Here is a 115,343-nt window from a genome sequence, read left to right on the forward strand (position 1 = left end):
ATCTTTAATAGACTCAAACATTATTAAAGGTACTATCGCTACAGTCAGTCTTGCCGCATCATTATAGTAAAACTTTTGAAAAAACACATCATTAGTTAATTTTTCGCCGGTGATATTTTCTATAACTTTATTGCCGCAATATGTTGATACTAATAAAGAAGCAAGACGCATTAATTTAACAGAAGTTGATGCATAAAACATTGGATCTTCATAAAATTCTAATTCTGGATTACGAAAGTAAAACAGATATAATCCAAAATCAAGGTGGCTATTGCCGAACACATAGCAATACTCTTCCATCCATGATAGGTACTAATGTCTGATTCAATATTGTTAAAATCTATATCTTGATTGGTAAGTTTATTATATACTGCCTGAAGTTTTATTTGCGTATTCTTATCTTTTTCGGAATGTTTATATAGTAACTGAAAATATGGTTTAATTTCTTCAGCTGTAAATTTCTTATTCTCAATTAAAGCCGGTATAATTTTATCATGCAAAAATTTAATTAATTTATTTTGCATAAAATTTGTAACTTTACTTTGTTCTTCTACTACTCCTGCAGCTGCAGACCATCGTAAAGCCGTATATACAATTATACGATTAATAATATCATTATTTAATAAATCAATAGGCTGCAACCCTAAATTAGCAGCATATCTAAAACAAATCTCAGTTGTATTTACGGCATCATTAGCAAAGCTTGTAGTGTGATCAAATAAAAATTTAATATCTTTAGCATTTTCAGTGTTATTTTCTAATGCTTGAAACATATTATTATTAATCTCTTTAGTTTGTCTATTTGATAAGACCGTACCGGGAAAAGATAATAAAATTTGTAGCATCGCAAGGCTAGTGGTTGGTAAAGCACATAATTCATACCAAGGATCCTCTTCGTCAATTACATATGAACGTAAAGCAATTACACCCACTATAAGAGAAGCATAAGTAATTGCTATTTTACCTGAATGATTACTAACTAAATCTGATTTTTTGGTTAACCAAGAAGCAATTTTTAGTAAGACTTTGCTCTAATGAATTAAGATAATTTGCAAAATTTAAATGAGTTTTTTACTATATTAAACTCGGTTTCATAAGAGGAAGGTACATTTAAAGTGTTTGTAAGTAATATTGCTTTAGCTATATAGCGATATAAAAAATACTCGCTCATCAGAGGATATGCCATAGCATCGATTTCTTTGGCTGCTTTAATCAAGTTTTCAGATTGATCTAAATTATTTTTTAAAAATACTTGGGGCTTTAGTAACAAGGGTACTAAACTCTAGTGAATTTATATCCCCTATATTATCTAGCATAGAATCAATGATATTCTTGTTTTCTACTCCTATTAGCTCCTGTAGCTTCATACATAAAAAATGATCTCGATTATTTATCTCTTCAAAACAATTGCTCCATTGATAATGATCAATATTCTTATCTTGATACTTTTCGGTAGTAGCTAATTTACTTAGCATTGTTTCTAAATATTGAGTATAAATAAAACTTTGATCTAGTGTTGTTAAATCTTTAAAATTTTTATCACAGAACCATACTTTCAATACCTCACCTAAATTAAAACTAGCAAGTGCTGTAGTAGTTTTCCATAATCTTACGCCTAAATTTGATATATCATTATAATATTTTATTATTACTTCTAGTTTATTACTCATAATTTCAATTAAATAAATATCAAAGTTAAAATAAAAAATATAAAAATCTCTTAATATTTATTCAAATCTTTTATATGTAATTATTTATAATTGTTAATTATTTTGCTATAAGACAACATTAAAACCACACACGGGCAACGCCAGTTTATGATAAGAGAGAAGAGTATTGGGGTACAAAAGTTTTTAACCAAAAAAACAATAGCTGTGGATATAACATATCCTTTTTTATCTTCTATTTGCAACAGGACCTGATTAATGATATAAAAAATGTCAGTACCTAAATCGTCTATATTATAATGAGAATACTAGTAACAGGAGCTAACGGCTTTATTTGATCATATATTACAGCTGAATTATTAAAGAATAATTATGAGGTAACATGCTGTGTTAGAGATGTTGAATCTACCAAGAAAAAATTCCCTACTGCAGAAGTTATATATTGTGATTTTAATATAGACCTAACACCACAAAGCTGGATAAATAGATTAAATAATATAGATATAGTTATAGTTATTAATGTTATCAGGTGTATTAACGTCTAGTCATGCTAATAATATTGAAAATGTTCATGTCAATGGTCCAAAAGCTCTATTTAAGGCTTGCACCCTTACTAACGTAAAAAGAATTATTCATATTTCAGCTCTTGGAATAGATGATGAAAAAAACACTGCTTATGCTTTAACTAAAAAAGCAACTGAAGAATATTTACAAAAATTAGAAAATATAGATTGGGTAATTTTACAGTCATCTCTTGTTTACGCAAGCGGTTGTTACGGTGGTACCTCACTATTTAGGGCTCTTGCAACATTACCGTATTTTATTCCTTTAATAGGCGATGGTTTACAACAATTTCAACCTATTCATATTGATGTATTTAACGAAAGTAATTATTCACTGTATAGAAAGGGAAGGAAAAATCCACAAATTATTAAAAATAGTTGGACCAGACATAGTTACCATGAAGGATATCTTGCTTGGATTTAGAAGATGGCTTGGAATTAATCCTGGAAGACGACTAATAAAAATTCCTCTAATATTCATTAAAATAGCAGCTAAATTAGGGGATTTTCTAAAAATAGGACCCATTAATTCTACTGCGTATAATATGTTACTTCAACCTAATATTGCTAATAAAAAAGATTTTATCGATTTTACTTCTATAATCTCTAGAAACTTGCAACAATGTTTTGCAACCGAACCTTTAACCGTACAATCCATATGACACGCTAGGCTCTATTTTTTAAAACCTATAATAAAAATTGTCTTAGGGCTATTTTGGATAATGACAGGAATTATTTCAAGTATTTTTGCTTATGATGCTAGTATGCAAATTATAATATCACTAGGATTTGATAAACAAATAGCACCTTACATATTATATGGAAGCTGCTTTACAGATATTATTCTTGGAATTCTACTAATTATCAAAAATAAAATAAGTAGGATATGTAGTTTACAAATTTTATTAATACTAGCTTATACTCTACTATTAACATATCTTAAGCCAATATTATGGCTAGATCCGCTTGGTCCAATATTTAAATTCCAATAATATTACTTACTTTAGTATTAATGGCTATAGAACGAGATAAATAATGGATTATCTTTTTATAAAAACTATTCATATTATTAGCTCTACCATTTTATTTGGTACTGGAATTGGTACTGCTTTTTTTATGTGGTGGGCAAATAAAACCGGCGACTTGAATGCAAAGGCAATGCAGCTCGCACTACAGTTATAGCTGATCTTCTTTTTACTACTCCAACTGTGATAATTCAACCGGTTAGCGGCATAATATTAGTAAATATGCTTGGCTATAATTATTCTGATTTATGGCTTACCTTAACTTATATCGGATACATAATCGCCAGTAGTTGTTGGCTTCCGGTGGTATGGATTCAAATTCAACTACGAAATATGGCACTTGAAGCATTAAAACAGCGAACTCCCCTACCGAAAAAATATTATAAATTATTTAAATTATGGTTCTACCTAGGCTGGCCAGCATTTATCAGTTTGATTATTTTTTTTCTTAATGGTGTTTAAACCGCTATAATACTAGTTTAGGATAAATTTTATACTAAATTAGTATTGTCCCGTGGTCAAGCCGGCGTTGTTGTGTGGATACCACCCCGTCATTGCGAGCAGCCGTAGGCCTTGTTGCAGGCTCGTATATGTCATTCCCGCTTACGCGGGAATGACATATAGAAAAAATAATATTTACGCCGGTATATCTTCAATAATCGGTTGTTTTTTGTTTGATTTTGTAGAAATGAGAGAGGTCATTATCGGTTCTACTAAACCGTTAACTACCTCTTTTGTAATAGTAACACGCTGCTTTTTTAGCTCGGCAACTTTATACATACTATCAAGCAAAAGATGCTCAAGTATTGAACGAAGTCCCCTTGCTCCCGTCTTTTTAGCTAGAGCTTTTTCGGCAACGGCTTCTAGGGCTGAATCGTCAATTACAAGCTCAGCATCATCAAGCTCAAATTGTTTCTGATATTGCTTTACTATAGCATTCTTAGGCTTAGTTAGAATTGTAATTAAAGCTTCTTTGTCTAGCTCATCTAAAGTAGTAACGATAGGTAACCTACCGATAAATTCAGGAATTAAACCGAATTTAGTTAAATCTTCAATCTCCAGGGATTTAAGAATCTCACTATTATTTTTCTCTTTATCTATATTTACGTTAGCTGCAAAGCCTATAGAACTATGATTAGTTCTTGAGGTTATAATGCTATCAATCCCCATAAAAGCACCACCGCAAATAAATAAGATATTTGAAGTATCTAACTGTACGAAATCTTGTTGCGGGTGTTTCCTACCGCCTTGAGGAGGCACAGAAGCAACTGTTCCTTCCATAATTTTAAGTAATGCCTGCTGTACTCCTTCACCCGATACATCCCGTGTAATAGAAGGATTCTCCGATTTACGGGCAATTTTATCAACCTCGTCAATATAAATTATACCTTTTTGTGCTTTTGCTATATTAAACTCAGCTGCTATCAATAAGCGTAGTAATATATTCTCAACATCTTCACCGACATAACCGGCTTCCGTTAAAGAAGTAGCATCCGCCATAGTAAAAGGTACGTCTAAAATTTTAGCAAGCGTTTGAGCAAGTAAAGTTTTTCCTGAACCGGTAGGACCGATCAATAAAATATTCGACTTATTAAGCTCAACATCATTATTGCCGGATTGTACATATTCAAGTCTCTTATAATGGTTATAAACCGCTACTGCTAAAATCTTTTTAGCCTGATCTTGCCCAACTACGTAATCGTTTAGAATTGCACATATTTTTTGCGGCGTTGGAATTGAAGAAGTAATTTGCTTTAACGTAACTTTACTTTCTTCTTTCATAATATCCGTACATAAATCTATACATTCATCACAAATAAATACTGCAGGACCTGCTATCAGTTTTTTTACTTCATGTTGTTTTTTACTACAAAACGAACAAATCAATTCTTTTTTATCAGCTTCTACTACCATTAACTTTCTTTTTTATGTTTATTTTAACAATTCTTACTATAGTACTCTTGCGTACATATAATAATCTTTATGCTCATTTGCAACTATTTCGCATTTTTTAAGGATTCCCTCCTTAGCGAAACCGCATCTCTCAAGAAGATTAATTGAACGAAAATTATCTGTAATAACTGTTGCTTGGACTCTTACAATGCCTATATAATCAGCAAATTTTAATATATTCTTTATAGATTTTAACATCACACCTTTACCCCAAAAATTAGGATCTAGATCATAGCTTATTTCTGCTCTATGATGCTCTAGATTTATTATATTAAAACCGGCAGTACCTATTAATTTATTATCGTCTTTAAGGGCAATTCCCCAATAAAAGCTTCTATGATTTTTATATAAACTAGACCAATAACGTATTTCTTCTCTAGCTTCTTCTAAGTCTTTAGGTCTATTACTATCAGTTATATAAATAGCCATTTCCGACTTACTCATATAATTAAAATAATCTTGTGCATCATCTTCGACTAACGCACGTAAAACTATATCATTTAAATCAAGTACGGGAAAAGGAGCATATAAATATTCTCTATTTATCATACATATTCTTCTTTTCTTTGAAAAGTAGTATTTTTAAAGAAGGGTTAAAATAATGAGTAATACGAAGAGCAACTTCAAAAAGAGCAAGGAATCCACAAGACGGGAAACGGAAGCCGTTACTTAAACGTTCAATACCGCAGTACTTGTATGATGACGTAGCCAATTTTTGAAGTTCTATCTAAGTATTAACATATTTAATCGGGTCTTGTATATTATTCTTTTTAAAAGCATCAAGCCTTATCATACAAGCAAGGCAATTACCGCAAGATGAATCATCTTCAGTAGGTTCATAACATGATATAGTATTTTTGTAATCTACACCAAGCTCAATACCGGTTCTAATTATTTGCTCTTTAGTCATATCAATTAAAGGCGTATGAATAGTAATTTTTTTACCTTGCATTTCCATACTGGTTGCTAAATTCGCCATTTCTTCAAAAGATTTAATATATTCAGGACGACAATCAGGATAATTTGCCGAATCGCTTGTATGCACACCTATAAAAATGTCTTTTGCTCCTATTACTTCTGCAAAACCGAGTGCATAACTTAAAAATATCGTATTACGAGCAGGCACGTAAGTAACCGGCACATCTTCAGGTAGTTCGTTTACGCCGTGATAATGCGGAACATCTATATTATCATCGGTTAAAGCAGAACCACCGAAAGCTCGTAAATCTATATCAACAATCTTATGCTGCTTGACGTTATATTCTTTTATAAACTCCTTAACTTTCCGAAGTTCTGCATTATTACGTTGTCCGTAATTAAAACTCATAGCATGAATTTCATAACCCATTTCCCTAGCTATTGCAAGAACCGTAGCAGAGTCTGCCCCGCCGCTAACCAAATTAACTGATTTTTTTGCTTCTCTCATTTATATATACTAATTACTTATAAAAATAATTATAATATAATTAAATAGAAATTAATATAGAAATTTTTATGACTATGAAAATATTACCTAAAGAACAAATTACTACTAAAAATAAAGACAGTGTTTTAATTAAAAAAGAAAAAAACTTTAATCTAAAAGGTATAAAATTAATACAACAATTATCAGGCAAGAGTACATCAAACATGTCTACCGATGAAATAATGAAATTAACACGAGGTGAGTTCACATTAATAGATTAAACATCATTACGTACGATTAAAGGTTTTGTTACATATATCGAAAAAATGCCTCTATGTCATTCCCGCGAAAGTGGGAATCCAGTAAAACATATAAATATTCTTGACTAAATCCTTCTGATAATCTAAATTTACGTTGTTAATTTATGGCGGGTGTAGCTCAGTTGGTTAGAGCATCAGGTTGTGGTTCTGAGGGTCGCGGGTTCGAATCCCGTCACTCGCCCCATTTTCTTCCCTTAATACAAAATAATTAATAGACCTCTTTCATAACCTATCTTATAAAGAGGAATTTGAAGGAAACACGGAAGCGCTTGCCGCCGCAGCGTACACACTAGTGTGAGGATGCGAGTACCGGATTGACATACAAATTACCTTTAGAAGGAGGTTATGAAAGAGGTCTAATGGATATCAAACTTTTATATAGACTGGCTAAATATCTAAGGTTCTATAAAAAAGACTTGATCATCGTTATGATCTCTTTACTTAGCGTATCAGCTTCATTATTACTAATCGGTAGTGTTTTTAGAAATTTAGTTGATAAAGGCTTGAGCAAAGACCATATTTTATCGGTTGATAAATCTATATTATATATTTGTTTATTAATTATCATCTTAAGTATTGCTAGTTTTTTTCGTTCATATTTTATCAATAATGTTGCTGAAAAGGCAGTTAATCAAATAAGAAAAGAAGCTTATAGTAATTTAATTAATTATGAAATTGAAGAGTTTGAAGAACTAAAAATCGGCGATATAATTTCACGCCTAACAAATGATATAGATCAAATATCTACTCTCATCGTTAATTTCTTATCTTTTTTTATTCGCAATTCGGTGATGCTAATTGGCGGCGTTACCTTAATGTTTTTTGAAAGCTTTAAACTCGCTTCTATAGTAATTATTACCATTCCTATCTTATTAATTCCTTTAATTAAATTCGGCAAACATGTTAAGGCTTTATCTAAAAAAGCCTTGGAATCTAAGTCACTTTTAGCATCGGACATTGATGAAACTTTTAATAATATTAGAGCTATTTATGCTTTTAACCATCAAATAAAGAAAATTGCCGATTTTGATACTAAATTACAAAACTATTTAATATACTGCAAAACCCGTTTAAAAATCCGGGCTTTATTCTTTGCGATTTCAATAGCCGTTATATTTCTTGCGATTACTTTAGTCGTTTGGATCGGAGCTTCAGATATAGTGAAAGGTCATTTATCTGCCGGTCAAATTATATCATTTATTTATTATGCAATCATTGCCGGAGTTAGCTGTGGCGGTATTTTTGAGCTACTAAGCGAAATGCATTTACCTGTTACAGCCCTTGAGAGAATAATTACAATTATAGATAAGACACCTATAGCACATAATAATTATTTAGAATTAAATAATTCCGATCCAATCTCGATAGAATTTAAAAATGTCGATTTTACCTATCATTCAAGACCTAATTTAAGGATTATTAATAATATGTCTTTGAAGATAAATGCCAATAAGTTTCTTGGTATTGTAGGTAGATCAGGTGCAGGAAAAAGTACTTTGATGCAGTTACTGCTGCGTTTTTACCGGCAAGAAAGCGGCACTATCCTTATTAACAATCAAGATATAATTCTTTTAAATCCTGCCGAAATTCGTAAATTAATTGCCTATGTTCCCCAAGAAGCTAGTATTTTTTCCGGCACTATAAGGTCCAATATTATATTCGGTAATAATGAAGCAAGCGACGACGAAATAAATGAGATAATAAAAATTACGGGAATAGAAGAATTTGCTGTTAAACTTCATGACGGTATAAATGCTAAAATCGGTGAAAGAGGGGTTAGATTATCAGGAGGACAGAAACAAAGAATAGCTATTGCTAGAGCATTACTACGCATGCCGCAAATTTTGCTTCTTGATGAGGCAATGAGTGCTTTAGATACGATGAGCGAACAGAAATTATTAAATGCTATAAAAAAAATAATGAAAGGGAAAATTATTATATCAATTGCCCATCGAATTAGTAGTATAGAATCAGCTGATCGTATTTTAGTAATAGATAAAGGAATAGTAGCAGCTAGCGGAACGCATAATGATTTATCTAAAAATTCAGAAATCTATCGCAATATCTGTAGAGAGCAGTTAACAATATAAAGGGGTATGTCATTCCTGCGAAAGCAGGAATCCAGTCAACCTTAATGTCATACCACGACTTGATCGTGGTATCTTAGGACATAATCTGTGACACAAGATCCCGTGGTCAAGCCACAGTATGACACTGAACGCTTTTTACTGGATTCCCGCTTTCGCGGGAATGACAATAAAGTAGATAATTGATATATTTGTTACAATAAAAGTTCCTTAGTATAAAAAAATTTAAATGTTTAATATAATTTAGCTTGAAAGCTGCCGTGGCTTTGTTATAATTGTAGTTACAAAACAAAAAAGGTTTACAAAATGAAAAATTTATTAAAGATTTTATTAATTCTAGCTTTCGCAAGCCCAGTATTTGCTTCATCAATGCAAATGCCTGACCCAGCTTCAGTTACAACAACCCAAATACAAGCTATGAGTACTGACGATCAACAAGCTTGGGTTGCTAGTTTAACAGCAAATCAGTATAATATGTTAAGTCCTGATGTTCAAAAGTGGGTAATGGAGAATACTACCGATGCTCAAAAACAAGCTTTAGGAATTAATCAGTAATATTTTAATTAATTTTTAAAATTGATATATGTTAGGAATAATTATTCTTAACATATATCACTAAAAGTTTCTGCTTTCACTTCCTTTCAGTCTTCCTGTTATCGTGTCATGTATATACTCATTGATAAATAAAAATTGCTAGATGAGTATAAATTCTTTCTTTAGTAAAATAATACACTAATTATTGTAAGCTATAAGAATATAGAAAGCTAATTTGTTGTGTGGCTTTGCTGTCATTCCTGCGTCCTTATTTATGTCATTCCCGCAAAAATGTTGTTGCGTGGAGCTATTTTCCATCATTGCGAGAAAATTTACAATAGTAAATTGACGAAGCAATCTTGGAAAGAATTCCTGAGATTGCCACGCTCACTAACGTTCGCTCGCAATGACGACTTGGTATCCACGCAACAATGGCTCGCAGGGATGACATCGAGCAGGATTTCAGATTTAACAATACTTTGCTAAAACAACCTAAAACTAACAATTACTTATTACCGTAATCATCATGGAAATACTCGCTGGAGCGGAAATAGATTTATTCGTTCTAAGTTTCCCTGAAATACAAGATACATTTAACCTTTCAACTTTTATGACGGAACTACTACTCGGTGTAAATCTAACCGCTTATTGTATTACTTCGCTTATAGTCGGTAATTTAGGAGATAGATACGGATGCAGACCGATTTTATACTCGGTTTACTGATTTTTAATCTTGGTAGTTTATTTTGTGTATTTGCAAATAATTATGAAGCTATATTATTTGGAAGATTTTTGCAAGAATGCGGGATATCATCGGTTGCAGTGCTAGTATATGTTGTTCTTGCCGATATTTATTTGGTACAAGAATAGCAAAGATTAATGGGCATTTTAAACGGCACTATTGCTCTTTCTATGGCAATAGCACCGGTTATAGGTAGCTACATCAATTTATTTTGGGGCTGACGTGGCAATTTTGTTTTGTTGCTTATAGTAGGTTTGATTAGTCTAATTCTTGGTATATTATTTATTCCAAAAAGAGAAGTCAATAAAAAAATACGTATTTCTTCAAAAGAATATATACCTATCTTCAAATCGCCAAAAGCTATATATTATATACTTACAATGATATTTCTTGCACAAGGATATTGGATATTTATCGGGATTGTTCCTATTTTATATATGCAAGATTTAGGTGTAACTTTAGAATATTTCGGACTTTATCAAGGAGCAATGGCGGCTCTATTCTCAATTATGAGCTTTTCAAGCGGTTATTGCTTTAAAAAATTCGGTATTAGAAATTGCTTCTATTTTGGAGTTATATTTATAATACTATTCCTACTAGGAAATAGCATATTAGTTGTATATAATATTAATAATCCTTTAACCATAACAATAGTTACTTTATTATTATCTCTTGGCGTGATATATCCGATTAACATATTATGGCCACTGCTTTTAGAAGCTATTCCGGACGGTAAAGCTCGTATGACTGCTATTTTTACTTCGGCTAGATTGATTTTAACGGCATTTGGGTTGCAATTAGTAGGATTTTTAACGGTACTTTTACCCCTCTTGGCATTACTATATCCATTGTTACGCTATTTGGGTTAGTAACATTACCTAAATTATTTAAGTACGATAAAGCCTTTGAGATTTTTAGTAACGTGTAGATGTCTTTATGTCATCAATTGTGTCGTCATTGCGAGGAAAAACTGTAAGTTTTGACGAAGCAATCTCAGGAATTTGTTATTATTTCATAAGATTGCCACGCTCACTAACGTTCGCTCGCAATGACAAAAAAGCTGATTCACGCAGGAATAACCTAGAAACGGATGTAAGAAAAAATAAAAAAATGATCAATAACAATTTTATCTTCAAGATAGCTTTCAGATATTTTAGAGCTAAGAAAAACGAAAAATTTGTTTCTATTATTTCTGCCTTTTCGTTAGTAGGCGTAATGATCGGCGTTGCAGCATTAATAGTAGTCATGTCCGTTATGAACGGTTTTCATATAGAGCTTACTAAAAATATTATCGGGTTAAATGGGGATATAGTAATAAATCGGCAAGGTGGTAGTATTGATAACTATGAAGAGATTAAAGCTAAACTCCTAAAACAAGATTATGTAAAGCATGTAACATTCATTGCCCACGGTCAAGCTTTGGCTCTTGGTAAAAATAATAATAGCGGTGTACTTGTTAAAGGTATGAAATTAAAGGATCTAAGTTTAAGAAATGAAATTTTTAAAAATGTAAATTTTGGTAATTTTGATAATTTTCACGGCAAAAACGTAATAGCACTCGGAGAACAATTAGCAAGCAATTTAGGCGTAACCGTTGGGGATAAGATTAGATTAATTTCACCGAATTCAGTTTCTACCGCCTTTGGCAGTATGCCAAGATCAAAAGAATTTAAAGTTATCGCAATTTTCAATAGCGGTATGTATGATTATGATTTGACAACGATATTAATGCCGCTTACCGCAGCACAAAATTTCTTATCTCTTGGCGACGATATTAATTTAATCGAAATTAATAGTCTAGATCCCGATAAAGCTCTCGCATATTCATATAAAATACAATCATTATTAGGTCCAAACCTATATGTATTTAATTGGCAAACCTTAAATTCGCAATTTTTAAGTGCTCTTGCTGTTGAGCGTACGACTATGTTTACTATTCTATCTTTAATTATTACGGTTGCAGCCTTTAATATTATTTCAAGCTTATTTATGCTTGTTAAAGATAAAACTTCAGATATTGCAATTCTTAGAACTATGGGAGCAAGCACTAAGCAAATAATGCTTATTTTTATCTATAACGGAATGTTTATAGGATTGCTTGGCACAACACTAGGTGTAATCCTTGGGGTTACCTTTTCTTATAATATTCAAACTATCAAGAATTATTTGGAGCGTATAACCGGTACTAAAATTTTCGAGGCAGCTATTTATTTTCTTTATAGTTTACCTTCAAAAGTAAGAGCTGAGGACATTATTTTAATTACCTCTTTATCTATAATATTGTGTTTTCTTGCAACAATTTATCCTTCTTATAGAGCCTCAAAATTAAATCCCGTGGATGCCCTAAGATATGAATAATACAGTCCTCATTTTAAAAAATATCTCAAAACATTACAGCCAAGGCAAAACTATTGTTAGAGTACTAGATGATCTTAATCTAACGGTTAATGAAGGTGAATTAATCGCTATAATAGGTTCTTCAGGTAGCGGCAAATCAACTTTACTACATATTGCCGGCTTGCTTGATAAACCTACAAACGGTCAAGTCATCATACCAAATAGCAAGTATCAAAAATATCATCTCATTCGTCTTCATTATTTAGGTTTTATCTATCAACAACATCACTTACTTAAAGATTTTACCGCTCTTGAAAATGTTATTATGCCAAGACTTATTAGCGGTCTTGATCAAAAAGAAGCAATAGAAGATGCAACAAAGATATTAGATGATTTAGGGCTTGGGGAAAAACTCTATAATATGCCCGGAGAATTATCGGGAGGAGAACAACAACGGGTCGCTATAGCTCGGAGCTTAATTAACAAGCCGAAAATTATTTTAGCAGATGAACCGACAGGTAATTTAGATCCCAAAACCACAAATGAAGTATTTAATTTATTTTTAAAAGTAGCAAGAGAACAAAATACCGCAGTTATTATGGTAACACATAACCATGAGTTAGCACATAAAATGGATAAATTATATAAGCTAAAGCATGGATTATTAAATATAGCTTGATTTAAAGCTCAAAAATTTTAATAATTATATGTAGATTCTGTGAAGATTTCTAAAAAGATTTAATTTTGGCTCTTTTTTGCTGCAAATTAGAAATTTTCACAGAACCTAATATTCTTTTAATAAAGGTTAGTAATGGCTGAGCCTATTATATTTACTCTTTTACTCGGAGATAAAGATCGGATATTAGAGAAAATAAACAAGCAGGAAACTCAAAATAAACTGCCTATTATCCGGCTAGAATCACATATATCCGATAAAGAACGTATTTTTTCGGAGATCTTACAAGAATCCCGCGAAAAGGGCAAAATACCGATTTTTAATATTCAACTTAATAATAATGTAAAACCAATTTTTCGGGTACAAGATTTAATTAATTCACAAAATTTAAATATAAAAACTACTATTACTTTTGATCAATATAATTCATTACCCCAAAATTCTGAACTAGAAGCTTATTGGAAGCAAATTATGGAAAAAGTTGATCATGTTTTTTTTACAAATGAAGCAGATCAAAATTTAGCTATAGCCGATGGTATAGTACCAAAAGATAAAACCACTACAATTACGGATATAAGTTTAGTAACATCTGTTTTTAACAATCTTGTATATGATCGTAAAATTGATCAATTACTTTCCGGTACAATACCTGATAAAGAAAAGTTAGATAAAATAATAAAAAATGCTAAAAATCAAGGCGGTAGAGTGATTATAGAAACTTGGCCTCTTTCTGCAGACGAAGCAACAAATCTCATCACTGCTAAATTCGGTATTACCTCTGAAGATCAAATTTACGGATTGAAACTCGAAATTAATGAAATCTTAAAAGATCCAAATAATGCTGCTGAAAATTTTAAAAAATATGTATCACAAACATCCAGGCAATTTCAAAAAGATTTAGGTAAAGCTGAGATAAATCCCATTGACTTTAATTTTAATACAAAGAAAGTTATGAATGATAGCCCTAAGGATATACAAGTAGAACAAACAACATCATATGAACCTCCAAAAGAAAACCAACCACAACCGCAAGGTTTTTTTAGAAGAGTTTTTAACTATTTTAAAGATATAGTAACTAGTTTTAAAGAAGCAATATTCGACAAAAAAGAAGAACTTAAAACTCAAGTAACTCCAACTACGGAAGCAAAGCCGACAATAACAGAAGAATCACTAACTACTGTTGCATCTTCTATAACTCAACCGCAACAACACGTTTCTAAAAGCTCTCCGGTTATAGGTTCAAGTCAAAAGCAGCAAGATAAGCCATTTGGTATGACAGAACAAGACTATAAAGCGATGAGGGCTGCTAGTACTACTTTGCACCATGATAATCCAAGTAATAATATTAATAATTTTAAATATGATCTTTCACAAGAAGATCTAAATAACATAAAAAAACCTGAATATTGGTATACTGAAAATGATATTGTAAATATCTTGACGGCAGCGTTAGATGACAAAAAAGTTTCAATACAACCGGCTATAACTTTAACAAATACAGTAGTTAAGGAAGAAATGCTTAGAGATCTTACCATAAAAGGCGAAGAGAAAGAGAGAGCCTTAGCAGAAATTCAAGAGACAAAAGCAATGTTTAAAGATGCTCCGGAAGTAGAACGAAACAACGTTTTAAAAGACCTTGAGGCTAGAGAAAAAATAATTACTCTACCGGATGAGGAACGTGAAAAACAGAGTAATGCACTATTAAAAGAAGCAGAATCTAAACAAAAAATTAACACAGATATTTTAAATAGAGCTGCTAAAGATATACAAGAAAATGGGAAAGAATGTGCAGTGATACCGATAGAGATGGGTACCGGACATTGGTGTAATTTATTTATGACTCATAGTAAAGAAGATAATCAAACTATTATAACTTTTAATGATTCTTTCGGGCATCCTATAGGTAGTAATAATAATATATTACCTGATACAATAAATAAAGCATTTGAAAATAAAAGACCTCCGCTTGTTATTGATGAACAAATCAAGCAGCAAAATAATAATTTTGATTGTGGTCCTTACTCCGTGGAGACTATGATTAGAAAAGCAAGCGGCAAGCTAATTCTTACTGAGAGCGAAGCTTTGAATAAAGGACCGGAGTTAAGAGAAAAGCATGCACAGGTCGTTATCGATAAACAGCAAGAGCGGCAAGCTAAAACTCAATTATCTAATCGTTGGACTAGTAAACAGCAACAAGAGAGCAAAGGCAGTAATCAACTTAGACATTAAAACTTATTTTAAACAATTGTAGACTCTTTAATAAATATATCCCATCCCTAATCCGCTAAAACTTGACGTTAGTGACTTATCACCTTTCGAAGCTGCTGAAAAGATTTTGGAGCATGTAGAGAATATTACTAGAAGTTACAAGAAAGAGCTATGATATATGAAAAACTTTTTAAAATATTTACTTACAATTTTTCTATTAACTTTTACAACTCAATCATTGGCTAATAAATATCTTTCTAAAGCTGATAATTTGTTTGGAATGAGTAAATTTGATTTAGCTCTTAAAGAGATTGATAAAGCTATAGAGCTGGAGCCTAATAACCATCATGCATATTTTGTTAAAAGTATTATTTTAACAAAATTAGGCGAAAATAAATTAGCTTTAAAAGCAAGCAATAACGCTATCAACCTAGATCCTAAAAATTCTAAATATTACTGGTTAAAATTTATGATTTTAGAAAAATTAGGTGAATACAAGTTAGCTAGTGAAGCATTTGATAAATATAAAGCATTAGAGCAAAAATTTCCTCAAGATATTATATTAACCGATAAAGGAGAATATAAATTAAAGAAGGAAGAAGCTCTTAATGCTTTAATAGAAGGAGACGAGTTTAAATTAGGTAAACACAAAGAAGCTTTAAAGACGTTTGAAAAAGCTATTGCATTAGATAATACTAACCCTATGGCTTATTCGTTTAAAGCTTTTGCATTATGTGATTTAGGAAGATATAAGGAAGCACTTATAGAAATAAATAAAGCATTAGAATTAGACTCAAATAATCTTGATGCTCAAACTATTAAAAAATTACTACAAAAGAAATTGCATAAAAAATGATTTAGGTAATAAATAATTTTAAATGCACTTACGTATAAATCAATTATTATAAATACCAGTACTAAATATTCTCCTTAAGCTAAATGAAAAGTTTTTTGAGAAAGCTGGTATTTTCGTTTAATCCAACATGAAAAGATTCGTGCTATTGTTTTAAGGCATGAATTTTTAACATACCGATAACGGTCGAGTAGATAGTGGGATTATAAGTCTTCAGCAAAGCCGTCAATAATTTCCGGTTTACCGATACGAACTTGTTGCTCAAAAATTTTATTTGCCAGTTCTTTAACACCTCTAAGCATTGACCCGCCACTGGTAATGATAGTTCGAGACGCTAGCGGTTGTCCCTTTGTTGCTTTATCATATTCAGCTTTTACCATTGATAATATCTCTTCTACTCTTGGTCCGATTATTTCAATAAGCTTATAAATAGTAATTGCTGCATTAAGATTATAAAGACTGTCAATTTAAATCTTCTAAATTAATAATAGAATCTTTATCAAACGAAGATAATATTGCATTACCGTAGAGAACCTTTAATTTTTCTGCCGTAATAAGATCAATGCCAAAAACTTTGGCAATATCGGAAATAATATGAAAGCTTCCTAAATTTATATGACTTGTATATATTATGTAAATAATTTGCAATTGGCTATAATTCCTAATATAATTACTTATAGTTAATTTATATTTTAACAAAGAATGACTACCACCATACTTGTGATCGTTATTATAATAATGATTGCCTTATCTGCTTTATTTGCCGCTACCGAAACTGCTATTACCGCTTCTTCCCCAGGGAAGATTCATAAGCTTAAAATCGCCGGTAATAAGCGTGCTAAAACAGTTTTAGAGGTTCTTAAGAAAAAAGAAAAGATCATAGGAACTTTATTAATAGGTAATAGTTTAATCAATACTGTTTGTACCACTATTGCTACTACTCTCTTTATTAGCTTTCTTGGAGATAATGGTCCCATTGTTGCTTCCGGCGTTATGGCTTTTATAATTATTGTTTTTGCCGAAGTAGTACCGAAAGCAATAGCCGTTGCTAAACCTGAGCAATTAGCATTAAAAATGGCTTCAACTATCGTAATATTTTTAAAACTTTTCAAACCTATTAATATTGCTCTTGATTACATTACAAAAATATTTTGCTTCATATTTCGTATTAATTTAAATCCTCAAATATCAGGAACGGAAGAAGTAAGAGGCGTGATTGAGCATTACCATCAAGAAGGCGGAGTTTATAAATCCGATCGTAATATGCTCGGCGGGATACTAGATATACGTAATATGACTGTATCGGAAATTATGACTCACAGAAGCAGTATTATAGCCCTTAATATTGACCTACCTCATGAAGTAATAATTAAAACTTTATTATCGGGGGCTCATACACGTATACCTTTGTGGCAAGATAATAGAGATAATATAATAGGGATTCTCAATCTAAAAGATTTGCTTAAAACATTATACGAAAATAATAATGATGCAAAAAAAGTTGATATTAATAAACTTCTAACTCCACCTTGGTTTATCCCTGAGAATGCACTTGTAGTAGACCAGCTACATGCATTTAGAGAACGTAATAATCATTTTGCTTGTGTTGTAGATGAGTATGGTACTCTACTAGGTATTATTACTCTTGAAGATGTTATAGAAGAAATCGTAGGACCCATTACTGATGAACATGATAGACTTAATAATGAAATTATCAAGAAGTCTAATACCGAGTTCATTATAAAAGGAACTACGACTATTAGAGATATTAACCGAGAACTTGATTGGAATTTATCGGATGAGGATGCAAACACTATAGCAGGATTAATAATCCATAAAATTGCTAGAATTCCAAATCAAAGGGAAGTAATTGAAATATTTAATTTAAAGGTAATTATTTTAAAGAAAATTGCCAATAAGATTGATAGCGTAAAAATTACCGTATTACCTACTACCGAGGAAACAATAAGCAGTGAGTGAAATCGGTAATTTTTTACTGCTAACAACGATGTGCTTAAGTGGGATGTCGGTACTATTATCATTCCTGCGTAGGCGGGAATCCAGTATAACATATAAAAAATTAACTTCTTTACCAATAGTAAAATTATTTTTTCTGGATTCCCGCCTACGTGGGAATGACATTTACTTCTACATAGCTGCCTCATGTGCTATACTTGCCTTTTTTACCCTAGTCTATGCTTTTATTATCTCTGACTTTTCACTACAAAATGTTTTCTTAAATTCCAGTACTTTAAAACCTTTAATATATAAAATAGCCGGTAGTTGGTCGGGCCATGAAGGCTCAATGTTATTATGGTTTTGTTTATTACAAATCGTTAGTTGCTGTTATATATTTTTACTTGAAGATAACCGGCTTAAATTTTTATCTATTATCATATTATCAGCCATACAACTATTTTTTAGCAGTTTTATTTACTTTACCTCCAATCCTTTTAACGTGTTTTCTTTCGTTCCTCAAGAAGGGTTAGGCTTAAACCCGATGCTACAAGATATTGCTTTGAGCATCCACCCTCCTCTGCTTTATTTAGGCTATGTTAGCTATGTAGTACCTTTTACTATTGTTTGTGCTATGTTACTTACCACTGTCATCCCGTGGCTTGACCACGGGACCTTGTGCCACAGATTGCGTCCTGAGATACCGCGGTCAAGCCACGGGATGACACTTATCCATCTTCTCAAAACATTTTCCAATATCGGTATCTTATTTACTACTATCGGCATTAGCCTTGGTTCTTGGTGGGCATATAGAGAACTCGGCTGGGACGGATTTTGGTTTTTTGATCCGGTAGAGAATATTTCACTATTTCCTTGGTTATCCGGAATTATGCTCCATCATTCTATAATTGTAACGACAAAAACCGGACGCATGCAAAGTTGGACGATAATTTTATCTATCATTACTTTTTTGTTGGTAATATTTAGTACTTTTTTAGTACGTTCCGGTTTTATTACCTCAATTCACTCTTTTGCATTCTCACCTGAGAGAGGAATATACTTGCTTGGAATATTTTTGATTATGGGGATTGGAGGATTGTGTGTCATCCCGCGGCTTGACCGCGGGATCCAGTTAAAAGTATTATCAATTGTTTTTTGGATCCCGCGGTCAAGCCGTGGGATGACAGCAATAGAAAAAGCCATACTCCTCGGTAATATATTCTTCCTACTTAGCCTTATCGTACTAATAGCTGCCACACTTTATCCACCAATTTACTCTTTATTCGACGATAAACCTATTATTATTAGTGAAACATTTTTTGTTAATAATTTTATTATATTCGTTATCCCTATTCTTGGTACCATAGGATTATTTACTACCAGAATCTCTATTAAAAAACATATTATAATTCTAATATTATCTCTAATAATTACTTATTTAATATCATTAAAAGTAACATTTAGTGTTATATCGATTTTAACTATAATCGCATCTATATTTCTTATGCTTCATAATGTTCATTATCTTTTGGTTAAAACTAATTATTTTAGAAATAGACTTAAAGCAAGTAACGCTAGTATGATACTTGGGCATTTCGGTTTTGCACTAATTAGCTTTAGTATCACTATGAATGCATTATTACAAAGCGAAATGGATTTTACCGGCAGAGTAGGAACAAGTAAAACTTTTAACGAATTTAAAGTAACATTGCAAAATATTAAGTTTGCTCAAGGTAAAAATTATTATAGACAAATCGCTGAATTTTGGCTTGAGGATGATAGCCGTAATATAACTATATTAAAACCGGAAAATAGGCTTTATATAGTTGAAAAGAGTTTATCGCAAGAAAGCGATATATACTCTTACTTATCATATGATCTTTACGCAGTTTTAAGTAATATAGACGGCGATATAATCCATGCTAAAATATATTACAAGCCAATGATGAGCTTTATTTGGCTTGGAATTATTCTCACCGCTTCCGGCTTTTTTATTGCACTAATCAGAAAAAATTCTAGCTAATGTGATATTTTGTTGCATGGATCAAAAAACGCGTTCGTGTCATACTGTGGCTTGATCACGGTATTTAGAAAAACAACTTAAAATACTAACAATTTTAGTATTTTAAACTGGATCCCGCGATCAAGTCGCGGGATGACAGAGGTGGAATTGATCCACGCAATAATGAATTCACACAACAACACTAACTAATGTGAACCATCACATTTAAGGTTTAAAATTTTTATACTATTCGGATGATCAGCTCCGAATTTTTCTATTTGATTATTACGGAATTTTTCATACCAAAATTTCTTAGGTAAAGTGCAACTAGCTTTAGCGGCTGCAAGATACATATTACTTATTTCATACACATTTTTCATATTTTCTTTATAGTTATTCCAATATATATTTTCAGCAGTAGCATAAGCATCTACCGCCTCCTCATTTTGATTAAGTAACACTAGTGCATCCCCTTCAGCAACAAACGTTTTTGCCAAATCTATATCCGGTGATATAATAATCTCTTTGTTAGGTCTAAGTTGGATCATTAAGAAAAATTGCTTTAGCTTTTTTAGCGTATTCTAGAGCTTCGGTAACATCACCTAAACCTAGCTTTGCTCTTGATTTTTGAGTAAAAATTCGTCCAAATACTTGATTTTCCTCTTTTTTACTCGATTTATTCATATCATATATTTGTTCTAATAAAGAAAGAGATTCCTGATGTTTCTTAAGATTATTTAATACATCTACTTTAATGAGATATGAACCGGTAAGAAATAAATCTTGAGGTTTCATGCCGTTTTCGATACAAGTATTTACACTATCGTCAATTCTTCTCAAGGCCTCATAATTTTTACCTTGAATACTAAACAATTTAGATTTTGCATAATATATAGTTGCCGTATCAGTTATATCTACTAGATTTTGATTGAACATATCTTCCATCATTTGGATATTTTTTCTGCTTCTTCTAGATTTCCTAGCTGAATATTGGATATAGCCTAACCGAAAACTATATTACATTTTATGGAATCATATCCTTTCACTTCATCAAATACCTGCTTAGCTTTCGTATCATATTCAATTGCTTTTTTAGGATCCAACCAAGTTCTATAATACCATCCTATGCGTCCTAAATATGCAGCATAAGCAAATTTTTCTTCATTATTCATTGTCCATAATTTAAATTTACCTTTTTGATCGTTTTTATCAAACCAATTTACTAATTTTTTTGAGTTATATAAATCGGAAGAATTAGCATATTGTATTAATAAATTTAATTTTAACTCTAAAATTTTATATATCGATATATCGTATTTTTCTGCATTTTTTGTAATTATTTCAATATTATCCGATATAGTTTTAGCATTTCTAAAAATATGCCCCTTTATAAACTTTTAGGTATAGAACTTAAAAGATTAGTAACACTACGTTCAAGATATTCTTTATTTCCTTTATCTTCATTTATTTGTAATATTTTTTCAGCTATAACATCATGCATTTCAAATATCGGATTAACTTCATTAGGCTCAATATTAGAGATCAAAGCAAATTTAGAAAGCTGATAAATATCATCGTCTAGACTATTCTTATCTTCAGTAATAGAATTTAATAATTCTTTTGAAAAACTTTGATTATTAAGCAATACTATCCCATCTAGTAATCTCTTGGCACTAGGCTTTAATTCATTGCTAACAAGTTTTATATTTAGCTCAATTTTATCCTTAGAGGCTTTTATCTTTTTCTTGTATTCTTCTAAGTTCAAACCTTGTATTTGATTTAATATTTGTGCTCCTTGAACTACGAGAATCGGATAACCTCCAAATTCTTGAGTCAAAAAATTTATTAATTCCGGATTTTTATTTTCCAATATATTTTTTGCAAGTAATGCAGCTTCCGGCTTAGTGAAAGCGTTTGCTTTGATTATGTTAGACAATAATTCAGCGTCTTGGGAACAAAATATAATATTACCATTATATTCCCAATTAATAAAATCCTCTATTTTCTTATTCTCGCCTATTTTTAAATTATCAAATACCAATAACCATTTATCTTTACTTGCTAGATAAACCATTAAATCTTTCCTCATCACTGCCATATCTTCTGAAATCACCGGTGATTTTACCCCAATATTAATAGCTTTAGATAATTTAAGTAATTGCTGCTCTATATTTAGATTACAATCAATAAACCAAATTATGTTATAGTTATCTTTATTTTCATAAGCGTACATTCTAGCAAGCTGCGTTTTACCCATACCGCTTACCCCCCTACTACACTAGATTGCTTATATTTATTAAGATTTTCTTTTAGCTTTTCCAATTGCGATACATGATTTATGAAATAACTAACCGGTACAACTAAATTAGATATTTGACTTTGAGCAAATATACTTCCGCTTATTAGAAGCATAATAATCACTAATATATATTTTTTCATAATATTTATTAATTTTAAATTTTTAGCTGTAAAGCTTTATATCTTTTCGACTAAAAGTCAATAAAAATTTTGAGTTAGGTTTGGCGAAGTGTTAGTATACTATGTTACGTGGTTCGGCTTTTACGTCATTGCGAGAAGGTATTGTTGCGTGGAGCGGCAAAACCCACTGTGTCACCCCGTGGCTTGACCACGGGGTCCATAAAAACAACTTATAATGTACATTAGTCTATTTTTCCTGGATCCCGCGATCAAATCGCGGGATGACAGGAGAAAAACCGATCCATGCAACAAGGTCTACGGTTGCTCGCAATGACGACTCGGTATCCACACAACAATGCTCTACGAGGATAAACAAAAATTGGGATATAGAATAAAAAAAGCCCCTTTTTTTCAAAGAGAGCTTTTTTCTTAAGGAACTTATAAACTTGCTAATCGGGAGCGATTAGAAGTTTACACGGACTTTTAGAGTACCTTGATGTGCAGTATATTTACTTGCAATCTGAGCATCGTAACCGACTCCGTATTCCATCTTAGCATCAGGTCTTATGCTTGCACTTAAACCTAAATTATAAGATGTTTTAGCGGTTCTGTCAGGCTGGCTGATGAACGGAGTAACTTGTCCGTCTAACACAGACCGAGTTTTAGATAATTTACCGTTTACTTTGTGAACCACAAAAGCGTGAGCTTCCGGATATACCGCAAGATCAGTTATGTTCATAGTACCGCCGGCTACTTTAGCACCTACTATTAAATCGGTTCTATCGCTAAACTTGCTGTTAACCTGCTTGTTTGCAACTGTTGTACCAGTTTCTTTGTAGTTTTCGTCAGAAGACTTTAAGTAGCTAAGCCCTGCCATTGGAGTTACTAACACACCTTGCATTGCATTGTAATCATAACCGACTGTTAAGTTACCGCCGAATGTCATGTTATCGTAATTACCAGCAGCAATTTGCTTGCTCATATTACCGTTAGCATCGAAGAAGTAACGCTGACTTTTGTTCTTCACTTGGTTTAAGTTAAATATTGCACTACCTTGAGCAAAGAAATTCTCAACAAGCTGCTGGGCACCGTATAGAGAGAATGAGAAACCGTTAACGTTAGTTTTATCACCTTTCTTATAATCTTGGTGTTTTATATCAGTTTTAGTGATACCGATAGCAGCACCGATCATTAAGTTATCGTTAGCTAGCGTATCTAAACCGATTAGGACAGCGGTGGTTTTAGCTTTATAACCAGCTAAACCGCCTTTCTTACTTTGATGTGCATCAGTATAGAAAGGTTTTGCCCATATACCGTAAGCTACATTATCAACAGCCCCGTCACCTGCAGCAACCGCAGCCGGTACTGCTCCAGCTTCAGGTCCAGCCATTTCAGCAGTTTCAGGAGTACCTAAATATCTAAGAGCACCTAATCTGTTACTAAGTTGAGCTTGGATATCTTTTACTACATTTAATTGTACATTAGTTACGGCCGCACTTGTATCGGTAACGATAGCTCCGACAAAGTTAGCAGAATCAGCACTATTTTTAGCTAAAAGAAGATTATTATATGCTGCAGTATTAGTTGCATTTACAAATGTTGTAATGTTCTGACCTATACCCGGTGCACCTGCAAATTGGCTACCTGCAATATCATTAGTAACTACATTTGCTGCATTGTTAGTACGTGTTATTACATAATCTTGGTTAGCATCACGTATTAAACCGTATTTTATGAAACGATTATCTCCGGTTACAGCAAAGTTAGGACCTCCTAAAGTACCGCTAAACCTAGCACCACCTTGAATTAAAGTATAAGTTTGTGTACCACTGAAATTTGTATTGGCATTATCTTGTACGTTAATGGTTGTTGTTCCTGTAGTTGTTGCATTAACTTGAGCACCTTCCGCGATAACGATGTGACCTATATTACCGTTTGCTACTGTTAAAGTAGTTTCAATAGAAGTATTGCTTCCCCATGTTGAAGTACCGCTTGCAAATGTTAAAATATTTGTATCAAGATCGATTTCACCGTTAATAGCAATAGTACCGCCGCCTAAAATTACATTAGAATTTAAAACATCTAAGCCATAAGTACCAAAGTCTGTGACTTGTGAATAAATATTTCCTTGTAATCCTGCACCATTATCATTACCTGTAAACTTAACAGAAGCTACAGGAGTACCTGAAGCACCTATATTACCAACATACGCATCACCTAAATAAGTTACGGTACCGTTATTAGCTTTAGTAGTAACAATCATACTTGTAGGATCAGAAAATGTACCGTCAGCAAATCTTACATTAGCGTTACCGTTAACACTTCCAAGAGTAATTTTACCGTCGAAATCTGTTCCGGCTATACCGCCTGTAGTAACAGTTACACCGTCATTAATTGTTGCGTTAGTTGCAATAATACTACCTAAGTTGTTATAGTCTGTAGTAAACGTTACTTGCTTTAACTTTGGAGTACCATTCTCTATACCTAAGCCATAAATCGTACCAGGGGTATTAGGAATACCGCCGCTAAGAATTACAGTACCTTGATTATTTTTTATAGTTCCTATACCTGCATATAATGTAGTAGTATTAACAGCAATACCATTATCGCTTCCAAGACTTAGACCTACAATATTATTTTGATCACCGATTACTTGATCGTCAGCGATTACACTATCCACATCTGATACGACTACAACAGGAACATTAAAGTTACCTGCTGGACCATTATTACCTACGGTACTTTTAATTGTTAAAGGAACTGCGTTGCCTGCATCGTTGAATGGGATGCCGCTAGGTAAGAATAAAGCTGCACCTAAACTTGCATTTTCAAAAGAAATTGTATCAGTCGCCATACCATGCTCATTACCTGCATTACCTATCTCATTAATCACTATGTTACCGGGGCCGGAAACTGTTATTTGTTCTACAGCATTAACAGGTGCAGCTTGTTTGCTTAATGTTACGGTAATAGGACCGGTGTTAACGAATTCTACTATACCGGTACCATCGGCAGATGCGACAAAGTCCGCAGTATAGTTACCACCGATTTGTAAGGTAGAATCACCTTCAATTGTAGTTTCACCGTTAAATGTTGCGTTACCTAAGAACTTAGCAGTAGTACCGTTATCTAATGTTACAGTATTAAGCTTATTACCTTGCTGTCCACCGACTGTACCGCTTACTATATTTGTTCCACCTGCCTTAAAGCTGAAAGAACCCATGTTAGCAGCAGCAGTAGTAATGTTAGTGGCGTATAAATTAACACCTTGACCTACATTTAATATAGTGTTTATAGCAGGTGCAAAATTAATCTCTGCAAGTGGCTTTGCAGCGCTACCTAAATTTGTACCGGCTGCAAGAATTGTATTATTAGCTCCAACAGGATTAAATATTATTTTACCTTGATTTGCAGCATTTGTAGTTTTTGTTATTAAGTAAGCATTATGAGCGAATTGTACTGAACCGTTATTTCCAATAACTAACTCGTTAATAGCAACATCACCGTCATTTAAAGCTGTTTTGCTTGAGCCGATATTAAATTGTCCAAGAGTTTTATTATTAGCTTTATTAGCTCCAATAATACCGATATCACCGCTAATAGTTAAAGTTTGAGCATTTGTTAGGCTACTCGCATCAACAACGCCTGTTTGATCAGTATTTATAGCTAAATCAAAATCAACTAAAATATTATTTTGAGTACTTGTTAATTTAATAGTACCACCATCTTGGAAATTAATCGCTCCACCGGCAGCGCCGATAATATTTGCTCCACCAAGTGTTAATGTTTTTGAAGCATCACCAGCTAAAATAATCCCTTGTAACGCAGCATTACCACCACCATTACCTATATCACCGGTAATTGTAGCACTTCCATCTAACTGAATAGCACCACCGGCAAGAGCACCGCCAATAAGAGCAGTTTGGTTAACATTACCGGTGATAACTGTATCGTCGGCAAGTTTAAAGATAGAACCGGCATTTCCTAAACGTAACTCGGCAGTATGTGTTCCTGATAAATTAACAATCCCAGCAGCACTAGCTTCGATTGCCGTAATCTTATTTGTCACCGGAGTATTTGCATTCGCACTGTTTAAAGTACCGGCACCGAGGAAAGTTATTACACCTGCAGTGTTACCGGCATTGCTCGCATCACCTGTAAAATTACCTGTAAGAGTCGGAGCATTAGCAGCAGCAACTATAATTTGTGAGGCAGTATTACCAAAATCAACAGCACCAAGTGTTGAAGAAATAGTCATTGTAGTTGTAGAAGCTGCTTTGAAAGTTGTACTACCACCGTTACCTACATCAACTTGTTGTTGGAAAGTACTAGTACCACCGTTAACTGTTACATTTTTAGCAAAAATTTGGTTTGTAATTGTAGCATTATTTCCACCGACAGCAGTAACAATAAATTGCTGAGCACGATTTGCATTATTTGTACCAACTACTGCAGTAAGACCTGGAGCAGTAGTACCAAATGTACCAGCTACAGCTGTAGTATCAAAATGTATTATACCATTATTATCTCCACCGTCACCTGCACCACCACCAAGTGTAGTACCATTAAGGACAAGAAAATTGGCAGCATTACCGTTACCACCTGCTTTAGCAAGAAGATGCAATGTACCGCTACCTTGAAGATTTATAACATTACCATCGTTTTGTAATGTTAAATTAACATTACCTGCTCCATCAGAATTTGAATTAAAACGTAAAAGGCTTTCATCGTTAACATTAAGAGTTTTAACAGCAGCAAAACTATTATCCTGTACTTCTAAACCTTTAGCTTGGTTACCAATGCCGCTACCGGCATTAGTGACATTTAAAACAGCACCAGCCTTAGCTGCATTAGCAATCTTAGCATTAGCACCAAGTATAATACCGTTAGTAGTATCTGCAGGATTAAAGTTTAATGTGAAAGCAAGATTAGCGAAATCGATTGCACCTAAACCATTATAAATATTGACTTGATTAGCCGCAGCACCTAGACCTTGTGTACCTGTCAAAGTTAAGAGTTGACCTGCTTGATTGACAGTAATATTAGCTAAATCAGCACCTCCTACTCCTACGATAGAACCAATGTTTAATGATTTACTTAATGTTACAGCTCCTGCATTACCACCTGTATCGATTATGAGAGCAGCTACGTTAAACCCTACAGAATCTAAGGTAACTTGATTACCATTATTAGCAATTCTAAGAGTATCACCAGCAACAGGAGCCTGTGCTGGATTCCAGTTAGCAGGAGCATTAAGAGTTGTATTACCATTAGTAGATAATAAAGCACCCATAGCTGAGCCTGCAGAACCGGCCACTATGGTAGCTGTAGAAGCAGTTACCAATCCTGCGGAAATTAATTTTTTTAGAAAATTTGGTTTTTGAGCCATAATTTTTTTCCTATATTTAAGTTAAAATTTAGTATCTAGTATTAAAACAAACTTATCAAACTTGAGTCAAGATACCCCACATTTGATAAGGAAATAACCTAATATTTTGTTTCAATAGTTTCTAAACTACGGGCTGAGTATAATATATATTGTATATAATTACAAGCGTCGCCGTAGTTTTTTTATAAAGTTTTAATAACTGTTATATTTTTATCACAACTATATCATTCCTTCCGTGGTCTCGGGGTTGTCATTGCGAGGAAAAACTGCAAGTTTTGACGAAGCAATCTTAGGATATTTAACGAGATTGCCATGCTCCCTACGGTCGCTCGCAATGACGAGGCGGTGTTACGCTGGCAATGCCTGCTCGCAATGACGAGAAAACTACTCTTCGTTAAATATTAGCACTTCAGCAGTATTTTCCCATTTTAGCATTTCGTCGTATTTAGTATGCCAAATACACATAATTTCTTTTTCATATTCTACAATTTGCTCTTCTAATCCTTCAAATTGTTTCACCATTTGACGTGCTTTAGAAAGTATCGTGTCATTAGTAACGTCAAAAACTTTTTTCAAATGAAGGTCTTGTTCTTCTTTGTAATTTAAATGAGCCGCTCTACCAAGTTCGGCATCTTTATGCATATCTTCACTTCTTATCTGTATTTCAAAATTACGCTTAGAGTGTAAAAGCTGCATTATATTATGAAGAGACTGATAGCCGTTGCTTTTTGGTCTATTGATATAATCTTTGGTGTATAACCAATCTAAATGCGGAGAACTCTTAACTACGTCCAAAGCATTATAGCATAGAGCTTTAGATTTAACTATAATCCTACATGCAATTAAGTCTTTCAATGCATCAATCGGCACTTCTTTCCTTTTCATCTTTTTTAAAACAGAATAAGGTTCTTTAAGACGCATATATATCTCATTTTCTATATCCGCTTTATTTAAATCTTCTTTAAGCAGATTAATAATATCACAAATCAAATCCCCTCCTGCTACCTAAAATTCTATATATCTCTATTCTTAGTAAATATTACCTATAGCTTTTAGAACTTAAATCCACAAGACTGTTCATAATACTATTCAAGTAATTTATAAAATTAATTCTTTAACAAAAAATTAAAAAACAGATTAATAGTAAAAATAAATTTTTTCAATATAATTGTTTAATTAATTTTAACTTAGATTAATTGAATAAGCTCCTTAATAGCCATTTTACGGCTAAATACCTGCCGTTGTGCAGTTCCGTTATCATCCCGTGGCTCTAACGACCACGGGATCTTGCATCACAGACTGTGTCCTAAGATACCGCGGTCAAGCCGCGGTATGACATTAAATAAATAATAGCATTCAGCAAATAAACAAGTCAGAAAATTTATCTATAGAACCTTCCGAAACACACCCTAAAACTTCAGACATTTTGTTAAATTCTCCGGTACATTCAAGCACTATATCTATGCCTGCATCTAAAACTCCTTTGGTAATATCTGCCATACTACCGCTTAAAGCTTTCATATCTATTGCATCGGAAATAATAAGCCCTTTAAAACCAATATTATTTTTAATATAATCGATAACTATTCTGGATAGAGTTGCGGGGTTGTTTGGATCAAGAGCTTTGTAAATTATATGTGCCGTCATAGCAAGCTTAATATTATCGTGCTTCGCTAGCTCCTTAAATACTTTAAAATCTGTTTTTTCTAACTCTTCTATACCAGCATCAACAATCGGTAATTTTTTATGGCTATCCACCGTAGCTCTACCATGACCAGGAATATGCTTAATGCAAGCTGCGACTTTCTCTTCTTGTAATCCGTCTATAGCAGCTAAACATAAAGGTACGACTACTTCCGGCTCTGAGCCAAAACTTCTATCCCCGACTATCTTGTCTGCTCCTTCGTGGATCAAATCCGCTACCGGTGCAAAATCTAGATTAATGCCTACTTCTCTTAGCTCTTTGCCTATATTGCTATAGTTTTGTTTGCACTCTTGCATATCAACGAAAGTTTGAGCAGCCGGAGCGTCATAAAAAGTCGGTGCTATGAGCCTTTTTACCCTACCACCCTCTTGATCTATAGAGATGATAGTATTTTCCCCTAATACTTCTTTTATATCTGCAATAAGCTTAATAAGGGCTTCTTTATCCTGCTCACCGTTATCATTCTTTCTAATATTACGACGGAATAAAATTACACCTAAAGGATTATGCTCTTCAAATAATTCTCTTTCGGCATCGGTTAATTCAGGACCGGATATACCTATAATTACCGGCTTTACCATTTGTCTTATTGTCATAATATGCTCCTTTCTTTAAAACGTGATATGACAAGTACTATACGCAAGTCATCGAGGAATCGGCAAGAATTTTTTTTATTTGAAGAGATAAATTATGAAAATTGGTAAGTAATACATCGATTCTACTCGATGAACTTGAAAAATTGGCTGAGTCGTCTTTGTAAGCCCTCGGATGCTCACGTACTTCTGTATGCTCCGCTCCTCGTCTTACAGACTCCTCGCTCTTTTCCAAGTTAATCTTCGTATAACTCGTTTTGCAGCAAGATTTTTGAAGTAAATCAATATCATTAGCAGTATAATATTTTTTGTTAGACTTTTTGCATAACTTGCTTCTAAAGGTAATTTGGAAGAAGGGACAAAACGTAAATTCTTTTTTGATTCTATAATTACCGATGATTTGGTATGAAAATTTATTCCGGGACGTAGATTTTTTTGTTTAACCTCAAAGCTACCGAAATTCTTTAAAGTTAATTTTTGTTTCTTTGCTATTTCTAAAATGTTAGAAAAAACCGTATTAACTATTTCTTCACATAAATTATTTGAAAAACCCAATTTGGAGCTTAACCATAGCTGCAATTTTTTCTTTGGTAATAGTCATAAATAATACCGATTTTTAAGGGTATATTGTCCGCAGTCATTGCGAGGAGAAACTATAAGTTTCGACGAAGCAATCTCAGGAGTTTATCCTACTTTATGAGATTGCCGCGTCGATGCTACGCATCTCCTCGCAATGACGTTAAAAAATTACGAATCTGCTTTTTCTTTATCATTATTATATTCATTAATCATTAATATTTTTATTTAGCTCTTCTAATTTATCCACTAGGTACTGACGTATTTTTTCTTGCTTCTTGCTTTCTGCTTTTTTATAATCTTCCATTTTTGCTTTTACATCATCTATAGATTTTTGCAGTTCTTCACCTTTTTTATCTTTCTGATCTTTCACATTCTTTTTTATCTCTGCAACGCTTTGGGCTATCTGATCATAAGTATTGCTTAAGGTCTGATTAAATTTATCGGCTCCCGTTTGTGCTAGGTTTGTTAAATTGTCTTTTAATTCCTGTAAGTTTTCGGTAATTGTTTTTGTACTGCTTGTAGCTACTTCTTCAGTTTGCACTTCATTTGCTTTTGTTTCATCCTTGGTAGGCGAATCTGCAAAAATGCTAGGTGTTAATAATAATGTAGCGGTAGCCCCTAGTGTTATTAAGATTTTTTTCATTATATTATCCAATTACTTATGTTTATTATTATATTGTTCAATTTTTTTACTTAAATCATCAAGTTTTTTTACAAGAGTTTGTCTATATTCTTCTACTTTATCATCTTTAATTTTCTGATAATCCTGCAACTCTTTAGTTAAATTTTTATATTGCTCTTTTATAGTTTCTAAAGAATGATCTTTACTATCCTTAGCATATTTCTCTAAATCATTAATTTTAACGGATAATTTATCCGCCACTTCATGACATTTTTATTAAAATCGGCAGTAATAATTTTAACAGAACCTTTAAGATTATTATGTAATTCTTCAAGTGCTTCCCCTATAGTTCTCATAAAACCTCTTTTTGAAAATAGTTAATAAAAATTAAACTTAGGTGTTATATCAGAATCATAAATAATATAACTTTAAAAAGCAATTTTAAAAAATACATATTTAATATATAGTTATTTGTATCAAATAACTTTGAGGATTTTATGACATTAGAACTAGGAAAAAAAGTTCCTGATTTATCTTTACACATAGGTAAAGATAAAATAATTAAACTATCGGATTTAAAAGGAAAATTCATAGTATTATATTTTTATCCGAAAGACGATACACCTGGATGTACTATTGAAGCACAAGATTTTAACAAGCTAAAACCGGAATTTGATAAACTTAATACGGTAATTATCGGAGTATCCAAAGATAAGCTTGACTCTCATGATAAATTTAAAGAAAAATATAGTTTAGGATTTGATTTAGCCTCTGATGCAAATTCAAATTTATGTGAACAATTAGGGATATGGATAGAAAAATCAATGTTCGGTAAAAAATATATGGGCATTGATAGAGCTACGTTTTTACTTGATAAGGAAGGCATAGTTAAGCATATTTGGCGGTCGGTAAATGCTAAAAATCACGCTCAAGAGGTACTTGAAAAATTACGGACTATGCTTTCTTAAATGTTGTTACATGGATCAATTCCACCGCTGTCATCCCGTGGCTTGACCACGGGGGATCCAAAAAAAATTAAAAAAGACTGGATACCGTGGTCAAGCCACGGTATGACACCGAGCGTATGAGACCGTTTAATCGCTCACAATGACGTTTTATTTTTTCCATCTATTATGAAACCAGAACCATTGAGAAGGATTTTGCTTAACCCATTCTCCTAGCATTTGATTAATATTAAGCATAATATTATAGCAATCAACTTTATTATCACCGGTTTGCTCAAACTTTAATTGCGGGTGAACTATTACTTTAAAATAACTGCCTTTAGTTCTAATGATTTGGCAAGGTATAATTGGATATTTATACTGCAAAGCAATTTTAGCAATGGCGTTTGCAGTCATAGCAGGGTGCCCTAAAAAAGGCACTTCAATTCCATCGTTCATTTTTTGATCAACAAGCATAACAATAGATTCACCCTCCTTGATAGCCCTAACTAAAGCTCTGCTACCTTCAGGACCTTTTGGTATAAGTCTTAATTTATCACCGGCACGGCTTTCATTAACCAACTTGTTAACATACGGGTTATTTGCTTTACGATAAATTACGGCAACTTTCGGATAAGATTTATGAAGAATCTTAAGACTAATATCCCAATTGGCAAAGTGACCGCTAAATAATAAAAAGGGTTGTCCTTCAAGTTTTTTAATATTTTCTATGCCGATCATTTCGATTCTACGCTCTAACTCGGCTTCATCCATCTTGTCGACATATGTAAATTCACCGATAAATCTGCCAAAATTATCCCAAGTCTGATCTATGATTTTTTCAACATCACACATATCGCCGAATACTGCTTTAATATTTCGTCTAGCAATTTTATTAACGGCAAATAATATACCAACTTTTCTTGCTATAAAACTACAAATATCTGCTGCTTTATCTACACCGAATATTCCTATTACTTTAAGGAATATAACGACGATAAAATACTCAATTAAATATCTGAGCTTTTTTAAAAATTTTTTCATTTAATAAATCAGGGTTGTTTATAGATAGTTCTACATCTAGACAGACAATATTATTATTTAAATCATTAAACTTAACGTGATCTTTTCTTGTAGTAATTAAGGTAGCGTTATGCTCTTTAGCTAATGAATATAAATTTTCTAAATCTGCTTGTAAATAATTATAATGATCAGGAAAAATTTTGTAACCGGTTATATTTAATCCGTAATTTTTTAAAGTCGAAAAGAAACGCTCAGGATTACCGATGCCACTAAAAGCAAAATAATTTTTAGTTTTATCTATATTATTTGAAGGAACTATTTGAGCTTTTATTAACTTATTGACATAAGAAGTTAAAATATTCGGTATTTTATCATTGGTGCTACTGACTAAAAAAATTAAATCAGCTGCATCAAGGGCTTTATTTGGATACTGCCTTAAAGGACCGGCAGGAATTAGAAAGCCGTTGCCGAAAAGCCTTTGGCTATCTACTGAAACTATAGTAAAATCTTTATGAACATAAGGATTTTGTAGGAAATCATCAACTATTATTATATCAGGTTTAAGCTCGTTAATTAACGGTAAAATCTCTTTAATATTTTTAGTAGCAATAACTGTTCCATGCTTTGCAAGTATTACTCCCTCATCTCCTACCTCTAATGCTGTATGTCCTTGATGTATGGTAGTTGCACTTTTAAGGTTACTACCATAAGCCTTAGTTACTATTACAAAACTTACATTTCTAACTTTTAGTAATTTGGCTAGATACATTACTATCTGCGTCTTACCCGTACCTCCTACGCTACAATTACCGACACAAATAACTTTAGCAGGCAATATAATAGGACGTGCTAAACTAGCTCGTAAATAGCCTAAAAATTGATATATCAAGCTTATAGGTAAAAGCAAATAAGCTATAATATTTCGCTTCTGCCAAAATTTAGGATATAAAAGTTTGATCATAATTTAACATTTACGGCAGTTAAAAATAAAATCAAAAGGATTAATTGCTTTATTGTCTAGTAGAATTTCAAAATGCAAATGTTCACCCGTTGCATTACCGGTTCTTCCTTGTATACCGATAAATTGACCTCGCTTAATTTTATTTCCTTCCTTGACTGACATTTCCTTTAAATGAGCATATTTCGTAACCAATTTGCGTCCATGTTTAATCTCAACAAAATTCCCGTAATCAGGTGCTCTTGCCGCTTTTATAACAATTCCGCTTGCCGCTGCATATATCGGCGCTGCTTTTTTAGCTTGTAAATCAATACCGCTATGGAAACATTTCTTTTTTCTTTTCTTTTTATGAGGACTTTTTCTAATTCCGTAATGGCTAGTAATTTTCGGCTCATATTCCGGCATCATAAGCGGTATTGTACTAATTATTTTATCAAGCTTGGTTAATTTCGAGATATTATTCCTATGAGTTTGTTTTTTTGCAAAATAGCTAGCTTCCGGTTTAGAGAGAAACTTATATTTTGAATTTAGTTTTGTTACAATTGCCTTTATATCAGCTATTTTTATTTCGGCTGCTTTATTAAATTCTGCCGGGTTTTTATTATGGAATTTTTGTAAAAAAATCTTATTCTGTTTAGGATTATTAATTATTAGACCTAAGTTTTTTGCATATATACATTTGCTATTTTTGTTTGTTAAATCATACTGTACTACTAAATCCGCATGGCTGATTTTATATTTTTGCTTTAATTGAGATGAAGTGGTAGAAAGTAATGTAGTATCACTAGATTCTTTAATACTGCTACAACCTTGAACCAGAAAAACTATAAACAGTAAAAAGATATATTTTCGAAAAGACATTAAAAGTAAATATACTCCTGTGAAATGAAGAGTTGATATACAAAGCTCAATTTGGAAAAGAGCAAGGCGTTTTGAGGCTTTTAATCGCAGCATACATACTAGTACGTGAGGATTAAAAGCAAAAAACAACGAAGCCAATTTTTTAAATTCAGCAAGTATACGTAAATTTTAAATTTAAAATATTGCTTAAATAACCAGTTAATTTTTCTAATTCTTCTCTAATATTTGGAGGATTAATTAACATTAACCCACACTTTACCATATTTTTATCACTACATAAAAGCTCATATTCAATAATTATAGTTTCTTTAAATCCGATATGCTTGTAATTGTGGTAAAAATCACGGACTAAAGATAAATCTTTTATAGGATACCAAATTAAGACGGTATTATTAAGAACTCGTAGCTTAATTTTTTTAAGTGCTTCGAGCAGTTTTTGAAACTCATTTTTTACTTCAAAAGGCGGATCAAGAAAAATTAATCCTCTATTCCCTTTAAAGGGTAAAAAAGCTTTTATAGCATTATAAGCATCTATATTATGTGTATTATTCGGTAGTAGTTTTTTTAAACTCAAGTAATCACTTGGATGAAGTTCGCAAGCAATTAAGCGATCATTTGGTCTTAATAATTGTTTAATTATAAAAGGTGAGCCGGGATAATGATTAAGACCTGCTAGGTTTACTATATTTAAGAAAGTTTGTAAAAGCTGAGGAATAGGATCGGTAGCTTGCAGTAGTTTATTAATGCCCGTATCGCTTTCTAAAGTTTTAGAAGCCGCCTCCGAGTTTAAATCGTAAAGACCTAGCCCAGCAAAAGCATCTAAAACCGCAAAAGGTTTTTCTTTTTTCTTGAGCTGTTCTAAAATCGCAATAAGTACTAAATGTTTGACTATATCAGCAAAATTGCCTGCATGATAAATATGACGATAGTTCAAAATTATAATCCATATTTCTTTTTTAACAATTTTGCTGCTTCTTCTGAAGAATATAATTTCTTATTTGGATTATTACTTCTTGCTAAAGCAATTTCTGCATCTTCTCTATCTTCTTTTAATTCACGTAAGTAATTCTTAATTACCACTCGTACTAATTGAGCTTTACTAACCATAAAACTAATCATTTATTAAATTCATAATTAAGTTAATTCTTTTTGTATAGGATCGCTTTCTGCAATAAGTAATGCTAATGATGTCATAGCACTTACTCCAATATTTTTTAACCCTATTTTTGCTTTGGTAAGATAAAGTAAAAAAAGTAAACAACCTATTCTTTTATTACCATCACTAAATGGATGATCTTTTATTATGAAATATAACAAATGAGCCGCTTTTTCTTCTGCCGAGTTATATAAAGATTTGCCGTCAAAAGTTTGATCAATATTACCTAAAATTCCTTTAAAACTATTGTCTCTTTCAGCTCCAAATAAATTACTTATTTCTGCATTCTCTTGCTTGCCTAATTCTTGCTTTAACTTTTTAATTGCTTCTAAAGATTCTTGGTAGCTTAATAATCCATTAGTTTCTGCTTGTAATTTTGTCGGTGGATTTAATTTGTCTTCATCATATTTAACTAATATCTCCCATGTTTTAAGTAATTCCTTATAAGATTAATTAATTCTTGTCCTGTACTATTTACTAAATTTTGATTTATCAAAGTATTTGTTAAAAGTTCTACCGTTTGTTGTAGATTATTTAATTTCTTTTGAGTAATTTTATCTTGATTAATACTATAGCCTTTAATGAGATATTCTTTAAGTAAGTTAGTAGCCCACTTTCTAAAGGCGATCCCTCTCTTAGAATTTACCCTATACCCAACTGATATTATTGCACCTAAATTATAATATTCCACTTGGTATGTTTTACCGTCAGCGGCAGTTGTTGCAAAAAATGCAACAACTGCTTTCTCTTCTAATTCTTGCTCTTTAAATATATTCTTTAGATGTCTTGAAATTACTGATTTATCTCGGGCGAATAATTCTGCTATTTGATTTAAAGACAGCCAAACTGTTTCGTCTATTATCTTAACCTCAACATTAACTTCCCCATTTTCATCTTGACAAATTACTACCTGGCTTTCCATTTCTTTATTCATTGTTTTAAACATTTTTTATGAGCGTAAGCCATTCTTCCTCATCAATAATTTTAATTCCCAGCTCTTTAGCTTTTTTAAGTTTACTGCCTGCATCAACGCCTGTTACGACTAAATCCGTGTTAGATGATATGCTAGCTGCAACTTTAGCTCCAAACTTTTCAGCCGTTGCTTTAGCTTCCGCTCTAGATATCGTCGGTAAGCTACCGGTAAATACTACTATCTTGCCTGTTAAACTGCTTTGTTCTCTAGTCTCTTTATAATCTTCAATATTTAATATTTCACCAAGTTTTTTGATAAGTTCAATATTTTCTTTAATGTCAAAAAAATTAATAATATCTACTAAAATCTTATAGCCGATACCCTCTAAATCATTTAGTTTTTGATAGATATCCGAATCGTTTTTACTAAGTAATTCCATTTGAGCTATAAAATTAGCATAGCTACCAAATTCTCTAGCAAGTAATTTAGCGTTTTGTTCACCGATATGCCTTATACCTAATGCATATATGAACCTTGGTAAGCTAACGTTCTTTGATTTTTCTATATTTTTAAAAAGATTCTCTACTGATTTTTTACCCCACCCATCCATGTTCTCAAGTTTTGTTAAGCTAGAATCATTTTTTTCTTTTAAAAAGAAAATATCGAATGGATTGCTAATTAATCCCTTATCTATTAAAAACTCAACTTGCTTACGCCCCAATCCTTCAATATCCATAGCATTTTTCGATACAAAATGATGGATACGCTCATAATTCTGAGCAGGGCAGTTAAGACCGTTATCACAGCGTATAATAATATCTTCAGGTACATAATGTAATTTAGAATTGCATGACGGACAAAATAAAGGAGTATCAAACGTTGCTGTATCATTAGGACGTTTATCAAAATCAACTCCCGTAATTTGAGGAATAACGTCACCGGCACGTTGCAGAAATACATAATCGCCGATACGTACGTCTTTTCGCATAATTTCTTGAAAATTATACAGCGTTGCTCTGCTAACGGTTACCCCGCCTATTTCTATAGGTTCAAGCTCGGCTACCGGTGTTAACGTACCGGTTCTGCCTACTTGCACCGTAATAGAAAACAGTTTCGTTTGTCCTATTATAGCAGGAAATTTATGAGCGGTAGCAAATCTTGGAGATCTAGCAATAAACCCCATTCTATTTTGCAGTGCAAAATCATTTAGCTTATATACTACTCCATCAATTTCATAAGGTAAATTTTCTCTATTTGTTTTGAGATATTCATAAAAAGCAAAAATTTCTTCTTCGGAATACGCAAGTTTTGATATCTCATTAACGCTAAAGCCGAATTCTTTTAATTTTGTAAGTAGTTGATCTTGTGAAGAAGCGAGATTCTGTTCAGTTACCCCTCCTGAATAAACAAAATATTTGAGCGGCCTTTGAGCCGTAATAGAAGCATCAAGTTGACGAAGCGAGCCGGCAGCAGCATTACGAGGATTGGCAAATTTATCTCTGCCCTGCTCTTCCTGTTCTTTATTTAGGTTTAAAAAATCTTGTTTCTCAATATAAATTTCCCCTCGCACTTCTAAAAACTCCAGAGCATTATCTATTTTATGAGGAAAATTTTTGATTGTTTTAATATTTGCCGTTATATCTTCACCGACATATCCATCACCTCTTGTAGCTCCCGTTGTAAGCAGCCCATCTTTATAAATAGCAGAAAAAGACAAACCGTCTATTTTAGGCTCACAAAAGATAGGAACAAACTCATCAAGGCGTAAGAAATTTTTTATACGATCTACAAAATCTCTTACATCTTGCTCGTCAAAAGCATTACTAAGAGATAGCATTTGTGCTTGATGCGTAACTTTAGCAAATTTATTTGCTATTTTAGCCCCTACTTTTTTGCTAGGACTATTTTCTAGAATTAGATGGGGAAATTTCTGCTCTAGCTTTAGATTGGTATTAAATAGCTGATCATACTCGGCATCTGAAACTAAAGGATTATCTTCTACATAATAAGCATGATTATATGCTGCTATTTTATCTGCTAATTCTTCTAGTATTTTTTTTGCTTCTTCTTCAGATATTAAATCAATATTTTGCACTAGTAATTCATACTTTTATTTAAAATTCGGATTTAATAATGATATCTACATTGTAATATATAAATGGTTTTACCTTTAATAGTATATATTAACCTATGTTCGTGATTAATCCGGCGAGACCAATAGCCTGATAAATCGTACTTTAAGCCTTCAGGTTTACCGATTCCCGTAAAGGGAGAACGTGTAATATCTTTAATTAGCTCATTTATTTTTTCTAGAATTTTTGTATCACTTTTTTGAAAGTACAAATAATCTGCCCATGCATCAATGTGAAATGATATTTCCATTATAAAGACATTGTTTTAAAGTTTTTATTTGCTTCAAAATCATTAATTGCTCGTTTTAGTCTTGCAGCATTTTTAGGGCTTTTTAATAAGTATAAAGTTTCCTCCATAGCATTATAGTCTTCAAGGGACATAATAACCACCGGTTTTTGTTTTTGTCTAGTTATAACCACTGAAGTGTGATCTACACAAACTCTTTCCATAATATCTGCAAAATTATTTCTTGCTTTAGTGTAAGATATTGCTTCCATAATATGACATATTTAAGTACATGTACATATAATAAGACATATTTTATAATTAGTCAATTTAAGAATTAAAATCAAAACCTTTACCTAGTTTAATATATTCTCTAATACGGCTCATGAGGTTTTGAAAATATGTTAAATTATGCCACGTCATTAGCATAGAGCCAAGTATTTCACCGATTCTAACTAAGTGATGCAGATAAGCTTTACTATAGTTTTTACAAGCAGGACATAGGCAATCATGCTCAAGCGGCTCGTTATCATCGGCATATTTGCTATTGCGGATATTTACCGTACCGTATTTGGTAAAAGCCTGACCGTTGCGACCTGAGCGTGTCGGGATTACGCAGTCAAACATATCTATACCCCTGCTAACCGCACCGATAATATCAGCAGGCTTACCGACTCCCATTAAGTAACGCGGCTTATTTTGCGGCAGAAAATCGGGAGCATAGTCAAGTACTTTAAACATAAGCTCCTGCCCCTCGCCTACCGCAAGCCCGCCTATAGCATAGCCCTCAAAATCGAGTTCTACTAAATCCTTAGCCGATTGCTCACGTAATTCTTCGTAAATACTACCTTGAATAATACCGAATTGTGCGTAGCCTTCCCGCTTAACAAAAGCATTACGCGATCTCTTCGCCCATCTAGTCGTTAACTGCATAGAAGTTTTAGCTTCTTCAAAGGTTGAAGGGTAAGGTGTACATTCATCAAAAGCCATAGTAATCGTACTACCGAGCAGATATTGTATTTCGGTAGAACGCTCAGGAGTTAACATATATTTATCGCCGTTAATATGAGAGCTGAAACTTACTCCCTCTTCGGTTATCTTGCGTAACTTCGATAACGACATTACCTGAAAACCGCCGGAATCGGTTAATATAGGCTTATCCCAATTCATGAATTTATGCAAACCGCCAAGACGTGCTATACGTTCGGCAGTCGGCTGCAGCATTAAGTGATACGTATTACCAAGCAGTATATCCGCCCCCGTTTCAGCTACTGATTCAGGTAGCATTGCCTTAACGGTTCCTCTAGTCCCGACCGGCATAAAGGCAGGAGTGCGAATCTCACCGTGTGCGGTTGTGATAATACCGCTTCTAGCTTTTTTATTCTGATGATGAATATTAAAAGAAAATTTTGACACTGATAACCACTTATTTTTAAAAGCAATATCTTAGCATACTATAATTTATCCTGGAATATAAAAATTAAGGCTAAAAACAGGTATCACCTAAAAGCAGCTGATATCGTCATTGCGAGCAGCCGTACGCCTTGTTGCATGGCTCGAAAAACCTGTGCCTTTCCAAAAGTCAATTGAGAACATTATTGTTTTGACGGCATTGCCTAAAAAGAATTGCTTTGTATTGGAGCTTAACGCTTTGATGTCATTCCTAGCTAAAAGCGACTTTGTTGCACGGATCTTATGTCATTCCCACGGGAACAATGATGATTTTTTCAACTCTAAATAATTATATTTATAGGTGAACTAAATTTATAAAACTATAATTATTACAATCAATAATTATAGTCATTGACTTATTTTAATTACTTCTATAGATTACTTCTCTTAAATGATAATTAAATTCTGTCATTCATGATATAATCTAATTTTTTAAGAGTTAAAATATGGAAAATAAAGAAGAAGAAACTTTAACCTCTGAGTTAATAACAGACGAAGAGGAGGAAAAGCGTTTAAAAGCTCAAAATGCAAGGAAAGAGCTTAAGTTAATATTAATAACATTTGCTATTATTCTCACTAGTTTTTTAACTTTTTGTTATTTCTTTTTTAACTATATAGAAGAAAAAGCAGCAGAGTATAAATTACAGCAAGAACAAGAAGCAAAAGTAAATAATAAAACAGAATGAAGTTGTTTAAATACAATATAACCAAAAGTTATTAATCTATTTAAAGTTAAAAATTATTTGTTATTGCGATTTTTTAACTTTCGCTTTAATTGTAATCAACTATTATTAACATAAATAAAATAACTTTTATGGAAGATATAAGCTCTTGGAAATAAAAGTTTGAAATTTGCATTTACGCTAAAAAGCTGATTGATAAACTCGAATATTTAAACACTAAAGTAAAAAATCCTGTTGATATAGAGGAAGTCAAAAAAGTATCTACTACGCCCGTAAATATCACGGCTCGCAAATGCGTCAATCGGGTGATCCTTACTACTCTCACCCAATTGAGGTAGCGATTATGCTTGCGGAGTTTGTGGCAGACGAAGCTCCTAAGCTTTTTACTTCTAATATGATAAATGCTGCTCTACTTCACGATACTATGAGGATACAGAGCTTACTGAAAAGATGATCATCGAAATTTTTGGTAAAGAAATAGCAAAACATGTAGAAGGTTTAACTAGAATTAAACCTCACGGAAAAATCAGCATCGAGGAAAGCTTAAACCTATTAATTAAGCAAAAAAGATATGATACCGCATTTATAAAATTATTTGATCGTATTCATAATGTACAAACATTAGCAGCTAAATCACCTGAAAAGGCTAAAAAAATTATTGAAGAGACTTTAAGAAATTTTGTACCTTTATCTATTTATTTAAAAATAAAGATCCCTACAATACTTTTAGATATACAAATAGATATTCAAAAAAAATTTCTTTTAGGTTTAAGGATACTGATTCACTTCTTTCTCCAATCTTTGAAAGTGATTTATACCCCAAATATATCCAATCCCTGTAGGAATAATAATCGCTATTAACCCCCATGCCCATGATTCAAAATAATTAATTAAATACACTAAACCAAAAGAAGTAACTACATTACATTAAAGCATGTGATAAATACCAAACTAGAACAAGTAAAACGTTTAAAAATTGGAAAATGAATAAGAAATATTGGAAGTGCTGGAGTATCACCAAACCCAAAAACAATCACAAAAGATTATATAATAAATAATTGAAATGGTGTACTAGCCGGATTACTGTAAATAGTATTATATAATAGATAAAAAAGGAAAAGAGAAAAAATTAGCGTCCTTACTTTAATAACTTTTAATGGATGAATTTTATAAGAAGCATACGCAAATATGAAAAGAACAAATAGTTTTACTAAGGATACATAAAAATTATGTTGAATGACCTCATGACTAGTATATCCAAAAGAATCCTTAAGTATATTACTACAGTGAACAAACACGAAATAAAAACACGCAGGCCATGCACAATAAATAAGGAATAAAGCTAATACTGTTTTTATATTAAGTTTTTCGTTAATAAGCTGGTTTTCCTTAAATAACTATTTTTTTCTTCAAGAATTTTTTTTCAAACGACGTTTTGCATCCGTAAAATCTGGAGTTTCACGACGTGCTGTTCTTGCAACTGCTCCTATTAACCCTATTATAAGACCAAACCAAAAAGCTAACCGCCAATTAAACCCGTAAGAAGTAAACAGCCAAGATATTGCTAAGGCTACACTGCCCCCTAGTGTAGAAGACCCCATTGCTATTGTACATACTACTGGATATCTTATTGGCGGTTCAGTTATTTCTGTTAGATAAAGAGAGGCTCCTACCACTTCACCTACTGATGAAATCCCTTGTATTGCACAACATATAGTTAATAAATATGCTGCTGTTACTCCTATTTGGGAAAATGGTGCAAGGTTAGCAATAATAAAACATGAAAGTGCCATCAACATAGTAGTAATTAATAATTGTAGACTTCCGCCCTATATTGTCACCAATCCACCCAAATATTACAGCTCCAATAGGTCTAAAAGCAAAAGTTGAGCAAAAAGTAAGAGCTGAAAAAATTGCTGCTGTATGTGGATCAGACTTTGGGAAAAAAGCTCATTTAGTACTACCGACATATGAACATAAAGCATTAGATCAAAATATTCAAGGAATGTACCTATTGATAGTAACCCACCGCTTGCTTTTGTTCTCTTGTTAAGCTTCTCTGTTCTTTTTCATAGCCTCGCATAAATTCTTTACAAAAAATTAAATTGTAAAGAAACTTATACTGTTTTATATAAAAGTCAATAGGGAATTTCACTTTACACGATAAATAAGAAAATGAAGTGCAACTTAATATATTTCGTGGATTGATAGAAAAAAGCTATAATATATTGCGATGTTTTTTATAGTTGTAATATATAGATTTAACTGTATTCCCCAGCAAATAGTAACGTTAAAAGCAAGAAACAAACTAATATTAGTACTTTAACATTTACTTTATTTATTAGCACAATAAATATGTGATAAATAAACTAATTGAAAGAAAAAAATAAGTAATATACAGCAATGGTTCATTTTTAGATTGAAAAGCAAAAAATACTATACTATCTTTGGTAGTTATAATTAAATATATTAAAAATATGCTTTTTCAATCACTAAATTTATACTCTATCTTAGTTGCAGGTCTTACAGCTACCGTTATCGTTTTTATGCGTCAGTTATCTTATTACAAACAGCAAATTATTAATAAGGATTTAAAAATAATACCTGCATATTTTGATAAAAAAATGTTATATAAAATTCTTAATAATAACTGCGATAGATATTCTGCTCTTGAAATGATTAAATCATATTTTAAGTTGAAAACCACAAGATCGTTATCATATGAAGAACTTGAAATGATGAGCAATTAAGCGAATTATTTAGAGATTCTTTAAACTATTTTATTAATGATTTTATATCAAAATCCGATAAATCAGTTGCAGCAAATAAAGCGTTTAGTACACAAGATGAACATAACAATACTCACAAATTATATGCGTTTTTAGAGAAAAATAAAATATCGGACAAAACACATCAAATGCTTATATATGTCAAAGTACCTTATATAATGACCAAAGACGACGAAGAAAGCTTAAACACTTTCATACACTTGGCTAAGATAATGTAGATTTCCCAAAAACAAAATCAGAAACTCAAATAACAAATTTAAGAGTGAGCTTAACGAAGCGTATAAGCGAATCTTACAAAATTCGGCATCAAGAGCTTAGATTCTGTGCACTTTTAATAGAATAATCATAATTATGAGATATTTTTAAGCGAAAATTAATAAGATTTTTGAAGGAATAGTTATTCATATTTCAAAAAAATCTGATAATTTGCAGTTAAAAAGAGCCATAATTATGATTATTCTATTAAAAGTGCACAGAATCTAATATTGAAACTATATTTTTAAGTAAGACAGAGTTATTTAAAGCTCGGTTTAGAGTTACCTAAACCGAGAAATAAATTACTACTTACCTAAAAGTGGATATGTAACATTTTTTAAGAATTTTCTTTTAATATAAGTACATACTAAAAATATCAGTACGGTACTTGGAACATAGCGAATTATCGTAGGTAAATATCTTATTAAGGTCTTAGTTGAGACTAAGTCAGTAAACGGCGTACTTATGCTTTCTACTAACTCTCTACTTTTTGATCTTAAACAATCTAAAGTACGATATCTATTTTTGTATTTTAAATAACATCTAACAGCTTCAATAACCATAGAAGATATAATAGAAATTATTCCGCTTTGCATAAGAAAATAAAATTCCGTACTATCCGAACAATAACAATAATTAGCAATAATTATTAAAACTAAACCTAGAATATCAACAAAATAGACAAATGGTTTGCCATAAGATTTCTCTTCTTGCTTAATGCTACTTTTTAATAATTCATATATTAGAGATTTTAAAATAAAGAAAACCGAATCCAGAATAGATTCGGTTGAATTTTAGAGAGTTTTTACTTACTACCGAATGAAGAAACAATTTTATTAATTAATGATTCAATATTAATTGCTGATTGAGTATATCTTATCTCTTCATTAGCCGCTAAATTTTCATCGTCATTACCCGGTACAATTGAAATATATTTACCTCCAAGTAACCCGCTGGTGACTACTTGGGCTTTAGAATCTTTAGGTATTTTAACATCATCATTAATATTTAGATATACACTTGCATAAAAGCTATTTGGATCTAAAGTAATTTTCTTTACACTACCGATTTTTATACCTGAGATCATTACGTCGCTTCCGACTGCTATACCCTCTGCACTCTGAAAATTAGCAGTTATCTGATAACCTTTTGAGCTAGTTATAGAACTACCTGTTTTGTAGGCAAAAATCAAAAACAGCAAAGCAATAATTAATACTACAAAGCCGATAATTGTTTCAATAATATTCTGTTTCATTGTTTTTTATATTATACTCCTGATAAATGAAGAATTGGTATACGAAGATCAACTTCAAAAAGAGCAAGGAGTTTATAAGTCAAGGAACGGAGCGTATACTAATACGTGAGTACCGCAGATCTTATAAAACGACGACGCCAATTTTCGAAGTTGATCTTCGTATACTAGTTAATTACGGCTGCCATCTATTATATTTAAGATTTGATATCTTAGATGATTTTTTAGTTATTATATTATTCTTTTGCCATGGAAAAAGCTGGATATTTTTCGGTATCTCATTTACTAAATGATGTAACCAAGCGTGCCAACTCGGCGGAATTTTTGTAGGTTCATTTACATTTTTATAAATAACAAACCTCCTTGGACGCCCTAAATAATCAATATTACGGCTTTCATAATATTGATTCAAAAACTCATCTTCTCCTACTTTTTTGTGAAAAAAAGTAATAAAAAACTTATCTATCGACATTTTAAAATTTCTATAGCAGTTTCTCTTCCTTGCACTGCAAGTTTATCGGCAGCAGTATTACCGCTATTATTTGCATGACCTTTTACCCATTTCCAAATAATAGTATGTTTACTCAATTCTGCGTATAATTTTTGCCATAAATCGGCATTTTTAACGGGTTCATTGTTGCTTTTACACCAATTATTTTTTATCCAATTATGAATCCAAGCGGTAATTCCTTGTTGCAAATATTTACTATCAGTATAAATCTCAACATTACAAGATTTTTTCAAAATCCTTAATGCTTCAAGTGCCGCCGTAATTTCCATACGATTATTAGTCGTATCTAACTCATGCCCAAATATTTCTTTGCTAGTATCATTAAATTGAAGCAAAGCTCCCCATCCTCCGGGACCTGGATTACCCGCACATGCACCATCAGTATATATCACTACTTTTGAATCCATAATATGCATTAACTAGGTTTAGAAGAATTACGAAACTTATCTAACATTATAACATTTGGATTTGAAGATGATGAAGTCTGATAACTTTTATTATTACTTGTTTCCTCTTCATGTTGAGGATTTTCTTGTATATTTAACGACTGATTAAAAGTTAGACTGTAATTATTATTGGAATCAACAAAGCTAATAAGTGCATCAAAAGGTACGTAAATTATTTCTTTAACACCGTCAAAACTTACCGTTAAAGAAAAACCCTTATCATTTACTATTAAATTTTCAAACTGATATTGCAGTACTATTGTTATCTGTTTTGGATATGCCTGTTTAACTTTTGAAGGTAAAATTACCTTAGGGTTATCGGTTCTGTACGATATGTATATTAACTGATCCCAATATAAATTTTCATGCTGAATTTCTGTTAGAATTTTTTTCACAAATTCTAGCATATATTCATTCACAAATTTTTTATATTCAATATTCATACGAGAAAAATAAATAAAAATAGGTCGACGAAGTTTAATTTGAACAGTTTACGTCATTGCGAGGAAAAACTGTAAGTTTTGACGAAGCAATCTCAGGAGTCCTACTTTATGAGATTGCCACGCTCTCTACGTTCGTTCGCAATGACGATATCAACCGTTTTTAGGCAACACCAATTTTTCAAATTAAACGAGTATACTCAAATGATTTCAAGAATTGCTCTTTCATTTTATCAAGGATTCGCATCCTCACCTATTAAGTTATAGGCTGCGGGTGCTCACCTCTCAAAATAAAATTCAATTCTTGAAATCATTTGAGTATATACGTGAGGGTTTTTCTGTTGCCCGGCAAACCCTCCAGCCGCGTAGGGTTAAGCTGCTAAAGCTAAACGACCTACAGAACGATTATTATCGTTTGCGTTTCTTTGTTTTGACCCATATGGCAAAAGCCATCGGCGGAATCATCCCGAGTAAAAGCAATCTTTTTATTAGGCACGTCGATCCTATTTCGCCCCCAAGATTTTGATGTTATTCTTATATGGAAGCGTTGTTGCATGGCTTGCTTATGTCATTCCCGCGTAGGCGGGAATCCAGTAAAACATATAAAAAACTTGTTTTTTTATATGTTTATTTTATCAAATATGTAACTTCTGTACCATATTTAAGTTATTTTTCTGGATCCCCGCCTACGCGGGGATGACATCGAGTAGGTTTTTCGATCCATGCAACAATAATCCGCCCTATGCGGGAATAACATTCTTATGTATTGGTGGAGGCGTCGGGTACTGCCCCCGAGTCCGCAACCTCTATTCTAAATTACGTTTATTACTATAGCTATATTAGCACCACATATTATGCCTTAATTTGATTAAAATGTAAAGGTCAAATAAGAATTCTAGATTTATATTAAAAATGGACTTATAATAAATATTTAGAATTCTAAATTAAAAACTTAATTATGCTACCAAATCTTGGAATTATCGCCGGCAGAGGTTCATTACCTTACTTAATAGCAGATAATTATACAAAGCAAGGCGGTAATTGCTATATAGCGGCAATTAAAGACGAAGCTGATATAGATCAAATTAAAGATTTTGAATATAAGATTTTAAAAATCGGTATGGTCGGGGAAGCTATAAAATATTTTAAGGAGCATGAGGTAAAAAATATTATTTTTATCGGCGGAGTTAATAGACCGAATTTTAAAAATTTAGCCGTAGATAAAATAGGCGGTTTATTACTTTTCAAAATAGTTGGGCAAAAAATTCGAGGAGATGATAGTTTGCTAAAAACAGTAGCGGATTTTTTTGAAAGTTACGGTTTCAAGGTAATCTCAAGTAATGAAATATATAAAAATCAACAAGGTAACTCCAATATTATAACCGATACTAACCCTACAAGTTCAGATAAAAATGATATTGAGCTTGGAATAAAATTATTGAATCATCTAAGTTCATTCGACATCGCACAATCGGTTATAGTTGAAAGTAGCTACATACTTGGTATAGAGGCTGCCGAAGGTACGGATAATTTAATAGCGAGATGTGCAGATTTACGTAAAAATCCTTATGGAGGAGTATTAGTAAAAATACCGAAATTAGATCAAGATAATAGACTAGATATGCCGACGATCGGTCCTAATACTATAAAGAATCTTGCTAAATATAATTACAAAGGAGTAGCGATTCAGAAAAATAACGTAATTATAGTCGAAGAAGAATTAACTATAAAACTCGCTAATGAACATAAAATTTTTATAACAAAATGTTAGCAATAGGTATTACCGGTAGCTATGCATCGGGCAAAACTTTTATTTTGGATTATTTAGCAGAAAAAGGATATAAAACTTTTTGTGCCGATAGATGCATAAAAGAATTATATCAAGATTTGAACGTGCAAACTCGGATTCTAAAGTTATTACCTGAACTTGAGTATTTCAATATTGGGAAAATCAGTAATTTAATTTACAATAACGACCTAGCTAGAGAAAAAATACAAAATTTTATTTACCCCTTACTAATAGATAAACTCATTTTATTTAAAAAAGAAAACGCTAATTCCAAATTTGGCTTTGCCGAAATACCGCTGCTTTATGAAGCTAAATTTGATAAATATTTTGATTTTGTCGTAACAATATACTGCTCTGAAGAAATAAGAATGCAAAGAGCAATAACGAGATCTTCGTTTGATATAGAAATTTATAATAAAATCAAAGAAATTCAGCTATCACAAGAGAGCAAAATAGCAAAAGCAGATTTTGCTATAAATAGCGGCGTTGATATGTTAGACTTGGAAAAACAAATAGCGAAGCTATTAAAGGAATTTGGAAGTAAGATAATTCTCGTCATTGCGAGGAAATGTGGCCTTGTTGCATGAAACGAAAAACGCATTCGCTGTCACCCCGTGGCTTGACCACGGTATCCAGAAAAATAACTTGATAATACTAATAATTTTATTATTAGTAACTGGCCCCCGTGGTCAAGCCACGGAGTAACAGCGGTGAAATCGGTCTACGCAACAACACCCGCTCGCAATGACGATTTTAAAGACTAATAAAGGATTTGGAATGTCGAGTTTAAGAGAAATAATTTTAGATACCGAAACTACGGGGCTTGACCCACGACAAGGTCATCGAATCGTTGAGATCGGTGCTATTGAGATGGTAAATAAGGTATTAACAGGAAGGACTTTTCATTTTTATATTAATCCTGAGCGAGATATGCCGTTTGAAGCTTATAGAATTCATGGCATATCCGGTGAGTTTTTAAAGGATAAGCCTCTATTTCATACAATAGCCGATGATTTTTTAGAGTTTATTGCAGATAGCAAACTTATTATTCATAATGCTCCTTTCGATATTAAATTTCTAAATCACGAATTATCATTATTAAAGAGAGCCGAAATTAAACTCTTGGAACTAGCAAATACTATTGATACTTTAGTAATGGCTAGAAGTATGTTTCCAGGCTCAAAATATAATCTTGATGCATTATGTAAAAGATTTAAAGTTAATAATTCAAGTAGGCAGCTTCACGGAGCTTTGAAAGATGCAGCATTACTTGCAGAAGTATATGTAGAGCTAATGGGCGGTAGACAATCCGCTTTTAAAATGGTTGATAAATCTGCCGGAATAAATAATTTAGCAACTAATCAAGTAAATAACAAAACAGAGCAAGCTACTATTGTTATTAAACCTACAAAAGAAGAGCTGCAAAAACATAAAGAGTTCATAAATAAGATTTTAATACCGGCTTAATTATGATACTGGTGTCATGCTGTGGCTTGACCACGGGATCCAGTTTTTTTATTTTTATGGATGCCGTGGTCAAGCCACAGCATGACACCACAGGCTTTTTTAATAATCCCCTTAAAACTTATCTATGAAAACAAATTTTCTTGTACTTATAACCTTTACAATACTTATCTCTTTAGGCTTTTGGCAGCTTAGTCGTTTAAAAGAAAAGAAATTATTTTTAGCTTCAATGCAAGCTAACCTAACCTCACCTGCAATCAATTTAGCAGAAATTCAAGACGGTTTACCTTATCACAAAGTAAAAATTACCGGTCAATTTTTGCCTAATAAAGACATATATTTATATGGTAGAAGGTCAAGGTCGAGTGAAAAAGATGGATATTATTTAGTTACTCCTTTTAAAACCATAGAAGATAAAGTTATTTTAGTAGTACGAGGTTGGTTCAGTAATCGCAATAAAAATATTATCACGCAAGCTACAAACGACCAGCAGCACGAGATTATCGGTGTTACCATGCCATCAGAAAAAACTCGTAGCTACTTACCTGCTAACGATATAAAAAATAATGTGTGGCTAACACTAGATTTAAAAGAAGCATCCAAAGTGTTAGGCTTAGATCTTGAGAATTTTTATATTATTGCGGAAGGAAAAGATATTAGCAATCTAGATATTTTATTACTGCTTTCAATAAATCATTTAGCAGCAATCAGAAATGACCATTTAGAATACGCCCTAACTTGGTTTGGACTTGCTATTTCCTTAATCGTAATATATGTGATTTATCGGCGTCGTTATATGGCTGTGGATGTCATCCCGCAACTTGATCGCGGGATCCAGAAAAATAATTAAAAAGACTGGACCCCGTGGTCAAGCCACGGGGTGACAGTAGAAAATCGATACATAAATGAGCGATCTACAACAACAAGCATCTGATCCTAATTACTCCGTTTGGGTATCGGCATCTGCCGGTACCGGTAAAACCAAAATCCTAACCGATCGATTTTTACGTCTGTTAATAACGGGCGTAGAACCTTCAAATATTTTATGCCTTACTTTTACTAATGCTGCAGCTATAGAGATGCAAGCAAGGATTAATAGCAGACTTAAATATCTTTCTCTTTGCAACGCCGAGAAACTAGAAGAAGAACTTTTCTTAATGAGCGGCAATAAGCCGTCGCCGCAAGAAACAGAAAACGCAAAAACTTTATATGATAAAATACTAAATAGTAATGAGCCTTTAAATATCTATACAATTCATGCTTTTTGTCAAAAAATTCTTAAAATTTTTCCTGTAGAAGCAGATATAACACCGGAGTTTAAGATTCTTGAAGAAACTAAATTACAAGATATCTTCCTAAATATCAGAAATGAAATTTACTTAAGCGACGAGCATAATGACTTAATTAAAATTTTACTTAACCGCTTCCATGAAATAACACTACAAGATATTTTTACTGAAATAATTGAGCAGAAAATTAAATTCAAAAAGTTATTTATAAATACTCAAATTCCAAAAGAGATTTATAATAAAAGATTAGCGTTAGGGGAATTAAATAATATTTACGATAAGGTAAAAAACTTATTTGCAGAATATGATTTGGAGATAGAACCGAAAGAAATTTTTTTTACCAAAGACGGAAAAAAACGAAAAAGCCTTTTATCGAAAGAATTAATAAGGAAATATCCTAAATTATTACTAGAGCTAGAAAAAATTACCTCTGAAATTTACCGATTAGATGAGCTGCGTCGCATAGAAGAGCTAGAATATCATACGAACTTACTTACTAAACTTGCTCATATTATTTTAAAAAAATACGATTCATATAAAGAAGAAAATAATTTACTCGATTACGACGATTTAATTTACTACACCGAGAAATTACTAAATAATAAAACTACTCATGAGTGGTTGCTGCATAAGCTTGAAAGCGAGATAAATCATATTCTTGTCGATGAAGCACAAGATACAAGCCCCCTGCAATGGAATATTATTACTACTTTAATAACAGAATTTAATGCAGCAGATAAACCACAAAATGTCATACCGTGGCTTGACCACGGTATCCAGGAAAAAATAAAAAAAGACTGGATCCCGCTACAAGCTCGCGGTATGACAATTTTCATAGTAGGCGATGATAAGCAATCGATCTTTAGCTTTCAAGGAGCTGATCTTCATAATTTCAGCTTAGTCAATGAAAAATTAAAAGCAAATCTCACAAATGCTAATAAGAAATTCAAAAATATCACCCTTGAATATTCATATAGATCATGTGCAGAAATTTTACAGTTTACTCATAATGTTTTAAAAAATATAAAATCCGATTACCCTAATTTATTCCTTTCGGATAATCCTTTAATATCCTCATTCCGTACACATCAAGGCATCGTAACGGTTTGGCCCTTAGTAACAAGTGAAAAACAAGAAGAGCTTTTTTGGGCATTACCCGAAGATTATGAAAATTCTAAATCTGCTGCCGATTTACTCATAGAAAAAATCGTAAATTTTATAAAAAAACAAATAGAAAGCGAAGAAATTTTACCGTCTACCGCAAACAGAATATCTGAAAAAGATTTTATGATATTAGTAAGAAAGAGAGATGAGTTTAGTAATAATCTGATTAAAAAACTTAGCAAAGCTAAACTTAAAGTTGAAATAAGCGATAGAATTAATCTTAAAGAAAATCTAACTATAATGGATTTAATGTCCGTGGCTAAATTTGTTTTATTACCTGACGATGATTTAAACCTTGCCGGTTTACTAAAATCGCCGATTATCGGCATGAACGAGCAACAATTATACGAACTTCTTGTAAATAAAAACGATAATAGTTTATGGGATAATCTATCTGCTTATGAAGAAATATATGCTAAGTTAAATTCCCTAATTGAAATTTATAAAATATCGACTGTTGAGAATTTCTTTGATTTAGCGGTGAATAATTTAAATTTACGAGAGAATCTTAATACTTATAACGGTGATGATAACAATAATATAATAAATGAGCTATTAACGTTAAGCAAAAACTATGTGAATGATATAGATAATTCTTTGCAAGGATTTGTTGCTTGGTTTGAGAATAACGATATCTATATCAAACATGATATGGAGCATTCAGACAAAATAAGAGTAATGACCGTACACGGCTCTAAAGGACTTGAAGCTCCTATCGTTATATTATGCGATTCTACTACTTTGCCGGTAAGTAGCAATAAATTTATTTGGGACGATAAAGGTGAAATGTTTTTTTCTGCTAATGCTGCTAACACTCCTAGGTTTTTACAAGAGCTGAAAGAAGCTGAAAAATTAAAAGATTTGCAAGAATATATAAGACTACTCTATGTTGCAATGACGAGAGCTAAAGACCAGCTAATTATATGCGGTTTTAGTAATAAAGCTGCTATTCCTGAAAATTGTTGGTATGAAATAACCAAGAAAACTTTCAATTAATAATTGCTTAATTAAATATAATATGCTATTAAGACGCACTTATAATTTAAAATAGCGTCTTATGTTGAAGATTTTAGAAAATTTTTTTGAAAATAAAGCAAGAATTAAAATAGAAAGATTTAAGCAATTACCGCCTTTACATGCAGCTACTGCAGAAGGTAATATTTCTGATATAAGAATATATTTACATAGAAAATGTGACGTAAACAAGCAAGATATTAACGGTAAAACCCCTCTGCATCATGTTTATGAAAAAGTTAATAAGGAAGTAATACAAATACTGCTTCAATCTCATAGCATTGATAAGAATATTCAAGATAATAAAAATTATGTCCCTGCAGATTATAGTGCTGAATTTGAAAATAAAGTAGATAAGCTCGGAGAAGTCATAGAATAAGAGTAGCTTAACAAATAACCAATTTATCTAAAATTGTTAAAAAAGGAGAAGAAAAATAAATTTTTAGCAAAAATTAATAAGATTTTTGAAAGAATAGTTAATCCTATTTCAAAAAAACTTATTAATTTTCCTTCACAAAACCTAGAATTATTTTATACTTTCTAAATATAATGAACGGTGCTCTATTCTTTTTATCTCATCTACCGTTACCTGTTCTTCTAGCCTTTGTTTAAACTTAGATCTCAGTTTTTCTAAATCTTTATTTTTCTTAGAAATCGGTAATATTTTAGATAATAATTTATTATTTTTGTTGAACATGCGGTTACTCCCGATTGATTAAACTTAAATTGTTCAAGTTTCAACCACCAAAGATTTTAACCTCGGGTGGTTGGGGTGTTAGAAGAACCGTCACAGAACAGTTATAATAGCTTTTAGGTTTAAAGTTTGCACTTTAAACCCTGAACATAGCTAAAATCACCCCAACCATGACAAAGTTGAGGAGCATTTTTAAATGGATAATGCTAATCATCTGTGATAAAGGACTTCTACACCCTGGAATAACGTTACCGCTATTCTTACGGAAGATTTTAATAAATTTTTTAAAAAAGTCAATTAGCTATTGTCAGAGGACGGCTGCATGGATCAATTTTAACGCTGTCATCCCGCGACTTGATCACGGGATCCAGTTTAAAATACTAAAATTATTAATACTTTAGATTGTTTTTTGGATACCGTGGTCAAACCACGGTATGACACCGAATGCGTTTTCCAATCCACGCAACAACGCCTCGCGGGAATGATATCGAGTAGTTTTTTTGTTCCATGCAACAAAGCCGCTTACTCCGAACTAGTATTAAATAACTGCACTAAATTGTATATAAATATCCAGTGTTTCAATTTCCTCCTTAGTAAATTTATAAGGGGATTTTACATAAATAAGTTTTTGGCGTCTTGCTTCTTTATTTGGTCAGGCGGTAAATATATATAATCTATGTTCTTCTGGATCCTGAGACTCATTATTAGCATGCAGCATCTCATACAAAGCTGTTATATCTTTTTTTGTTTCATCTAAAAAAGATGTAGCAACTTCTTCTAACTTGTCTTTAAATAAACTACTTAACTCTTGATCACTTTCTAGCTCTTCCTGCGAAATTACTCTTATATCATCTAATTTAAAATAAGATTTGATATTTTCTAAAAAAGAATTAGCATAATTCTCAGTTCTAGGACTTTTAAGGTTTTTATTCAAATGATTATATCTAGATAAAATTGAATAATACTTAAACTTTTTTCTTTTAAGGTTTTTTATACCTTGTTATTTTAGAAATAACGACTACAACAAGAAAAATAAAAATACTTATTAACAGAGGATATAAGATATTTAACTGATCAAACATTATTAATTTCACAGAATTTAGTTGATACTACATAATAGTAGTAACATTTATTTAAATTTCAACTTAAATATTTTTTATTTCAATTTAACTCCTATATCTTAAATTTAAATCATTTATATTTAGATATTGTCATAAGAAAATTAATAAGATTTTTATTGAAACCGCTACTTCTAAAATAGATAGCATAATAATTTATGCATTATGATTATGAAATCAGATTTAGGAATACCACAATTATATTCATATGAACCTAAATAAGCTTGTAATTCATGAACATTTTGTTCTATTTTTTCATAATTATATTTATATGAGTTTTGGAATTTTTCAACTAATTTACCTTTATTAACAACTTTTTTATAAGCATCTTCTTTAAAAAACCCGTCCTTTTGTTCTTCACTATGAAAGTAATCCTTAAATTCACTATGTTTTTTCGGTAAATTAGAGATAAATTCTTGCAAATTTTTCTAATTGAATATTGGTAATTAGAGTAAATACCAAACCTATATTTTCTTTATATTGGTTAACTCTTGAAATTTCATGCTCTATTGTATCTTTTTGTTCAATTTCAATAACATTATTAGATAAAATAACTAAATCTTTTTTATTAACCTCTTGCTTTTCAGACTCCTTTAGTTTTATATTCAGTATTTCCTCTTCTAATTCCTTTTCTGTAAATAATTTTTTAAATGCAGTAAGCCATGGACCAAAAGCTGTACTTTCTAACTTTTTAAAATATTCTTTTAACTTCATAACTAATTTCCTTGTTTATATTTTCTTAGTTTAATTTATAGTACTAGTTGAAAGTAATCAAGTTATAAAGCTAAGAAAAATTAATACTTTTGTAAAAATTATATGTAGCGTAACAATTGAAAAACAGTTTTAAAATACTTTAAATAATTTGACTATTTTAGAAAATTTTAATAAAATCTATTAATAAACTCAATCGATAATACAAAATATGAAAACAGCTTTTATCTTCCCCGGTCAGGGGTCGCAATTGACCGGCATGGGAAAGGATTTTTACGATAATTTTAAACCCGCCAAAGAAACCTTTCAAATCGTTGATGAAGTACTAAACCGGAAACTCACTGATATAATTTTTAATGGACCTTCTGAAGAACTTACCTTAACCACTAACGCACAACCGGCATTAATGGCGGTATCTATGGCAATAATAAATATTATCAAAGCTGAAACCGATAAAAGTTTGGATAGTCTTTGCGATTATGCTGCCGGTCATTCTCTAGGCGAATATAGTGCTTTATGTAGCACCGAAAGTATTAGTATTGAGACAGCAGCAAAACTACTTCATATACGTAGTACATCTATGCAGGAAGCATGTCCTGAAGGTGAGGGAAGCATGGCAGCTTGTATCAATATTCCGCTTCAAAAACTTGAAGAAATATTAGAAGATATCAACAAAATAAATTTATGCCAAATTGCCAACGATAACATCGAAGGACAAATAGTTATTAGCGGCAAGACTACAGCTATAGATCATGCTATTAGTATAATTAAAGATTTAGGTTATAAAGCGATAAAGCTGAAAGTCAGTGCTCCATTTCATTGTAGCTTAATGAAGCCGGCAGAAGAAAAAATGCGAGTAGCTCTTGATAAAGCTGTAATTAATAAGCCTCTGATACCGGTAATCCAAAATTATACCGCAAAATCTACTCTAGATCCTACAGAAATCAAACAAAATTTAATTCTTCAGATATGCGGGCGAGTTAGATGGCGTGAAACTTTAGAACTATTTAATATCTTAGATATAACTCATATAGTAGAAATAGGTGCCGGAAGCGTACTAACAAATATGCTCCGAAAAATTAATTATCCATATAAGTTAAGTAATATAAGTAATTTAGAAGAACTACAGAATTTTTTAGATAACGTTAGCAAATAACTGTCTCTAATAACTTCTGACTTATAAAGTTTTTAAATTAACTTAATATTATTATATGAAAATTAGTTTTAGTTTTTTTTAAGCAATTGCTAAAATTATTAACTAGTGATTGGCGAAGCTATTTAAATGACAGAATAACAGAGCTGAAAAATTTAGCTTTATTAGACGGTAATAATACATTTTTAAGAGAAGAATGTTATAGAAAAATTGCTCTTATTGAAAGATGCATTAAAGGAGGTGAATATCCATGGTATGTTGCTCCTTTTAATAAAATAGATCATACAAGTTTACTACTTACCAAATTCATATATTAGAACTTGATTATCTAAATCAAAATACGGTAAAAGCAGTAAAAAATATGCTGCAAAATAACTTCAAAGATATATATAATCCGGAAATTTATATTATTGCTAATTATGAAGAACCTATAATTAAAAACTATACAATAACAGATAAAATAGCTAAAGGTAAAATTATTACATTTAAGGATTTAAATATTAAATATGAAGAACACACGAATGAAGAGTTAAAATATATCGGTGATATAGTAAATGATATTAGAAAACTAGATAGTGAGCTAGTAGCAGAACTATCAAAGATTATCAAATTTATTCATCAATTTTATTTTATAGATTCTTTTATTACTCAGTGTACAATTATTTTTATGGCTACACACTTTGAAGATCTACAAAATTTTCATCAGAATTTAGATAAAATCAACTTTATAGTACTATTACAAAAATATAATCCAAAATGCCAACCAAAAGACTATAAGAGTTTTGTCAATATTGAAGCAATAACTTGGAATAGATTTTTAGTTAAATATCAGAAATTATTTGATAATCTTAGCGAAGAACATTCAGAAATACTATTTAGCATTTGTAGCGATAATGAGGATTTTGTAAAATCATTGCTTTCAGACTCCATCTCTCTTGATTTAGAAAAGCAAACTAAAACCATAACCTATGTGATGGATAAATATAAAGGCGATACTGATTCTTGTCATATAACTCGGCTTTTTAATATTTGCAATAATGCAACAAAGCTTAAAATAGTAAAATTATTAATCTTAAATTCTATCTCTCTCGATTTAGAAAAACGAATTGAAATTTTAAAATATGTGACAGATAAATTTGAAGATAACACGGATTCTATTTGTCATATAACCACCCAACTTTTTAATATTTGTAAAAATACGACAAAGCCTGAAGTTATAAATATTTTATTGATTATTTAGAACCTTGGAAAGGATTACCTATTTTTTGGTGTTATAATGATATGCTTCCTATAGGTGAAGTTTCTTCAAAACTACCTAGCCATGATTATGAATAATATTTAAATCAATAATAAAAATTCTAAAATAATTCTAGAAGTTTTATAATTTAGATGATATAAAGTTAAGCCATAACCGGAGAGATGGCCGAGTGGCCGAAGGCGGCGGTTTGCTAAACCGTTATACGGGTCATACCGTATCGAGGGTTCGAATCCCTCTCTCTCCGCCAATCTGGACAGTGAGCCAATTCTTGTAGTTTATTGAACGGGAAAGCCAAGGAGTAATCAAGGTTTCCGCCTTTCAAATTTAGGTTCGCAAATACAAATTATCGCCTTATTTCCTTTATTTAACAAGGATTTTAGCTATTAATACAAACCTACTAATTATGTTCTATGCTATTCATATGTTAGTTTACGCTAGACTTTTCTCTAATATTTTCTGTTACTTATACGTTATTTTCTGCAAATTTCACCAATTTTAGCCATTTTTTTCTAAAAATATGTACACTACACAAACGAGGGGCTATTCCTCGTAAAATAAGGAATTTGGGAGACTTTTTGCAAAAATTTTTTTTAAGAGAATTAATTGTTTATACCAAAATTTTTCAGTTTTTGTGTATAAAAATTTTACCTATTACCGGAATTGAGTGAGGATTTAAATAAAGCTCAAGGATTGGGTCGGAAATATAAAGGTTTAAAAATTCTAACGTTTTTTCTTTATTACTACAGTCTGTGCTGCCATTATTACACATGGTACATCCTAATTTTACTTTATCATTTGCTACTAAATCTTTTAATTTTGTTACTTCTTCTAAGGTAGCAAATTTTATATCACTTATGTTGCGAAAACCATCTATTACTAAATATATTATTTACTCCTTGCGAAACTGTCCTTCTTATATCATTTATATCTTCATTAGTACGCCAAGAAACATAAGGTAAACTACTATCATATTTGTGACACCAACACCAACCTTGTACCCCTTCTGTATTTCCAGGAGTTGTAATATAGCTTGCATTTGCAAAAGCTACTCCATTATTAAATATGTTATATGCATCTATATCCTCCTTATTAAGACCATACTACCTGAGAGTATAAGCTATAATTACTCCAGTCCAATTAGATTTACATGTAAAATGTCTTTTCATACCTTACCTTTTTAAATTTTATTAAAAACTTTAACTATTTAAGATTAGATAATATCATCTTCGTCGCCCATTAATTTAATTAAGTCTGGATAGGTTTGCTCATATTGAGCTATAAGCTCAAGTGTTTCTGTTTTATCATAAGATGATAATTTAACTTTATCACTTTCTACTAAATCTCTTAATCCTTTTATTTCTTGTAAGGTAGCATAATGAATACTAACATTTTCACCATCTTTTGCTGCATACCATTGATTTTGAGCATCGCATGAAAGAAAGGGCATTTAATATATTAACATTTATGGGTTCTAAATCTAGTTTTACGAAGAAATTTCTTGTTAATCGGAATTGTGGAGTTTCGGTGATAGGTACGTATGATAATCCAAAAGATTCATTATTAAATATACAAATGGCTCTGTTTTCTTTTGAAAACTACTGTTAGGAATAAAACCAAAAATTTTTATTGTATAGTGTTGATTTATATAATTCATATCATTTATAAATAATTTTTGTTCTTTCATTTTTTACCTCTTACAATAGTTAAATTCTATTTATTAAAGCTCTCTATTATTTTCTTTAATCCTTAATATATTCATAAATTCCCTAAATCAACCCCAACTCATTTATTCATACTTTTAATTAAATTTCTATTACATTCTTAAAACTCCTTATTATGATTCTGTCTATAAGCTCATTTTTAACAAAATATTAAGATTTATAGAATTTAATAAGGATATGAAAGAATTAATAGAATTTCTAGAAAGAAGTGGATTAAAGGAGGAAGCCGATAATTTAAGAAAGGGTGGCACAACTCTTGATCTTTCTGCTAACAACATAGGCGATGCTGGAGCAAGGGAAATCGCTGAAGCACTTAAAGCTAATAACTCTTTAATATGGCTTAATCTTGATAACAACAACATAGATAAGGCAACGTTGGACACGATTAACGGATATCTGCAAAGAAATAAAACTATAGCCGAGAAAAAAGCAGAAAGCTTAAATGCAGAGGGTAATAATTTATGCAGTCAAGAAAAGTATAATGAAGCTGTAGAAAAATATAAAGCAGCAATAAAAATTACAAAAGAATCTTTACGTACAGAAAACAAATTATTTGAAGAAAATAAAATAAATGCAGAAAAGAAATATGAAGAACAGCAACAACGAGAACTAGAAAAACGACGAGCAGAAGAAGAACAAGAAAAAAAGCAACAAGAAGAACAGCAGCAGAGCCTAAAGCTTGAAGAGCTAAAATATAATCAACTAATTTTAGCAATAAAAGAAAGTAAGGAAGAAGAAGCAACGAGTTTAGTCCAAAATTTAAATGCGACTACGCTTAATAAGATAGACGATAACGGCGAAACGGCTTTAACTTATGCTGCTAGTAAAGGCTTAAGTAAAGTATGCATGCAACTAATCCCTCAAATGAGCGATCCGACTATTAATACTATTACCAGAACTTATGGAACTACAGCCTTAACTTGTGCTGCATGGAAAGGCTTAGGCGAGGTATGCATACAACTAATTTCAAGAATGCCGGATCAAGCTATTAATCATATAACCAATGGCGGCGATACAGCATTAACCTTAGCTGTATGGAACGGCTTAGAAAAGGTAAGTGAGTTATTAATACCTAGAATGACTATTCAAGCTATTCATCATGTTAATAATAAAGGTGAAACAGTATTAAGTTTAGTTATAAAAAATAATTTTAAAAATATATATAACTTATTAACTTTAAGAGTAAATGAACTAAATAATCAATTCAATAAAACAAATATATATAAGAATGAGGAAGAAAAACTTATTATTGAAGAGGAAGAAGATATTTACCAAATAATAGGCAAGATAATTTTTAACTTACAAAATAGTACTAATATTGATGAAGCAGACAAGCCCATAATAGAGAATAGCTTTATAGAATACTTAATAAGGTTCAGAAGCTAACAGATAAAAACGACATAATAGATATAACTCAAAGTATAAAAGAGCTTATAGGAAACGAAATTACCGAGGGGACAGTTGTAGATTTAGAAGATGAAGTTAATGAAATGGCAGAAAAACAAACTCAAAAAAAAGTTAAATATATTCAACGAAACAGTAAAAAAATAATTACGAAATTAGAAACTGCTAACATTAAAGATAGTGCAGTGATACAAACACAAATAAACGAAATATCAAGTAAAGTACAAACTTTAGAAAACAATGTTAGTATAGAACAAATAACAAACTGGATGGGAAAACTTATAGATGGCAAAATTACTAAAGGAACAGTTATAGATTTAAGAAAGAAAATTGATACTATAATACTTCAAGAAATAAACGAATCCACTAGTGTAATTACATTTATAACAAAGGAAATAATTTACGACAAACCTCTTTTGAATCATCCAAAATTGCTACAAGCTGCCGTCGCTAATAAACTAAGCTCTGATTTAATCCAAGAAGCAATTAATAATAATGATGAGGAGCTTATTTTAGCCGGATTAATAAGTGTAGGATATGATATAACAAAATGTATTTAAACTAAATATTTGGAACTGGTACTAATGCATAAAAAGGTTTAATGAAAGCCTGAATCAAGGCTAATCTAAACTGGTTAAGGGTTCGCATAACGTACCCCGCCAGTCTAGACAGTTAGCCAATTCTTGTAGTGCTATCTAAGTATAATCTTTATCACCAAGCATATTATAGATTTCCGGCATATATTTATGTTTCAGCCAAATCTCAAGATTACCGATAATATAAAGGTTATTTTTAGCTCTGCTAATACCGACGTTTAGCACATTCGGTTTATCGGTCATAACATTTCTTGCTCCCCAATCTTCAGGATGTTGAGCCCCTAGTACCATAATAACCGTATCTGCTTCTTTCCCCTGAAAAGCGTGAATAGTACCAATATTACTACTACAAAAATTACTAACTTTATTTTCTATTTTAAGTTTACGGGCTTCTTGTTCTAACCTAAATTTTATATAAGAGCTATAATTTTTATACATAGTTATTATATAGATTTGATTTAATAATTGAATACAATTATCTTGTTCAAAAATTGATTTTAATAGTTTAAACAATTCTTTAAATTCGGCTTCTGATTCATATTGAGATTTTTTAGTATGATCATCTTGAATATCAATCCATCTTGATTTTTTTAGAATTGTTCTAAGATAAGAATCAGATTTAGGAGCAGCAAAAATCATTTTATTGTCATAAGCAATCTTATTACATATATCAAACATTGGGCTTTGACATCTTCTATGCACCAATAAAGGAAAACCCACGGAAATACCGTATCTTGTTTGATATAAAGAATTACGATCCGCTAGGTGTTGTACCGGGACTTCGGAAGGTGACCATGTTGAGTAATCTACTTTAAGTTTTTGACAAAGCTTATCTATTAATGCTTGACCTAAAATTGATATAGGAGCCGTTTGCATTGGGTCACTGACTACTATAACATTTTTTGATTTATAAATAGCACTTGCCGCATATTGCGGCGGAGTTTGTCCTGCTTCATCAATAATAAGCCGGTCATTATGGCTAAAATGTTTAAACATATTATCAAATGAATGAAAAGTTGTTGAGACAACCGGTACAATCATAAAAAAGTTTTGCCACACGGCTTTCCACATACCCGGTTCTATGTTACTAAATTTTCCATTCATTATTTCAGAAAATAAACTTAAACTATCCCAAAAATTACGAGCATTAGCATTTATAAATATTTCGTGTAGTTTAGTTGCTTGAATAAATAATTTTGACCGTAATTTTTCTACTTCTTGATTAAAATAAGGTGTAATTTTATGAAATGCGTCATAATCGGTAGAATAATTTTGCTCAAAATCATTATCGTTAAAGATTGTAACGGCAAAATTTTTGGAGGTTAAAAACTCCATACTAACAAATAAGGATTCTTCTATTTTTGTAAGCTTTTCTATATCGAGCTTTAATTGCTTGGATTTATCTTATCTTGAAGCTTTTTAATATCGCTTTTGTTTTTTTCTTTTAACTCTAATTGTTCATTTTTTAACCGAATTAAACGTAAGTTATCTTGAATAAAACTATTATATCTCTTTGTTCTAAAAACCCTAATGATAATGAACCAATTTCGTAATCAAATTCTTGGATTTTAGAATCAATATATTTTAATGTTGATTCTAAATTTTTTATTTCTTCTACATATTCATCTAAAATAGCTAACAAATCTTTATTTGGATAATCTTTTAATAAATCACTTTTTTGTTTATTAAGAGTAATAACTTTTTCTATTGTATCGTTAACGTTTAAGACATCTTGATATAATTCATTAAAATATAAACATTCTTTTTGCCATTCTTCTTTAGTATCTATATATGAGTTACAATATTTAGGCATTAAATACTTTAAGCTATGAGCTTCAGATTTACCTTTTAGTAAATTTAAATATTGAAACATTGTTTTACATTTGTAGCCTTCCTGTTCTTTAGGAAATTCAGGTTTCCAAAATTTTTCCATAAAACTTTGATGATTAGCACTTCTTCCAAGTACTGCCGTAAATATTCCCCAGTTTGTATTTCTATCCGTATCGTTTACTAACCAATCAAAAAATTTTAACTCTTCATGATAAATTTTATCTATCTTTGCATAAAGAGGTAACTCTTTGGAAATGTTTTCAACTGCATTATTGTTAGAAGAAGCTATAACAATCTCATGATTTTGAAGAGAAGGGACAAGAGCTTTTATTTTATATTCAAATCCTGAAACTTTAAAGCAATGTTGATCGTCACTAGATCCTTCATCGGGAGTTTTTAATTTAGCAAGGTTTAATGCTCTTTTGACATAAATATTTGCTATTATGTCAAATAGTAAAGTAGTTTTACCGGTTCCGGGTGGGCCGTTAACTGCAAAAATATGCTCTGTATTTTCTATTTTTTGTAGTATTGTATTAATAGCAGCAGTTTGTAAAGCAGCTAAGCAATTTTTTGGTGATGAAGGCCATCTAGCAAACTACATTTTAGAAGGTTCAAGTAACTCTTTCAATAATAACGACTCACTCAAAACATCTTTTATATCAGGTTTATCATCAGCTCCAAGATATTTAGTAATTGGAGAATTTGCAGTAAATTTATCAATATTATTGCGTACTAAATCAAGAGTTTTTAGAAAAAAACTATTAAACATTTCTAAAGCCGGCGCAGGTGCCCAATCCAATTCCTTTTTAGTATCCTCTTTTAAATTATTATCTGTTACTGTTTGATTAGTATAAGCATTTTTAGTTTTTTCATTTTTCCTAAGTTTTCTATAAGTTATTTTTCTAACGCATATTTCAGGATTACTGAGTAAAAATTTCCAATCGATCTTTAATTCACTAATTATAAAATTAGCAATATAATTAACTCTTTCTAAATTAAATTTCTTTTGTTGACCGGTTTTATCAAAAGAATCTTTTAATGCATTTACTATTAATGCAGCACTATTATCTTCAAACTCAATCAAATCTTTAAAATCATCTTCTGAAAATCCTTCTCGTACAACTTTACCGAGAACATAAGCACCGGTAGATATAACCATTGAATTATCTATAAGATTCATATCTTCATCAAGCGTTAGTGCAACGACCGGAGTTAATACAGGGTTTTTGCGATTCTTAGAGCTATACAAAATTTTAGGTTTTACACTAAATAATTCATTGATTTTTTCTTCAATAGCAATTTCAGCTTCAGTCTAATTTAAATAACTAAGGTATAGATGCCAATGAACACATATATCATAATCCGGTAATTCTGCTTTTAATTTTTCTTTATTAAATTTTTCAAAAGGTGCATCTTGTAGCAGAAAAAGAGATTCTTTTTTATTAATTTCTTTATAAAACTCTCTTTGCTGAGTAGCATTTTTTTGTGCATAAGCAAAGTAACTATTTAAAGTTTCATTTTTAGGAGGAGTAGAAAGTTCAATAATCTTCCATACATCTAAAATAGATTTGATTTGTTCATCAGATTGATTGTACATAAAAAGAAGTTTACACTTAAAATAGAAATATCCTAAGTATGAAACTAGTAGAAGTAAATAACTTTTTAATGTTACTATTTATAGCATATAAAGATGTGTATAATTAACACAATTATCGCCAAATTATTAATGATTTTTAATAAAATTTTAGTACTTTTTATAAATTCATTTAATATATTTCCTTAACCCAAAAAATAGGATATAATAAATGCAAAACAACAAGGAAATTATTAAATATATAGTGTCTAGCATTTGGTCTTCTTGGAATCCTATAAACTGGTCACCAAGCATGCAACTAGCTACCTTAAGTTATATATTGTCTTGTTTAATTGATGGGAATGATGCATATCCAATTTGAAGATGCACAAATAATAAATGATGACCAGGAATGGCTTAAAAGCAATCAAACTTTTATCTTTTATAATACACAATTTCCATCTTCTCGTTATATGGAACTTGCAAAAGAGATACCTATATGCCTAAAAAGATTAAAAATATTTCATAAATTTGATGATGAGAATTACGTACCAGATGAAGCGTTAGCGTCTCACAAACTCATAAATAACTTTTCTAATTTATTGAAACATTTTAAACTAACTTCTCTTATAGATCCTACTGATTCTAATCCTAACTATTTTATGGTATGGAGTTGGGCAAAAAATTTAGGGAATATTCCTAAATATTTTGGTCAAAAACTAAAGCGTGTTTGTAATAATATAGAAGAAGCAGAAAATTATTGGGAGAGTTATGAACCGGAGGCATTCTCTAATTTTTCTACCTTTCATGAGTTTATAAATACAATAACATATTGTAATGATGCATTATTAGGTTGTAGAGATATTAGATCAGATATATATTACAATGAACTGTAGTTAATTCAGATAAATACAACCTTCTTCTTTAGCAAATAAAGCAATTAATGCCTATATAATCAAATGCACATTTAAACCGCTTCAACACACATAGCCATACCCATACCGCCACCGATACATAAAGTAACTAAGCCTTTTTTAGCTTTAGCTCTTCGTAAGCTGTGTATTAAAGTAATAAGTACACGCCCACCGCTTGCCCCGATCGGATGACCGATTGCTATTGCTCCGCCGTTAACATTAACCTTATCCATATCCCATTTCATTTCACGGTTTACATAAATACTTTGGGCAGCAAACGCCTCATTAACCTCGATAACTTCCAAATCATTAACGCTCCAACCTGCTTTACTTAAAGCTTTTTTGGATGCAGGAACAGGGGCAGTACCCATAATGCTTGGGTCAACACCGGCTGAAGCATAAGAAACAATACGAGCTAGCGGCGTTAAATTATGCTTTTTCAAAGCTTCTTCGGAAACTACCATAAGACATGCCGCACCGTCATTAATAGAGGAAGCATTACCCGCCGTAACTACACCGTTTTTATCAAAAGCAGGACGTAATTTACTCAGAATTTCAAGGCTGGTATCAGGTCTTACTGTTTCATCATGATCAAACAAACTAGTAGTTTTTTTAATCGTTACTTCGATAGGTAAGATTTCATCTTTAAAAACTCCTGCTAGCTGTGCTTTAGCCGCTTTCTTGTGAGAGCTTAAGGCAAACTCGTCCTGCTCTTGTCTGCTAATATTAAACTGTTTCGAGATATTTTCGGCAGTAATACCCATAAATACTCCTGAAAATACATCGGTTAATCCGTCATACTGCATTAGATCAACCATTTTAATATCGCCGAATTTAGCTCCTGCTCTGATATAGCTACCGTGCATACCGAGCGACATATTCTCCTGCCCACCTGCTATAACTATTTCATTATCACCAGTCATAATTGAATTTGATGCAAGTGCTACGCTTTTAAGACCTGAGCCGCATACTTTATTAATCGTATAGCCCGGCACTTCTTTCGGTATTCCCGCATGAATCAGAGTTTGCCTTGCCGGATTCTGTCCGCTACCGCCTGTTATTACCTGTCCAAGGATTACCTCACCTACTAAAGCTGGATCGATTTTGCTGTTTTGCAGTATATCCTTTATTAAATGAGCAGCAAGCATAAGTGCAGCTGTTGTACTAAGGCTACCCATAAACGAGCCGAAAGCAGTCCTTTTCGCATAAGTTATATAAACCGGTTTTGTCATAATGTATACTCCTTAAATAATTTATCTAGCTTATCATTTATCAAATAACTAATATGTCCGCCTGTTACATTTATAAGCTTAGAGTTTTTTAATAATTTTTGCAAAGGTAAAATGGAAGATTTAGGTACTATTTGATCATCTTCTGCTGCTACTATATATACAGGACAATGAATTAAACTCGGATCAATAATAAAATTATCGATTTTCCATTTAAGATTTATAAACATATTTTCATCTAATATATTTTGTATGATTTGATTATAAACACCTTTATATATATTATTCCCTGACATAAGCCAATTCTTATTCTTGCTCCTTATCGAAAGTTATAGAGAATTTAAATATGAATTTTAGGAATTATCGGTAAATTTTCTATGCCACTATCTAGTTTTAAATATCGATGCAACATTCTTATATAGAAAAAATGAGAAAAATCCCACGGGCAGGTAAGTAAAGTTAGAGTTTTTATAAATTTAGGCATAAGTACGTTTGTAGCTATCGCAAGGTTACCGCCGATACAATGACCTATTAAATTAATGTCTTTAATTTTCAAACTATCTATTACTTCGATTATTTTATATACATAGTCGTCTAGTAAATATTTAGGTTCCTCAATCTCTAGCCAATCTATTAAATAAACTTCACCGTAACTTCTCAAATTTTCAATAAAACTTTTGTCACGAGCTAAAAAAAATATTTCCGGTGAGTTGAAGATAGAAGGGATGATTAGGAAAATATGCGTGTCATCCCGTGGACAAGCCACGGGATAACGCCGAGTAATACAACACCCTATAATGCTCTGTTTGCATTACTATTTTACCGGATTTTAAATATTTATTACCTAAATTATGTGTCTTTGTATAATTATTATAAAGGTCAAAATATTCCTGTAGTTTATTACTATCTAGCATTGAGAGTATCTAATCTTATATTAGTAATTCTTGACAAAAGGCTAAATATATTGTATAAGTTCAGTACCTTCAGAATGTAATAACAGTATATAGGCTCTAAAGTTTTAGGGGAAATATCTTTTCATAAAATCTTGAAGTGCTTAAGTTTTTTTTTTGTCCTTAGGGATTTATAATGCTAAGTACCTCATCACGATCTTTTAAAAACAAATTCAGAGCGGCATTTTGGCCTGTGCATAATTACGAACTCGGAAAGTTTATTCCGACGAGTGCCTTAATGTTTTGTATTTTATTTAATCAAAATGTTTTGCGAATCTTAAAAGATAGTATTTTAATCTCCGAGATTAGTGCAGAAATAGCAGGTTTTGCTAAAGTTTATTGTGTTACGCCTGCCGCTGCTTTATTCGTGATTATTTATGCTAAAATGATTAATCATCTTACCTTTGAAAAGATCTTTTATTATTTAAGTGCATTTTTTATCAGCTTTTTTGTTTTATTTGCCTTTGTAATCTATCCTAATATTCATATTTTTCATGTACATCCTGATAATCTAGCTGACTGGATGGAACGCTATCCTCATTTTAAGTGGTATATCTCATTAGTAGGTAATTGGGGTTATATAGTATATTATAGTCTTGCCGAGCTTTGGCCTAATATTTTTTACGTATTATTATTTTGGCAGTTTGCTAATGAACTTACTACTACCGAAGAAGCAAAAAGATTTTATACTCTCTTTTCGCTATTCGGCAACTCTTCTTTAATATTAGTCGGCTTTTTAATGATGAATCTATCATCGGAAGATACTATTATTAAAAAGTTTATGAGTATTTCGGATAGTAAAATCACTTTAGTTCAAGTATCCACGACAATTGCGGCGATTGTTGCTATTGTTTGTTGTTTGTTAGTTAGGTTTATTAGTAAGAACGTTTTCACTAACCCGTTATTTTACGCTAAAGCAAAAAGCGGCAGATCAACTTCAGAACGGATGGGACTGATTAAAAGCTTTAAATATATTGCAAAATCAAAATATTTATGGTTACTTTTAATTTGTTCGGCAGCTTTCGGATTTGCTATTAACTTAGTCGAAGCCGTATGGAAAGCAAAAATTAAGGAATTATATCCGACTGTAAATACCTATGCTGAATTTAACAGTCTGTATATACTTTGGACAGGCGTTGCAATAATGGTTATGACCATCATCGGTAATAACGTTATGCGTATGCATAATTGGTTTGTTGCTGCAGTAATTTCACCGGTTATAATAATGGTGACCGGCATTTTGTTCTTTGTACTTATTGTATTTGATCAACAAATTTTATCATTATTTGATAGAGCGATTTTAATGTCACCTCTTGCTCTTGCCGTTTCGATCGGCGGTATTCAAAATATTTTAGCTAAAGGTACTAAATATTCTATATGGGATACTTCAAGAGAAATGTTATATATCCCTCTTGATGAGGAGCTTAAAACCAAAGGCAAAGCTGCAGTTGACGTGATAAGTACGAAAGTCGGCAAATCCTCTAGCGGTCTTGTGCAATCTATTATTTTTACTTTAGTTCCAACTGCTACTTTTACCTCAATCTCACCGATTCTAATGGTAGTATTTACTTTTGTATGCTTAGCGTGGATTTATGCAGTAAGAAAAATATATTTTGAATATCAAAAAATAGCATAATGATATCGACATTGCCCACGTAGTTCAGTTTTCTTGTCATTGCGAGCGACTGTAGGCATTGTTGGATGGATCGATTTTCTATTGTCATCCCGCAACTTGATCTCGGGATCCAGTTTAAAATACTAAACTTATTAGTGCTTTAAGTTGTATTTATGGATACCGTGGTCAAGCCACGGGATGACACCGAATGCGTTTTTTGATCCACGCGGACAATGCCCTTTTTAGCTAGGAATATTGTAGCATCAACCTATTGATCTACTATGAATCAATCTCTCCTAAAGCTTTAGTCTCTATATTATCTAAGAAAATCTCAAAATCCTTTAAGATATTTTCAACATCTTTTAAGATAGGATCAAATTCGTCTTTACTTTGAGAAGAAGGCGGTTTAAATGAAGTTAGGGTAACTTTTTCACTCTTTATAAAATTATGAGGCTGATCCTTAAGTTTAATAGTAACAACTTCGCCTGCTAGAGAGTTCGTATGCCTGTTCTCATTAATTGGGTTTGGATGCGTAATTTCTAGGTTTTTTGGAGTATTATCTTTCTTGTTCTTACTACGGAATGAAAAAATTCTAGATAATGGCATTTGATTTACATTTTATTTAAAAAACGCCATTATAGGGAAATAATTTATATTTAACAAGCAGGATGGTTAATTTTTATAAACTTTTCTATCATTCTAGTAACGGAACATTCTAGCTCAATATCTAATTTTGAATAATCAGAAAAGTTAAACCATTTAAGTTCATTCGATTCGTTATTTTTTATAAAATTATCATTATTTACTGTTTTTAGTAAAAATCGTACATCATAGTGATAATGAGCAGGCTCCTTATGAGTTTGCGGAATATAATGGGTGTCTATATCAAAAATCTCCTTATTTATCGTTTTGATCTCATTAATTCCAGATTCTTCCATAGCTTCTTTAACTGCTACATTTAATATATTACTATCTCCATCACAATGACCGCCTGGTTGAAGCCACTTATCAAGCTTTTTATGGTGCATCAATAAAAATTTAGTTTTATCATTATTAAGTAAAAAAGCCGAAGCTGTGAAATGTCCTATTTGTAAATCTCGGCTAAAAGGGTTTTCATACTCATTTAAAAATTCAAGCATTTTTGTTTTTGTAACAATTTCTTCAGGATATGTGCTACTGTAATTTTGTAGTTTAATATGTAATTCATTCATAATGATAATTTTTTATGTATCGAGCTTCGATATTTAACTCAAATTTCTCTGCTAAGTCAAATGAAAATAATGTCATAAAATTATATTTTACCATGTTTCATGGTAATTATTATTGACAATTAGTTAATACTCAGTTATATATCATGCTTCTAAAATTTAATATTAACTAATTAGGTTTATTTTTATACTTAACAAAATAGTCGATTTATTTAGAAGTGATGATACAAACCCTTGGTATGGTAAGCTTGCGGTAGTAGGAGCATGTGCTGTTGGAATTTATGTAGTAGTAATTGATCCACCTTTAAAAATTGCTATGGCATGTGCTGCCGGCATAATGGGAACATTGGCTGCAATTAAAGTAGGAGAAGCCTGTTATAATTATTGTATGGAAACAAATACCCAAGAAGGACTTGAATTAGTAGGAGATGGTATACACCTCCATCAAGACTAAACATTTTTAACGAACTTAGAGGACAAACAGACTCTAAATTCGTATTCATTTACCATTCAAACCGTTTTTTAGTCTAATTTTGACTTGTTTTAAAGAACGAGGAGTTGCGTCCGTAACTTCAATTTCAATATTTTCTGAAATATCTATTCTAGTACCGATAGCCGGAACACTACCGACTCTAGTCAATACTAATCCACCTATCGTATCAAACTCATCATCATCACTTTTTAGCTTTTCTCCTATTATTTCTTCAAGCACTTCTACTTCAACACGTGCATTTGAAATAATTGTTGAGTTATTAATAACCTTGAAATTATCGCTATCTAATTGCTGATCATGCTCGTCATCAATTCGTCCTACTATTTCTTCTATAAGATCTTCAATAGTAACTAAACCGTCAGTACCGCCATACTCATCAACAACTATTGCAATATGTGTTCTCTCACGACGCATTTTTGCTAGCAAATCTAATAATTTCATAGAAGGGGCTGCAATTATATGCTTACGTATAAGCTTTTTTAAACGACCGTTTTGCTTTGTAGCCAATGCTTTAAATAAATCCTTGATATGAATGAACCCTACTACATTGTCCAAAGTACCGTCATATATAAGAGTTCGTGTATGTGGGACTTCTAACTTAATAGACTCACTTAATTCTTCTAGATTCGTAGTTAATTTTATTGCCGCAATATCGGAACGCGGTACCATTATATCTTCAATAGTTTTATCTTCTAGCTTCAATAAATTAACTAAAATATTACGCTCGTCTAAAGTCATTTTTTGGCTATTAATTTTAAGGCGTTTTATGACACCAAAAAAATTATCAGGCGTTTTTGTTTTTCTAAAAAAATTTTTTATCGGAGAGAATAATTTTCGTACAGTAAAAATTAACTTATTATTTTGATTTTTTTTACTAGAATCTTCTTTTTTTGAAGATTTTAACATAAATTTTTTTATTTAGTTAATAAGGGGAAGAAATACCGAAATATGATAATATTTCAATTTCTAGATTTTCCATAATATTTGCTTCTGTGTCATTTTGATGATCAAACCCAATTAAGTGTAAAATACTATGTATTAAAAGATGAATAAAATGATTCTCAAAAGTTTTTTGTTGCTCACACGATTCATTATATATTACCTCATAACAAAATGCTATATCACCTAAATGCATATAATCAGAGTCACCTAAAAATTCAAGTTTAGAATATAAATCCTGCCAATTTAATTCGTTGCTTGGAAAAGAAAGAACGTTAGTAGCTTTTTCTATATTACGAAATTGTTTGTTTAAGGTCAATATTTCTGCAGTATTTGTTAGTAAAATTGATAATTCAAATTGTTTTATTTTACCAAAATTATCAAATCGCAATAAAACATTTTGAGTTATTTTTTTGATTAAACTCTTATTTATCTGCTTATGCTCACACCATTTATTGTAGTTTCTTACAATTTCTACGTTTATCATTTTTTATTTTTTAAGCTTTGTTTCATGACTTGTTTTTTCGTCATTGCGAGCGACTAAAGGCATTATTGCGTGGACCGATAAAATCCGCTGTGTCAAGCCACGGGATGACAGAGGTGAAATTGATCCACGCAACAAAGCCTCTTCGTAATGACGCTGCTGATAATTCTCTTTTAATTTTTGAAAATCCTCATCGGCATGGTATGAAGAACGGGTTAGCGGGCTTGCCGAAACCATCAAGAATCCTTTTGTTTTTGCTACTCGCTCTAGATATTTAAACTCTTCCGGAGTAACATATTTTGCGACCTCAGCATGATTTTTGGTAGGCTGCAGATACTGCCCGATAGTTAGGAAATCAACCTTTGCTTCCCTTAAATCATCCATAACCTGTACTACTTCATTTATTTCTTCCCCAAGCCCTACCATCATACCGGATTTTGTAAAAATTTCAGGAGATAATTTTTTGATATTATGAAGTAAGCTTAAAGAATTATAATATCTAGCCCCCGGTCTAATCGTTTTATATAAAGACGGGACTGTTTCGACATTATGGTTAAAGACGTCAGGTTTTGCGTTTGCTATTATTTCAGCTGCTCCTTCTTTTCTTAAAAAATCGGGTGTTAGAATCTCGATAGTAGTATTTGGCGATGATTTTCGGATTTCGCTGATACACTCCGCAAAATGTGAAGCTCCGCCGTCCTCAAGATCATCACGATCGACGGAAGTAATTACTACATGCTTAAGATTTAACTTTTGTACCGCCTCCGCTAACCTTTGCGGTTCGTGCGGGTCAAGTAAATCCGGTCTACCCGTTTTGACATTACAAAACCTACAAGCTCTAGTACAAACCGAACCTAAAATCATCACGGTTGCATGTCTTTTTGACCAGCATTCACCGATATTAGGACAAGCAGCTTCCTCGCACACAGTATTTAATCTCAGATTTTTTATTAAATCTTTTGTATTATAGTACTCTGTAGAATTAGGAGCTTTTACTTTTATCCAATCAGGTCGTTTATTTAAATTAGCCATAAAACGGAAATAATTTAATTAATTTTGTCACTTCATTTAATACTTTCTGCTCAAGCTCGCTATTATCTTCATTATTTTTTAAGCCGTCTAAAATATCTGCTACCATATGACCGACTAATACAAAATCCTTTTCTTTAAAGCCTCTAGTAGTACATGCGGGAGTACCAAGGCGAATACCTGAAGTGATAAAAGGCAAAGTTTCATCAAACGGGATAGCATTCTTATTACACGTAATCCCTGCTCTATCCAAAGAATTTGCTGCAAGCTTACCCGTGATTCCGTCTTTACGCAAATCCACTAAAACAATATGATTATCGGTACCACCTGTTAATATATCATATCCCCTTTCTTGCAAGCTACTTGCTAAAGCTTTAGCGTTACTTATTACCTGCTGAATATAACTTTTATATTCAGGCTGCAAATTTTCTAAAAAAGCTACGGCTTTTGCAGCGATTATATGCATTAACGGACCACCTTGTAGTCCTGGAAATAATGCAGAATTTATCTTTTTGCCTATTTCTTCATCGTTAGATAAAATTAAACCACCTCGCGGTCCTCTAAGTGTTTTGTGAGTGGTAGAGGTAACAATATGAGCGTAAGGAATAGGGCTTTGATGCTCGCCTGTGGCAACAAGTCCTGCAATATGAGCAATATCTGCCATAAAATATGCTCCAACTTTATTCGCTATTTCTCTAAATCTTGCAAAATCAATATTACGAGGATAGGCAGAGAAACCAGCTATAAGTAATTTTGGTTTATGTAAATCCACTAAACGTTCAATCTCATCATAATTGATTAAATAAGTCTCTTTATTTACGCTATAAGAAACGGCGTTAAACCATTTACCGGACATATTAGGGGCTGCACCGTGTGTTAGATGTCCGCCGCTATCTAAGGACATACCAAGAATTGTATCGCCCGGCTGTAATAAAGTAAGATATACAGCCTGATTTGCTTGTGAGCCTGAATGAGGTTGCACATTTGCATATTTGCAGTTAAAGAGTTTTTTTACTCGCTCTATAGCTAAATTTTCAGCTTTATCTACTTCCTCGCAACCGTTATAGAAACGCTTACCTGAATACCCTTCCGCATATTTATTAGTCAGAATAGACCCCTGAGCTTCAAGCACAGCAGGACTTACGAAATTTTCTGATGCAATAAGCTCGATTACACTACTTTGACGTAGCTTTTCATGCCTTATTATTTCATCAATCTCTTTATCCGTTTCATGTAAATTATTATTAAAAATATTCATTCATCCTCATATGGTTTGGTTTGGTTTTGTTGCATGCCTCAACGCTCTCATTGTTATACCGTGGTCAAGCCACAGTATGACATGTGTTTATAAAATTAATCGCAATCTCAAGCCCCCGTCCATCTATTGAATGAGCAAGAGACGTTAATTTATGTCCGCTATGCTCTATATAAAGCTTAGATAAATAGTTTGAAGCATTATACATCTCACTAACACCGACCACTTCATCTAATTCCCCATGAATCAAGCATATAGGAGTAAGCTTATTATTAACTTCCATAGGCGGAATTAATGCTCCCGAAAAACCTATAGTACAAAAAAACGGTTCTCGCCGAATCAGAGTTAAATATAGACCAATCATAGTACCTTGAGAAAAACCGATAATGATAGTATCTTTGTTAGTTAGATTTAGCTCTTCTTGTTTTTGTTTTATTATATCCTCAAGTTTAGAAACATTATTTGCAATTAGCTTTGCTATAATATGCGGGCTACGATCTTGTAAACTAAACCATTGTCTACCGTAAGGCATCATATCATAAGCCTCGATGCCGTGCGGGGAAATAAAATGACAGTCAGGTAAATCGTTTTTAATATAAGGCACAAGTCCTATAAGATCGTGTCCATCCGAACCGACACCGTGCAGTAATACTACTAGCTTCTTTGCCGGCTGCTCTTTACTTTCTACTTCTGGGTATTCTAAATATTTGTTCATGTTTTTTTTTATAAAGCTTGTCATCCCGTGGACAAGCCACGGGATGACATCTCAACCTTTCAACATCTTCTCAAGTTCGCCGCTTTGATATAACTCTCTAGCAATATCACACCCACCGACTAATTCTCCGTTAATGTATAATTGGGGGAATGTCGGCCAGTCGCTAAATTTTTTTAAATCTTCACGTAATTCAGCATCAAAAAGTACATTAATATCACGAAATTCTACACCTAATTTATTCAAGATAGCTACTACGGTTTCTGAAAATCCGCATGCAGGCAACTCTTTAGTACCTTTCATGAACAATACTACTTTATTGTTTTTTATTTCATTTTTTATAAATTCAAAAATTTTATTTTCTAGCATTTTAAGACTCAATAATTTATCTTCTAGGTTCTGTAAGCATTTCTAATTAATTTACTATTTTAAGATATTTTTTAGCGAAAATTAATAAGATTTTTGCAGGAATAGTATACCTATTTCCAAAAAATCTTATAATTTGCAGCAAAAAATAACTAAAATTAAATCTTTTTAGAAATGCTTACAGAACCTAGAATACACTTTCTATAGCAATATATGCAAGCACAAATAGTTAATAAAATTTTTGAGATTTTTAGCAAGAATAATCCAAATCCGAAAACCGAATTAATATATAAGAATGATTTTACCTTATTAGTAGCGGTAATATTATCTGCTCAAGCCACCGATATATCGGTAAATTTAGCGACTAAATCTTTATTTGAAACTTACGATACACCGGAAAAAATTCTAGAACTCGGTGAAAAAGGGCTTAAAAAATATATAAAATCTATCGGACTATTTAACAGCAAAGCAAAAAATATTATCGCATTATGTAAAATATTGATAAGCAATTATCAAGCTTCAGTACCAAATGATTTTAAGGAATTAGTTAAACTACCGGGCGTTGGCAGAAAAACTGCTAATGTTGTACTAAACTGCTTATTCGGTATGCCGACAATGGCAGTTGATACGCATGTGTTTAGAGTAGCCAAAAGGATTGGGCTTGCTAAAGGTAATAATTCTGAAATAGTAGAAAAAGAGCTACTGCAGATTATCGATGAGAAATGGCTAACGCATGCCCATCACTGGTTAATTCTGCACGGCAGATATATTTGTAAAGCCCGAAAACCCGATTGCGATATCTGCCCTATTAAAGAGTATTGTGAGTATTATATTAATGCATTTTCAAGTTGACAATTTCTTGCTTACTTCATAATATCTAAGCTCAATTTGATAAAGGTAAAATTTATGCGTTCAGCACTTATAACTTCTATATTAGTAGCTGTAGCTTTCTTAACAAGTGCTTGTAATACAATGCAAGGTACAGGTCAAGATATGCAGGCAGCCGGTAAAAAACTTGAAGATTCAGCAGAAAGAAATAAGCCTAAAAAAGGTTGCGGCTGTCATTAGTACGCTTGCTGTGTGTTGTTAATTGTCACCCCGTGGCTTGACCACAGGATCTAGCTTAAAATACTAATAATTATTAGTATTTTAATATTGTCTTTCTGGATACCGTGGTTAAGCCACGGTATGACAGTGGTGGAATTGATTCACACAATAACGTAAGCAAGTTACTCTACTTACTATCATTCACCAATCTATATATTTCTTTTTTACTATAAACATCTTTGAATTTGTCATAAGCAAGTTCGGTAGTGGTTTTGCTACTTAAGTTTTTACTTAAGCAAAGTTCTATAAATTTTTCTAAATTTTTTTGTTGGTTTTGTTCTTGTATATTTCCTGAAATCAATAATACTATCTCACCTTTTAAAATATTATTTTGATAGAACTCTATTATTTCATCTATATTTCCTGTTTTTGTTTCTTGATATAGCTTAGTTAACTCACGAACTACACATATTTCTCGATTCCCCAGTATTTCTTTAGCTACCGATAAGGTATTTATCAAGCGAGGGGCTGTTTCAAAAAAAATCAAAGTAGCCTTAAGATTTACTAGTTCAGAAAAAATCTTTTTTTTACTTTCTATAGTTTTAGGTAAAAACCCGTGAAATAAAAATCGATCAGTAGGAAGAGCTGATAAAGTTAGAGCAGTAACCGGTGCAGATACCCCTGGTACTACGTCTATATGACAATTAAGATTGCGTATATCTCTAACTAACTTATAGCCAGGATCGGAAATTAAAGGAGTCCCTGCATCAGAAATTAAACTTACTATATTACCCGATTTTATTAAACTTATAATATTTTCTCTATCTTTCTTGTCACTATGATCATTATAAATTTGTAATTTTGTATGAATGTCATGTTTTGCTAGCAATTTTTGTGATATTCTAGTATCTTCACATAAAATAATATCTGAGTTTTTTAGAGTCGATATAGCACGAAGCGTTATATCTTCAAAATTACCGATTGGTGTTGAAACAATATATAATCCCGGTTTTAAAGACATCTTTCCAAACTTCGCTTCTAGAGGTAATTTAGACGTCGATCCGGTACTCGCATTCTCACGTATGTCTATATACGCTGCGGTGCTGCGTTCCGTGTCTCCTTTAAATTCCTCTCTATAAGCTGGTCTAGAAAGATGTCTAATCATAATTTTTAAATTTTAAGTAATATTATGGCTAGTATAAAACATAAACTACGAATTGTTCTATCATTTTTTTGTTTGATATATTTAACATCCTGTCAAACTCCTAAAGAAGAACCTATAATTTTTCCTAAAAAAGAACAAAAAGAAATTGAGATTGCAATTTTAATGCCAAATCAGGGTCCTGATAGTATTGTCGGGAAACAATATAAAGATTTAATTAAAATGGGACTTAACGACGGAATCAAATCTTACATACATGTTACTTCTTACGACGGTTCAGACGAAAAAAACGTTTTAGCCGCTATGGATAAAATAGTAGCACGTAAAACTAAGATTATTTTAGGTCCTCTATATTCTAACTTTACCTCTATAATAGCCGAAAAAGCAAAGGCAAATGATATTATTATAATAACTATGTCAAATAATCCGGCTCTTGCAGAAGATAAATTATTTGTATTCGGTCATGCACCTTTAAAACAACTGATACGCATCATCAATTATTACGCAAGTAACGACCATAAAGATTTTATGGCATTATTACCTAAAGGGAAGCATTCGCAAACTATTAGTCAAGTAATGCAAAATATATTGATTCAGAAAAATGCATCATTATCACGCACTGAATTTTATGAGGATAATCCTGAATCTATAGCAAAAGCCGCAAGAAATATTTCAGACAATACCGATATTATAAATGAACGTAGCGACACGACAAAACCGGTTATTTATCTATCAGACGATCCAAAAAATTTAAACCTACTCGCTGATAGTATTCGTAAATATAATTTAGATAAAAAAGCTATTTTAATCGGTGATAATCGTATTGATATCGATTACCCTGAAAATATCGATATTAGCTTTACCGGCTCTTTAAATTTACTCAATAGCAACGTTCCAGATAGGGCAAAAGACTTAGGTATTAACCATATGGGTTTCATGCATCTCCTTTCTTATGATTTAGGACGTATGACTACAAACTATATAGGCAATGAATTTGCATCCGAAAGGTTTCTAAATAGAATAAACAGTAGACAACCTTATATAGGTTTATCCGGTAATATTCATTTCATCGATGGAGTAGCTCAGAGACGATATGATATTATTAGGAAAGAGAATGGTGTATATTCTACTGTTTCAGGGAATTAGGGCGTTGCCTGCGTAAATACCTGAGTCGTCATTACGAGCAGCCATAGGCTGCGTGGCAATCTCATAAAATAATAACACACTCCTGAGATTGCTTCGTCAATTGCTATGCAATTTCCTCGCAATGACGGATTTGGTATCCACGCAGGCGATGACATCGAGTTAATTATTTGTTTTTATCATTATCACTACCGTCGCCTTTCATGCCGTCTTTAAAAGCTTTAAGACCTTTAGCAAGATCGGACATGACTTGCGGTAATTTGCCGGCACCGAATAATACAAAAATAATTAATAAAACTATTAATAAATGGCTAAAGCTCATTCCCATGATATTTTTGCTGTATAAGTTAAAATTTTATTATATAAGATATTATAGCTCTAATCTAGGATAAAATTAATTAAAGAAATGTTTACTAAAAAACAATTTTCAGAATTTTTTGCTACTTTTTTTTATCTCGGAAAAATAAAATACTGCCCAGGCACTTTTGGGTCGATTACTGCTTTTCCTTTAAGTTACTTCTTAATATATTTTATTATTAATAACAAAATAATCATTCCTTTCTCAAGTCTTACTCTCGGTGAAGCTCAACTTGTCAGTATATTTATTATAAGCTTTAGCATATGTTTGATACTCTTAATACTCGGCACTTATTTTACTAAAATATATTTAAATTATACAAATTCAGAAGACCCTAAAGAAGTGGTAATTGATGAAGTAGTAGGGCAAATGCTAACTATCGTTTTAGTATTTTTTTCCACTTTATTTGCTAATGAATCGCATTTAATTAAATACTTTAGTCCGCTAACAATAAATATTATATTACTTTTCATATTACCTTTTTGTCTATTCCGATTTTTTGATATAGTAAAGCCCTGGCCTATTAATTGGTTTGACAAAAATATTAAGGGCAGTATCGGCATTATGCTTGATGATTTGCTAGCCGCAATATTTGCTGCGGTAACTCAATACGCAATTATATTTGTGTTAATAGATATTCGACAATAGATTTGCTATAAAAAAAGATCATTGACTAATTTCTAATATAATAATATGATACGACAAATATTTATAAATTTTTAAAGAGATAGTTTTCATGTTCGCAGTTATAAAAGCAGGTGGAAAACAATATAAAGTAGACAGAAATAGTATTATTAAAGTCGAAAAAATTGATGGAGAACTTGGCTCTAAAATTCAGTTTGATCAAATTTTAATGATTGGTGAATACTCAAAGCCTTCTTTTATTGGTACTCCAATAGTTAAAGGGGCTGTCGTTACGGCTGAAATTACTAACCAACTTAAAGATAATAAAATTATAGTCTTTAAGAAAAAGCGTAGAAAAAATTATCGTCGTAAAGCCGGTCATCGTCAAGAATTGACGGAATTAAAAATATTAGATATTACCAAACAATAATAATAACTTAAAAGGAATTATAAAATGGCAACCAAAAAAGCCGGTGGTAGTTCTAGGAACGGAAGAGACTCGGCTGGTCGAAGGCTGGGAGTTAAAAAAGCCGATGGACAATATGTAATACCCGGTAATATTATAGTTAGACAACGCGGTACAAAAATTCATCCTGGAACGAATGTAGGGCTTGGCAAAGATCATACAATATTTGCTTTGATAGAAGGTAAAGTAGAATTTTTAACTAAGCGAAATCATAAAATCGTGAATGTTAAAGAAATTGCAAGTGCTTAAGTATTGCGGTTTGATCTACTAGTGTTACGTGGAACGAAAAATGCTTTTTATGGCGTTGTTGCGTGGATTGGTAAAATCCACTGTGTCACTCCGTGGCTTGACCACGGGGTCCATAAAAGCAATTTAAAATACTAATATTATTAGTATTTTAAACTGAATACCGTGGTCAAGCCACGGTATGACACCGAGTGTGTTTTTCAATCCACGCAATGCCAAGCGAGACGACAGGCGGAAATTAATTATATAACATAATATTCTATTAGGCTTCCTTTACTTATGGCCTTAATAATTCAAAAGTTCGGTGGCACTTCCGTTGCAAATATTGATAGAATAAAAAAAATTGTTCCTATCATAAAAGCCGAAATAGCTAAAAATAACCAAGTAATTGTAGTAGTTTCGGCTATGGCAGGTGTTACTAATCAACTTGTCACATTGTGTAATGAAGTATCAAGCCTTAACAACATTTCTCAATTTGCAGAATATGATGTAGCACTTTCTAGCGGTGAAATAGTCACTGCTTCATTACTTGCATTAGCTCTTCAAGAAGAAGACATAAAGGCACGATCATTTCTAGCTTGGCAATTACCGATTCTCACCGATAATAATCATAGTAAAGCTTTAGTAGAATCAATTACTACAGATTTACTAGAAAAATATTTACAGTTAAATACCGTCCCTATAATAGCCGGTTTTCAAGGAACTAACAAATCCAATAGGTTAACCACTTTGGGCAGAGGAGGATCCGATACTACTGCCGCCTTAATCGCTGCAGCTATGAAAGCCGATAGATGTGATATTTATACCGATGTAGAGGGAATATTTACTGCTGATCCAAGAATTATCCCAAATGCCAAGAAGATAAAAAAAATAGATTTTTTAGAAATGTTAGAACTAGCATCAAGTGGAGCAAAAGTACTACACCCTAGAGCCGTAGAGTTAGTAATGCGGTATAAAATAGATATACGTGTTCTTTCAACATTTTCGCCGAATACAGAAGGTACGTTAATTACTTCAAAGGATAAAAATATGGAGAATGGAATTATTAACAGCATTACTTCTAATAAAAATTTATTAAAAATATCTGTAAAGAGCATTTCTTTAAGTTTTTTGCAAGTTGCAAATATGATTACACAAAATAATAATCATATTGAGTTTATGCAAGAGATAAAAAATAATGAAGAATATAGTTTTATTACAAATTTAACCGGTAAAAATAATTTACAAGCTTTACTTACTAATTTAAAAGATGATAAGCAGATACAAGATTTTACTTTTGATACCGAAATTGCTACAATCTCTCTTATTGGCTATGGGATTAAAAATGATTGTAAATTACTTGAAACGATATTATCAAAGTTAACGAAAGATAATATAAATGTTAACATGATACAATTATCAGAAGTTAAAATTACCTTATTAATAAATGATCAAGATGCAGAAAAAACAATTTTTAATTTATATAATCTTTTTAAAATATCTTAGATTCTGCATCTGAAATTTAATTTATAGTAAAAGAAGTTGAATTATGTTCAATTTATAGAAAATATTTTATTTTTTTAAGAATATAGCGAATACCGCTAATGCTAACCCATTTACAGTATGAGATATGTTTTTAAAAAATTAAAAGATAATGTATAAATTGAACATAATTCAACTTCTTTTACTATATATCTTAGGTTATTTTATATTAAAATTATAAGATTTTGAAAAGACATGGCTCCTATTACAGAAAAATTTTATAATCTGTGACAAAAAAAGTTAAAATAGGTTAATTTAAATTTCATATATAAGACCTAAATACTTAATTAAATAACTTAAATTTATTATTTTCATTATAATTATCTTCTATTTACTATTTATTAGTTATATATTAATAAATAAGTCTAAGAGGCTATCTATTAAAGCTAATTAAATTCTTTTTTGCTATAAATTATAAGATTTTTTTGAAATAGGAGTAGCTGTTCCTTCAAAAATCTTATTAATTTTCGCTATAAAATCTCTTTAATTATCAATTAAAATAATTTCATAGATAGCCTCTTAAAAATCATAAATTCTTATCATTTAAAAAAATTAACTCTCAATTTTTAGGAGTAAATTTTACAGGAAAAAATAATGAGCGAAGATATAAGATCAAAAGAAAGATTTAATCGGATTAACGATATATCAGAAACAAATAAAGATGGTCCAGAAGAAATCAGAAATAATTTTAAAAAATTTGTACTGAATATATTAGAAACAGACAATATAACCCCGTATAAGTTAAGTGAAAAAACAGGTACCCATGAAACAGCGTGGAAAAATTTTCTAGACGGTCGTACAAAAATGCCTGACATGGGAGCAATTGTTGCTCTTGCAGATTATAAAAATGTTCCACTAGATGAAGTAATAGGCAGAGATATAAATAAAGAAAAAAAGATAACGGTAGAAATAAAACAAACTCCGGAAATATCAGCATCTATAGCTAAACTACCAAAAGACATACTTCAAGAAGCCATGTTGATAGGAGAAAAAACTAGAGGATTTATTCATAAACCAACAAATAAAGAGACAAAATCCTTTGCTGAACAAGTTAAAAGCTCTAATAAACCGAAAGGAAGGTCTATCTAAATAAAAATATGTTTTTCAATATTGATCCTAATATAAAATATAAAACCTAAAACCTTACTTGATATTCTAAAATGGAAAATAACTTCAAAACGACCAAAATGGCCGACAACACTGCCACTTACTTCTACTGATATTCCACCCCAAAAAATAACTAGCAACGAAAATATATACTCCTGTGAAATGAAGAGTTGGGATACGAAGATCAACTTGGAAAAGAGTAATCGGTCTATAAGACGAGGAGCGGAGCATACAGAAGTACGTGAGCATCCGAGGACTTACAAAGACGACGCTGCCAATTTTTCAGGCAGAAAGAGTATAGTCAATTCAGTTGGATTTGCATACAAGGAGCGAGAAGTGAAGCCTATAACTAATAGGAGAGCGACGAGCGATGTAGGCGAGTCCAAATCAATTGACTATATACGAGTAAGTTATGTAGGGCATGTAACCTTTTTAATTCAAATAGATGGTTTAAATATCTTAACCGATCCGGTATGGTCGGAGCGGGTTAGCCCTTTTACTTTTGCAGGACCAAAGAGAATGGTAAAACCCAGTATTAATTTTACCGATTTACCTAAAATAGATGTTAATAAGCCATAATCACTATGACCATTTAGACATCAGAACAATTAAAGATTTATGGGTACGAGATAAGCCTAAGATTATTGCACCGCTAATGAATGACGTAATAATCAAAACATATTAGCGATGCAGAAATTGTTACCTTAGGATGGGGAGAGTCATATAAAGAACAAGAAATACAGCTAAATTCAAAAAGTTTCAGAGAAGATGAATTTAAAGGCGATGTAGAATTTTATTTAGAACCAGCACAGCATTGGTCGGCTAGAGGAATATTTGATAAAAATAAAGCATTATGGGGAACTTTTATCATTAAAACTAAGATAGGAGATATTTTTGTTTTATAGGTGATTCGGGTTATAACGATACTCTTTTTAAAGAGATCGGAAAAAAACATAATATTGATGAAAATAAATTTATTATTCCTGAAATAGGTGAGTTTTTTCTATTTGATGAAAACGATTTATAGTGTATTAACTTGAATTAGATGTGTTTTGTCACCCATACTATATGTTTTACTGGATCCCGTGAATAAATCACGGGATGACAGAGAGAAATAATAAGCCACACCAACCACCCCTGAACGACACAAAATTCAGTTTATAATGGAGATAAAAGCATATTTATTACTGAATGAAAATTGCCAATTTCTGATTTATCACGAGAAGAGAAAATAGAGCTACTAAATGGTTGTGCTTGGAGCGTTGCATTAGTCCATAATATTCTACCGCTTTTTGCTTCTATTATTCCTATAGACATAAATATATTATCTGCATTACTTACTGAACAACCCAAAGCACTCATTAAAAAGTCACGTGTACGAGCTCCGTTAGTCTTTATCATTTGCACATAATTAAGTAATACAAATATATCAGCTCCTGTTTTTTCTCCTAAAATTATAACAGGTTCACCTATATTTTGAGTAATTGAGAAAGCTTTTTCTTCAGGCCATAATAAAGGCGTATATAAAGCAGTATAAGCATTATTATAGGAGCTACGGAAACGAGATACTAAATCATCAAGCTTTTGTATCTTTTTTGTGCAATAGCTTAACTCTTAAACCATTCTTCTGCATTGCTAAAGAAATTTCTTGCTTCAACAATTCTTCCAAATGATCTTCATAGTCATATTTACGTTCTTTGCAATTACCAATATCTAACGTATATACTTCCGTTTGCATCGGTAAAACTAATATTTCCTTGTGAGCGATCATATTTTTATTATATCCGCTAACATGACGCACAGAAGTTACTTTTGTACAGCCTGAAGTAATAAAAACTAATAAAACATACAATACTAGATTTTTTAATTGCATAATTATTACCTATTAATTAGCCGGTATTATACGAGTACGCTTTTCGGAAAAAATAACATATACTTTTTGACCGTTTCTTATATTTACGTCTGTACCTTGTACTACGGTAATTAAACCGCTTGTAACTGCAGCAGAGATAACATTACGCATAGCAGTACTACCTTCATAATAGTCACTTTTTATTTTAGAAGTATCAACTTTAATTAAATATTCATACCCTTTACTCTGTCCGAGTTTATCTTGTAATATAGTTCCAACAGTTGCCCCTGCAAGTGCACCTCCGACAATCGCAGCAGTAGTACCGTTTCCTTGACCTACTGTACTACCAAGTACACCTCCTGCTATACCTCCTGCTGCCATACCACCTGCATTATCCGATAAACGATCTGATTCTTTTATTTTTACAGGACGTACGGATACTACTTCTCCTTCTAACGTTAAACTTAATGTTGAATCGCTAGTATATACATTTGAAGATAGGTCACGAGCACAAGCGCTAATAAAGGTAACTAAGATAATAAAAATTATAGATTTATGAAAAATTTTATGCATAACATTTAAATTTAAAGTTAAAAAAATTACAAATAAAGACACTTAAATTCATTATTTTCGTCAAGATTTATTTTTTACCTATTACGGTTAAATAATATGGTCATAGAATAAGCAAGTATGGCAAACATGCAAAGATATAAAATCGGAAATAGGTTAAAATCAAATAATTTTATTACCTTTGCACAAATATAATTAGCAGTACCGGACATTAACATTGAACCGATATTATGTCCTAAACTTATAACACGATAGCGTTCTTTAACTACAAAAGACTTAATAACTATACTATGAGCAAGAGCATTAAAAGGAGCAATCGATGCAGCTAACATTAAACTAGCTGCAAGCCCTAAATTAGTCATTTGATATTTTACTGCTATTATAAAAAATACACTTACTGTAATAATACATATAAATGCGATTTTTAATACCAAATTAATTCCTAAACGGTCGGCAATAAAACCGGCAATCGGCATACAAACAGCAAAGCATATTATTATTAAGACTGAAAAAGAACTCATAATAATACCGACTGAAGGTAATACAATCGGTAAATATTGCTTCATAAAGATGATTGCAATTTGATATGTTGCTCCAAAACCTCCGGCTAAGAATATTAACCGTGCAATATTTTTCCATTGCTTTTTAATTATAGAGCTAAGTTTTTCAATAGAATCTTGGCCATGGTGTGCTTCTTTAAACTCCGGTGTTTCATCAAATTCCCGACGATAATAAAGAGTTATTACTGCAAGCGGTAAACTTAGTAAAAATGGAATACGCCAACCCCACTCCGGAAAAATATGAGAATTGAAGAAATTAGTTGCACCAATCCCGCATAATAAACCCATTACTCCTATACATCTAGTTATTGCCGAGGCAGTAAATCGGTATTTTGCTCCTAAATGTTCAATAACATAAATCGCTGCACCGTCATATTCCCCTCCAATAAAAATACCTTGCATGAAACGACATAAAACTAAAATTATTGTACTCCAAACTCCTATCGAGGAATAATCGGGCAATAAACCGATTATTAAGGTAGGGATTACAATACCGATAATCGTAAAACTTAAGGCTTCTTTTCGACCGTATATATCCCCTATACGTCCAAAAATATAAGCACCTATAGGTTTTGATAAATATGCTACTGCATAAACAGCAAAAACATTTACAAGCTTTGTTAATGGATCAGTACCGGCTGAAAAGAATTTATCGGCGATAATTGCCGCTGAAAAACCATATAAACTATAGTCGTAATACTCAATGATAGTACCTAAAAAAGCACCGAGAACTTTATTGCTTGATTTTGTTTGTTTCATTTTAAAGATATATGTCATTTTCGGTGTCATCCCGTGGCTTGTCCAGCGTTGTTGCATGGATAGGTTTTCCCATCATTGCGAGAAGAATTACGTAGTAATTCGACGAAGCAATCCAGTAAAAAATTCTGATTTACAGAATTTTTTTATTATTTTTTCTGGATTGCCACACTCCTTACAGTCGCTCGCAATGATGATTAGGTATTACCCATACGGGAATGACATAGGTATACATGACCGCTTTGGCCGTTACTTAAAATCCTTCAAAGACCTTTATATAAAGGTGGACTTCATATATCTAAACTGAATTAGTATTAGACAGGGACGATGTCCTAAAAGTTAGTGGTAGTCCTAGGTTAATATTAAGCTCACGAACCAAGCAGCCAAGAGCTAATATATCACTTTCTCATTTTACATGCAAGGTTTTCTAGGTAACCTGCTATAGTAGTTAAGGTTTCTGCGAATTTTTCTTCGTCGGGATGATTTTTTTGAAGGCCGTTTTTATTAAGTTTTTCTGTTAGACTAGCTATTTCAGCTTGAGCATTAAGTGATGCCATAACTAATAATAGCTCAAAAGGGGCTGTGGGACTACCAAGTTTAATTTCCGCTATTTTATCATTCAATTTATTCGCTAAAGATAGTAATTCTTCCTCATCTCCATTATTACAATATAATTGAAAACTCTTGTTATTTAATGTTACCGTAACAATTGACATAATTATTTTTGCTGTTTTTTTATTTCTTCGAGTTCATTAATATAAATGTTAATTTGATCTAGCATTTTTATATAATTATCTTTTAATTCTTTATTTTCGTTTTGTAATTTTTTAATTTCATTTAGATCATACTCATGAATCTTCAATAACTCATCAAGTTTATGCTCTACTTCTTCCATTAATTTCTTTAGACTGCTTACATAACTTACTTCTAAAGGTAATTTGTACGTCGATACGGTACTCGCATCCTCACGTACTTCTTTGTACGCTGCGGTGCTGCGTTCCGTGTCTCCTTCAAATTCCTCTTTATTAGCTTCGTTCTGTAAGCAGTCTAATATTTCATTATCCATTTTCGTTTAAGCGTTAATTATGAATGGATGACTTACAATAATAATCGATAACATTATAATAGATATAAGTACTAATTGTTTTTTACGTTTATAATTTATCAATGCCGTAGCTCTTTTATTACTTAATAATTTTTCGGTTTCGTTCTGTTTAGTAGCTTCTATCTGCTCTGCATTTCGATCTTTTACATTAAGATAATCCAAGTATAATTTTAAGTAACCTCTTATGTATACTTCTCCCGGTAAAACATCAAAACCACCCTCTTCTAAAGCTACTAAATATTTTTTTCTAATTTTTAAATCACTAGATACCTGATTTAAAGTTTTACCCGAATCTAACCTAATTTGCTTAAGCATTGACGACATAATTTACTCAAGTTTTTGTAAGAATATTTCAAATTTCTTATTTGCTAAAATAATTATATTTAAGTCTATAGTTTCTTGAGATTTAATTTCTTTAATAAAATCAAGAAAATTTCTAACTAAGTTATTATTATTATTATCAATCCATAAATCTAAATCAATAGTTGTTTTAGATTTATTAATTATTTTTATTAATAATCTACGTTGTTTGTCATATAAATCATCTTTTAGCGATTGAATACCTAAGCGACGCCAAAATGAATCGTTCAATTGCCTATCACAAGCTTTACGTAACCAATCAAGACTAAACATATCACTTATAGCAAAATAAGCTTTTGCTATCTCTTTATTATTTCCTGAAGTCTGTTTTGTTACATATATAATGTCAAATACTGAAATTAAATTGTCAAATGTAGCGATAGTAGCAGCAAATGATTCCTCTACCCCGCTAGTTGTATAATAATTTAATTTTTCTTCAAATCTTATTTTAGTTTCTCCGACTAATAAAGTACCTACCGTTTTTCTTAAGTTTTGTGCAGGAACTCTAAACTCTTCTATAGTTTCACTAATATTAATAGGATGTTTTAAATTTTTAATAAACCACGAAATACCTCGACGCATTAATTTCGTTATTTCGGTAAACATGTCGATTTTTACATTGTAATCAATATTAGTAGGTAGCTTACTTATCGTTTCCCATATATCATCAAGATCAAAAATTTCACAAATAATGGTATATGACCTTATTATATCACAAAGAGGAGCCCCAATCTCACGCTTTACAATACTAATAAGCGGTCCTCCAAGCTGATTAATTATTTTATTTATAGTAACGGTTTTAATAATCTCATGTTTAAGAGGATGAGATAAAATTTCATTATAAAACTTTTTTTGCATCATTTCAGGAAAATAATCTATAAGATATGCATCAAAATATTTATCATGGGAAAAAGTAGAATTAAGTAACTCGTGATAAGCCGACCTTTTACTATATGATAGTAGTAAGCAAAGCTCAGGACGAGTTAATACTTCACCACTAATAGCTCTTCTATTCAATTCTTCTGCACTAGGCAAGAATTCATTTTCCCGCTCTAATACTTTTTCTTCTTCTAAAATATCTATAAATTGACTAAGTATATTAACGGTTAAAGTAGGAGATAGTTGCATAATTGTTATTGCTTCGGTTTGCTTATAATTATCAAGCAATACTAACTCTTCAACTTGCTTTGTCATATCGTTTAGAAGTTTATTACGTTCTTCTAAAGTAATTTTTCCTGAGGTTACCGCACTACTTAAAGCAATCTTGATATTTACTTCATGATCAGAGCAATCAACACCTGCTGAATTATCAATAAAGTCGGCATTTATGCGTCCGCCTTTTTTAGCATATTCAACTCTACCTCTCTGTGATACACCGACATTACCGCCTTCTACTATAACCTTTGCTCTAATTTCTTCACCGTTACATCTAAGGTTATCATTTGCTTTATCACCGATTTCTAAATTATTTTCCGTTTTAGCTTTGATATAAGTGCCTATTCCGCCATTCCACAATAAATCAACATCTGCTTTTAAAATAGCTTTAATTAATTCTTCCGGTGACATCTCATTATCATTTATATCAAGTAATTTTTTAATTTCCGGTGATAATTTTATTAATTTACTACTGCGTTCAAATACTTTGCCTCCTTTAGAAATCAGCTTAGAATCATAATCGGACCAATTAGAACCCTTTAAATTAAATAAACGCAAACGCTCATTAAAACTTGATAAAGGATCAGGAGTAGGATCAATAAATATATGTTTATGATTAAAGGCGGCGACTAACTTAATAGTCTCTGATCTTAGCATACCGTTACCGAACACGTCTCCCGACATATCTCCTATACCTACGACGGTAATAGGGTCTTTTTGGACATCTAACCCTAAAGTTTTAAAGTGATTAGTTACGGAAATCCAAGCTCCTTTGGAAGTAATAGCCATTTTTTTATGATCGTAACCTGCAGAACCACCGGAAGCAAAAGCATCATCAAGCCAGTAATTATATTCTCTTGCCACACTATTAGCATAATCCGAAAATGAAGCTGTACCTTTATCGGCAGCAACCACTAAATAAGGATCTTCTTTATCATAAATAATAACCTCTTTCGGATGTACTACTTTACCGTCAATGATATTATCGGTTATGTCTAATAAACCTCTCAGGAAATTCTTATAGCATTCTACCACTTTTTCCATATATTCATCACGAGTAAGCCCTTCCTCAGTAAAATGAACATAAAAGCCGCCTTTAGAACCGACAGGGACAATAACGGAATTCTTCGTCATTTGTGCTTTCATAAGCCCAAGGACTTCAAGCCTATAATCTTCTGCTCTATCCGACCATCTAAGCCCCCCGCGCGATACGGGACCGCCTCTTAAATGAACAGCTTCAAAACTTCTAGAATAAACAAATGCTTCGGCAAACGGAACAGGTTTAGGTAAATCCGGTACTTTTGAAGAATCAAACTTAAATGAAAAAATATGTTTATGTGGTTGATAGTAATTTGTTCTAGTAATAGCATTAACTATACCAAGCATATTACGTAGTACTTTATCTTCACTACTCATCTCAACGGTTACTAAGTAGTTATTTAGTTTGTCTTTAATTACATCACAATTATTAGACATCTTCCAAAGCTTCGCTTCTAGAGGTAATTTAGACGTCGAACCGGTACTCGCATCCTCACATACTTCTTTGTACGCTGCGGCGGCAAGTGCTTCCGTGTCTCCTTTAAATTCCTCTCTATAAGCTGGTTTAGAAAGATTTCTATCATTGGAGTATTTAGGATTGAATTTTATATCAAATAAATTTACCAACATTTTTGTATATTCGGGATGTTTAAGTAACGTTAACTGTACATAACCTTTACCGTAACTAAATCCTGTTTGATGTAAATATCTTGTTAAAGCTTTGACGAGTTTAACTTGCTTCCAATTAAAACCGGCAAGTACTATTAATTTACTTAAAGAATCATTAGCAAGCACCCCAAGTGCCATTTTATCTAAAGCTTCTTCAACATTTATTTTTAATTCGGTAATATTATCCTTTACAGGTACAATAGAAGTTAAGATAAAATTATATATCCAGCTTTCTTTGATTCCCAAAGCCTCCTTAATTGCAAAAGTTTGTTCATCAATTGCTTTAAAACCTAAATTTTCGATTGGCGGCAATATGTTAGAAAGGGCAAGTTTTACTTTTGGACTATATATTTTTAAGTAAAATTCCGTTTCATTTACAGAAACTAGATTAAACATACATTCTTGTGACTTGCTTGCTTCCGTTAAATATTCAATATCTACTAAAGCTATCTCTGGAGAAAATTTTTGCCTATAGTCTGCCGGAAAAACATTATCAAAAAGCTTTAAATTAATACCTGCTTGATATTCGCCGAATTTTTTAGAAAGCTTAAAATAAAAATCTTCACTCCAACGTGTAGAGATACGATCTAAATCTTGCTGTATTATTTCTGCTTCAAAATTTATTTTATGTTCCCCTTGCGCTTCAAGCGTTACAAAAAGATAAGAAAAATTACCGGCTACTTCGGTGATATAGTTGGATAAAATTTTACTGCCGAATTTTTCCGCTAAATAACAATCTATCATATTATGTATTTCAGCCGTTAAACGTTCTCGTGGCAGAAAAATTATGATATTAAGAAAAGAACTCGACCAATCATATTGAATAAATAATTTAAGCTTCTTACTCATCATACTTGAGAGCATATGTAAACACATACAATATAAATCGCCTTGATCAATTTGTATTAAAGCTTCTCTCGGTAACGACTCCATTAAAATTCTTAACTTATCGGCATTATAACCGGATAATGCAAAACCGGCTTTCTCAATTACAAAATTAAACTTTTGCCGTAGGATTGGAATATTACTTATTGAATGGTAATACATATTTGAATTATATATGCCGAAAATTATACTTCCCGAAATATATTCACCCGAAGAGTTAAATTTTTTCACTAAGATATAGTCGATTAAATTATCTGAATGGATAAGCGACGCACTATTTATTTTACCGAGTATTATTAATTGATTCTGATATAAAGGATTAGCAGAACATTTTATAATATCATCAATCTCGTCTTTTACTTCTTGCCATATTTTTGCTGCTCCTATTTCATTGCTTAATTTTAAAGATTTTACCTCAAAATCAAGAGTCCCTAATAAAACCAAATTATCGTTTTGTAACCAATTTAAGAATTCTTTAGCCTCTTCAAAATTTAATTTATCATTATCAATTATATTTTTAGATAAATCTTGTAATTTTGTGAGTAATTGCGGTAAATGGCTATAGCTTTGCTCTAACTCTTCTAATCTTTCATTTATAGCCTCAGTTAAAAATGTAGCAGTTTTATCATCAAAATTTCCTAAAATGGTTAAATGTAGTATCGATTCTGATTTTTCATCCGACACAGAATTTTCTAATATTTTTTCTAATTCTCCTTTACTATTTCGGACACAGTTTATTACCGGATGGAGTAAAAACTTAGTTTGCAAATTCATGTTTTTAAGCAGACATATGATAAAATCAACAATATGCGGCTTATTATCAAGTAATATCAAGACATTTATTGCCGGATCATTTTCGATAACTGCCTTTGTTATTGCTATTTTTCTTGCTCTTTCTACCCTTTGCTTAAAAAACTTAAAGGCTTCATCTGCAAAATTTTGAAATAATTTTTCTCTATTCTCAAAATCATAATCTATCGGAATATAATTTAAAAACTTTTGAACAAAATCTATATATATGGAACTTGACTCACGTTCCTTGCTAAGTTCTAGAATTTTAGTTTTATAATTCGGAATTTGACAATTTAAACGACTAAAATTTAAAGAGGTTGTTTTTGGGGTCATGATTTTCTCAAGTAATAATAATATGATTATTTCTTTTGTTATTATATTATATAAAATAACTTAAGCAAGAGGCATAGAAAATAAGTGGAAACGATATTTGCACAAAGCTCTGCATTCGGTAAAGCAGGCGTATCGGTTTTTAGGATTTCCGGTCCTAAAAGCTTAGAAGTTTTACAACTACTTACCGGTAGAAAGAACTTTAAATCGAGATTAATGTATTATCAACAAATTACAGTCCCTGAAACTAAGGAGCTAATTGATAATGCTATGGTTGTTTATTTTAAATCACCAGGTAGCTTTACCGGTGAAGACGTAGTTGAGATTCATACGCACGGTAGTAAAGCTATTTCTATAATGCTTATTAATGCATTGTTAAATATAGCTGATATTCGTTTGGCAGAAGCAGGAGAATTTACCAAAAGAGCTTTTTTAAATAACAAATTCGATTTAACGGCAGCAGAGGGGATAGCTGATCTAATTAATGCCGAAACCATTATGCAGCATAGGCAAGCAATTAGACAAGCAAGCGGCGGGCTTGAAGAATTATATAATAACTGGCGTAGTCAGCTTTTAAAAATTATCTCTCTGCTTGAAGCTTATATAGATTTCCCTGATGAAGATATACCGGATAGCATCCTTAATGACGTTAATAACACTCATAAAAACCTTGTAAATGAAATATCTAATTATCTTAACGATAATAGACGGGGAGAATTACTAAATAGCGGTCTTAAGCTTGCAATTATCGGTCCACCAAATGTTGGTAAGTCTAGCTTACTAAATTTTTTAATGCAGAGAGATATAGCGATTGTCTCAAATATCGCAGGAACTACTAGAGATATAATTGAGGGGCATTTAGACATTGGCGGCTATCCTATTATTTTACAGGATACAGCAGGTATAAGAGAAGAAAATAGTGACATTATCGAGCAAGAAGGTATAAAACGAGCTATTAATTCGGCTAAAACAGCGGATATTAAAATTATAATGTTTGATGCCGAAAAATTAGACTCCTCTATAAATGAAGATATTATTAATTTAATTGATGAAAATACTATCACAATAATTAATAAAATCGATTTAATCGAAGCTAGTAAAATCTTTTCTATTGAAAATAAATATAAATGCTTAAGAGTTTCAGTAAAAAATAATATTGCTCTTTCAAGTATATTAAAAAATATTGAAAATATTGCCGAAAATATGGCAGGATTTACCGAAACTCCTTATATAACAAATCAGCGTCATCGTCATTATTTAAAACAAGCTCTCTCACATTTAACGGCTTTTAGCTTAGATAATGATTTAGTCCTAGCAACTGAAGATATTAGAATGACGGCACGCTGCATCGGTGCAATTACGGGTGTTATCAACGTAGAAGAAATACTAGGCGAGATCTTTAAAAATTTCTGTATAGGTAAGTAATGTTGTATAGCTCGTTCTATGTCATTCCCGCAAGGTATTATTGCATGGACACCAAATCGTCATTACGAGCGACTGTAAGGAGCTTGGCAATCTCAGGCATTTTGTACTATACTTCTTGCATAACCTCCTTCTAAAGGTAATTTGTACGTCAATCCGGTACTCGCATCCTCACGTACTAAGTGTACGCTGCCGGTGCTGCGTTCCGTGTTTCCTTCAAATTCCTCTTTATAATAGGTTATGCAAGAAGTATAGTACAAAATGCCTGAGATTGCCACGTCGAGGCTTTGCCTCTCCTCGCAATGACGAAAAAACGAAACATTACAGCATAACAATCATCTTTCTCAAATCTTTTCATATATTAATTTATTTTAACTTTATCTTGACAAAAACATTAACATACTCTAGAAACCACGTTTTATGGTTTTATAAATTAAAGAAGTAATATTATGGCACCTATATTAAATATAAACTTAAACTGTTTCATGCCTATATTCGCAAATGAAATGGTGAGTAGCTTACCTGGAAATACAAAGCATATTATTTATAGGTTAGGCAATACTATACTTTCATCCGTATATAATACTGTTAAAGGAAATTTCACTAACGGTTATTTAGTTGAGAATATAAAATGTAATTGGGCAGGAATCTATAATCATTTAACAGATGTACCTAACGATTTATCAGCAGTAATTAGGGAGTGTACAGGCATTAAAATCCCTATAAAATCTATTGTTACTTATGGAAACAGTACTAGCGTTATTTTAGAAGAAGGTAAGCACTTACTTCAAAACAATACCCTAGTAGAATTAAAGGAATGCACTACCACTGAAGGCGAAGCTGTTTTACAAGAGCATAATGCCAAAATACTTGTTAATAATTTGAGAGATATTTTAAATCATTCGGAAATAACTTTGAAAAATGCTCAAGAAGCAGGGGTAGAAATTTTTAATTTATTGAATATACCAGTCAAATTCACTACTGATAATCTTAAGGTTATTCTAGATGCTTTCAACGTAACTTTGGACGATATATCCCCTACAGAAGTAGGTAAAAATATTTTAGATCTACTAAGTAAACCTTTCACTGAGGCAATCACTTCCACTACAGAAAAACCTAACGACGATACAAATGGCGGTGGATATATCGGTGCTTATATCACCGCTACGGTATTTGGAGTAATAAGTCTAGGTTTTGCAGCTAAATATGGATGGGATTGGTATAAGGGAAGAAATATAAAAAATGAAAATTTAGTAATGAAGAATAAAGAATTAGCATTTGTAGAACTACTACATGAAAATTTTAAGAATAATGCAGTTATATTAGATGAAGTTATAAAAATTAATAATTTAGATGATATTATAAAACTAGCAAAATCTATTAAGAAATATGAATTCTCAATACTACCACTAACTAATTTAAATAATGAAATTGTAAAATTAAATTCCCCATCCGCTATAGCAATAAACTTAGATTCTTCAAGCGGAATATTGCATGAAATATGTAAGAGTCTTGGCGGTGATGATAGTTTTCAGACTATCAGCAACTTTGCAAGCTTAATAACAATTATACGAACAGCAAATCCCAAGTCTGAAGAATATAAAGAAAGCATTACAGAAATATTTGAGATATTTAACCCTCGTTACACAGATATTGACTATCAAAATTGCAAAATGCCGTTATTAGCCGATGTATCATCACCATCTGACTCTTAAGGTATAGAAGCATAGAACGTTGTTAGTACCATAACAAACCATCATTGACTTTTTGAAAGTTATATATAAAATGATACTTGGAGTAGCAAAGTACTATTTCGGGGTATCGAAACCTCTGCCAAAAGTGAGAGCATTTCTCACAAAACTGATGTAATCCTCGACTTCACGGTCGGGGAGATATTAGGTATGTCCTAGAGCTTAAGGGTTACTGTAAGCTTAAAACCTAGTGTGGCTGACTTTTGGCAGTTTTCGACCTCCCCGACCACCAAGAGTTTATTTCTCTTCGGTGGTTGAAACTTGAGCAATTTAAGTTTAATCAATCGGGAGCAAAAGACGGTAAGGTTTCTATACCAATTTCATCTATGTAATAAAGCTATTAATGTAGAGAGGTAGATACTTTAAAAGGAGGAAGAACATACATAATCACACCCGCCAATATTAGCATGATTATTCCTAGAATAATACCTACTATATTAAATGCATTTATAAAAGCAATATTAACCTCCTTAATTAACTCGTGAGCAAATGAAGGTGGTAGTTATTGAGCAATAATTATTCCTTCACCGATTGAGTCACGAGCTATTTCTGCCATTGATACAGAAACACCGTGAGGAATTACTAGATTGTTACTATATATAAAAGATGTAATACTCACAATAACAGCTATACCTAATACATTACCTAATTCATATGCTGTTTCTTGTAATGCTGCTGCACCTCCGGATCTCTCTGCCGGCACTGCATTCATCATAACTGTTACGGTGGTAGAGAGGCATAGACTACTTCCTATACCAAGCAATCCAAGATATATAGTATTCGATAGTAAATCTCTATAGTCTAATATACTAGGTAAAATCAATGATATAGTAGTAAAGATAAGCCCACTAAACATTATTACACGTGCGGTAAATCGTGTGAGTAAATATGGCATAACTAAAGATGCAATTAAAGCAAAAACTGCTGTAGGCAACATATAAAGACCTGCATACAAAGGACTTAACCCTTTGATAAACTGTAACCATAAGGACATAAGATACATTATGGATCCTAAAACACAAGTAATCAGCAAATAAACTATTACTCCCATACTAAAATTGCTAATCAAGAATAAACACATATCCACTAACGGATCATCACTTTTAAGTTGGCGTAAGGTAAATATTATTAGTAACACAATGCCAATTAATAGCATCCCGCCGGATGCTAGATTCATAATACCGTATTTAGCCAACATCTTAATACCTTGAACTAAAGCTGCCATCCCAAAAAACGATTGAAATACTCCTATCCAATCCCATGGTTCATTACTAGGATTAGATGATTCAGGAATCCAAACTATGCCAAAAGCAATTAATTACTAATGCAATAGGTGCGTTTATAAAAAATGCAAATTGCCAACTTAAAAGCTCAACCAATATTCCTCCTAGTACGGGTCCTATAGCTGCTCCTACGGTTGCCATTATTCCCCACACGGACATTGCGATCATACGTTCATGTGTATTAGTAAAAATGTTACGCAATATCGATAAAGTGGAAGGCATAATCATTGATCCTCCTAACCCAAGTAAAGCACGACATAATACTAATCCCCATGAGCTATCAAATACATAAACTAACATTGAAGCGATGGAAAAAACTAAAAGCCCCCAAAGTAATAATCTTTTACGACCGAATCTATCTCCTAATGCACCTGCGGTAATTAGAAGACCTGATAATACTAATGCATATGCATTGATTATCCATAATTGTTGTAAATTAGATGGTTTTAAATCAAGGATTATAGTAGGCATAACAGCATGCAAGATTGTAGCATCCATCGATACCAAAAGTAAGTAAATGCTTAAAATAATTAAAATATGCCATCTAAATTTATAAGATGTAGATGCTGAATTATCTTTAGCGATATATTCAGTTCGTGAGTAATTGTGATACCATATGTGATAAGTTGTTTAATAAGGGTTTTACTAAATCTATCTTTTTTGGAAACTATGCGACTGTTAACAAGTAATTTAATTAGCTTTAAAATTTATAACACAAGTAAATTTAACATCTAAGCATCACCTAGTATGGAAGTCAAGATTTAATTTTACAAGCACAATAACATAAATAAAATTTGATTTTTCTTTCTCAAGCTTATATTTTAATTGATAAGTTTATAATATGGAAATTTATGTCAAATACAGATAAGGAAAGAGCCATTGCCGCAGCACTCGCACAAATCGAAAAAAGCTACGGTAAAGGTTCGGTAATGAAACTAGGGCAGCGTCCAAATGTTGATATAGAGGCCGTATCGACCGGCTCACTTGGGCTAGATATAGCTCTTGGGATTGGCGGTGTTCCTAAAGGCAGAATAGTCGAGATTTTTGGTCCTGAAAGCTCAGGTAAAACCACTTTAACACTACATTTAATTGCCGAAGCACAGAAAAAAGGCGGCACATGTGCTTTTATTGATGCTGAGCATGCATTAGACCCTGCTTATGCTAAAAAATTAGGCGTAAATATTGATGAGCTTATTATTTCACAGCCCGATACAGGTGAACAAGCCCTAGAAATTGCCGATACGTTAATTCGTTCCGGCGGTATTGATATGATAATAATAGATAGTGTTGCGGCTTTAGTACCGAAATCAGAGATTGAGGGCGAAATGGGTGATGCTCAAATGGCTTCTCAGGCAAGATTAATGAGCCAGGCTTTGCGTAAACTTACCGCATCAATTAATCGTACCAATTGTATTACTGTTTTCATCAACCAAATCAGAATGAAAATAGGTGTGATGTTCGGTAGTCCTGAAACTACGACAGGCGGTAATGCCTTAAAATTCTATGCTTCTGTTAGAATCGATATAAGAAGAATCGGCTCCATTAAAGATAAAGAAGAAGTAATAGGCAGCCAAACCAAAGTAAAAGTAGTCAAGAACAAAGTATCTCCTCCGTTTAAAACTGCAGATTTTGATATAATGTACGGTTCAGGTATTTCAAAAGAAGGCGAGATAATCGACCTTGGAGTTAAGCTTGATATTGTTGAGAAATCCGGTTCTTGGTTTTCCTACAATAACGTACGCATAGGTCAAGGGCGTGAAAACGTCAAACAATATTTAAAAGAACATCCACAAATTTCCAACGAAATTGAGAAAATAATACGTGAAAAATCGTCAAAAATTACTAATATAAATCTTGATCAAACGGAGGAAGAAAATGATTGATTTAACAGGTAAAACTTCCTTAATTACGGGAGCTTCAGGAGGCATAGGCGGAGCTATAGCAAGGTTACTACACAAACTCGGAAGCCATGTAATTATTAGCGGTAGTAATGAGGAAAAATTAAAATCCCTTGGAAATGTTTTAAAAGATAATTACACGATAGAAATATGCAACCTTGCAAATAAGGAAGAATGCAGCAATTTAATATCTAAAGCATCAAAGCTAGATATTTTAGTATGTAATGCCGGTATTACTAGCGATACGCTAGCAATTAGAATGAAAGATAAAGATTTTGACAAAGTTATTGATATTAATTTAAAAGCAAATTTTATTTTAAATCGTGAAGCAATAAAAAAAATGATGCAAAACAGGTATGGACGCATTATTAACATATCTTCAATAGTAGGAATTTCAGGTAACCCTGGGCAGGCTAATTATTGTGCTTCTAAAGCAGGTTTAATAGGCATGACCAAATCGCTCTCTTATGAAGTTGCAACCAGAGGAATTACGGTTAATGCAGTAGCTCCAGGATTTATTAAATCAGATATGACCGATAAACTAAACGAAAAACAAAGAGAAGCCATAGTACAAAAAATTCCGCTAGGTACTTACGGTATGCCGGAAGACGTGGCAAATGCAGTCGCATTTTTAGCAAGCGATCAGGCATCATATATTACCGGTCAAACTATACATGTAAACGGCGGTATGCTAATGGTATAAAAATTAATAAGATTATTTTGTGCTAGCATAAAATAATTTTTTGTGCTAGAAGTTCTTTTAAAGATAAAATGCTATGAATATTTTAAATAAATATTCATACAGTTAAAATAAAGTCTAATAGCCGAATAACCGCTATTATACGGCATATAAATATAAAGTTAAATGATTTATGGAGTTCAAAATTATGAGTACAACGGACAAGATCGAACAGAAAGTTATTGAAATGGTTGCTGAAAAGCTAAATAAAGATAAATCGATAATAACTACGGATTCAAGATTTATAGAAGATTTGAAAGCCGATAGCCTTGATACTGTAGAATTAATGATGGCAATAGAAGTTGAATACGGTATTGATATCCCTGATGATGAAGCCACTAAAATTAAAACCGTATCCGATGTTATAAAATATATCAAAGAACGCCAATCTTAATCTGCATAAATTAAATCCCTAATAGATAATTAAAAATGTCGAATCAAAGAGTAAATAAAAGAGTAGTTATTACCGGACTTGGACTTGTTACTCCTGTTGGGCTTAATGTTAGCTCATCTTGGAAAAATATTGTAACCGGAGTAAGCGGTATAAAAACTATTACGGAATTTGACACCTCTAAACTTGCGTGTAAAATTGTCGGACTTATAGATAACTCTGAGAAAGATGGATTTAAACTTGAAAATTTCACACAAGCAGATGACGTTAATAGACTAAGTAAAATGGATAAATTTATCCATTACGGAGTAGCAGCCGCAACCGAAGCAGTTGAAGATAGCGGCTGGTTACCCGAAGATGAAGAATCTCGTGATAGAACCGGCTTGATATTAGGTTCAGGAATCGGCGGGCTTAAAATGATCGAATATACCTCTATCAAACTTTATCAAGAAAATAACGGCAAAGTTAGCCCTTTCTTTATTCCCGCCTCATTAATTAACCTTTTATCCGGTCTTGTTTCTATAAAATACGGTTTTAGCGGTCCGAACCAAGCGGCAGTAACAGCTTGCTCTACAGGGGCACATGCTATAGGCGATGCTATGCGTATGATAAAGCACGGCTATGCCGATGTTATGATCGCAGGCGGTGCAGAAGCTCCAGTTACACCTGTTGGAGTTGCAGGTTTCGTTGCTGCTAGAGCATTATGTACTAAATATAACGATAATCCTGAAAAAGCCTCAAGACCTTGGGATAAAGACCGCAGCGGTTTTGTTATGGGTGAAGGAGCAGGCGTTGTAGTCTTGGAAGAATATGAGCATGCTGTAAATCGCGGTGCTAAAATTTACGGTGAAGTTATAGGATACGGCTCTACAGGTGACGCATATCATATGACAGCCCCACATCCTGAAGGTAGAGGAGCTTATAGAGCGATGAGAGACGCAATGCTAGATGCAGCTATCACGCCCGATATGATTGATTATATTAATGCACACGGTACTTCTACTACACTTGGTGATGAAATAGAATTAGCAGCCGTACAAAAATTATTTTTAGAAGCGAATCCCAAAGTTTTAATGTCTTCTACTAAATCATCAATAGGACATTTGCTTGGTGCGGCAGGAAGTGTTGAGTTTATCTTTTCAGCTCTTGCAATTAGAGATCAGATTGCACCGCCAACCTTAAACTTAGATAACCCTATGGATGAGGTTAAGATAGATTTAGTTGCACTTAAAGCTAAGAAAACTAAAATAGATTACGTGCTTTCCAACTCGTTCGGATTCGGTGGTACTAATGCCAGTTTAGTGATTAAGAAGGTTTAGTCTAAATCATTGTCATACCGTGGCTTGACCACGGTATCCAGCTTAAAAATGCTAAAAAATATATATCCTAAATTGTTTTCTGGATACCATGGTCAAGCCACAGTATGACACCATTATGACCCCAATTTATTACATCAAAAACGGTAATCTAAGCTTTGCAGATAAAGTAATTTTATCTGATTTAGAGCTTTATTTGTACAAAGGCGATAAGATTTGTCTTATAGGACGTAACGGCTGCGGGAAATCAAGCTTAATGAAAGTAATATCAGGTAATTATGAGCTAGATAACGGTGAGTTATTTCAAGATCCTTTAGTTACAACCGGTTATTTAAGACAAGATATTTCTATAAAAACTAATCTAACTGTTTATGATTTTGTCTTACAACAAACAGATAGTACAAAAGAAATAGATAAATACCAAATCGATATAATTCTAGAAAAATTACAAATCAACGGAACAGATAACTTATCAACCTATTCAGGGGGTCAGCTTAGAAGAGCAAGCCTTGCTAAAGCTTTAATATTAGAGCCGGAAATATTACTACTTGATGAACCGACTAACCATCTAGATATTGAAACAATCGAATGGTTAGAAGAATTTGTTAAATCTTATAACGGTGCTATTATTTGCGTTAGTCATGATAGAACATTCCTCTCAAATGTTACTAATAAAATTTGGTGGCTTGATAGAGGGATTTTACGTAAATCCGATAAAGGATTTAAATTTTTTGATGAATGGCAAACAATTATCATAGAACAAGAAGAAGCCGCTCTTCGGAAATTAAATAAAAAATTATCTCAAGAGAATGAATGGTTAAATGCCGGTGTTACTGCTAGACGTAAGCGGAATCAAAAGAGACTTGCGGAGTTGAAAGCTTTAAGAGCAATAACACAAGAACAGACTGAAAAACTAGCTAGTTCAAAACAAAGAGTTAGGGCAGAGCTTGCCGAAAATATAGCTAAAAGTAAATTCATTATTGAAGCAGATAATATTACTTTTAGTTATAAAAATACTAAAATTATTGATAATTTTAGCTTTCGTGTAAAAAAAGGCGAGAAAATCGGTATAATAGGTGCAAACGGCTCAGGCAAATCCACCTTTATCAAATTACTAACAAAGCAACTTACACCTGACTTGGGTAAAATTATATATGGCGGTAATTTAGATATTTCATATTTTGATCAACATAGAGAAAAACTAGAGCCTAATCATACATTACAACAAACTTTATGTCCTACAGGCGGTGATCAAGTATTTTTGCCAAACGGTAAAACCATGCATGTTGCCGGTTATTTAAAACAATTTATGTTTAATCCTAAACTACTTAATGCAAAAACTGCTATTTTATCAGGCGGTGAAGCTAATAGATTATTACTTGCAAAAATTCTAATTAACCCTGGAAATCTGTTAATTTTAGATGAACCGACTAATGACCTCGATATGGATAGTCTGGAAATTTTACTAGATATACTTGCAGATTATTCAGGTACTTTAATAGTCGTGAGCCATGATCGTGATTTTTTAGATAGGTTAGTTACTAGAACTTTAGTTTTCGCTCAAGGTAAAATTCATGATTTGACAGGAGGTTATGAAGATTATAAGCAGTATTTTACTACCTCTCCTATAACTAAAAAAGCTTCAAAACCACTACCATTAACTTCTCAAAAAGAACCTCTAAATAAAAAGCTATCTTATAAATACCAGCGTTTGCTTGAAACATTACCAAATGATATTGAGAAGCTAGAAATATCCATCAAACACTTAGAAAAAGAACTTGAAGACGTTAATCTGTATTTAGATAATCCTCAAAAATACACTCAGATCACAAATCAATTAACTCATGATAAAAAGAAGCTAGATGAGTTATTAAATCAATGGCTAGAAATACAAAATTAATTTTTGTTAACGTTTTATGGATAGTGGAAACACACATAAAAGGTTATTGTGAGTAAAATTATGAATAAAGAATATCCACAAAAAGAAAAAACAACTGATCCTCAAGCACTTAATGATATCAAAGCTATTCTTGCTCAAATTACCGCTACTAATAACCCTGCAGAGTTAAGTAGATTAGTAAGTGCAGCTCGAAATATTAAATCCGATAGTTCTTTTATTAATGATATAGCAGAAAAAGTAGAGGCTATAGCATTAAAAAAGCAAGAACTAGCAGAAAGCCAGCTTAATTCTGAAATTACTCAAAAAGAGCTAGAACAGTTAGAAAAACAAAGAGAACAGGAAGAAGCAATAATACAATATAAAATGGAAGCTGCAAGGCAAATTCAAGAACTTAATGCTATCCATGATGGATTTAAGAGAAAATCAGAAGAATATAAAAAATTATCTTCTCCTATAGCAACAATGGTTAGAATAAATGAAAATGGAGAAGAGATAATCGATGAACAGGCGATTAATAAAAATATTCTAACTAAAGAAGAAATAGAAGAACGTAGACAAAAACTTGCAGAGCTTAAGGAGGAACAAGAAAAAGTAAATATAATAGTTAAAAAAGCTAATAAAGAAAAAGAGATTATAGAAAAAGAAATTAATGATTTAACCGAGAAATTAAAAGATAAAAATTTATTACCTGAACAAATTAAGGAATTAGAGGAGAATTTAAAAGTAAAGAAAGAAAATCTAGCAGTTAAAAACACTGTAGTAAAAGAAGCTAAAAAAGTTCAAAAACACGTTCAAGAAGAAATAGAAAGTGTTAATGTATTTCACCAAGAAAATCAAGAAAAAATAAATCAGCTTGGAGATGCTATAGAGAAATCAAAAAATACTCTAGATCCTAACAAACATCAAGAATTTAAACAGAAGCATTCTTTACTCAATAACCAACAGAAAGCAATAGTCAATAATAAAAATTTAATCAGTGAAGATCAAGATGTACGTAAAAATATATGTAGTAAAATTAATACTCAACGTGAAGCTAATAAAATAAAAGATTCTTTAAATAACCCAATAGCTACCCCAAAAAATCACCAAGTTGAGCAAAGTAACCAAGTTCAACAAAAAAAACAAAATAACGTGTGGATAAGATAAAATTTAACAAATAAAATATAGGAGGAAATATGAGTAAACAACGTAATGATATGGATACATTAGCGGCATTACAAAGAATTAAAGCTAAAACAACAACTTTATCAAACGAGATAAAATCTCAACCTATGAAAAATATGGTAAGCCCACCTAATAGTACCGGAACAACATATTTAACAGTTGATCAAAATTTTGATAAAATACATAATGATTATGAAGCTCAGCAAACAAAACTTGCCGGCAAAGGTGCTAAAAAAGGCGTATGTGAAATAATATAACATTCTAAAAGCTGTAACTATATAGTTGCAGCTTTTGTATCATTTTTAATTAAGCTCGAAAGACCTATTGCCTGTATTTTTTCTGACAATTTAAAGCTAATATCACCTGGAAATATTACATTAATTTGATCAAGTTTTAAATCTTCTAAAGATATTTGCATTGATTTTGTAATGCTTGGTGTATTTGTATATTTAATTTCAAACCCCAAACGTTTTCCATTTTTAAAAATTAAAAGATCTATTTCCGCTCCATTATGAGATGACCAAAAATAACATTCTTCGGGTTCTGCTTTATAATATCTAATAATTTGTTCTAAGGCAAATCCTTCCCATGATGCACCTATTTTAGGATGAGTGCTTAAAGCTTCATAATTATTTAAGCCTAATAAAGCGTGATATATTCCACTATCTCTAAAAAAGATTTTTGGAGTTTTAACTTGTCTTTTTTTAAGGTTTTCATACCAAGGCTGCAAAATACGGATCATAAAAGTTCCCTCTAAAATATCTAAATAATGCTTTGCGGTATGATATGAGATAGATAAAGAATTTCCAAGTTCTGAGGCATTAAATATATTAGCGTGATAATGGCAAAGCATTAACCAAAACCTACGTAACTGCATAGACGGAATTGTAAAACCTAAATTTGGTATATCTCTTTCTAAAAATGTTTTAATGTAATTCTGACGCCATAAAGCACTTAACTCTTCATCATCTGCAAGATATGATAAAGGAAATCCGCCGCGTATCCATAATTGCTGAGTACCTGACACTTCAGATAAGGTAAACGGTGTCATTTCAATATAACCTATTCTACCTGCTAGTGTTTCAGAACCTTGTTTAATTAAGTCTCTTGATGCACTGCCTAGTACTAAAAATTTAATATCAGTTGTATCAACAAGAACTCTTAAAATAGGGAATAGATTCGGTTTATACTGAATTTCATCAATAATAACAAATCCTTTTAGATCAGACAAAGCAAGCATTGGTTCATTTAATCTTGCTAAATCTAAGGGATTTTCAAGATCAAAAATATTGATTTTAGGAATATTATAAGCTTCTGCGAACTGTTTAGAAAGGGTAGTTTTTCCGCACTGCCTTGGTCCTAACAAGGCACAAACTTTATGAGTTTTAAAATGTTTTATTATTGATGAAAGGAATTGTTTTCTAAGCATTTAAACTAGTACCATGAAAATTAGAAACATAACTTCTAATTTTCAGTATAGAAAGAAAAAACGATAAAGTCAAAACGCTTTTTCTCGTTCTGCAACTATAATCGCATATATTTTTTTAAGCGTCTGGTCGAAATCATCGTTAGTAATTACATAATCGTACTCATTAGCATGTGACATTTCGTTTTGTGCCGACTGCATACGTAATTTTATTGCTTCTTCATTATCGGTCGCTCTATTTCTTAAGCGTTGTTCCAGTATTTCAATACTAGGAGGCGATACAAATATAGCAACAACATTAGTAGCATTTTTCTTAATACTCCTTGCTCCTTGCCAATCAATATCAAACAAAACGTCCAAGCCTTGATTTAATAACATTTCGACATATTCTTTAGGCGTACCGTAATAATTATCGTATATTTTAGCATATTCAAGAAATTTATTCTGCTTAACTAATTCTTCAAACTCTAGACCGGTCTTAAAGTAATAGTTTATACCCTCTACTTCTCCTAAACGTGGTTTTCTTGTAGTTGCCGAAACAGATAAACGCAAATTATTATCTATTTTCAATAATGCTTTAGCTAAACTTGACTTACCTGTACCTGAAGGGGAAGATAAAATTATAATCAGTCCTTTATTTTTTATTGTCATATTTTATGTTTTATTTCGTAGGTACAGCATATTTCAGAAAGATTCAGACAAGATGAATTTAAATGCGAGCCTGCGAAAGCAGTAGGTAAACTACGTGAGTACAGACGAGTCATGCAAAATTCGCTTGTATCAAGTTTTATGAATTATTCTGTACTTTTCTTTTTATTACCTCATCCATAGTACAATTAAAATATTTTGCTATTTTTAAAATAGTATCTATTTCAGGATTAAATTCACGATTAACTTCTGCTCTCATAATTCTGCTAACGGTCGTGTAAGGGATATCAGTAACTTGAGCAAGATATTTACGATCTATCTTTTCTTGTTTTAATTTTTCTTCTAAAAATTCTTTTACTTTAGTAGCAAGTGCCATATCACATACTCCGAATAAATTAAATATTGATGTAGTATAATTCAGAAAGCTTCAGACAAGACGAATTTAAAGGCGAGACCTACAAAAGCTTTTTGAATTATACTACCATGCGTTTTTTATAATTATAGGTAATTTATAAGATCTTATAATTACCAAATCAAACCTGATATTATAATTTCTATATTTAGAATTACTACTTAAAAACATTTCAGCAGCCCTAGTAATTCTTCTTTGCTGATTGAAAGATACAAATCTATCATCAATTTCAGAGCTTCTTGCTTTGACTTCAATAAAAACAATTTCTTTATTACGTAACGCAATAATATCTATTTCACCGACATAATAACGTTTTCTATAATGTAGTATTTGATAAAATTTTAATTTACAGATTATTATGCAAATATATTCGACAATAATGCCGAAATAATCCTTTTTCATGCTCTTAATGTCATTCCTGCGGAGCAGGAATCCAGAATAAATAACTTAATATCGGTACAAAAATTACATATTATTGATAAAATAAACAAGTTTTTTATAGGTTTTACTGAATTCCCGCCTATTCGGGAATGACATAGAGTACAACATTAAAAAAACAGAAATTACTCTTTAGACAATAATATTTGTACAAATTCCGTTTTAGATAGATCAGCTGCTACGTTTACCATAACATCATGTTCCGTAACTTTAGACACATAACCCACTAAAATACCTGCAGGATAAATATTACCGTGCCCAGAGGTTACTATCTCCTCATCTTTCTGTACTAAATGATTGTTAGGCAAGTATAAAATTTTACTATTATTATTATTACCTGCTAAAATACCTTGTTCTCTTGAAGAATTAGCTTTAATAGGTATTCTAGAATTAACATCGCTAATTAACATTACTTTAGCATAATTATTACTCACTTCTATTACTTTTCCTACTAATTTTCCTGAATTAACAACGATTTGATCAGGTTCAATGCCTTGCTTTTTACCTGCAGAAATCAAAGCTGTTCTAGAAAATGGATTAAAGGAAACACTCAGTAATTTAGTAGTAATATATTCAAATTCTTCTTCCTCAGCAATCGTTAACAAATCTTTTAATGCAATGTTTTCGGCTCTTACCGATTCTACTTCACTTTGCAAATGTTGTAATCTTGCTATCTCAAGTTTAAGTTCTATATTTTTTCGTTCTAAATCTTGAAAATAAATAAATTTTTGTGTTATTGAATTTATATATTCAAATATATCTTCATAAACTGCTAAACCGGTTGATACTATACTACCGGTTACTTCAAGTGATATACTAGATATTTTTTTAGGCGTAGTAAAAAATAAATATACAGACAATCCAAACCCAAATATAACAAAAAAACGCTTAAGAGTATTTGATATTATTCTTATTAATTCTAATGAATTTGAAGAATTTTTTACTCTATTTGCAAGTATTGCCATTTTTAATCCTGTTTAAATAGTACATGTTTTAGCTTTGTAAAATCTTCAAGTACTTTTCCTGTTCCAAGTGCTACACAAGAGAGGGCATCATCTGCAACTATCACCGGCAATTTAGTGGCTTCACTAAGAACAAAATCGAGGTTTCGTAATAATGAGCTGCCGCCTGTTAAAACAATTCCCTTATCAACTATATCTGAAGATAACTCAGGAGGTGTTGCTTCTAGTGCTACTTTTACCGCTTCAACAATTTGACTTACCGGTTCAATTAGACTATCAGCAATTTGTCTTTCGTTCAATATCATTTCTTTAGGAATACCGTAAATTAAATCACGTCCTTTAATTTCCATCTTTCTCGGCTCAACATTTTCATCTACATAAGCCGTACCTATTTCTTGCTTTATCTTTTCAGCAGTAGCCTCACCTATCAATAGGTTATAGTGCCTTCTTATATATGAGATAATAGCTTCATCCATCTTATCACCGCCAACTCTTACCGACCTTGCATATACTATGCCCCCTAGTGATAAAACTGCAACTTCCGTAGTGCCTCCTCCAATATCAACAATCATCGAACCGGTCGCTTCCGTTACGGGTAGCCCTGCTCCGATCGCTGCCGCCATAGGTTCTTCAATTAAATAGACATCCCTACCCCCTGCACTTTCTGCTGCTTCTTGGATAGCACGACGCTCAACCGGCGTAGAACCAGAAGGCACACAAATAACAATTGTCGGACCAAAAAAAGAGCGACGATTATGCACCATTCTAATAAAATACTTTATCATTTCCTCTGCACCCTTAAAATCGGCAATAACACCGTCTTTTAAAGGTCTTTTTGCTTCAATATCCGTAGGAGTACGCCCAAGCATCATTTTTGCTTCATGACCATAAGCATAAGGCACAAAAGCACCGTCTTTTTTTATTAACGCAATAACAGAAGGTTCCCTTAGAACAATTCCACGATTTTTTTGATAGACAATAGTATTTGCCGTACCAAGATCTATAGCCATACCGGAAGAAAACCCTTCCAAAAATTTCATTATCATTTTATTTTTTCTCTCTAATTTCTAAAAACTTATTTTTTGATTCTTATTGTCATCCCGTGGCTTGACCACGGGATCTTGTATAACAGACTATGTCCTAAGATACCGCGATATTTAACTGGATCCCCGCTTCCGCTGGGATGACATAGCATCAATACTTTATTCAAATCTCCTTATAATGTAAAATAATAAAGTTACTAATAAAAAATATTAGCATACTAGGTAATAAAATAGCAGCAATTAAAGACAAATTATTATAAGTAAGTATTTTTAATAATATTTCTGATAACGAATATGCTATAAAACCTGAAAATAAACCTAATATCAGTATTTTTTCTTGGGAATTATCACGCTGTTTAAGACTAATAAAACAACTTGCTAAAATTACGGTTGCCATCATCATTATAGGCTTAAATAATTGCTTGTAATAATAAATTTGATAATTAATAGTCGGTAAACCTGAATTTAATAATTCATTAATTAATTTAGGTAAAGCCCAAATAGAAACCATTTCAGGACGAATAAATTTATTTACTAAACTATTAATTGATAAATTTGCCTGTATAGTTAAATTGTTGTAAGCCTTAGTTTCCTCTTTTGTGAAAACCTTAACCCTATTTAAATGTAACATTTTATTTTCAATAATACCGTATAATGCATCAATTCTCTTTAAAAAAGAATTATTACTATCAACAAATAAAATTGTAATATTATTTAATTTTTTCTCGGCAACATTAATAAATTGTGTTTGGATAATTTGATTTCCATCATTTAAAGATTCAAAAAATAATAAACCAGATTTAGATATTATACCCTCACTCAAGGCTTTTTTAGTTAGTTTTGCTTCTAATAACTCATATTTTTGTAAGCCTATAGTACCGATAGGATTCAATATAGTCGTAAAAACTACACCTAAAATTAAAGTTACAATACATGGAATAACAAGCACTTGCCAAATATGAATACCGCTAGATAACATAGCCGTTAATTCATTATTTTTTGTTAGATTTCTAAGAAAAAATAACATAGCGGTAAAACTAATTAACGAAGATACTTGACCTAGTAAATAAGGGATCTTATATAAAATAAGTCTCCAAAAAAAACTAAAAGGAACATAAATATTTTTGAATTTTTGTAAAAGATCAAAAATATTTGAGATAATTAATAGCCCGATTAAAAGAAATAATATAATAAAGAAACACTTAGAATATAACTTAGTAAGATACCAAGAAAGTGTTTTTAGATTAATCATTATAAATTCAGTGCTAATGCGAATTTAAATAAGAATTTGTGTGGTGGGGCTGGCAGGACTTGAACCTACGACCACACCGTTATGAGCGGCGTGCTCTAACCAACTGAGCTACAGCCCCTTTTCATTTGAAATTTATATAATTATTATGCAGTTAAGTCTAGTAAAATTTTTATATTTTTGAGGTATCGCCTAAAAAACAGGGCAATGTGGATCAGTTTTTTCGTCATTGCGAGGAAATTACAAAGTAATTGACGAAGCAATTTCAGGAGTTTGTTGTTATTTCATGAGATTGCCACGCAGCCTATGGCTGCTCACAATGACGATTTGGTGTCCACTCATCAACGCTTTCGCAATAATAACATCAAGTTATAAATAAAAAAAGGCCGAGTAGTAAACTCGACCTTTTAGGATACTATAATTAGTAAATAATTTTATTGATGTACAACTGTTACAGCTCTACGGTTATAAGCAAAAGCTTCTTCAGTATTACCCATCATAGCAGGTCTATCTTTACCATAAGAGATTGTATTTAATCTGTTATGATCGATTCCTTTATGAGCTAAGAATTTTTTTGCTGCTGCTGCTCTTCTTTCACCTAAGCCTAAGTTATATTCTCTGGTACCTCTTTCATCGCAATGTCCTTCAACAGTAGCTTTTACTTCAGGATGCTTTGATAACCAGCAAGCTTGTCTCTCTAACTCTTCTTTAGCCTTTGGTGATAAAGCAGAGCTATCAAAAGCAAACCATACTGCATTTCCTGCATGCTTCTCGAAATCTTTCATTAATGAGGTTTCTTCACCTTGGTTCATATTACCGTCAAATTGCGGTGCTCTTTTTGTTGTATTACACCCTGCAAGCACAAATAATGCAAGAAAAGCTAATGTAATTTTTGTTTTCATAATTAAACTCCTTGAGATTATAATTTATTAATATTGAATTCATTTTAGCTAGTTCATAAAACTAAACTAACCAAAAGCTATGTGAGTTAGTATATATCATTATTTTATTAGTTTAAAGGCTAAAATATTATAAAATGCAATTACTCATGTATAAATGTGGTAAAAATATCATTTTTATAATACGAGTAGATACTTTGGATATATAGATAAATGAAGTTTAATGTAGAAAAGAGGAATCGATTTTGAAGCTTATAACCGCAACGTATATATAATATGTGAGGATTATAAGCAAATTAAGTAACGCTGCCAATTTTCAAATTAAACGATTATATTCACCATCTTATTAATGCACTGCCCCAAGTAAGACCTGCACCGATAGCTGAAAATAGTAGAATATCACCTTTTTTTATTTTACCTGATGCTTTAAGAGTACTCAAAGCAAGCGGAATAGAAGCCGCTGAACAATTAGCGTGCTTCTCTACGGTTTTTATTACCTTATGTTCTGATAGGTTTAATGATTCGGCGAGTTTATTAATAATACGGATATTTGCTTGATGAGGTATAAAATAATCAATATCGCTTACACTGAATTGATTAGCATGCAGTAAATCTTTTATAGATTGTTGCATTTTTTCTATTGCATGACGAAATAATTTTTGCCCTTGCATAACTATTTTGCCACTAATACCGTTCATACTTATACCACCGTTTGTGTATAATATTTCATAATCAGCTCCGCTTGCAAAAATATTACTATCTATTAAACCGGAGTCATCACTACTACGCTGTAATATTACGCTACCTGCTCCATCGCCGAATAAGACGCAAGTAGTCCTATCATTCCAGTCTAATAATGACGTCATTTTCTCGGCCCCTATAAGCAAAATAGTTTTATATTTACCTGATGAGATAAGAGAATTCGCTACTTGTAAACCATAAACAAAGCCGGCACATACTGCTTGTAAATCAAAAGACGGTATATTAGTTAAACCAAGATAACCCTGAA

The 115,343-nt window shown here is 31.9% G+C and carries 124 protein-coding genes, 3 tRNA genes, 2 other RNA genes and 18 pseudogenes (2 of these 147 running past the window's edge); 59 read left to right on the forward strand and 88 right to left on the reverse strand.

The features are described 5' to 3' along the window. From MB29_RS12515 to MB29_RS12525, 3 genes are all read right to left on the reverse strand, one after another. On the reverse strand, nt 1-201 hold the beginning of the coding sequence (locus MB29_RS12515) for a hypothetical protein (protein ID WP_233418881.1). 228 nt of this gene lie to the left of the window's left edge; the window shows 201 of its 429 coding nt (coding positions 1-201); its start codon is at nt 199-201; its stop codon lies beyond the left edge, outside the window. A 17-nt stretch (nt 202-218) separates the two neighbouring features. Beyond that, nucleotides 219-932, reverse strand: coding sequence for a hypothetical protein (locus MB29_RS12520; protein WP_233418882.1), 714 nt, complete (start codon nt 930-932; stop codon nt 219-221). 303 nt (nt 933-1,235) lie between these two features. Then, nucleotides 1,236-1,670, reverse strand: a complete 435-nt coding sequence (locus tag MB29_RS12525; protein ID WP_032138941.1) for a hypothetical protein — start codon at nt 1,668-1,670, stop codon at nt 1,236-1,238. Nucleotides 1,671-2,186: 516 nt separating this feature from the next. On the opposite strand from MB29_RS12525, the gene MB29_RS12530 reads away from it, so the two are divergent. The 4 genes and pseudogenes from MB29_RS12530 (at nt 2,187) to MB29_RS12535 (ending at nt 3,717) form a co-directional block, all read left to right on the forward strand. After that, a complete protein-coding gene (locus tag MB29_RS12530; RefSeq protein ID WP_051965291.1) occupies nt 2,187-2,654 on the forward strand; it encodes a Rossmann-fold NAD(P)-binding domain-containing protein in 468 nt (155 codons plus the stop codon). After that, complete coding sequence (locus MB29_RS02800) at nt 2,629-2,892, forward strand: hypothetical protein (protein WP_032138942.1); 264 nt, start codon at nt 2,629-2,631, stop codon at nt 2,890-2,892. The genes MB29_RS12530 and MB29_RS02800 overlap by 26 nt, the downstream gene beginning before the upstream one ends. Before the next feature lie 60 nt (nt 2,893-2,952). After that, nucleotides 2,953-3,222 (forward strand): DoxX-like family protein, encoded by a 270-nt coding sequence (locus tag MB29_RS02805; protein WP_032138943.1) that lies wholly within the window; start codon nt 2,953-2,955, stop codon nt 3,220-3,222. Nucleotides 3,223-3,265: 43 nt separating this feature from the next. Continuing rightward, nucleotides 3,266-3,717, forward strand: a pseudogene (locus MB29_RS12535) (DUF2269 family protein). Between the two features lie 174 nt (nt 3,718-3,891). Here the strand turns inward: MB29_RS12535 and clpX are convergent. From clpX to queC, 4 genes are read right to left on the reverse strand one after another with little or no spacing between them, the layout of a single operon-like run. Next, nucleotides 3,892-5,169, reverse strand: a complete 1,278-nt coding sequence (gene clpX / locus MB29_RS02815; RefSeq protein ID WP_032138944.1) for an ATP-dependent Clp protease ATP-binding subunit ClpX — start codon at nt 5,167-5,169, stop codon at nt 3,892-3,894. A gap of 36 nt (nt 5,170-5,205) precedes the next feature. Next, on the reverse strand, nt 5,206-5,757 hold the full coding sequence (locus tag MB29_RS02820) for a GNAT family N-acetyltransferase (RefSeq protein ID WP_032138945.1): 552 nt from the start codon (nt 5,755-5,757) through the stop codon (nt 5,206-5,208). After that, nucleotides 5,747-5,920 carry a hypothetical protein gene (locus MB29_RS11375; RefSeq protein WP_215426186.1) on the reverse strand — a complete coding sequence of 58 codons (174 nt, stop codon included), beginning with the start codon at nt 5,918-5,920 and terminating at the stop codon, nt 5,747-5,749. The genes MB29_RS02820 and MB29_RS11375 overlap by 11 nt, the downstream gene beginning before the upstream one ends. A 15-nt stretch (nt 5,921-5,935) precedes the next feature. Further along, on the reverse strand, nt 5,936-6,634 hold the full coding sequence (queC, locus tag MB29_RS02825; protein ID WP_032138946.1) for a 7-cyano-7-deazaguanine synthase QueC: 699 nt from the start codon (nt 6,632-6,634) through the stop codon (nt 5,936-5,938). A 74-nt stretch (nt 6,635-6,708) separates the two neighbouring features. Here queC and MB29_RS02830 point away from each other — a divergent pair, with 74 nt between their 5' ends. From MB29_RS02830 to MB29_RS02845, 4 genes are all read left to right on the forward strand, one after another. After that, on the forward strand, nt 6,709-6,894 hold the full coding sequence (locus tag MB29_RS02830; protein ID WP_233418883.1) for a hypothetical protein: 186 nt from the start codon (nt 6,709-6,711) through the stop codon (nt 6,892-6,894). A 146-nt stretch (nt 6,895-7,040) separates the two neighbouring features. Continuing rightward, a tRNA-His gene (locus MB29_RS02835) sits at nt 7,041-7,117 on the forward strand. Between the two features lie 175 nt (nt 7,118-7,292). Next, on the forward strand, nt 7,293-9,023 hold the full coding sequence (locus tag MB29_RS02840) for an ABC transporter ATP-binding protein (RefSeq protein WP_032139058.1): 1,731 nt from the start codon (nt 7,293-7,295) through the stop codon (nt 9,021-9,023). Between the two features lie 303 nt (nt 9,024-9,326). Beyond that, nucleotides 9,327-9,575 carry a DUF2673 domain-containing protein gene (locus MB29_RS02845; RefSeq protein WP_032138948.1) on the forward strand — a complete coding sequence of 83 codons (249 nt, stop codon included), beginning with the start codon at nt 9,327-9,329 and terminating at the stop codon, nt 9,573-9,575. Nucleotides 9,576-9,861: 286 nt separating this feature from the next. Here MB29_RS02845 and MB29_RS11380 read toward each other — a convergent pair whose 3' ends face one another. Continuing rightward, a complete protein-coding gene (locus MB29_RS11380; RefSeq protein WP_215426187.1) occupies nt 9,862-10,029 on the reverse strand; it encodes a hypothetical protein in 168 nt (55 codons plus the stop codon). A gap of 51 nt (nt 10,030-10,080) precedes the next feature. Here MB29_RS11380 and MB29_RS08270 point away from each other — a divergent pair. The 5 genes and pseudogenes from MB29_RS08270 to MB29_RS02870 all read left to right on the forward strand — a co-directional run bounded on the left by MB29_RS08270 (nt 10,081) and on the right by MB29_RS02870 (nt 16,373). Beyond that, a pseudogene (locus MB29_RS08270) lies at nt 10,081-11,224 on the forward strand (MFS transporter). 182 nt (nt 11,225-11,406) lie between these two features. Then, on the forward strand, nt 11,407-12,654 hold the full coding sequence (locus tag MB29_RS02855) for a lipoprotein-releasing ABC transporter permease subunit (RefSeq protein WP_032138949.1): 1,248 nt from the start codon (nt 11,407-11,409) through the stop codon (nt 12,652-12,654). Then, on the forward strand, nt 12,647-13,312 hold the full coding sequence (locus tag MB29_RS02860; RefSeq protein WP_032138950.1) for an ABC transporter ATP-binding protein: 666 nt from the start codon (nt 12,647-12,649) through the stop codon (nt 13,310-13,312). The genes MB29_RS02855 and MB29_RS02860 overlap by 8 nt, the downstream gene beginning before the upstream one ends. A gap of 132 nt (nt 13,313-13,444) precedes the next feature. Beyond that, entirely contained in the window at nt 13,445-15,538 is a 2,094-nt protein-coding gene (locus MB29_RS13685; protein ID WP_032138951.1) for a Ulp1 family isopeptidase, read from the forward strand. Between the two features lie 157 nt (nt 15,539-15,695). Next, the gene (locus MB29_RS02870) at nt 15,696-16,373 is read left to right on the forward strand and encodes a tetratricopeptide repeat protein (protein WP_032138952.1); all 678 of its coding nucleotides are present in this window, start codon (nt 15,696-15,698) and stop codon (nt 16,371-16,373) included. A 145-nt stretch (nt 16,374-16,518) separates the two neighbouring features. On the opposite strand, the pseudogene MB29_RS12550 reads toward MB29_RS02870, so the two are convergent. Further along, nucleotides 16,519-17,003: pseudogene (locus MB29_RS12550) on the reverse strand (cell division FtsA domain-containing protein); the annotation flags it as partial. 69 nt (nt 17,004-17,072) lie between these two features. On the opposite strand from MB29_RS12550, the gene MB29_RS02880 reads away from it, so the two are divergent. Both MB29_RS02880 and MB29_RS14450 read left to right on the forward strand, forming a co-directional pair. Continuing rightward, nucleotides 17,073-18,350 carry an HlyC/CorC family transporter gene (locus MB29_RS02880; protein ID WP_233418884.1) on the forward strand — a complete coding sequence of 426 codons (1,278 nt, stop codon included), beginning with the start codon at nt 17,073-17,075 and terminating at the stop codon, nt 18,348-18,350. Between the two features lie 133 nt (nt 18,351-18,483). After that, nucleotides 18,484-20,349 (forward strand): heme lyase CcmF/NrfE family subunit, encoded by a 1,866-nt coding sequence (locus tag MB29_RS14450; RefSeq protein WP_410528032.1) that lies wholly within the window; start codon nt 18,484-18,486, stop codon nt 20,347-20,349. A 185-nt stretch (nt 20,350-20,534) separates the two neighbouring features. On the opposite strand, the gene MB29_RS02890 is transcribed toward MB29_RS14450, so the two are convergent. From MB29_RS02890 to MB29_RS13380, 13 genes and pseudogenes are all read right to left on the reverse strand, one after another. Beyond that, complete coding sequence (locus MB29_RS02890; RefSeq protein WP_233418885.1) at nt 20,535-20,876, reverse strand: hypothetical protein; 342 nt, start codon at nt 20,874-20,876, stop codon at nt 20,535-20,537. Beyond that, a complete protein-coding gene (locus MB29_RS12555) occupies nt 20,863-21,264 on the reverse strand; it encodes a hypothetical protein (protein ID WP_233418886.1) in 402 nt (133 codons plus the stop codon). Before MB29_RS12555 ends, MB29_RS02890 begins: the two co-directional genes overlap by 14 nt. A gap of 65 nt (nt 21,265-21,329) precedes the next feature. Continuing rightward, on the reverse strand, nt 21,330-21,500 hold the full coding sequence (locus MB29_RS12560; protein ID WP_233418887.1) for a hypothetical protein: 171 nt from the start codon (nt 21,498-21,500) through the stop codon (nt 21,330-21,332). A 215-nt stretch (nt 21,501-21,715) separates the two neighbouring features. Continuing rightward, complete coding sequence (locus MB29_RS08285; protein ID WP_233418888.1) at nt 21,716-22,585, reverse strand: hypothetical protein; 870 nt, start codon at nt 22,583-22,585, stop codon at nt 21,716-21,718. Nucleotides 22,586-22,590: 5 nt separating this feature from the next. Then, on the reverse strand, nt 22,591-22,767 hold the full coding sequence (locus MB29_RS11400) for a hypothetical protein (protein WP_215426207.1): 177 nt from the start codon (nt 22,765-22,767) through the stop codon (nt 22,591-22,593). Nucleotides 22,768-23,209: 442 nt separating this feature from the next. Continuing rightward, complete coding sequence (ompB, locus tag MB29_RS02905) at nt 23,210-28,135, reverse strand: outer membrane protein OmpB (RefSeq protein WP_032138955.1); 4,926 nt, start codon at nt 28,133-28,135, stop codon at nt 23,210-23,212. A 384-nt stretch (nt 28,136-28,519) separates the two neighbouring features. After that, entirely contained in the window at nt 28,520-29,125 is a 606-nt protein-coding gene (locus MB29_RS02910) for a guanosine polyphosphate pyrophosphohydrolase (RefSeq protein WP_032138956.1), read from the reverse strand. Nucleotides 29,126-29,491: 366 nt separating this feature from the next. Continuing rightward, nucleotides 29,492-30,436 (reverse strand): beta-N-acetylhexosaminidase, encoded by a 945-nt coding sequence (gene nagZ / locus MB29_RS02915; RefSeq protein WP_032138957.1) that lies wholly within the window; start codon nt 30,434-30,436, stop codon nt 29,492-29,494. A 37-nt stretch (nt 30,437-30,473) separates the two neighbouring features. Further along, nucleotides 30,474-30,815 carry a palindromic element RPE5 domain-containing protein gene (locus tag MB29_RS13690; RefSeq protein ID WP_324607272.1) on the reverse strand — a complete coding sequence of 114 codons (342 nt, stop codon included), beginning with the start codon at nt 30,813-30,815 and terminating at the stop codon, nt 30,474-30,476. Further along, nucleotides 30,743-31,034, reverse strand: a pseudogene (locus MB29_RS11405) (HU family DNA-binding protein); the annotation flags it as partial. The pseudogene MB29_RS11405 and the gene MB29_RS13690, both read right to left, overlap by 73 nt. A 146-nt stretch (nt 31,035-31,180) precedes the next feature. Next, nucleotides 31,181-31,655: pseudogene (locus MB29_RS08290) on the reverse strand (hypothetical protein). A 12-nt stretch (nt 31,656-31,667) separates the two neighbouring features. Further along, the gene (locus tag MB29_RS08295) at nt 31,668-31,895 is read right to left on the reverse strand and encodes a hypothetical protein (RefSeq protein ID WP_233418890.1); all 228 of its coding nucleotides are present in this window, start codon (nt 31,893-31,895) and stop codon (nt 31,668-31,670) included. Then, a complete protein-coding gene (locus tag MB29_RS13380) occupies nt 31,859-31,990 on the reverse strand; it encodes a hypothetical protein (RefSeq protein ID WP_267881723.1) in 132 nt (43 codons plus the stop codon). The genes MB29_RS08295 and MB29_RS13380 overlap by 37 nt, the downstream gene beginning before the upstream one ends. A 141-nt stretch (nt 31,991-32,131) precedes the next feature. Between MB29_RS13380 and bcp the strand changes: the two genes are divergently transcribed. Continuing rightward, nucleotides 32,132-32,602 carry a thioredoxin-dependent thiol peroxidase gene (gene bcp, locus MB29_RS02935; protein WP_008579244.1) on the forward strand — a complete coding sequence of 157 codons (471 nt, stop codon included), beginning with the start codon at nt 32,132-32,134 and terminating at the stop codon, nt 32,600-32,602. Continuing rightward, nucleotides 32,603-32,722, forward strand: a complete 120-nt coding sequence (locus MB29_RS11410; protein WP_215426191.1) for a proline/betaine transporter — start codon at nt 32,603-32,605, stop codon at nt 32,720-32,722. Nucleotides 32,723-32,749: 27 nt separating this feature from the next. Here MB29_RS11410 and MB29_RS02940 read toward each other — a convergent pair whose 3' ends face one another. The 11 genes from MB29_RS02940 to tgt all read right to left on the reverse strand — a co-directional run bounded on the left by MB29_RS02940 (nt 32,750) and on the right by tgt (nt 41,263). Beyond that, the gene (locus MB29_RS02940; RefSeq protein ID WP_032138958.1) at nt 32,750-33,622 is read right to left on the reverse strand and encodes a lipid A biosynthesis lauroyl acyltransferase; all 873 of its coding nucleotides are present in this window, start codon (nt 33,620-33,622) and stop codon (nt 32,750-32,752) included. Then, a complete protein-coding gene (gene lpxK / locus MB29_RS02945; protein ID WP_032138959.1) occupies nt 33,585-34,562 on the reverse strand; it encodes a tetraacyldisaccharide 4'-kinase in 978 nt (325 codons plus the stop codon). Before lpxK ends, MB29_RS02940 begins: the two co-directional genes overlap by 38 nt. 3 nt (nt 34,563-34,565) lie before the next feature. Continuing rightward, complete coding sequence (locus MB29_RS02950) at nt 34,566-35,420, reverse strand: M23 family metallopeptidase (protein WP_032139061.1); 855 nt, start codon at nt 35,418-35,420, stop codon at nt 34,566-34,568. A gap of 148 nt (nt 35,421-35,568) precedes the next feature. After that, nucleotides 35,569-36,354 (reverse strand): 23S rRNA (adenine(2030)-N(6))-methyltransferase RlmJ, encoded by a 786-nt coding sequence (locus tag MB29_RS02955; protein WP_032138960.1) that lies wholly within the window; start codon nt 36,352-36,354, stop codon nt 35,569-35,571. Nucleotides 36,355-36,356: 2 nt separating this feature from the next. Beyond that, nucleotides 36,357-36,539 carry a hypothetical protein gene (locus MB29_RS02960; protein WP_032138961.1) on the reverse strand — a complete coding sequence of 61 codons (183 nt, stop codon included), beginning with the start codon at nt 36,537-36,539 and terminating at the stop codon, nt 36,357-36,359. A 15-nt stretch (nt 36,540-36,554) separates the two neighbouring features. Beyond that, complete coding sequence (locus MB29_RS13695; protein WP_215426199.1) at nt 36,555-36,995, reverse strand: Fic family protein; 441 nt, start codon at nt 36,993-36,995, stop codon at nt 36,555-36,557. Next, nucleotides 36,989-37,510, reverse strand: coding sequence for a virulence RhuM family protein (locus MB29_RS11420; RefSeq protein ID WP_051965301.1), 522 nt, complete (start codon nt 37,508-37,510; stop codon nt 36,989-36,991). The genes MB29_RS13695 and MB29_RS11420 overlap by 7 nt, the downstream gene beginning before the upstream one ends. A gap of 4 nt (nt 37,511-37,514) precedes the next feature. Beyond that, nucleotides 37,515-39,584, reverse strand: coding sequence for an NAD-dependent DNA ligase LigA (gene ligA / locus MB29_RS02975; protein ID WP_032138962.1), 2,070 nt, complete (start codon nt 39,582-39,584; stop codon nt 37,515-37,517). Nucleotides 39,585-39,616: 32 nt separating this feature from the next. Then, entirely contained in the window at nt 39,617-39,871 is a 255-nt protein-coding gene (locus MB29_RS02980) for a Txe/YoeB family addiction module toxin (protein WP_032138963.1), read from the reverse strand. Continuing rightward, the gene (locus tag MB29_RS02985; RefSeq protein ID WP_032138964.1) at nt 39,871-40,119 is read right to left on the reverse strand and encodes a type II toxin-antitoxin system Phd/YefM family antitoxin; all 249 of its coding nucleotides are present in this window, start codon (nt 40,117-40,119) and stop codon (nt 39,871-39,873) included. The genes MB29_RS02980 and MB29_RS02985 overlap by 1 nt, the downstream gene beginning before the upstream one ends. 58 nt (nt 40,120-40,177) lie before the next feature. Continuing rightward, on the reverse strand, nt 40,178-41,263 hold the full coding sequence (gene tgt / locus MB29_RS02990; RefSeq protein WP_032138965.1) for a tRNA guanosine(34) transglycosylase Tgt: 1,086 nt from the start codon (nt 41,261-41,263) through the stop codon (nt 40,178-40,180). 482 nt (nt 41,264-41,745) lie between these two features. Between tgt and MB29_RS02995 the strand changes: the two genes are divergently transcribed. Both MB29_RS02995 and MB29_RS12570 read left to right on the forward strand, forming a co-directional pair. Continuing rightward, complete coding sequence (locus MB29_RS02995; protein ID WP_032138966.1) at nt 41,746-41,985, forward strand: RP671a family tick cell line-upregulated protein; 240 nt, start codon at nt 41,746-41,748, stop codon at nt 41,983-41,985. Nucleotides 41,986-42,149: 164 nt separating this feature from the next. Beyond that, nucleotides 42,150-42,843 (forward strand): annotated as a pseudogene (locus MB29_RS12570) (HD domain-containing protein). Nucleotides 42,844-43,391: 548 nt separating this feature from the next. Here the strand turns inward: MB29_RS12570 and MB29_RS12575 are convergent. After that, nucleotides 43,392-43,775, reverse strand: a complete 384-nt coding sequence (locus tag MB29_RS12575) for an MFS transporter (RefSeq protein WP_233418891.1) — start codon at nt 43,773-43,775, stop codon at nt 43,392-43,394. 41 nt (nt 43,776-43,816) lie between these two features. Between MB29_RS12575 and MB29_RS12580 the strand changes: the two genes are divergently transcribed. After that, on the forward strand, nt 43,817-44,035 hold the full coding sequence (locus tag MB29_RS12580) for a hypothetical protein (RefSeq protein ID WP_233418892.1): 219 nt from the start codon (nt 43,817-43,819) through the stop codon (nt 44,033-44,035). Between the two features lie 394 nt (nt 44,036-44,429). Then, nucleotides 44,430-44,989 (forward strand): annotated as a pseudogene (locus tag MB29_RS13700) (hypothetical protein). Nucleotides 44,990-45,331: 342 nt separating this feature from the next. Here MB29_RS13700 and MB29_RS03020 read toward each other — a convergent pair. The 6 genes from MB29_RS03020 to ssrA form a co-directional block, all read right to left on the reverse strand. Next, nucleotides 45,332-45,784 carry a hypothetical protein gene (locus MB29_RS03020; protein ID WP_032138968.1) on the reverse strand — a complete coding sequence of 151 codons (453 nt, stop codon included), beginning with the start codon at nt 45,782-45,784 and terminating at the stop codon, nt 45,332-45,334. Between the two features lie 47 nt (nt 45,785-45,831). Then, nucleotides 45,832-46,281 carry an outer membrane lipid asymmetry maintenance protein MlaD gene (gene mlaD / locus MB29_RS03025; protein ID WP_032138969.1) on the reverse strand — a complete coding sequence of 150 codons (450 nt, stop codon included), beginning with the start codon at nt 46,279-46,281 and terminating at the stop codon, nt 45,832-45,834. A 172-nt stretch (nt 46,282-46,453) separates the two neighbouring features. Continuing rightward, complete coding sequence (locus MB29_RS03030; RefSeq protein WP_032138970.1) at nt 46,454-46,750, reverse strand: NADH-ubiquinone oxidoreductase subunit NDUFA12 family protein; 297 nt, start codon at nt 46,748-46,750, stop codon at nt 46,454-46,456. After that, the gene (gene rnhA, locus MB29_RS03035) at nt 46,741-47,205 is read right to left on the reverse strand and encodes a ribonuclease HI (protein ID WP_032138971.1); all 465 of its coding nucleotides are present in this window, start codon (nt 47,203-47,205) and stop codon (nt 46,741-46,743) included. The genes MB29_RS03030 and rnhA overlap by 10 nt, the downstream gene beginning before the upstream one ends. Continuing rightward, complete coding sequence (locus MB29_RS03040; protein WP_032138972.1) at nt 47,205-47,678, reverse strand: SspB family protein; 474 nt, start codon at nt 47,676-47,678, stop codon at nt 47,205-47,207. Before MB29_RS03040 ends, rnhA begins: the two co-directional genes overlap by 1 nt. A 322-nt stretch (nt 47,679-48,000) precedes the next feature. Next, nucleotides 48,001-48,559: a transfer-messenger RNA gene (gene ssrA / locus MB29_RS09965) on the reverse strand. 74 nt (nt 48,560-48,633) lie between these two features. On the opposite strand from ssrA, the gene MB29_RS03045 reads away from it, so the two are divergent. From MB29_RS03045 to MB29_RS03070, 8 genes are all read left to right on the forward strand, one after another. Beyond that, nucleotides 48,634-49,446: an LpxI family protein gene (locus tag MB29_RS03045; RefSeq protein ID WP_032138973.1), complete on the forward strand. Its 813-nt coding sequence runs from the start codon at nt 48,634-48,636 to the stop codon at nt 49,444-49,446. After that, on the forward strand, nt 49,440-50,051 hold the full coding sequence (gene coaE, locus MB29_RS03050; RefSeq protein ID WP_032138974.1) for a dephospho-CoA kinase: 612 nt from the start codon (nt 49,440-49,442) through the stop codon (nt 50,049-50,051). The genes MB29_RS03045 and coaE overlap by 7 nt, the downstream gene beginning before the upstream one ends. Further along, entirely contained in the window at nt 50,041-50,169 is a 129-nt protein-coding gene (locus tag MB29_RS13385) for a hypothetical protein (RefSeq protein WP_267881724.1), read from the forward strand. The genes coaE and MB29_RS13385 overlap by 11 nt, the downstream gene beginning before the upstream one ends. Nucleotides 50,170-50,241: 72 nt before the next feature. Beyond that, nucleotides 50,242-50,931 carry a DNA polymerase III subunit epsilon gene (gene dnaQ, locus MB29_RS03055; RefSeq protein WP_032139063.1) on the forward strand — a complete coding sequence of 230 codons (690 nt, stop codon included), beginning with the start codon at nt 50,242-50,244 and terminating at the stop codon, nt 50,929-50,931. A 2-nt stretch (nt 50,932-50,933) separates the two neighbouring features. Next, nucleotides 50,934-51,059: a palindromic element RPE4 domain-containing protein gene (locus tag MB29_RS09970; RefSeq protein WP_084686784.1), complete on the forward strand. Its 126-nt coding sequence runs from the start codon at nt 50,934-50,936 to the stop codon at nt 51,057-51,059. After that, nucleotides 51,056-51,778, forward strand: a complete 723-nt coding sequence (locus MB29_RS03060; RefSeq protein ID WP_032138975.1) for an SURF1 family protein — start codon at nt 51,056-51,058, stop codon at nt 51,776-51,778. Before MB29_RS09970 ends, MB29_RS03060 begins: the two co-directional genes overlap by 4 nt. Nucleotides 51,779-51,833: 55 nt before the next feature. Continuing rightward, complete coding sequence (locus MB29_RS03065) at nt 51,834-54,377, forward strand: UvrD-helicase domain-containing protein (protein ID WP_032138976.1); 2,544 nt, start codon at nt 51,834-51,836, stop codon at nt 54,375-54,377. A gap of 61 nt (nt 54,378-54,438) precedes the next feature. Continuing rightward, the gene (locus MB29_RS03070) at nt 54,439-54,774 is read left to right on the forward strand and encodes an ankyrin repeat domain-containing protein (RefSeq protein ID WP_084686786.1); all 336 of its coding nucleotides are present in this window, start codon (nt 54,439-54,441) and stop codon (nt 54,772-54,774) included. Between the two features lie 147 nt (nt 54,775-54,921). On the opposite strand, the gene MB29_RS11425 is transcribed toward MB29_RS03070, so the two are convergent. Further along, nucleotides 54,922-55,092, reverse strand: coding sequence for a hypothetical protein (locus tag MB29_RS11425; protein ID WP_215426192.1), 171 nt, complete (start codon nt 55,090-55,092; stop codon nt 54,922-54,924). Nucleotides 55,093-55,292: 200 nt separating this feature from the next. Here MB29_RS11425 and MB29_RS09975 point away from each other — a divergent pair, with 200 nt between their 5' ends. Next, a complete protein-coding gene (locus tag MB29_RS09975; RefSeq protein WP_084686788.1) occupies nt 55,293-55,490 on the forward strand; it encodes a hypothetical protein in 198 nt (65 codons plus the stop codon). Nucleotides 55,491-55,741: 251 nt separating this feature from the next. On the opposite strand, the gene MB29_RS09985 is transcribed toward MB29_RS09975, so the two are convergent. The 3 genes from MB29_RS09985 to MB29_RS12600 form a co-directional block, all read right to left on the reverse strand. After that, nucleotides 55,742-56,023, reverse strand: coding sequence for a hypothetical protein (locus tag MB29_RS09985; RefSeq protein ID WP_084686792.1), 282 nt, complete (start codon nt 56,021-56,023; stop codon nt 55,742-55,744). Nucleotides 56,024-56,341: 318 nt separating this feature from the next. After that, nucleotides 56,342-56,629, reverse strand: coding sequence for a hypothetical protein (locus MB29_RS12595; protein WP_233418894.1), 288 nt, complete (start codon nt 56,627-56,629; stop codon nt 56,342-56,344). Beyond that, entirely contained in the window at nt 56,610-56,921 is a 312-nt protein-coding gene (locus MB29_RS12600; RefSeq protein ID WP_233418895.1) for a hypothetical protein, read from the reverse strand. The genes MB29_RS12595 and MB29_RS12600 overlap by 20 nt, the downstream gene beginning before the upstream one ends. A gap of 208 nt (nt 56,922-57,129) precedes the next feature. On the opposite strand from MB29_RS12600, the gene fabD reads away from it, so the two are divergent. The 4 genes from fabD to MB29_RS03105 all read left to right on the forward strand — a co-directional run bounded on the left by fabD (nt 57,130) and on the right by MB29_RS03105 (nt 59,576). Next, nucleotides 57,130-58,074, forward strand: coding sequence for an ACP S-malonyltransferase (fabD, locus tag MB29_RS03085; RefSeq protein ID WP_032138977.1), 945 nt, complete (start codon nt 57,130-57,132; stop codon nt 58,072-58,074). Between the two features lie 86 nt (nt 58,075-58,160). Further along, nucleotides 58,161-58,388: a hypothetical protein gene (locus tag MB29_RS03090; protein WP_233418896.1), complete on the forward strand. Its 228-nt coding sequence runs from the start codon at nt 58,161-58,163 to the stop codon at nt 58,386-58,388. Nucleotides 58,389-58,432: 44 nt separating this feature from the next. After that, nucleotides 58,433-59,311 (forward strand): hypothetical protein, encoded by an 879-nt coding sequence (locus tag MB29_RS12605; RefSeq protein ID WP_233418897.1) that lies wholly within the window; start codon nt 58,433-58,435, stop codon nt 59,309-59,311. 173 nt (nt 59,312-59,484) lie between these two features. Continuing rightward, nucleotides 59,485-59,576: transfer RNA gene (locus MB29_RS03105), tRNA-Ser, on the forward strand. A 963-nt stretch (nt 59,577-60,539) separates the two neighbouring features. On the opposite strand, the gene MB29_RS12610 is transcribed toward MB29_RS03105, so the two are convergent. After that, the gene (locus MB29_RS12610) at nt 60,540-60,776 is read right to left on the reverse strand and encodes a hypothetical protein (protein ID WP_032138979.1); all 237 of its coding nucleotides are present in this window, start codon (nt 60,774-60,776) and stop codon (nt 60,540-60,542) included. 451 nt (nt 60,777-61,227) lie between these two features. Between MB29_RS12610 and MB29_RS12615 the strand changes: the two genes are divergently transcribed. Beyond that, entirely contained in the window at nt 61,228-62,436 is a 1,209-nt protein-coding gene (locus tag MB29_RS12615) for an ankyrin repeat domain-containing protein (RefSeq protein ID WP_233418898.1), read from the forward strand. A 104-nt stretch (nt 62,437-62,540) separates the two neighbouring features. After that, nucleotides 62,541-63,014: a hypothetical protein gene (locus MB29_RS03130; RefSeq protein WP_233418899.1), complete on the forward strand. Its 474-nt coding sequence runs from the start codon at nt 62,541-62,543 to the stop codon at nt 63,012-63,014. A 135-nt stretch (nt 63,015-63,149) separates the two neighbouring features. On the opposite strand, the gene MB29_RS08340 is transcribed toward MB29_RS03130, so the two are convergent. The 5 genes and pseudogenes from MB29_RS08340 to MB29_RS08350 form a co-directional block, all read right to left on the reverse strand. Next, nucleotides 63,150-64,385 carry a DEAD/DEAH box helicase gene (locus tag MB29_RS08340; protein ID WP_051965295.1) on the reverse strand — a complete coding sequence of 412 codons (1,236 nt, stop codon included), beginning with the start codon at nt 64,383-64,385 and terminating at the stop codon, nt 63,150-63,152. 139 nt (nt 64,386-64,524) lie between these two features. Next, entirely contained in the window at nt 64,525-64,983 is a 459-nt protein-coding gene (locus MB29_RS13705) for a hypothetical protein (protein ID WP_051965296.1), read from the reverse strand. Nucleotides 64,984-65,133: 150 nt separating this feature from the next. Further along, nucleotides 65,134-65,424 (reverse strand): annotated as a pseudogene (locus MB29_RS14095) (AAA domain-containing protein); the annotation flags it as partial. 51 nt (nt 65,425-65,475) lie between these two features. Continuing rightward, the gene (locus MB29_RS09080) at nt 65,476-66,129 is read right to left on the reverse strand and encodes a hypothetical protein (RefSeq protein WP_051965297.1); all 654 of its coding nucleotides are present in this window, start codon (nt 66,127-66,129) and stop codon (nt 65,476-65,478) included. A gap of 63 nt (nt 66,130-66,192) precedes the next feature. After that, nucleotides 66,193-66,477 carry a hypothetical protein gene (locus MB29_RS08350; RefSeq protein WP_084686796.1) on the reverse strand — a complete coding sequence of 95 codons (285 nt, stop codon included), beginning with the start codon at nt 66,475-66,477 and terminating at the stop codon, nt 66,193-66,195. 338 nt (nt 66,478-66,815) lie between these two features. Between MB29_RS08350 and MB29_RS03160 the strand changes: the two genes are divergently transcribed. Beyond that, nucleotides 66,816-67,349: a hypothetical protein gene (locus tag MB29_RS03160; protein WP_233418900.1), complete on the forward strand. Its 534-nt coding sequence runs from the start codon at nt 66,816-66,818 to the stop codon at nt 67,347-67,349. 71 nt (nt 67,350-67,420) lie between these two features. On the opposite strand, the gene MB29_RS03165 is transcribed toward MB29_RS03160, so the two are convergent. Both MB29_RS03165 and MB29_RS13710 read right to left on the reverse strand, forming a co-directional pair. After that, nucleotides 67,421-68,599 carry an acetyl-CoA C-acetyltransferase gene (locus MB29_RS03165; RefSeq protein ID WP_032138980.1) on the reverse strand — a complete coding sequence of 393 codons (1,179 nt, stop codon included), beginning with the start codon at nt 68,597-68,599 and terminating at the stop codon, nt 67,421-67,423. Continuing rightward, nucleotides 68,596-69,510: pseudogene (locus tag MB29_RS13710) on the reverse strand (alpha/beta fold hydrolase). The gene MB29_RS03165 and the pseudogene MB29_RS13710 overlap by 4 nt, the downstream one beginning before the upstream one ends. Before the next feature lie 172 nt (nt 69,511-69,682). Between MB29_RS13710 and tlc5 the strand changes: the two are divergent. Then, nucleotides 69,683-71,182: a GTP/GDP exchange transporter Tlc5 gene (gene tlc5 / locus MB29_RS03175; protein WP_032138981.1), complete on the forward strand. Its 1,500-nt coding sequence runs from the start codon at nt 69,683-69,685 to the stop codon at nt 71,180-71,182. 258 nt (nt 71,183-71,440) lie between these two features. Here the strand turns inward: tlc5 and MB29_RS03180 are convergent, their stop codons facing one another. From MB29_RS03180 to grxD, 8 genes and pseudogenes are all read right to left on the reverse strand, one after another. Further along, nucleotides 71,441-71,767, reverse strand: coding sequence for a hypothetical protein (locus MB29_RS03180; protein ID WP_032138982.1), 327 nt, complete (start codon nt 71,765-71,767; stop codon nt 71,441-71,443). 50 nt (nt 71,768-71,817) lie between these two features. Then, complete coding sequence (locus tag MB29_RS03185; protein ID WP_267881730.1) at nt 71,818-72,249, reverse strand: NUDIX hydrolase; 432 nt, start codon at nt 72,247-72,249, stop codon at nt 71,818-71,820. Nucleotides 72,250-72,868: 619 nt separating this feature from the next. Continuing rightward, nucleotides 72,869-73,768: a hemolysin C gene (gene tlyC / locus MB29_RS03190; protein ID WP_032138984.1), complete on the reverse strand. Its 900-nt coding sequence runs from the start codon at nt 73,766-73,768 to the stop codon at nt 72,869-72,871. Nucleotides 73,769-73,784: 16 nt separating this feature from the next. Continuing rightward, nucleotides 73,785-74,288 (reverse strand): rRNA maturation RNase YbeY, encoded by a 504-nt coding sequence (ybeY, locus tag MB29_RS03195; RefSeq protein WP_032138985.1) that lies wholly within the window; start codon nt 74,286-74,288, stop codon nt 73,785-73,787. Between the two features lie 147 nt (nt 74,289-74,435). Then, nucleotides 74,436-75,317, reverse strand: a pseudogene (gene lipA, locus MB29_RS03200) (lipoyl synthase); the annotation flags it as partial. After that, nucleotides 75,310-76,572: a serine hydroxymethyltransferase gene (gene glyA, locus MB29_RS03205; protein WP_032138986.1), complete on the reverse strand. Its 1,263-nt coding sequence runs from the start codon at nt 76,570-76,572 to the stop codon at nt 75,310-75,312. The pseudogene lipA and the gene glyA, both read right to left, overlap by 8 nt. Nucleotides 76,573-76,636: 64 nt before the next feature. Next, nucleotides 76,637-77,284, reverse strand: coding sequence for an alpha/beta hydrolase family protein (locus MB29_RS03210; protein WP_032139073.1), 648 nt, complete (start codon nt 77,282-77,284; stop codon nt 76,637-76,639). Between the two features lie 51 nt (nt 77,285-77,335). Next, entirely contained in the window at nt 77,336-77,650 is a 315-nt protein-coding gene (grxD, locus tag MB29_RS03215) for a Grx4 family monothiol glutaredoxin (protein WP_032138987.1), read from the reverse strand. A gap of 210 nt (nt 77,651-77,860) precedes the next feature. On the opposite strand from grxD, the gene nth reads away from it, so the two are divergent. Next, nucleotides 77,861-78,499 carry an endonuclease III gene (nth, locus tag MB29_RS03220; RefSeq protein ID WP_032138988.1) on the forward strand — a complete coding sequence of 213 codons (639 nt, stop codon included), beginning with the start codon at nt 77,861-77,863 and terminating at the stop codon, nt 78,497-78,499. Nucleotides 78,500-78,553: 54 nt separating this feature from the next. After that, entirely contained in the window at nt 78,554-78,715 is a 162-nt protein-coding gene (locus tag MB29_RS03225; protein ID WP_032138989.1) for an entericidin A/B family lipoprotein, read from the forward strand. A 166-nt stretch (nt 78,716-78,881) separates the two neighbouring features. Here MB29_RS03225 and rsmI read toward each other — a convergent pair whose 3' ends face one another. Then, nucleotides 78,882-79,715: a 16S rRNA (cytidine(1402)-2'-O)-methyltransferase gene (gene rsmI, locus MB29_RS03230; RefSeq protein WP_032139074.1), complete on the reverse strand. Its 834-nt coding sequence runs from the start codon at nt 79,713-79,715 to the stop codon at nt 78,882-78,884. Then, a pseudogene (locus MB29_RS14455) lies at nt 79,707-79,865 on the reverse strand (palindromic element RPE1 domain-containing protein); the annotation flags it as partial. The pseudogene MB29_RS14455 and the gene rsmI, both read right to left, overlap by 9 nt. Nucleotides 79,866-79,883: 18 nt before the next feature. Between MB29_RS14455 and MB29_RS03235 the strand changes: the two are divergent. Continuing rightward, a complete protein-coding gene (locus MB29_RS03235; protein ID WP_032138990.1) occupies nt 79,884-81,002 on the forward strand; it encodes a penicillin-binding protein activator in 1,119 nt (372 codons plus the stop codon). 163 nt (nt 81,003-81,165) lie between these two features. Here MB29_RS03235 and tatA read toward each other — a convergent pair whose 3' ends face one another. After that, the gene (gene tatA / locus MB29_RS03240) at nt 81,166-81,327 is read right to left on the reverse strand and encodes a twin-arginine translocase TatA (protein ID WP_008579594.1); all 162 of its coding nucleotides are present in this window, start codon (nt 81,325-81,327) and stop codon (nt 81,166-81,168) included. 78 nt (nt 81,328-81,405) lie between these two features. Here tatA and MB29_RS03245 point away from each other — a divergent pair, with 78 nt between their 5' ends. The 7 genes and pseudogenes from MB29_RS03245 to MB29_RS13725 form a co-directional block, all read left to right on the forward strand. Further along, the gene (locus tag MB29_RS03245; RefSeq protein ID WP_032138991.1) at nt 81,406-82,005 is read left to right on the forward strand and encodes a phosphatidylglycerophosphatase A family protein; all 600 of its coding nucleotides are present in this window, start codon (nt 81,406-81,408) and stop codon (nt 82,003-82,005) included. Between the two features lie 88 nt (nt 82,006-82,093). Then, complete coding sequence (gene rplU / locus MB29_RS03250) at nt 82,094-82,411, forward strand: 50S ribosomal protein L21 (protein ID WP_004997480.1); 318 nt, start codon at nt 82,094-82,096, stop codon at nt 82,409-82,411. Nucleotides 82,412-82,435: 24 nt separating this feature from the next. Next, on the forward strand, nt 82,436-82,696 hold the full coding sequence (gene rpmA / locus MB29_RS03255) for a 50S ribosomal protein L27 (protein WP_008579587.1): 261 nt from the start codon (nt 82,436-82,438) through the stop codon (nt 82,694-82,696). A gap of 276 nt (nt 82,697-82,972) precedes the next feature. Beyond that, nucleotides 82,973-84,178 (forward strand): aspartate kinase, encoded by a 1,206-nt coding sequence (locus tag MB29_RS03260; protein WP_032138992.1) that lies wholly within the window; start codon nt 82,973-82,975, stop codon nt 84,176-84,178. A gap of 630 nt (nt 84,179-84,808) precedes the next feature. Next, on the forward strand, nt 84,809-85,303 hold the full coding sequence (locus MB29_RS03265) for a hypothetical protein (RefSeq protein WP_032138993.1): 495 nt from the start codon (nt 84,809-84,811) through the stop codon (nt 85,301-85,303). 315 nt (nt 85,304-85,618) lie between these two features. Beyond that, nucleotides 85,619-85,759 (forward strand): annotated as a pseudogene (locus MB29_RS14535) (palindromic element RPE2 domain-containing protein); the annotation flags it as partial. 81 nt (nt 85,760-85,840) lie between these two features. Continuing rightward, a pseudogene (locus MB29_RS13725) lies at nt 85,841-86,082 on the forward strand (MBL fold metallo-hydrolase); the annotation flags it as partial. Between the two features lie 397 nt (nt 86,083-86,479). On the opposite strand, the gene MB29_RS03275 reads toward MB29_RS13725, so the two are convergent. The 11 genes and pseudogenes from MB29_RS03275 to MB29_RS13740 form a co-directional block, all read right to left on the reverse strand. After that, complete coding sequence (locus MB29_RS03275) at nt 86,480-86,722, reverse strand: hypothetical protein (RefSeq protein ID WP_233418905.1); 243 nt, start codon at nt 86,720-86,722, stop codon at nt 86,480-86,482. Between the two features lie 175 nt (nt 86,723-86,897). Continuing rightward, complete coding sequence (locus MB29_RS10040) at nt 86,898-87,194, reverse strand: hypothetical protein (RefSeq protein WP_084686800.1); 297 nt, start codon at nt 87,192-87,194, stop codon at nt 86,898-86,900. Between the two features lie 12 nt (nt 87,195-87,206). After that, nucleotides 87,207-87,746, reverse strand: coding sequence for an outer membrane lipoprotein (locus MB29_RS09090; RefSeq protein ID WP_215426193.1), 540 nt, complete (start codon nt 87,744-87,746; stop codon nt 87,207-87,209). A gap of 74 nt (nt 87,747-87,820) precedes the next feature. Continuing rightward, complete coding sequence (locus MB29_RS03290) at nt 87,821-89,062, reverse strand: MFS transporter (RefSeq protein WP_032138994.1); 1,242 nt, start codon at nt 89,060-89,062, stop codon at nt 87,821-87,823. Between the two features lie 62 nt (nt 89,063-89,124). Continuing rightward, nucleotides 89,125-89,231 (reverse strand): annotated as a pseudogene (locus MB29_RS13730) (lytic transglycosylase domain-containing protein); the annotation flags it as partial. A 58-nt stretch (nt 89,232-89,289) separates the two neighbouring features. Then, a non-coding RNA gene (gene ssrS, locus MB29_RS10045) (6S RNA) lies at nt 89,290-89,448 on the reverse strand. 9 nt (nt 89,449-89,457) lie between these two features. Beyond that, nucleotides 89,458-89,775, reverse strand: a complete 318-nt coding sequence (locus tag MB29_RS03295; RefSeq protein WP_032138995.1) for a cell division protein ZapA — start codon at nt 89,773-89,775, stop codon at nt 89,458-89,460. A gap of 2 nt (nt 89,776-89,777) precedes the next feature. Then, a complete protein-coding gene (locus MB29_RS03300) occupies nt 89,778-90,125 on the reverse strand; it encodes a palindromic element RPE1 domain-containing protein (RefSeq protein ID WP_032138996.1) in 348 nt (115 codons plus the stop codon). Nucleotides 90,126-90,131: 6 nt separating this feature from the next. Next, nucleotides 90,132-90,488: a helix-turn-helix domain-containing protein gene (locus tag MB29_RS03305; RefSeq protein ID WP_032138997.1), complete on the reverse strand. Its 357-nt coding sequence runs from the start codon at nt 90,486-90,488 to the stop codon at nt 90,132-90,134. Between the two features lie 3 nt (nt 90,489-90,491). Further along, nucleotides 90,492-93,149 (reverse strand): annotated as a pseudogene (locus MB29_RS13735) (NAD-glutamate dehydrogenase domain-containing protein); the annotation flags it as partial. A 150-nt stretch (nt 93,150-93,299) separates the two neighbouring features. Beyond that, nucleotides 93,300-95,396, reverse strand: a pseudogene (locus tag MB29_RS13740) (NAD-glutamate dehydrogenase); the annotation flags it as partial. 84 nt (nt 95,397-95,480) lie between these two features. Between MB29_RS13740 and mnmE the strand changes: the two are divergent. Beyond that, nucleotides 95,481-96,818 carry a tRNA uridine-5-carboxymethylaminomethyl(34) synthesis GTPase MnmE gene (gene mnmE / locus MB29_RS03315; RefSeq protein ID WP_032138999.1) on the forward strand — a complete coding sequence of 446 codons (1,338 nt, stop codon included), beginning with the start codon at nt 95,481-95,483 and terminating at the stop codon, nt 96,816-96,818. A 92-nt stretch (nt 96,819-96,910) separates the two neighbouring features. Here the strand turns inward: mnmE and MB29_RS03320 are convergent, their stop codons facing one another. Further along, on the reverse strand, nt 96,911-97,093 hold the full coding sequence (locus MB29_RS03320; RefSeq protein ID WP_032139000.1) for a palindromic element RPE1 domain-containing protein: 183 nt from the start codon (nt 97,091-97,093) through the stop codon (nt 96,911-96,913). Nucleotides 97,094-97,264: 171 nt separating this feature from the next. Here MB29_RS03320 and MB29_RS03325 point away from each other — a divergent pair, with 171 nt between their 5' ends. Then, nucleotides 97,265-98,530 (forward strand): DUF5460 family protein, encoded by a 1,266-nt coding sequence (locus MB29_RS03325; protein ID WP_032139001.1) that lies wholly within the window; start codon nt 97,265-97,267, stop codon nt 98,528-98,530. A 538-nt stretch (nt 98,531-99,068) separates the two neighbouring features. Here MB29_RS03325 and MB29_RS12645 read toward each other — a convergent pair. Together MB29_RS12645 and MB29_RS03335 are read right to left on the reverse strand one after the other, a co-directional pair. Next, on the reverse strand, nt 99,069-99,764 hold the full coding sequence (locus MB29_RS12645; RefSeq protein ID WP_233418906.1) for an MFS transporter: 696 nt from the start codon (nt 99,762-99,764) through the stop codon (nt 99,069-99,071). Between the two features lie 88 nt (nt 99,765-99,852). Next, nucleotides 99,853-100,347 (reverse strand): MFS transporter, encoded by a 495-nt coding sequence (locus MB29_RS03335; RefSeq protein WP_233418907.1) that lies wholly within the window; start codon nt 100,345-100,347, stop codon nt 99,853-99,855. 353 nt (nt 100,348-100,700) lie between these two features. Here MB29_RS03335 and recA point away from each other — a divergent pair, with 353 nt between their 5' ends. The 7 genes from recA to MB29_RS03370 all read left to right on the forward strand — a co-directional run bounded on the left by recA (nt 100,701) and on the right by MB29_RS03370 (nt 107,514). Next, entirely contained in the window at nt 100,701-101,732 is a 1,032-nt protein-coding gene (gene recA / locus MB29_RS03340) for a recombinase RecA (RefSeq protein WP_032139079.1), read from the forward strand. Next, the gene (gene fabG / locus MB29_RS03345; protein WP_032139002.1) at nt 101,725-102,450 is read left to right on the forward strand and encodes a 3-oxoacyl-ACP reductase FabG; all 726 of its coding nucleotides are present in this window, start codon (nt 101,725-101,727) and stop codon (nt 102,448-102,450) included. The genes recA and fabG overlap by 8 nt, the downstream gene beginning before the upstream one ends. A gap of 169 nt (nt 102,451-102,619) precedes the next feature. Continuing rightward, nucleotides 102,620-102,880 (forward strand): acyl carrier protein, encoded by a 261-nt coding sequence (acpP, locus tag MB29_RS03350; protein WP_008579292.1) that lies wholly within the window; start codon nt 102,620-102,622, stop codon nt 102,878-102,880. 35 nt (nt 102,881-102,915) lie between these two features. After that, nucleotides 102,916-104,196: a beta-ketoacyl-ACP synthase II gene (fabF, locus tag MB29_RS03355; protein ID WP_032139003.1), complete on the forward strand. Its 1,281-nt coding sequence runs from the start codon at nt 102,916-102,918 to the stop codon at nt 104,194-104,196. A gap of 115 nt (nt 104,197-104,311) precedes the next feature. Next, complete coding sequence (locus MB29_RS03360) at nt 104,312-106,093, forward strand: ABC-F family ATP-binding cassette domain-containing protein (protein WP_032139004.1); 1,782 nt, start codon at nt 104,312-104,314, stop codon at nt 106,091-106,093. Nucleotides 106,094-106,141: 48 nt separating this feature from the next. After that, nucleotides 106,142-107,239 carry a coiled-coil domain-containing protein gene (locus MB29_RS03365; RefSeq protein WP_032139005.1) on the forward strand — a complete coding sequence of 366 codons (1,098 nt, stop codon included), beginning with the start codon at nt 106,142-106,144 and terminating at the stop codon, nt 107,237-107,239. Nucleotides 107,240-107,268: 29 nt separating this feature from the next. After that, entirely contained in the window at nt 107,269-107,514 is a 246-nt protein-coding gene (locus MB29_RS03370; RefSeq protein WP_032139006.1) for a hypothetical protein, read from the forward strand. 17 nt (nt 107,515-107,531) lie between these two features. On the opposite strand, the gene MB29_RS03375 is transcribed toward MB29_RS03370, so the two are convergent. Together MB29_RS03375 and gmk are read right to left on the reverse strand one after the other, a co-directional pair. Further along, nucleotides 107,532-108,686, reverse strand: a complete 1,155-nt coding sequence (locus tag MB29_RS03375; protein WP_032139007.1) for an ATP-binding protein — start codon at nt 108,684-108,686, stop codon at nt 107,532-107,534. Nucleotides 108,687-108,755: 69 nt separating this feature from the next. Next, the gene (gene gmk, locus MB29_RS03380) at nt 108,756-109,334 is read right to left on the reverse strand and encodes a guanylate kinase (protein WP_032139008.1); all 579 of its coding nucleotides are present in this window, start codon (nt 109,332-109,334) and stop codon (nt 108,756-108,758) included. 30 nt (nt 109,335-109,364) lie between these two features. On the opposite strand from gmk, the pseudogene MB29_RS10060 reads away from it, so the two are divergent. Next, nucleotides 109,365-109,487, forward strand: a pseudogene (locus MB29_RS10060) (palindromic element RPE3 domain-containing protein); the annotation flags it as partial. On the opposite strand, the gene MB29_RS03385 reads toward MB29_RS10060, so the two are convergent. From MB29_RS03385 to pal, 8 genes are all read right to left on the reverse strand, one after another. Beyond that, nucleotides 109,471-109,707 carry a helix-turn-helix transcriptional regulator gene (locus MB29_RS03385; RefSeq protein WP_008579283.1) on the reverse strand — a complete coding sequence of 79 codons (237 nt, stop codon included), beginning with the start codon at nt 109,705-109,707 and terminating at the stop codon, nt 109,471-109,473. The pseudogene MB29_RS10060 and the gene MB29_RS03385 sit on opposite strands and share 17 nt — an antisense overlap. 102 nt (nt 109,708-109,809) lie before the next feature. After that, on the reverse strand, nt 109,810-110,145 hold the full coding sequence (locus MB29_RS03390; RefSeq protein ID WP_032139009.1) for a YraN family protein: 336 nt from the start codon (nt 110,143-110,145) through the stop codon (nt 109,810-109,812). 161 nt (nt 110,146-110,306) lie between these two features. Further along, nucleotides 110,307-111,146: a rod shape-determining protein MreC gene (gene mreC / locus MB29_RS03395; protein ID WP_032139010.1), complete on the reverse strand. Its 840-nt coding sequence runs from the start codon at nt 111,144-111,146 to the stop codon at nt 110,307-110,309. 2 nt (nt 111,147-111,148) lie between these two features. Beyond that, nucleotides 111,149-112,189 carry a rod shape-determining protein gene (locus MB29_RS03400; RefSeq protein WP_032139011.1) on the reverse strand — a complete coding sequence of 347 codons (1,041 nt, stop codon included), beginning with the start codon at nt 112,187-112,189 and terminating at the stop codon, nt 111,149-111,151. A 29-nt stretch (nt 112,190-112,218) separates the two neighbouring features. Beyond that, nucleotides 112,219-112,353 (reverse strand): hypothetical protein, encoded by a 135-nt coding sequence (locus tag MB29_RS13395; protein WP_267881727.1) that lies wholly within the window; start codon nt 112,351-112,353, stop codon nt 112,219-112,221. After that, nucleotides 112,350-113,438, reverse strand: a complete 1,089-nt coding sequence (locus tag MB29_RS03405; protein WP_032139012.1) for an LptF/LptG family permease — start codon at nt 113,436-113,438, stop codon at nt 112,350-112,352. The genes MB29_RS13395 and MB29_RS03405 overlap by 4 nt, the downstream gene beginning before the upstream one ends. Before the next feature lie 41 nt (nt 113,439-113,479). Then, nucleotides 113,480-113,556 (reverse strand) — tRNA-Ile (locus MB29_RS03410). Nucleotides 113,557-113,869: 313 nt separating this feature from the next. Next, a complete protein-coding gene (gene pal / locus MB29_RS03415; RefSeq protein WP_032139013.1) occupies nt 113,870-114,337 on the reverse strand; it encodes a peptidoglycan-associated lipoprotein Pal in 468 nt (155 codons plus the stop codon). Between the two features lie 235 nt (nt 114,338-114,572). Between pal and MB29_RS14540 the strand changes: the two are divergent. Further along, nucleotides 114,573-114,681: pseudogene (locus MB29_RS14540) on the forward strand (palindromic element RPE1 domain-containing protein); the annotation flags it as partial. Here the strand turns inward: MB29_RS14540 and MB29_RS03420 are convergent. Next, nucleotides 114,670-115,343, reverse strand: the 3' portion of a protein-coding gene (locus MB29_RS03420) for a beta-ketoacyl-ACP synthase III (protein ID WP_032139014.1). It continues 280 nt past the right edge of the window; 674 of the gene's 954 nt are visible here — the last part of the coding sequence; its start codon lies off the right edge, out of view; the stop codon is at nt 114,670-114,672. The pseudogene MB29_RS14540 and the gene MB29_RS03420 sit on opposite strands and share 12 nt — an antisense overlap.

Source organism: Rickettsia tamurae (genome assembly GCF_000751075.1).
In the GTDB taxonomy this organism is placed as follows: domain Bacteria; phylum Pseudomonadota; class Alphaproteobacteria; order Rickettsiales; family Rickettsiaceae; genus Rickettsia; species Rickettsia tamurae.

What these genes read in the sequence shown, in the direction of transcription:
- MB29_RS12525 (WP_032138941.1), bottom strand. Translation starts at nt 1,670, where the DNA reads ATGAGTAATAAACTAGAAGTAATAATAAAATATTATAATGATATATCA.
- MB29_RS12530 (WP_051965291.1), top strand. Translation starts at nt 2,187, where the DNA reads ATGTTATCAGGTGTATTAACGTCTAGTCATGCTAATAATATTGAAAAT.
- MB29_RS02800 (WP_032138942.1), top strand. Translation starts at nt 2,629, where the DNA reads ATGAAGGATATCTTGCTTGGATTTAGAAGATGGCTTGGAATTAATCCT.
- MB29_RS02805 (WP_032138943.1), top strand. Translation starts at nt 2,953, where the DNA reads ATGACAGGAATTATTTCAAGTATTTTTGCTTATGATGCTAGTATGCAA.
- clpX (WP_032138944.1), bottom strand. Translation starts at nt 5,169, where the DNA reads ATGGTAGTAGAAGCTGATAAAAAAGAATTGATTTGTTCGTTTTGTAGT.
- MB29_RS02820 (WP_032138945.1), bottom strand. Translation starts at nt 5,757, where the DNA reads ATGATAAATAGAGAATATTTATATGCTCCTTTTCCCGTACTTGATTTA.
- queC (WP_032138946.1), bottom strand. Translation starts at nt 6,634, where the DNA reads ATGAGAGAAGCAAAAAAATCAGTTAATTTGGTTAGCGGCGGGGCAGAC.
- MB29_RS02830 (WP_233418883.1), top strand. Translation starts at nt 6,709, where the DNA reads ATGAAAATATTACCTAAAGAACAAATTACTACTAAAAATAAAGACAGT.
- MB29_RS02840 (WP_032139058.1), top strand. Translation starts at nt 7,293, where the DNA reads ATGGATATCAAACTTTTATATAGACTGGCTAAATATCTAAGGTTCTAT.
- MB29_RS02845 (WP_032138948.1), top strand. Translation starts at nt 9,327, where the DNA reads ATGAAAAATTTATTAAAGATTTTATTAATTCTAGCTTTCGCAAGCCCA.
- MB29_RS02855 (WP_032138949.1), top strand. Translation starts at nt 11,407, where the DNA reads ATGATCAATAACAATTTTATCTTCAAGATAGCTTTCAGATATTTTAGA.
- MB29_RS02860 (WP_032138950.1), top strand. Translation starts at nt 12,647, where the DNA reads ATGAATAATACAGTCCTCATTTTAAAAAATATCTCAAAACATTACAGC.
- MB29_RS13685 (WP_032138951.1), top strand. Translation starts at nt 13,445, where the DNA reads ATGGCTGAGCCTATTATATTTACTCTTTTACTCGGAGATAAAGATCGG.
- MB29_RS02870 (WP_032138952.1), top strand. Translation starts at nt 15,696, where the DNA reads ATGAAAAACTTTTTAAAATATTTACTTACAATTTTTCTATTAACTTTT.
- MB29_RS02880 (WP_233418884.1), top strand. Translation starts at nt 17,073, where the DNA reads ATGACTACCACCATACTTGTGATCGTTATTATAATAATGATTGCCTTA.
- MB29_RS02890 (WP_233418885.1), bottom strand. Translation starts at nt 20,876, where the DNA reads ATGATCCAACTTAGACCTAACAAAGAGATTATTATATCACCGGATATA.
- MB29_RS12555 (WP_233418886.1), bottom strand. Translation starts at nt 21,264, where the DNA reads ATGTTCAATCAAAATCTAGTAGATATAACTGATACGGCAACTATATAT.
- MB29_RS12560 (WP_233418887.1), bottom strand. Translation starts at nt 21,500, where the DNA reads ATGAATAATGAAGAAAAATTTGCTTATGCTGCATATTTAGGACGCATA.
- MB29_RS08285 (WP_233418888.1), bottom strand. Translation starts at nt 22,585, where the DNA reads ATGGGTAAAACGCAGCTTGCTAGAATGTACGCTTATGAAAATAAAGAT.
- MB29_RS11400 (WP_215426207.1), bottom strand. Translation starts at nt 22,767, where the DNA reads ATGAAAAAATATATATTAGTGATTATTATGCTTCTAATAAGCGGAAGT.
- ompB (WP_032138955.1), bottom strand. Translation starts at nt 28,135, where the DNA reads ATGGCTCAAAAACCAAATTTTCTAAAAAAATTAATTTCCGCAGGATTG.
- nagZ (WP_032138957.1), bottom strand. Translation starts at nt 30,436, where the DNA reads ATGACAATAAGACAAATGGTAAAGCCGGTAATTATAGGTATATCCGGT.
- MB29_RS13380 (WP_267881723.1), bottom strand. Translation starts at nt 31,990, where the DNA reads ATGAGAACTATAGGGGAAGCACTTGAAGAATTACATAATAATCTTAAA.
- bcp (WP_008579244.1), top strand. Translation starts at nt 32,132, where the DNA reads ATGACATTAGAACTAGGAAAAAAAGTTCCTGATTTATCTTTACACATA.
- MB29_RS11410 (WP_215426191.1), top strand. Translation starts at nt 32,603, where the DNA reads ATGTTGTTACATGGATCAATTCCACCGCTGTCATCCCGTGGCTTGACC.
- MB29_RS02940 (WP_032138958.1), bottom strand. Translation starts at nt 33,622, where the DNA reads ATGAAAAAATTTTTAAAAAAGCTCAGATATTTAATTGAGTATTTTATC.
- lpxK (WP_032138959.1), bottom strand. Translation starts at nt 34,562, where the DNA reads ATGATCAAACTTTTATATCCTAAATTTTGGCAGAAGCGAAATATTATA.
- MB29_RS02950 (WP_032139061.1), bottom strand. Translation starts at nt 35,420, where the DNA reads ATGTCTTTTCGAAAATATATCTTTTTACTGTTTATAGTTTTTCTGGTT.
- MB29_RS02960 (WP_032138961.1), bottom strand. Translation starts at nt 36,539, where the DNA reads ATGATTAGTTTTATGGTTAGTAAAGCTCAATTAGTACGAGTGGTAATT.
- MB29_RS11420 (WP_051965301.1), bottom strand. Translation starts at nt 37,510, where the DNA reads ATGAATAAAGAAATGGAAAGCCAGGTAGTAATTTGTCAAGATGAAAAT.
- MB29_RS02980 (WP_032138963.1), bottom strand. Translation starts at nt 39,871, where the DNA reads ATGGAAATATCATTTCACATTGATGCATGGGCAGATTATTTGTACTTT.
- MB29_RS02985 (WP_032138964.1), bottom strand. Translation starts at nt 40,119, where the DNA reads ATGGAAGCAATATCTTACACTAAAGCAAGAAATAATTTTGCAGATATT.
- MB29_RS02995 (WP_032138966.1), top strand. Translation starts at nt 41,746, where the DNA reads ATGGAAAATAAAGAAGAAGAAACTTTAACCTCTGAGTTAATAACAGAC.
- MB29_RS12575 (WP_233418891.1), bottom strand. Translation starts at nt 43,775, where the DNA reads ATGGCACTTTCATGTTTTATTATTGCTAACCTTGCACCATTTTCCCAA.
- mlaD (WP_032138969.1), bottom strand. Translation starts at nt 46,281, where the DNA reads ATGAAACAGAATATTATTGAAACAATTATCGGCTTTGTAGTATTAATT.
- MB29_RS03030 (WP_032138970.1), bottom strand. Translation starts at nt 46,750, where the DNA reads ATGTCGATAGATAAGTTTTTTATTACTTTTTTTCACAAAAAAGTAGGA.
- rnhA (WP_032138971.1), bottom strand. Translation starts at nt 47,205, where the DNA reads ATGCATATTATGGATTCAAAAGTAGTGATATATACTGATGGTGCATGT.
- MB29_RS03040 (WP_032138972.1), bottom strand. Translation starts at nt 47,678, where the DNA reads ATGAATATTGAATATAAAAAATTTGTGAATGAATATATGCTAGAATTT.
- MB29_RS03045 (WP_032138973.1), top strand. Translation starts at nt 48,634, where the DNA reads ATGCTACCAAATCTTGGAATTATCGCCGGCAGAGGTTCATTACCTTAC.
- coaE (WP_032138974.1), top strand. Translation starts at nt 49,440, where the DNA reads ATGTTAGCAATAGGTATTACCGGTAGCTATGCATCGGGCAAAACTTTT.
- dnaQ (WP_032139063.1), top strand. Translation starts at nt 50,242, where the DNA reads ATGTCGAGTTTAAGAGAAATAATTTTAGATACCGAAACTACGGGGCTT.
- MB29_RS09970 (WP_084686784.1), top strand. Translation starts at nt 50,934, where the DNA reads ATGATACTGGTGTCATGCTGTGGCTTGACCACGGGATCCAGTTTTTTT.
- MB29_RS03060 (WP_032138975.1), top strand. Translation starts at nt 51,056, where the DNA reads ATGAAAACAAATTTTCTTGTACTTATAACCTTTACAATACTTATCTCT.
- MB29_RS03065 (WP_032138976.1), top strand. Translation starts at nt 51,834, where the DNA reads ATGAGCGATCTACAACAACAAGCATCTGATCCTAATTACTCCGTTTGG.
- MB29_RS03070 (WP_084686786.1), top strand. Translation starts at nt 54,439, where the DNA reads ATGTTGAAGATTTTAGAAAATTTTTTTGAAAATAAAGCAAGAATTAAA.
- MB29_RS11425 (WP_215426192.1), bottom strand. Translation starts at nt 55,092, where the DNA reads ATGTTCAACAAAAATAATAAATTATTATCTAAAATATTACCGATTTCT.
- MB29_RS09975 (WP_084686788.1), top strand. Translation starts at nt 55,293, where the DNA reads ATGCTAATCATCTGTGATAAAGGACTTCTACACCCTGGAATAACGTTA.
- MB29_RS12600 (WP_233418895.1), bottom strand. Translation starts at nt 56,921, where the DNA reads ATGAAGTTAAAAGAATATTTTAAAAAGTTAGAAAGTACAGCTTTTGGT.
- fabD (WP_032138977.1), top strand. Translation starts at nt 57,130, where the DNA reads ATGAAAACAGCTTTTATCTTCCCCGGTCAGGGGTCGCAATTGACCGGC.
- MB29_RS12605 (WP_233418897.1), top strand. Translation starts at nt 58,433, where the DNA reads ATGCTGCAAAATAACTTCAAAGATATATATAATCCGGAAATTTATATT.
- MB29_RS12610 (WP_032138979.1), bottom strand. Translation starts at nt 60,776, where the DNA reads ATGCCCTTTCTTTCATGCGATGCTCAAAATCAATGGTATGCAGCAAAA.
- MB29_RS12615 (WP_233418898.1), top strand. Translation starts at nt 61,228, where the DNA reads ATGAAAGAATTAATAGAATTTCTAGAAAGAAGTGGATTAAAGGAGGAA.
- MB29_RS03130 (WP_233418899.1), top strand. Translation starts at nt 62,541, where the DNA reads ATGGCAGAAAAACAAACTCAAAAAAAAGTTAAATATATTCAACGAAAC.
- MB29_RS08340 (WP_051965295.1), bottom strand. Translation starts at nt 64,385, where the DNA reads ATGGAGTTTTTAACCTCCAAAAATTTTGCCGTTACAATCTTTAACGAT.
- MB29_RS13705 (WP_051965296.1), bottom strand. Translation starts at nt 64,983, where the DNA reads ATGGAAAAATTTTGGAAACCTGAATTTCCTAAAGAACAGGAAGGCTAC.
- MB29_RS08350 (WP_084686796.1), bottom strand. Translation starts at nt 66,477, where the DNA reads ATGTACAATCAATCTGATGAACAAATCAAATCTATTTTAGATGTATGG.
- MB29_RS03160 (WP_233418900.1), top strand. Translation starts at nt 66,816, where the DNA reads ATGATGCATATCCAATTTGAAGATGCACAAATAATAAATGATGACCAG.
- MB29_RS03165 (WP_032138980.1), bottom strand. Translation starts at nt 68,599, where the DNA reads ATGACAAAACCGGTTTATATAACTTATGCGAAAAGGACTGCTTTCGGC.
- tlc5 (WP_032138981.1), top strand. Translation starts at nt 69,683, where the DNA reads ATGCTAAGTACCTCATCACGATCTTTTAAAAACAAATTCAGAGCGGCA.
- MB29_RS03180 (WP_032138982.1), bottom strand. Translation starts at nt 71,767, where the DNA reads ATGCCATTATCTAGAATTTTTTCATTCCGTAGTAAGAACAAGAAAGAT.
- tlyC (WP_032138984.1), bottom strand. Translation starts at nt 73,768, where the DNA reads ATGTTAAAATCTTCAAAAAAAGAAGATTCTAGTAAAAAAAATCAAAAT.
- ybeY (WP_032138985.1), bottom strand. Translation starts at nt 74,288, where the DNA reads ATGATAAACGTAGAAATTGTAAGAAACTACAATAAATGGTGTGAGCAT.
- glyA (WP_032138986.1), bottom strand. Translation starts at nt 76,572, where the DNA reads ATGAATATTTTTAATAATAATTTACATGAAACGGATAAAGAGATTGAT.
- MB29_RS03210 (WP_032139073.1), bottom strand. Translation starts at nt 77,284, where the DNA reads ATGAACAAATATTTAGAATACCCAGAAGTAGAAAGTAAAGAGCAGCCG.
- grxD (WP_032138987.1), bottom strand. Translation starts at nt 77,650, where the DNA reads ATGCTAGAAAATAAAATTTTTGAATTTATAAAAAATGAAATAAAAAAC.
- nth (WP_032138988.1), top strand. Translation starts at nt 77,861, where the DNA reads ATGCAAGCACAAATAGTTAATAAAATTTTTGAGATTTTTAGCAAGAAT.
- MB29_RS03225 (WP_032138989.1), top strand. Translation starts at nt 78,554, where the DNA reads ATGCGTTCAGCACTTATAACTTCTATATTAGTAGCTGTAGCTTTCTTA.
- rsmI (WP_032139074.1), bottom strand. Translation starts at nt 79,715, where the DNA reads ATGTCTTTAAAACCGGGATTATATATTGTTTCAACACCAATCGGTAAT.
- MB29_RS03235 (WP_032138990.1), top strand. Translation starts at nt 79,884, where the DNA reads ATGGCTAGTATAAAACATAAACTACGAATTGTTCTATCATTTTTTTGT.
- tatA (WP_008579594.1), bottom strand. Translation starts at nt 81,327, where the DNA reads ATGGGAATGAGCTTTAGCCATTTATTAATAGTTTTATTAATTATTTTT.
- MB29_RS03245 (WP_032138991.1), top strand. Translation starts at nt 81,406, where the DNA reads ATGTTTACTAAAAAACAATTTTCAGAATTTTTTGCTACTTTTTTTTAT.
- rplU (WP_004997480.1), top strand. Translation starts at nt 82,094, where the DNA reads ATGTTCGCAGTTATAAAAGCAGGTGGAAAACAATATAAAGTAGACAGA.
- rpmA (WP_008579587.1), top strand. Translation starts at nt 82,436, where the DNA reads ATGGCAACCAAAAAAGCCGGTGGTAGTTCTAGGAACGGAAGAGACTCG.
- MB29_RS03260 (WP_032138992.1), top strand. Translation starts at nt 82,973, where the DNA reads ATGGCCTTAATAATTCAAAAGTTCGGTGGCACTTCCGTTGCAAATATT.
- MB29_RS03265 (WP_032138993.1), top strand. Translation starts at nt 84,809, where the DNA reads ATGAGCGAAGATATAAGATCAAAAGAAAGATTTAATCGGATTAACGAT.
- MB29_RS03275 (WP_233418905.1), bottom strand. Translation starts at nt 86,722, where the DNA reads ATGATAAAGACTAACGGAGCTCGTACACGTGACTTTTTAATGAGTGCT.
- MB29_RS10040 (WP_084686800.1), bottom strand. Translation starts at nt 87,194, where the DNA reads ATGCAATTAAAAAATCTAGTATTGTATGTTTTATTAGTTTTTATTACT.
- MB29_RS09090 (WP_215426193.1), bottom strand. Translation starts at nt 87,746, where the DNA reads ATGCATAAAATTTTTCATAAATCTATAATTTTTATTATCTTAGTTACC.
- MB29_RS03290 (WP_032138994.1), bottom strand. Translation starts at nt 89,062, where the DNA reads ATGAAACAAACAAAATCAAGCAATAAAGTTCTCGGTGCTTTTTTAGGT.
- MB29_RS03295 (WP_032138995.1), bottom strand. Translation starts at nt 89,775, where the DNA reads ATGTCAATTGTTACGGTAACATTAAATAACAAGAGTTTTCAATTATAT.
- MB29_RS03300 (WP_032138996.1), bottom strand. Translation starts at nt 90,125, where the DNA reads ATGGATAATGAAATATTAGACTGCTTACAGAACGAAGCTAATAAAGAG.
- MB29_RS03305 (WP_032138997.1), bottom strand. Translation starts at nt 90,488, where the DNA reads ATGTCGTCAATGCTTAAGCAAATTAGGTTAGATTCGGGTAAAACTTTA.
- MB29_RS03325 (WP_032139001.1), top strand. Translation starts at nt 97,265, where the DNA reads ATGGCACCTATATTAAATATAAACTTAAACTGTTTCATGCCTATATTC.
- MB29_RS12645 (WP_233418906.1), bottom strand. Translation starts at nt 99,764, where the DNA reads ATGTTGGCTAAATACGGTATTATGAATCTAGCATCCGGCGGGATGCTA.
- MB29_RS03335 (WP_233418907.1), bottom strand. Translation starts at nt 100,347, where the DNA reads ATGGATGCTACAATCTTGCATGCTGTTATGCCTACTATAATCCTTGAT.
- recA (WP_032139079.1), top strand. Translation starts at nt 100,701, where the DNA reads ATGTCAAATACAGATAAGGAAAGAGCCATTGCCGCAGCACTCGCACAA.
- fabG (WP_032139002.1), top strand. Translation starts at nt 101,725, where the DNA reads ATGATTGATTTAACAGGTAAAACTTCCTTAATTACGGGAGCTTCAGGA.
- acpP (WP_008579292.1), top strand. Translation starts at nt 102,620, where the DNA reads ATGGAGTTCAAAATTATGAGTACAACGGACAAGATCGAACAGAAAGTT.
- fabF (WP_032139003.1), top strand. Translation starts at nt 102,916, where the DNA reads ATGTCGAATCAAAGAGTAAATAAAAGAGTAGTTATTACCGGACTTGGA.
- MB29_RS03360 (WP_032139004.1), top strand. Translation starts at nt 104,312, where the DNA reads ATGACCCCAATTTATTACATCAAAAACGGTAATCTAAGCTTTGCAGAT.
- MB29_RS03370 (WP_032139006.1), top strand. Translation starts at nt 107,269, where the DNA reads ATGAGTAAACAACGTAATGATATGGATACATTAGCGGCATTACAAAGA.
- MB29_RS03375 (WP_032139007.1), bottom strand. Translation starts at nt 108,686, where the DNA reads ATGCTTAGAAAACAATTCCTTTCATCAATAATAAAACATTTTAAAACT.
- gmk (WP_032139008.1), bottom strand. Translation starts at nt 109,334, where the DNA reads ATGACAATAAAAAATAAAGGACTGATTATAATTTTATCTTCCCCTTCA.
- MB29_RS03385 (WP_008579283.1), bottom strand. Translation starts at nt 109,707, where the DNA reads ATGGCACTTGCTACTAAAGTAAAAGAATTTTTAGAAGAAAAATTAAAA.
- MB29_RS03390 (WP_032139009.1), bottom strand. Translation starts at nt 110,145, where the DNA reads ATGAAAAAGGATTATTTCGGCATTATTGTCGAATATATTTGCATAATA.
- mreC (WP_032139010.1), bottom strand. Translation starts at nt 111,146, where the DNA reads ATGGCAATACTTGCAAATAGAGTAAAAAATTCTTCAAATTCATTAGAA.
- MB29_RS03400 (WP_032139011.1), bottom strand. Translation starts at nt 112,189, where the DNA reads ATGATAATGAAATTTTTGGAAGGGTTTTCTTCCGGTATGGCTATAGAT.
- MB29_RS03405 (WP_032139012.1), bottom strand. Translation starts at nt 113,438, where the DNA reads ATGATTAATCTAAAAACACTTTCTTGGTATCTTACTAAGTTATATTCT.
- pal (WP_032139013.1), bottom strand. Translation starts at nt 114,337, where the DNA reads ATGAAAACAAAAATTACATTAGCTTTTCTTGCATTATTTGTGCTTGCA.